Origin of the sequence: Marinobacter halophilus (assembly GCF_003007685.1) — a bacterium.
GTDB classification, from domain to species: domain Bacteria; phylum Pseudomonadota; class Gammaproteobacteria; order Pseudomonadales; family Oleiphilaceae; genus Marinobacter; species Marinobacter halophilus.
This window is the reverse complement of sequence record NZ_PXNN01000005.1, coordinates 1-114,282: the sequence shown is the minus strand read 5'-3', so window position 1 is coordinate 114,282 and position 114,282 is coordinate 1. Positions and strand designations below refer to the sequence as shown.

Annotated in this window: 117 protein-coding genes (1 of these 117 only partly in view); 57 read left to right on the top strand and 60 right to left on the bottom strand. The window is 57.3% G+C overall.

All coding sequences use genetic code 11. The features are described from left to right. The 8 genes from C7H08_RS03800 to C7H08_RS03765 all read left to right on the top strand — a co-directional run. On the top strand, nt 1–31 hold the 3' portion of the coding sequence (locus C7H08_RS03800; RefSeq protein ID WP_106670446.1) for a CheR family methyltransferase. 869 nt of this gene lie to the left of the window's left edge; the window shows 31 of its 900 coding nt (coding positions 870–900); the start codon falls outside the window, past its left edge; its stop codon occupies nt 29–31. An 11-nt stretch (nt 32–42) separates the two neighbouring features. Then, nucleotides 43–7,641, top strand: a complete 7,599-nt coding sequence (locus C7H08_RS03795) for an Hpt domain-containing protein (protein WP_106670445.1) — start codon at nt 43–45, stop codon at nt 7,639–7,641. Next, nucleotides 7,641–8,684: a chemotaxis protein CheB gene (locus C7H08_RS03790; protein ID WP_106670444.1), complete on the top strand. Its 1,044-nt coding sequence runs from the start codon at nt 7,641–7,643 to the stop codon at nt 8,682–8,684. Before C7H08_RS03795 ends, C7H08_RS03790 begins: the two co-directional genes overlap by 1 nt. A gap of 11 nt (nt 8,685–8,695) precedes the next feature. After that, nucleotides 8,696–9,166 (top strand): chemotaxis protein CheW, encoded by a 471-nt coding sequence (locus tag C7H08_RS03785; protein ID WP_106670443.1) that lies wholly within the window; start codon nt 8,696–8,698, stop codon nt 9,164–9,166. Nucleotides 9,167–9,231: 65 nt separating this feature from the next. Further along, the gene (locus tag C7H08_RS03780) at nt 9,232–9,723 is read left to right on the top strand and encodes a Fur family transcriptional regulator (RefSeq protein ID WP_106670442.1); all 492 of its coding nucleotides are present in this window, start codon (nt 9,232–9,234) and stop codon (nt 9,721–9,723) included. Further along, a complete protein-coding gene (gene znuC / locus C7H08_RS03775; RefSeq protein WP_106670441.1) occupies nt 9,716–10,489 on the top strand; it encodes a zinc ABC transporter ATP-binding protein ZnuC in 774 nt (257 codons plus the stop codon). Before C7H08_RS03780 ends, znuC begins: the two co-directional genes overlap by 8 nt. Then, the gene (znuB, locus tag C7H08_RS03770; RefSeq protein WP_106670440.1) at nt 10,476–11,288 is read left to right on the top strand and encodes a zinc ABC transporter permease subunit ZnuB; all 813 of its coding nucleotides are present in this window, start codon (nt 10,476–10,478) and stop codon (nt 11,286–11,288) included. Before znuC ends, znuB begins: the two co-directional genes overlap by 14 nt. An 82-nt stretch (nt 11,289–11,370) precedes the next feature. Beyond that, nucleotides 11,371–12,378, top strand: coding sequence for a PAS domain-containing protein (locus C7H08_RS03765; RefSeq protein WP_106670439.1), 1,008 nt, complete (start codon nt 11,371–11,373; stop codon nt 12,376–12,378). Here C7H08_RS03765 and C7H08_RS03760 read toward each other — a convergent pair whose 3' ends face one another. The 3 genes from C7H08_RS03760 to C7H08_RS03750 form a co-directional block, all read right to left on the bottom strand. Beyond that, nucleotides 12,379–12,627, bottom strand: coding sequence for a CDGSH iron-sulfur domain-containing protein (locus tag C7H08_RS03760; protein ID WP_106670438.1), 249 nt, complete (start codon nt 12,625–12,627; stop codon nt 12,379–12,381). Between the two features lie 63 nt (nt 12,628–12,690). After that, nucleotides 12,691–13,773, bottom strand: a complete 1,083-nt coding sequence (locus tag C7H08_RS03755) for a patatin-like phospholipase family protein (RefSeq protein WP_106670437.1) — start codon at nt 13,771–13,773, stop codon at nt 12,691–12,693. Between the two features lie 51 nt (nt 13,774–13,824). After that, on the bottom strand, nt 13,825–14,745 hold the full coding sequence (locus C7H08_RS03750; protein WP_106670436.1) for an alpha/beta fold hydrolase: 921 nt from the start codon (nt 14,743–14,745) through the stop codon (nt 13,825–13,827). A 178-nt stretch (nt 14,746–14,923) separates the two neighbouring features. On the opposite strand from C7H08_RS03750, the gene folE reads away from it, so the two are divergent. From folE to C7H08_RS03665, 17 genes are all read left to right on the top strand, one after another. Continuing rightward, nucleotides 14,924–15,493, top strand: coding sequence for a GTP cyclohydrolase I FolE (gene folE, locus C7H08_RS03745; RefSeq protein ID WP_106670435.1), 570 nt, complete (start codon nt 14,924–14,926; stop codon nt 15,491–15,493). Nucleotides 15,494–15,518: 25 nt separating this feature from the next. Next, a complete protein-coding gene (folX, locus tag C7H08_RS03740; RefSeq protein ID WP_106670434.1) occupies nt 15,519–15,893 on the top strand; it encodes a dihydroneopterin triphosphate 2'-epimerase in 375 nt (124 codons plus the stop codon). A 19-nt stretch (nt 15,894–15,912) separates the two neighbouring features. Next, entirely contained in the window at nt 15,913–16,350 is a 438-nt protein-coding gene (locus C7H08_RS03735; RefSeq protein WP_106670433.1) for a CoA-binding protein, read from the top strand. Between the two features lie 93 nt (nt 16,351–16,443). After that, entirely contained in the window at nt 16,444–17,772 is a 1,329-nt protein-coding gene (locus C7H08_RS03730) for an HD-GYP domain-containing protein (protein WP_227663176.1), read from the top strand. Between the two features lie 104 nt (nt 17,773–17,876). Beyond that, complete coding sequence (locus tag C7H08_RS03725; protein ID WP_106670502.1) at nt 17,877–20,099, top strand: bifunctional diguanylate cyclase/phosphodiesterase; 2,223 nt, start codon at nt 17,877–17,879, stop codon at nt 20,097–20,099. Between the two features lie 53 nt (nt 20,100–20,152). Beyond that, on the top strand, nt 20,153–20,473 hold the full coding sequence (locus tag C7H08_RS03720; protein WP_106670432.1) for a hypothetical protein: 321 nt from the start codon (nt 20,153–20,155) through the stop codon (nt 20,471–20,473). Nucleotides 20,474–20,681: 208 nt separating this feature from the next. Beyond that, nucleotides 20,682–21,122 carry a MerR family transcriptional regulator gene (locus C7H08_RS03715; RefSeq protein ID WP_106670431.1) on the top strand — a complete coding sequence of 147 codons (441 nt, stop codon included), beginning with the start codon at nt 20,682–20,684 and terminating at the stop codon, nt 21,120–21,122. Next, a complete protein-coding gene (locus C7H08_RS03710) occupies nt 21,119–23,713 on the top strand; it encodes a heavy metal translocating P-type ATPase (protein WP_106670430.1) in 2,595 nt (864 codons plus the stop codon). The genes C7H08_RS03715 and C7H08_RS03710 overlap by 4 nt, the downstream gene beginning before the upstream one ends. A 132-nt stretch (nt 23,714–23,845) precedes the next feature. Continuing rightward, nucleotides 23,846–24,295, top strand: a complete 450-nt coding sequence (locus C7H08_RS03705) for a DUF411 domain-containing protein (RefSeq protein WP_106670429.1) — start codon at nt 23,846–23,848, stop codon at nt 24,293–24,295. Between the two features lie 160 nt (nt 24,296–24,455). Beyond that, the gene (locus C7H08_RS03700) at nt 24,456–26,174 is read left to right on the top strand and encodes a sensor domain-containing diguanylate cyclase (RefSeq protein WP_106670428.1); all 1,719 of its coding nucleotides are present in this window, start codon (nt 24,456–24,458) and stop codon (nt 26,172–26,174) included. A gap of 71 nt (nt 26,175–26,245) precedes the next feature. Further along, entirely contained in the window at nt 26,246–28,234 is a 1,989-nt protein-coding gene (locus C7H08_RS03695; protein ID WP_106670427.1) for a ribonuclease R family protein, read from the top strand. A 344-nt stretch (nt 28,235–28,578) separates the two neighbouring features. After that, nucleotides 28,579–30,147 (top strand): carboxyl-terminal protease-like protein, encoded by a 1,569-nt coding sequence (locus C7H08_RS03690; RefSeq protein WP_133169814.1) that lies wholly within the window; start codon nt 28,579–28,581, stop codon nt 30,145–30,147. Nucleotides 30,148–30,160: 13 nt separating this feature from the next. Beyond that, a complete protein-coding gene (locus C7H08_RS03685) occupies nt 30,161–30,802 on the top strand; it encodes a CsgG/HfaB family protein (protein WP_106670425.1) in 642 nt (213 codons plus the stop codon). After that, nucleotides 30,783–32,012 carry a COG3014 family protein gene (locus C7H08_RS03680; protein ID WP_227663178.1) on the top strand — a complete coding sequence of 410 codons (1,230 nt, stop codon included), beginning with the start codon at nt 30,783–30,785 and terminating at the stop codon, nt 32,010–32,012. The genes C7H08_RS03685 and C7H08_RS03680 overlap by 20 nt, the downstream gene beginning before the upstream one ends. A 25-nt stretch (nt 32,013–32,037) precedes the next feature. Next, nucleotides 32,038–32,484 (top strand): YcfL family putative periplasmic lipoprotein, encoded by a 447-nt coding sequence (locus C7H08_RS03675; protein WP_106670424.1) that lies wholly within the window; start codon nt 32,038–32,040, stop codon nt 32,482–32,484. Next, nucleotides 32,484–33,293, top strand: coding sequence for a hypothetical protein (locus C7H08_RS03670; RefSeq protein ID WP_106670423.1), 810 nt, complete (start codon nt 32,484–32,486; stop codon nt 33,291–33,293). The genes C7H08_RS03675 and C7H08_RS03670 overlap by 1 nt, the downstream gene beginning before the upstream one ends. A 60-nt stretch (nt 33,294–33,353) precedes the next feature. Further along, nucleotides 33,354–33,557: a hypothetical protein gene (locus C7H08_RS03665; protein WP_106670422.1), complete on the top strand. Its 204-nt coding sequence runs from the start codon at nt 33,354–33,356 to the stop codon at nt 33,555–33,557. A gap of 1 nt (nt 33,558) precedes the next feature. Here C7H08_RS03665 and C7H08_RS03660 read toward each other — a convergent pair whose 3' ends face one another. Beyond that, nucleotides 33,559–34,467, bottom strand: a complete 909-nt coding sequence (locus C7H08_RS03660) for an acyltransferase (RefSeq protein ID WP_106670421.1) — start codon at nt 34,465–34,467, stop codon at nt 33,559–33,561. 182 nt (nt 34,468–34,649) lie between these two features. On the opposite strand from C7H08_RS03660, the gene C7H08_RS03655 reads away from it, so the two are divergent. Further along, nucleotides 34,650–35,801, top strand: a complete 1,152-nt coding sequence (locus C7H08_RS03655; protein WP_106670420.1) for an alpha/beta fold hydrolase — start codon at nt 34,650–34,652, stop codon at nt 35,799–35,801. A 217-nt stretch (nt 35,802–36,018) separates the two neighbouring features. Here the strand turns inward: C7H08_RS03655 and C7H08_RS03650 are convergent, their stop codons facing one another. Next, nucleotides 36,019–36,690 carry a haloacid dehalogenase type II gene (locus tag C7H08_RS03650; protein WP_106670419.1) on the bottom strand — a complete coding sequence of 224 codons (672 nt, stop codon included), beginning with the start codon at nt 36,688–36,690 and terminating at the stop codon, nt 36,019–36,021. 124 nt (nt 36,691–36,814) lie between these two features. On the opposite strand from C7H08_RS03650, the gene C7H08_RS03645 reads away from it, so the two are divergent. The 10 genes from C7H08_RS03645 to C7H08_RS03600 all read left to right on the top strand — a co-directional run bounded on the left by C7H08_RS03645 (nt 36,815) and on the right by C7H08_RS03600 (nt 47,220). Next, the gene (locus tag C7H08_RS03645; protein ID WP_106670418.1) at nt 36,815–37,726 is read left to right on the top strand and encodes a LysR family transcriptional regulator; all 912 of its coding nucleotides are present in this window, start codon (nt 36,815–36,817) and stop codon (nt 37,724–37,726) included. Between the two features lie 234 nt (nt 37,727–37,960). After that, nucleotides 37,961–39,175 (top strand): Bcr/CflA family multidrug efflux MFS transporter, encoded by a 1,215-nt coding sequence (locus tag C7H08_RS03640; protein ID WP_106670417.1) that lies wholly within the window; start codon nt 37,961–37,963, stop codon nt 39,173–39,175. A gap of 77 nt (nt 39,176–39,252) precedes the next feature. Further along, nucleotides 39,253–39,750 (top strand): thiol peroxidase, encoded by a 498-nt coding sequence (gene tpx, locus C7H08_RS03635; protein ID WP_106670416.1) that lies wholly within the window; start codon nt 39,253–39,255, stop codon nt 39,748–39,750. 246 nt (nt 39,751–39,996) lie between these two features. Then, entirely contained in the window at nt 39,997–41,322 is a 1,326-nt protein-coding gene (locus C7H08_RS03630) for an MATE family efflux transporter (RefSeq protein ID WP_227663179.1), read from the top strand. A gap of 132 nt (nt 41,323–41,454) precedes the next feature. Then, nucleotides 41,455–44,262, top strand: a complete 2,808-nt coding sequence (locus C7H08_RS03625; RefSeq protein WP_106670415.1) for a monovalent cation/H+ antiporter subunit A — start codon at nt 41,455–41,457, stop codon at nt 44,260–44,262. Continuing rightward, entirely contained in the window at nt 44,262–44,600 is a 339-nt protein-coding gene (locus tag C7H08_RS03620; protein ID WP_106670414.1) for a Na+/H+ antiporter subunit C, read from the top strand. Before C7H08_RS03625 ends, C7H08_RS03620 begins: the two co-directional genes overlap by 1 nt. After that, a complete protein-coding gene (locus C7H08_RS03615; RefSeq protein ID WP_106670413.1) occupies nt 44,597–46,126 on the top strand; it encodes a monovalent cation/H+ antiporter subunit D in 1,530 nt (509 codons plus the stop codon). Before C7H08_RS03620 ends, C7H08_RS03615 begins: the two co-directional genes overlap by 4 nt. Next, a complete protein-coding gene (locus C7H08_RS03610; RefSeq protein WP_106670412.1) occupies nt 46,123–46,617 on the top strand; it encodes a Na+/H+ antiporter subunit E in 495 nt (164 codons plus the stop codon). Before C7H08_RS03615 ends, C7H08_RS03610 begins: the two co-directional genes overlap by 4 nt. Beyond that, nucleotides 46,610–46,879 (top strand): K+/H+ antiporter subunit F, encoded by a 270-nt coding sequence (locus C7H08_RS03605; protein WP_106670411.1) that lies wholly within the window; start codon nt 46,610–46,612, stop codon nt 46,877–46,879. Before C7H08_RS03610 ends, C7H08_RS03605 begins: the two co-directional genes overlap by 8 nt. Nucleotides 46,880–46,890: 11 nt before the next feature. Then, nucleotides 46,891–47,220: a Na+/H+ antiporter subunit G gene (locus C7H08_RS03600; RefSeq protein WP_106670499.1), complete on the top strand. Its 330-nt coding sequence runs from the start codon at nt 46,891–46,893 to the stop codon at nt 47,218–47,220. Here the strand turns inward: C7H08_RS03600 and C7H08_RS03595 are convergent. After that, nucleotides 47,217–47,645, bottom strand: coding sequence for a thioesterase family protein (locus C7H08_RS03595; RefSeq protein WP_106670410.1), 429 nt, complete (start codon nt 47,643–47,645; stop codon nt 47,217–47,219). The two genes, C7H08_RS03600 and C7H08_RS03595, sit on opposite strands and share 4 nt — an antisense overlap. A gap of 285 nt (nt 47,646–47,930) precedes the next feature. On the opposite strand from C7H08_RS03595, the gene C7H08_RS03590 reads away from it, so the two are divergent. Next, nucleotides 47,931–49,568: an MBL fold metallo-hydrolase gene (locus C7H08_RS03590; RefSeq protein ID WP_106670409.1), complete on the top strand. Its 1,638-nt coding sequence runs from the start codon at nt 47,931–47,933 to the stop codon at nt 49,566–49,568. Between the two features lie 9 nt (nt 49,569–49,577). Here C7H08_RS03590 and C7H08_RS03585 read toward each other — a convergent pair whose 3' ends face one another. Beyond that, the gene (locus C7H08_RS03585) at nt 49,578–49,736 is read right to left on the bottom strand and encodes a YqaE/Pmp3 family membrane protein (RefSeq protein ID WP_022989318.1); all 159 of its coding nucleotides are present in this window, start codon (nt 49,734–49,736) and stop codon (nt 49,578–49,580) included. A gap of 302 nt (nt 49,737–50,038) precedes the next feature. Here C7H08_RS03585 and C7H08_RS03580 point away from each other — a divergent pair, with 302 nt between their 5' ends. From C7H08_RS03580 to C7H08_RS03570, 3 genes are read left to right on the top strand one after another with little or no spacing between them, the layout of a single operon-like run. Next, on the top strand, nt 50,039–51,343 hold the full coding sequence (locus C7H08_RS03580; RefSeq protein WP_227663180.1) for a M14 family metallopeptidase: 1,305 nt from the start codon (nt 50,039–50,041) through the stop codon (nt 51,341–51,343). A 46-nt stretch (nt 51,344–51,389) separates the two neighbouring features. Next, complete coding sequence (locus tag C7H08_RS03575) at nt 51,390–52,322, top strand: DMT family transporter (RefSeq protein WP_227663181.1); 933 nt, start codon at nt 51,390–51,392, stop codon at nt 52,320–52,322. 31 nt (nt 52,323–52,353) lie between these two features. After that, a complete protein-coding gene (locus tag C7H08_RS03570) occupies nt 52,354–52,884 on the top strand; it encodes a nucleotidyl transferase family protein (protein ID WP_106670407.1) in 531 nt (176 codons plus the stop codon). Here C7H08_RS03570 and C7H08_RS03565 read toward each other — a convergent pair. After that, a complete protein-coding gene (locus C7H08_RS03565) occupies nt 52,879–54,060 on the bottom strand; it encodes a MalY/PatB family protein (protein ID WP_227663182.1) in 1,182 nt (393 codons plus the stop codon). The genes C7H08_RS03570 and C7H08_RS03565 overlap by 6 nt on opposite strands. 96 nt (nt 54,061–54,156) lie before the next feature. Between C7H08_RS03565 and C7H08_RS03560 the strand changes: the two genes are divergently transcribed. Both C7H08_RS03560 and C7H08_RS03555 read left to right on the top strand, forming a co-directional pair. Beyond that, complete coding sequence (locus C7H08_RS03560; RefSeq protein ID WP_106670405.1) at nt 54,157–55,044, top strand: AEC family transporter; 888 nt, start codon at nt 54,157–54,159, stop codon at nt 55,042–55,044. Nucleotides 55,045–55,075: 31 nt separating this feature from the next. Next, nucleotides 55,076–55,966: a prenyltransferase gene (locus C7H08_RS03555; protein WP_106670404.1), complete on the top strand. Its 891-nt coding sequence runs from the start codon at nt 55,076–55,078 to the stop codon at nt 55,964–55,966. Here C7H08_RS03555 and C7H08_RS03550 read toward each other — a convergent pair. Further along, a complete protein-coding gene (locus tag C7H08_RS03550) occupies nt 55,956–57,599 on the bottom strand; it encodes a methyl-accepting chemotaxis protein (RefSeq protein WP_106670403.1) in 1,644 nt (547 codons plus the stop codon). The two genes, C7H08_RS03555 and C7H08_RS03550, sit on opposite strands and share 11 nt — an antisense overlap. A gap of 207 nt (nt 57,600–57,806) precedes the next feature. On the opposite strand from C7H08_RS03550, the gene C7H08_RS03545 reads away from it, so the two are divergent. Beyond that, on the top strand, nt 57,807–60,311 hold the full coding sequence (locus tag C7H08_RS03545; protein ID WP_106670402.1) for an acyl-CoA dehydrogenase: 2,505 nt from the start codon (nt 57,807–57,809) through the stop codon (nt 60,309–60,311). Nucleotides 60,312–60,457: 146 nt separating this feature from the next. On the opposite strand, the gene C7H08_RS03540 is transcribed toward C7H08_RS03545, so the two are convergent. Then, on the bottom strand, nt 60,458–61,405 hold the full coding sequence (locus tag C7H08_RS03540; RefSeq protein WP_106670401.1) for a LysR family transcriptional regulator: 948 nt from the start codon (nt 61,403–61,405) through the stop codon (nt 60,458–60,460). 235 nt (nt 61,406–61,640) lie between these two features. Between C7H08_RS03540 and C7H08_RS03535 the strand changes: the two genes are divergently transcribed. Then, entirely contained in the window at nt 61,641–62,564 is a 924-nt protein-coding gene (locus C7H08_RS03535) for a DMT family transporter (protein WP_106670400.1), read from the top strand. On the opposite strand, the gene C7H08_RS03530 is transcribed toward C7H08_RS03535, so the two are convergent. The 4 genes from C7H08_RS03530 to C7H08_RS03515 all read right to left on the bottom strand — a co-directional run bounded on the left by C7H08_RS03530 (nt 62,543) and on the right by C7H08_RS03515 (nt 66,583). After that, nucleotides 62,543–63,118 (bottom strand): gamma-glutamylcyclotransferase, encoded by a 576-nt coding sequence (locus C7H08_RS03530; protein ID WP_106670399.1) that lies wholly within the window; start codon nt 63,116–63,118, stop codon nt 62,543–62,545. The two genes, C7H08_RS03535 and C7H08_RS03530, sit on opposite strands and share 22 nt — an antisense overlap. 35 nt (nt 63,119–63,153) lie before the next feature. Next, the gene (locus C7H08_RS03525) at nt 63,154–63,786 is read right to left on the bottom strand and encodes a MarC family protein (RefSeq protein WP_106670398.1); all 633 of its coding nucleotides are present in this window, start codon (nt 63,784–63,786) and stop codon (nt 63,154–63,156) included. A 110-nt stretch (nt 63,787–63,896) separates the two neighbouring features. Further along, nucleotides 63,897–64,892 carry a 23S rRNA pseudouridine(2604) synthase RluF gene (gene rluF, locus C7H08_RS03520; RefSeq protein WP_106670497.1) on the bottom strand — a complete coding sequence of 332 codons (996 nt, stop codon included), beginning with the start codon at nt 64,890–64,892 and terminating at the stop codon, nt 63,897–63,899. A 107-nt stretch (nt 64,893–64,999) separates the two neighbouring features. Next, a complete protein-coding gene (locus C7H08_RS03515; protein ID WP_106670397.1) occupies nt 65,000–66,583 on the bottom strand; it encodes a flavin-containing monooxygenase in 1,584 nt (527 codons plus the stop codon). Between the two features lie 274 nt (nt 66,584–66,857). Here C7H08_RS03515 and C7H08_RS03510 point away from each other — a divergent pair, with 274 nt between their 5' ends. Both C7H08_RS03510 and C7H08_RS03505 read left to right on the top strand, forming a co-directional pair. Continuing rightward, entirely contained in the window at nt 66,858–67,508 is a 651-nt protein-coding gene (locus C7H08_RS03510) for a TetR family transcriptional regulator (RefSeq protein WP_106670396.1), read from the top strand. A gap of 104 nt (nt 67,509–67,612) precedes the next feature. Next, the gene (locus tag C7H08_RS03505; protein ID WP_106670395.1) at nt 67,613–70,453 is read left to right on the top strand and encodes a M66 family metalloprotease; all 2,841 of its coding nucleotides are present in this window, start codon (nt 67,613–67,615) and stop codon (nt 70,451–70,453) included. A gap of 41 nt (nt 70,454–70,494) precedes the next feature. Here C7H08_RS03505 and C7H08_RS03500 read toward each other — a convergent pair whose 3' ends face one another. The 3 genes from C7H08_RS03500 to C7H08_RS03490 form a co-directional block, all read right to left on the bottom strand. Then, nucleotides 70,495–71,088: an exopolysaccharide biosynthesis protein gene (locus tag C7H08_RS03500; RefSeq protein ID WP_106670394.1), complete on the bottom strand. Its 594-nt coding sequence runs from the start codon at nt 71,086–71,088 to the stop codon at nt 70,495–70,497. Nucleotides 71,089–71,115: 27 nt separating this feature from the next. Next, nucleotides 71,116–71,427, bottom strand: coding sequence for an outer membrane protein assembly factor BamE domain-containing protein (gene bamE, locus C7H08_RS03495; protein ID WP_106670393.1), 312 nt, complete (start codon nt 71,425–71,427; stop codon nt 71,116–71,118). Between the two features lie 143 nt (nt 71,428–71,570). After that, nucleotides 71,571–72,683 carry an NADH:flavin oxidoreductase gene (locus C7H08_RS03490; protein WP_106670392.1) on the bottom strand — a complete coding sequence of 371 codons (1,113 nt, stop codon included), beginning with the start codon at nt 72,681–72,683 and terminating at the stop codon, nt 71,571–71,573. Between the two features lie 90 nt (nt 72,684–72,773). On the opposite strand from C7H08_RS03490, the gene C7H08_RS03485 reads away from it, so the two are divergent. Beyond that, nucleotides 72,774–73,238 carry a winged helix-turn-helix transcriptional regulator gene (locus C7H08_RS03485; RefSeq protein WP_106670391.1) on the top strand — a complete coding sequence of 155 codons (465 nt, stop codon included), beginning with the start codon at nt 72,774–72,776 and terminating at the stop codon, nt 73,236–73,238. 169 nt (nt 73,239–73,407) lie between these two features. Further along, on the top strand, nt 73,408–74,073 hold the full coding sequence (locus C7H08_RS03480; RefSeq protein WP_106670390.1) for an OmpW/AlkL family protein: 666 nt from the start codon (nt 73,408–73,410) through the stop codon (nt 74,071–74,073). A 94-nt stretch (nt 74,074–74,167) separates the two neighbouring features. Here C7H08_RS03480 and C7H08_RS03475 read toward each other — a convergent pair whose 3' ends face one another. Continuing rightward, nucleotides 74,168–75,469 (bottom strand): DEAD/DEAH box helicase, encoded by a 1,302-nt coding sequence (locus C7H08_RS03475; RefSeq protein WP_106670389.1) that lies wholly within the window; start codon nt 75,467–75,469, stop codon nt 74,168–74,170. A 341-nt stretch (nt 75,470–75,810) separates the two neighbouring features. Between C7H08_RS03475 and C7H08_RS03470 the strand changes: the two genes are divergently transcribed. Together C7H08_RS03470 and dsbG are read left to right on the top strand one after the other, a co-directional pair. Beyond that, entirely contained in the window at nt 75,811–76,659 is an 849-nt protein-coding gene (locus C7H08_RS03470; RefSeq protein WP_106670388.1) for a TlpA disulfide reductase family protein, read from the top strand. After that, nucleotides 76,652–77,428, top strand: a complete 777-nt coding sequence (gene dsbG / locus C7H08_RS03465; protein WP_106670387.1) for a thiol:disulfide interchange protein DsbG — start codon at nt 76,652–76,654, stop codon at nt 77,426–77,428. Before C7H08_RS03470 ends, dsbG begins: the two co-directional genes overlap by 8 nt. 11 nt (nt 77,429–77,439) lie before the next feature. On the opposite strand, the gene C7H08_RS03460 is transcribed toward dsbG, so the two are convergent. Next, nucleotides 77,440–78,705: a hypothetical protein gene (locus C7H08_RS03460; RefSeq protein WP_243411406.1), complete on the bottom strand. Its 1,266-nt coding sequence runs from the start codon at nt 78,703–78,705 to the stop codon at nt 77,440–77,442. A 233-nt stretch (nt 78,706–78,938) separates the two neighbouring features. On the opposite strand from C7H08_RS03460, the gene mltF reads away from it, so the two are divergent. Continuing rightward, nucleotides 78,939–80,303, top strand: coding sequence for a membrane-bound lytic murein transglycosylase MltF (mltF, locus tag C7H08_RS03455; RefSeq protein ID WP_106670385.1), 1,365 nt, complete (start codon nt 78,939–78,941; stop codon nt 80,301–80,303). Between the two features lies 1 nt (nt 80,304). Here mltF and C7H08_RS03450 read toward each other — a convergent pair whose 3' ends face one another. Together C7H08_RS03450 and C7H08_RS03445 are read right to left on the bottom strand one after the other, a co-directional pair. Continuing rightward, nucleotides 80,305–81,831, bottom strand: a complete 1,527-nt coding sequence (locus C7H08_RS03450; RefSeq protein ID WP_106670384.1) for a flavin-containing monooxygenase — start codon at nt 81,829–81,831, stop codon at nt 80,305–80,307. Nucleotides 81,832–81,989: 158 nt separating this feature from the next. Continuing rightward, nucleotides 81,990–82,511: a YgjV family protein gene (locus C7H08_RS03445; RefSeq protein WP_106670383.1), complete on the bottom strand. Its 522-nt coding sequence runs from the start codon at nt 82,509–82,511 to the stop codon at nt 81,990–81,992. A 169-nt stretch (nt 82,512–82,680) separates the two neighbouring features. On the opposite strand from C7H08_RS03445, the gene C7H08_RS03440 reads away from it, so the two are divergent. Next, on the top strand, nt 82,681–83,349 hold the full coding sequence (locus tag C7H08_RS03440) for a transglutaminase-like domain-containing protein (RefSeq protein ID WP_106670382.1): 669 nt from the start codon (nt 82,681–82,683) through the stop codon (nt 83,347–83,349). An 84-nt stretch (nt 83,350–83,433) separates the two neighbouring features. Here the strand turns inward: C7H08_RS03440 and ahpF are convergent, their stop codons facing one another. The 8 genes from ahpF to C7H08_RS03400 form a co-directional block, all read right to left on the bottom strand. Further along, nucleotides 83,434–84,999 (bottom strand): alkyl hydroperoxide reductase subunit F, encoded by a 1,566-nt coding sequence (gene ahpF / locus C7H08_RS03435; RefSeq protein ID WP_106670381.1) that lies wholly within the window; start codon nt 84,997–84,999, stop codon nt 83,434–83,436. A gap of 224 nt (nt 85,000–85,223) precedes the next feature. Next, a complete protein-coding gene (ahpC, locus tag C7H08_RS03430) occupies nt 85,224–85,787 on the bottom strand; it encodes an alkyl hydroperoxide reductase subunit C (RefSeq protein ID WP_106670380.1) in 564 nt (187 codons plus the stop codon). A gap of 188 nt (nt 85,788–85,975) precedes the next feature. Then, nucleotides 85,976–87,193 carry a choline transporter gene (locus tag C7H08_RS03425; RefSeq protein WP_106670379.1) on the bottom strand — a complete coding sequence of 406 codons (1,218 nt, stop codon included), beginning with the start codon at nt 87,191–87,193 and terminating at the stop codon, nt 85,976–85,978. Beyond that, nucleotides 87,190–88,878, bottom strand: a complete 1,689-nt coding sequence (gene betA / locus C7H08_RS03420) for a choline dehydrogenase (protein ID WP_106670378.1) — start codon at nt 88,876–88,878, stop codon at nt 87,190–87,192. The genes C7H08_RS03425 and betA overlap by 4 nt, the downstream gene beginning before the upstream one ends. Nucleotides 88,879–88,905: 27 nt before the next feature. Further along, a complete protein-coding gene (betB, locus tag C7H08_RS03415) occupies nt 88,906–90,381 on the bottom strand; it encodes a betaine-aldehyde dehydrogenase (protein WP_106670377.1) in 1,476 nt (491 codons plus the stop codon). 63 nt (nt 90,382–90,444) lie between these two features. After that, on the bottom strand, nt 90,445–91,038 hold the full coding sequence (gene betI, locus C7H08_RS03410; RefSeq protein WP_106670376.1) for a transcriptional regulator BetI: 594 nt from the start codon (nt 91,036–91,038) through the stop codon (nt 90,445–90,447). 108 nt (nt 91,039–91,146) lie between these two features. Then, complete coding sequence (locus C7H08_RS03405; protein ID WP_106670375.1) at nt 91,147–91,863, bottom strand: anti-sigma factor family protein; 717 nt, start codon at nt 91,861–91,863, stop codon at nt 91,147–91,149. Next, nucleotides 91,860–92,351, bottom strand: coding sequence for an RNA polymerase sigma factor (locus tag C7H08_RS03400; RefSeq protein WP_106670374.1), 492 nt, complete (start codon nt 92,349–92,351; stop codon nt 91,860–91,862). Before C7H08_RS03400 ends, C7H08_RS03405 begins: the two co-directional genes overlap by 4 nt. Before the next feature lie 125 nt (nt 92,352–92,476). On the opposite strand from C7H08_RS03400, the gene C7H08_RS03395 reads away from it, so the two are divergent. Then, nucleotides 92,477–93,826, top strand: a complete 1,350-nt coding sequence (locus tag C7H08_RS03395; protein ID WP_106670373.1) for a S8 family serine peptidase — start codon at nt 92,477–92,479, stop codon at nt 93,824–93,826. A 6-nt stretch (nt 93,827–93,832) separates the two neighbouring features. Here the strand turns inward: C7H08_RS03395 and C7H08_RS03390 are convergent, their stop codons facing one another. The 5 genes from C7H08_RS03390 to C7H08_RS03375 all read right to left on the bottom strand — a co-directional run bounded on the left by C7H08_RS03390 (nt 93,833) and on the right by C7H08_RS03375 (nt 97,421). Continuing rightward, nucleotides 93,833–94,792 (bottom strand): hypothetical protein, encoded by a 960-nt coding sequence (locus C7H08_RS03390; protein WP_106670372.1) that lies wholly within the window; start codon nt 94,790–94,792, stop codon nt 93,833–93,835. Nucleotides 94,793–94,858: 66 nt separating this feature from the next. After that, nucleotides 94,859–95,245, bottom strand: coding sequence for a hypothetical protein (locus C7H08_RS03385; RefSeq protein WP_106670371.1), 387 nt, complete (start codon nt 95,243–95,245; stop codon nt 94,859–94,861). Between the two features lie 42 nt (nt 95,246–95,287). Beyond that, nucleotides 95,288–95,461: a hypothetical protein gene (locus C7H08_RS18145; protein WP_165793923.1), complete on the bottom strand. Its 174-nt coding sequence runs from the start codon at nt 95,459–95,461 to the stop codon at nt 95,288–95,290. A gap of 44 nt (nt 95,462–95,505) precedes the next feature. After that, nucleotides 95,506–96,177 (bottom strand): NADPH-dependent FMN reductase, encoded by a 672-nt coding sequence (locus C7H08_RS03380; RefSeq protein WP_106670370.1) that lies wholly within the window; start codon nt 96,175–96,177, stop codon nt 95,506–95,508. Between the two features lie 29 nt (nt 96,178–96,206). Then, entirely contained in the window at nt 96,207–97,421 is a 1,215-nt protein-coding gene (locus C7H08_RS03375; protein ID WP_165793922.1) for a GGDEF domain-containing protein, read from the bottom strand. Between the two features lie 213 nt (nt 97,422–97,634). On the opposite strand from C7H08_RS03375, the gene C7H08_RS18140 reads away from it, so the two are divergent. Continuing rightward, nucleotides 97,635–97,787, top strand: coding sequence for a hypothetical protein (locus tag C7H08_RS18140; RefSeq protein ID WP_165793921.1), 153 nt, complete (start codon nt 97,635–97,637; stop codon nt 97,785–97,787). A 128-nt stretch (nt 97,788–97,915) separates the two neighbouring features. Here C7H08_RS18140 and C7H08_RS03365 read toward each other — a convergent pair whose 3' ends face one another. Further along, complete coding sequence (locus tag C7H08_RS03365) at nt 97,916–98,377, bottom strand: methyltransferase family protein (protein WP_106670368.1); 462 nt, start codon at nt 98,375–98,377, stop codon at nt 97,916–97,918. A 116-nt stretch (nt 98,378–98,493) separates the two neighbouring features. Between C7H08_RS03365 and C7H08_RS03360 the strand changes: the two genes are divergently transcribed. After that, the gene (locus tag C7H08_RS03360; protein WP_106670367.1) at nt 98,494–99,570 is read left to right on the top strand and encodes a TauD/TfdA dioxygenase family protein; all 1,077 of its coding nucleotides are present in this window, start codon (nt 98,494–98,496) and stop codon (nt 99,568–99,570) included. A 70-nt stretch (nt 99,571–99,640) separates the two neighbouring features. Here the strand turns inward: C7H08_RS03360 and C7H08_RS03355 are convergent, their stop codons facing one another. The 4 genes from C7H08_RS03355 to C7H08_RS03340 form a co-directional block, all read right to left on the bottom strand. Next, a complete protein-coding gene (locus tag C7H08_RS03355) occupies nt 99,641–100,603 on the bottom strand; it encodes a calcium/sodium antiporter (RefSeq protein ID WP_106670366.1) in 963 nt (320 codons plus the stop codon). Nucleotides 100,604–100,687: 84 nt separating this feature from the next. Next, nucleotides 100,688–101,233 carry an endonuclease/exonuclease/phosphatase family protein gene (locus C7H08_RS03350; protein WP_106670365.1) on the bottom strand — a complete coding sequence of 182 codons (546 nt, stop codon included), beginning with the start codon at nt 101,231–101,233 and terminating at the stop codon, nt 100,688–100,690. Between the two features lie 66 nt (nt 101,234–101,299). Continuing rightward, complete coding sequence (locus C7H08_RS03345) at nt 101,300–101,566, bottom strand: Txe/YoeB family addiction module toxin (RefSeq protein ID WP_106670364.1); 267 nt, start codon at nt 101,564–101,566, stop codon at nt 101,300–101,302. Continuing rightward, nucleotides 101,559–101,813 (bottom strand): type II toxin-antitoxin system Phd/YefM family antitoxin, encoded by a 255-nt coding sequence (locus C7H08_RS03340; RefSeq protein ID WP_106670363.1) that lies wholly within the window; start codon nt 101,811–101,813, stop codon nt 101,559–101,561. Before C7H08_RS03340 ends, C7H08_RS03345 begins: the two co-directional genes overlap by 8 nt. A gap of 201 nt (nt 101,814–102,014) precedes the next feature. Between C7H08_RS03340 and C7H08_RS03335 the strand changes: the two genes are divergently transcribed. Continuing rightward, nucleotides 102,015–102,326: a BrnT family toxin gene (locus C7H08_RS03335; protein WP_106670362.1), complete on the top strand. Its 312-nt coding sequence runs from the start codon at nt 102,015–102,017 to the stop codon at nt 102,324–102,326. Beyond that, the gene (locus tag C7H08_RS03330) at nt 102,301–102,573 is read left to right on the top strand and encodes a BrnA antitoxin family protein (protein ID WP_106670361.1); all 273 of its coding nucleotides are present in this window, start codon (nt 102,301–102,303) and stop codon (nt 102,571–102,573) included. Before C7H08_RS03335 ends, C7H08_RS03330 begins: the two co-directional genes overlap by 26 nt. 67 nt (nt 102,574–102,640) lie before the next feature. Here C7H08_RS03330 and C7H08_RS03325 read toward each other — a convergent pair whose 3' ends face one another. From C7H08_RS03325 to C7H08_RS18325, 21 genes are all read right to left on the bottom strand, one after another. Then, a complete protein-coding gene (locus tag C7H08_RS03325) occupies nt 102,641–102,940 on the bottom strand; it encodes a helix-turn-helix domain-containing protein (RefSeq protein ID WP_106670360.1) in 300 nt (99 codons plus the stop codon). After that, nucleotides 102,933–103,247, bottom strand: a complete 315-nt coding sequence (locus C7H08_RS03320; RefSeq protein ID WP_106670496.1) for a transcriptional regulator — start codon at nt 103,245–103,247, stop codon at nt 102,933–102,935. The genes C7H08_RS03325 and C7H08_RS03320 overlap by 8 nt, the downstream gene beginning before the upstream one ends. Before the next feature lie 180 nt (nt 103,248–103,427). Then, on the bottom strand, nt 103,428–103,724 hold the full coding sequence (locus C7H08_RS03315; protein WP_106670359.1) for a type II toxin-antitoxin system RelE/ParE family toxin: 297 nt from the start codon (nt 103,722–103,724) through the stop codon (nt 103,428–103,430). Then, nucleotides 103,724–103,978 carry a type II toxin-antitoxin system ParD family antitoxin gene (locus tag C7H08_RS03310; RefSeq protein WP_106670358.1) on the bottom strand — a complete coding sequence of 85 codons (255 nt, stop codon included), beginning with the start codon at nt 103,976–103,978 and terminating at the stop codon, nt 103,724–103,726. Before C7H08_RS03310 ends, C7H08_RS03315 begins: the two co-directional genes overlap by 1 nt. A 180-nt stretch (nt 103,979–104,158) precedes the next feature. Further along, nucleotides 104,159–104,863: a PQ-loop domain-containing transporter gene (locus tag C7H08_RS03305; protein ID WP_106670357.1), complete on the bottom strand. Its 705-nt coding sequence runs from the start codon at nt 104,861–104,863 to the stop codon at nt 104,159–104,161. A 101-nt stretch (nt 104,864–104,964) separates the two neighbouring features. Then, a complete protein-coding gene (locus tag C7H08_RS03300; RefSeq protein ID WP_227663184.1) occupies nt 104,965–105,588 on the bottom strand; it encodes a class I SAM-dependent methyltransferase in 624 nt (207 codons plus the stop codon). 503 nt (nt 105,589–106,091) lie between these two features. Continuing rightward, nucleotides 106,092–106,715 (bottom strand): SagB/ThcOx family dehydrogenase, encoded by a 624-nt coding sequence (locus C7H08_RS03290; protein ID WP_106670354.1) that lies wholly within the window; start codon nt 106,713–106,715, stop codon nt 106,092–106,094. Nucleotides 106,716–106,814: 99 nt separating this feature from the next. Beyond that, nucleotides 106,815–107,453: an RES family NAD+ phosphorylase gene (locus C7H08_RS03285; RefSeq protein ID WP_207768283.1), complete on the bottom strand. Its 639-nt coding sequence runs from the start codon at nt 107,451–107,453 to the stop codon at nt 106,815–106,817. A gap of 237 nt (nt 107,454–107,690) precedes the next feature. After that, nucleotides 107,691–108,113 (bottom strand): MAPEG family protein, encoded by a 423-nt coding sequence (locus C7H08_RS03280; protein ID WP_106670353.1) that lies wholly within the window; start codon nt 108,111–108,113, stop codon nt 107,691–107,693. A gap of 92 nt (nt 108,114–108,205) precedes the next feature. Continuing rightward, nucleotides 108,206–108,640 (bottom strand): HIT family protein, encoded by a 435-nt coding sequence (locus C7H08_RS03275; protein ID WP_207768282.1) that lies wholly within the window; start codon nt 108,638–108,640, stop codon nt 108,206–108,208. A gap of 101 nt (nt 108,641–108,741) precedes the next feature. Further along, complete coding sequence (locus C7H08_RS03270; protein ID WP_106670351.1) at nt 108,742–108,951, bottom strand: hypothetical protein; 210 nt, start codon at nt 108,949–108,951, stop codon at nt 108,742–108,744. 106 nt (nt 108,952–109,057) lie between these two features. After that, nucleotides 109,058–109,339 (bottom strand): type II toxin-antitoxin system RelE/ParE family toxin, encoded by a 282-nt coding sequence (locus C7H08_RS03265; protein WP_106670350.1) that lies wholly within the window; start codon nt 109,337–109,339, stop codon nt 109,058–109,060. Beyond that, on the bottom strand, nt 109,336–109,608 hold the full coding sequence (locus C7H08_RS03260) for a CopG family ribbon-helix-helix protein (RefSeq protein WP_106670349.1): 273 nt from the start codon (nt 109,606–109,608) through the stop codon (nt 109,336–109,338). Before C7H08_RS03260 ends, C7H08_RS03265 begins: the two co-directional genes overlap by 4 nt. 151 nt (nt 109,609–109,759) lie before the next feature. Beyond that, nucleotides 109,760–110,431, bottom strand: coding sequence for a hypothetical protein (locus C7H08_RS03255; protein WP_106670348.1), 672 nt, complete (start codon nt 110,429–110,431; stop codon nt 109,760–109,762). Between the two features lie 138 nt (nt 110,432–110,569). After that, nucleotides 110,570–110,917 carry a hypothetical protein gene (locus C7H08_RS03250; protein ID WP_207768281.1) on the bottom strand — a complete coding sequence of 116 codons (348 nt, stop codon included), beginning with the start codon at nt 110,915–110,917 and terminating at the stop codon, nt 110,570–110,572. 111 nt (nt 110,918–111,028) lie between these two features. Next, nucleotides 111,029–111,448, bottom strand: coding sequence for a hypothetical protein (locus C7H08_RS03245; RefSeq protein ID WP_106670347.1), 420 nt, complete (start codon nt 111,446–111,448; stop codon nt 111,029–111,031). A gap of 109 nt (nt 111,449–111,557) precedes the next feature. Beyond that, a complete protein-coding gene (locus C7H08_RS03240) occupies nt 111,558–112,436 on the bottom strand; it encodes an Abi-alpha family protein (RefSeq protein WP_106670346.1) in 879 nt (292 codons plus the stop codon). A gap of 95 nt (nt 112,437–112,531) precedes the next feature. Beyond that, on the bottom strand, nt 112,532–113,071 hold the full coding sequence (locus tag C7H08_RS03235) for a hypothetical protein (protein WP_106670345.1): 540 nt from the start codon (nt 113,069–113,071) through the stop codon (nt 112,532–112,534). A 466-nt stretch (nt 113,072–113,537) separates the two neighbouring features. After that, entirely contained in the window at nt 113,538–113,873 is a 336-nt protein-coding gene (locus tag C7H08_RS03230; protein WP_106670344.1) for a hypothetical protein, read from the bottom strand. After that, nucleotides 113,874–114,068 (bottom strand): hypothetical protein, encoded by a 195-nt coding sequence (locus C7H08_RS18135; protein ID WP_165793920.1) that lies wholly within the window; start codon nt 114,066–114,068, stop codon nt 113,874–113,876. It abuts the gene before it with no gap. Then, nucleotides 113,992–114,213 (bottom strand): GDCCVxC domain-containing (seleno)protein, encoded by a 222-nt coding sequence (locus tag C7H08_RS18325; protein ID WP_106669738.1) that lies wholly within the window; start codon nt 114,211–114,213, stop codon nt 113,992–113,994. Before C7H08_RS18325 ends, C7H08_RS18135 begins: the two co-directional genes overlap by 77 nt. Nucleotides 114,214–114,282: the final 69 nt, after the last annotated feature.

Here is a 114,282-nt window from a genome sequence, read left to right as displayed (position 1 = left end):
GTGGATCAAACGTCAGTCCGACGAAGAATAACCGGAGTGGTTATGGGCAATCACCATGACAGTATCGCCCTCGACTGGGTTCGGGGCGAAATACAGGACACGCTGACCCAAGGCCAGCATGCACTTGAAGCGTATGTCGATAATCGCGACGATACCGCGCGCCTGCGCTTCTGCCTGAACTACCTTCACCAGGTACACGGTACCCTGCAGATGGTGGAACTCTACGGTGCAGCACTGCTCACCGAAGAGATGGAGAAACTGACCCAGGCCATCCTGAACGAGACTGTTGTCAGCGTTGATGATGCGGTCGAAGTGTTGATGCAGTCTATCCTGCAACTGCCACAGTATCTTGAACATCTCGGCAGCAGTCGGGATGATTTCCCGATGGTATTGCTGCCGCTGCTGAATGACCTGCGTGCGGCGCGGGGCGAAGCTCTGTTGTCGGACACCTCGCTGTTCAAACCTGATCTTACGCCATCGAGATTCTCGGTGGGTGGCAAGGTTTCCGAACGTCTGCACGACCCAAAAGTACTGGGACACCTGCGCAAGTTACGGCAGATGTATCAGTTTGCCCTTGCCGGCGTGGTCCGGGAGGCAGACCTTGCAGCCCACTTTGATTACATGCAGAAAGTCATCCAGCGCCTGATCCGTCTGTGCCAGAAAACCCCCCGGGGCGAACTCTGGAAGGTCGCCAGCGCCTTTGTTGAAACGCTTCAGGCCAAGGTTAACCCGGTCAATACCGCGGTTAAATCCCTGCTGCGTGAGCTGGACTCTGAAATCCGTCGGCTCACTGACGAACACGCCGATATTTTACAGCAACCCGTTCCCGAGGCACTATTCAAGCACCTGCTTTACTACGTAGCCCGCGCCAGGGAGCTCGACAGCCCCCAGGTGACGGCACTTCGTGATGCCTACCAACTGAATACTGCCCTGCCCTCGGAAGACGACGTTGATGCTGCCCGCAGCCGTGTCTCCGGACCAGGACGTGATGCCATTCACTCAGTGGTCAGCGCATTGAACGAAGAGCTGGCCAGGCTCAAGGATCAGCTCGACCTGTTTGTCCGCGCTGAACTCCGCCAGAACAACGAACTGGACGAGCTGCTGCCCGGCTTGCACCAGGTTGCCAACACCCTGGCCGTGCTTGGTTTGGGTATTCCCCGCAAGGTGGTCACCGAACAGGTCGAACTGGTTGAACAACTTTGTGGCCAGAGTGAGCCGGCGGATGACGGCACCCTGATGGACATTGCCGGCGCGCTGCTTTATGTCGAAGCCAGTCTTGCGGGCCTCGACAGCGATCGTCGCAACGATATAGACACCGGATCCCAGGACGGCGAGCGCCCGAATATTGGCTCGGTCGAACTGGGCGAAGCCAGCGAAGCCCTGTTGCGGGAGTCCCGTAATACCCTGGAACAGGTGAAGTCTGCCATCGTCAACTTCATTGCGTCCCAATGGGATGTCCGTGAAATTGATCACGTGCCTGGACTACTGCACAGCATCCGGGGCGGGCTGAGCCTTGTTCCCCTGGACCGGGTCGCCGACATGCTCGGCTCTGCCGAGCGCTATGTTTCCGATGTACTGCTGAGTAACAAGCAGGTTCCGGACTGGAAGCAGCTCGACACCCTGGCCGATGCCGTTACCAGCATCGAGTATTACCTCGAACGCCTGGCTGAGGGCATCAGTGACAACGATGCCATTTTGCGAGTCGCGGAAGACAGCCTGGCAAGCCTTGGTTTTCCGGTTGGTCAGGAGCCAACCTGGAATCTGGAACAACCAGCGTCGGACGTCACCGAAGTGCCGATACTGGATTCACCCGCACCGACTCAAACAGCAGATTCCGCCAAAGGCTCCGATGAAGACCTGGTGGACGACGAGATCCTCGGCATTTTTGTGGAGGAAGCTGAAGAAGTCTTGCAGACCATTCACGAGTACTACCCTCGCCTGCGCCAGAATCATGAAGACCGCGAGGCACTGACCGAAGTACGCCGGGCTTTCCACACCCTCAAAGGCAGTGGCCGCCTGGTCGGCGCTTCCAGTCTTGGTGAATTGGCCTGGTCGGTTGAAAACCTGTTGAATCGGGTGATTGATCAGACCATCAAGCCCACCGAAGATCTGTTTGCCTTGGTGGATGACGCTAACGACCGCATCCCGTCCCTGATCAACGAGTTCCGTGAAGGCAACAGCAGCGGCGACGTTGCGGAGCTGATTGCACGCGCTGAAGGCCTTGCCACTACCCGTCGGGCGGACGACGCTGATTTCACCGAGGCAAATGCAGCGGCTGAATCTGCGGCGCAGCCGAAAACCGCCGATGAACCAGAGCTCGACATCACAGCCGACGCAGAGCCTGAGCAAACCGCAGGGGCGCTCGCTTCCGATGATAACCTGATCGATGACGAAATCCTGGAAATCTTCATCGAAGAGGCCGGGGAAGTCCTCGACACCATCCGTGAATACCTGCCAATGCTGTTGCGTCAGCATGACGACCGCAGTGCGCTGGCGGAAGTCCGCCGTGCCTTCCATACCCTCAAGGGCAGTGGCCGGATGGTTGGCGCGGACGTAATCGGCGAGCTAGCCTGGTCGGTTGAGAACGTGCTGAACCGGGTAATCGACGGCAGCGTGTTCATGAACGACGACATCGCTCAGCTGTTGCAGGATGTTACCGATGCGGTGCCTGCACTGGTCAGCGATTTTGAACACCGGCGCCCGGCAAGCCTGGACATTTCGCTCATGGTATCGCGGGCCAATGCACTGGCCAACGGTGAAATCCCAGACGCCACCAGCATGCCGCCCGCCGAGGTTGACCTGTCCGGCGATAATGAAGTTGAATCCTACGTCGATACTGCCGATGCCGATCTCGGCGACCTGGATCAGGACATTGATCCGGTTCTGCTCGAGATCTTCGAGAACGAAACCGAAACCCATCTGCAGACCATTAAGGAATACCTGTCTGCCGCCAGTGACAAGACCACCGTTGCCTATACCGACGACCTTTCCCGTGCTTTGCATACCCTCAAGGGCAGTGCGCACACCGCCGGTATCGGACCGATCGCGGAAGTAATCACTCCGCTCGAACGGTTTGTTAAAGAATCGCGTGCTCAGAACAAACGAGCCGACCGCGAAGTCCTGGAACTGATTGAGCAGGCCAGCCGCTACCTGACCCAGGGTCTGGCGCAGCTCAAGGACAACCCACAGGGCTCACTGGAAGGCACCGACGACTACCTGTCACGACTGGAACAGATCAGCCAGCAAACGCTGCTTTCACACGGCCGACACGATGATGAGCAGCCCTCTGCTCAGGCACCGTCGCTATTGGTGCAGCTGTTCCTCGGCGAAGGTCTCGACATTGTCCTGGACGCGGAATCGATTCTCAACGAATGGGCCCAGCACCCGGAGCAAACCGAGTCCCTTGGCACACTTCGCGCTGAGCTTGAGCAGCTGACGCAGGGTGCGGCCGACGCCGGCTTGCTTGATCTGGCCGATCTCGCGGCAGCCCTGACCCGAACGTACACTACGGTTGACGAGCATAACCTGACGCCGGATGGCGATTTCTTTGCCACGGTTCACGCCGCGCAAGAGCAACTGATCAATCTGATGGATCAGGTTGCCGCCGGACTGGCTACCGAACCCAGTGACGCCCTGATTCAGGAACTGGACACACTGGCCGACGCGGCCGCCGAGACCGATCAGGCAATCCAGGGCCCCGACGAATTTGATCAGCAGTTCACCGGCGATCTGGAAGAAATTGATCTTAGCCTTGAACTGGATGAAGCCGATGAGCGCCCGGCCGACGCCGTTGAAACCAAGCAGCCACCCTTACCAGAACTCTCTTCGGAAGACAGCGATTTTGATGATGAGCTGGCGGAAATCTTCCTCGAGGAAGCCCGCGACCTGATCAACAGCTCGGCTGAGGCCCTGCAAAACTGGAGCGAAAACACCGGCAATCTGGACATTCTTCGCCTACTTCAGCGTGATCTGCATACCCTGAAAGGCGGCGCCCGATTGGCGGATATTCCGGCCGTCGGCGACCTGTCCCACGAACTGGAGAACCTGTTCGAAGGGCTGACCGAACTCAAATTCTCAATCAACGACACGCTGTCTGACTTGCTGTTCCGTTGCCATGACCGGCTGGCGAGCATGGTTGATGCGCTGGAAGCAAAGGAGCCGCCAAGACCTGCGCCAGACCTGATTACCGAAATTCACAGTTACATTGATGGCGCCAAAGGCTCCCGTCCGGTGACCGATGTCAGTGCGCCCGAAGCGGACCTGTACGAGGATGACTTCGAGCTGATCGAAGTCGACGACGCCGAAACTACCACCGACGAGTCCGGTTCTGAGGAGCTGGCGGCGACGGACCTGTCGCACATGGATCCAGAGTTGGTTGGCATCTTCCTGGAAGAAGCCTACGATCTGATCAACTCCACCGGCAGCGCTCTGCACAGCTGGAGCGAAGACCCCTCCGATCGTGAGGTCGCGGCGGTGCTTCAACGCGAGGTGCACACCCTCAAAGGCGGCGCCCGTATGGCCGGCGTCGACGCCATCGGCGATCTGACGCACGTACTGGAAGATCTGTTCGAAAAAGTGGCCGAAGGCGAGATTGACGCCAGCGGCGCGATGACCGATCTGCTGTTTGCCTGCCATGATCGTCTGGCCCAGATGGTCGAGCAGGTGGCAACACAGAAACCCTGCCCACCCGCAAACGAACTGGTTCAGCAGGTTCAGGCCATTCTTCGGGGCGACAGCCCGGCACCGGCTGAGCAACTGCCGGCTGTCGACGTTGAAGAAAAAGAAACACCGACCGAGCAGCCGGAACCAGCGTTCGAGGCCGTGTCTGACCATGAGGTTGAACTGATCGAGGCCCTGGAAGCCGCTGCGGACGACGATCTGATCGGCATCTTCCTGGACGAAGGTCTGGAAATTCATGAAGCCATTACCGAATGTCTCAACCAATGGCGTGAAGTCCCGGACGAGCTGGCAGGCGTCACCCGGTTGCAACAAGAACTGCACACCCTCAAGGGTGGTGCACGGTTGTCGGATGTCGATCCGATAGCCGACCTTGCCGAAGCCTGGGCTGACGCTCTGGATCGCCTGGTGGCAGGCGACAGTGACCAGCAGGTCTTGTTAATCCTGAGCGACCAGGCTCTGGTCAGCCTCAAAGCCATGCTCGACAGCCTGGAACACGGTCGCAAGCCCGAATCCGATATCAGCTTGCTTGGTGCCTTCCAGAATGCGGAGCAACAGGCCTCGGATGAGCCAAGGTCGGTGGTCGATCAGACCGATACGGATAGTACCGACGCGGTCGACCCGGAAGTTCTCGAGATCTTCCTGGAAGAAGCCGGCGAAATCATGGATCAACTGGAGCAGCTGCTGGACGACTGGCGCAAAGAGCCGGCCAACCACCACTTCAACCAGGAAGCGCAAAGGGCGCTGCACACCCTCAAAGGGGGTGCCCGACTTTCCCAGATCAGTGCACTGGGGGACTTGGCTCATATCTTCGAAACCCGGCTGATTGATTTGGGCGGTATAGCCCCGAACGATGTCCAGTGGCAAGCCATTACCCGTGATCACGACGCCATTCTTACCATGGTGGCGGATATCCGGAAGCGTTTCGAGTCCGGAGCCGCGATCACCGAGGCCCCTGAGCAACCGCCTGAGCCAACACCAGAGCCTGCGCAGCCGGAAACCAAAACTCCAGCGCCTGAGGAGAGCACGCCAGAGCCCAGGGTTCCGGCTCAGCCGGCTCCGGAGCAACCAAAGCCGGCCAGGTCGCCCGCAAAAGCGCGTAACAAGGCGGCCGAGGCCCAACGGGCCGCTCAGGAAACTATCCGGGTATCAGCACCACTGCTGGACGAACTGGTCAACCTGGCCGGTGAAACCAGTATTACCCGGGGTCGCCTGGAACAGCAAAGCAGTGATTTCAGCCATACCCTGGATGAAATGGCCGCCACCATCGAGCGTCTGCGTGAGCAGCTGCGCCGGATGGACATCGAAACCGAAACCCAGATTCTGTTCCGGGCAGAGCAGGAGCATGGCCCGGATTACGGCGATGACTTCGATCCGCTGGAAATGGACCGCTACTCGTCGATTCAGCAATTGTCCCGGGCCTTGTCCGAATCCTCCTCTGACCTTGCCGATTTGCGGGAAACCCTGGCCGACCGGGTACGGGATACCGAAACCCTGCTGGTACAACAGTCCCGAATCAATACGGAGCTTCAGGAAGGTCTGATGAAGACCCGGATGATTCCGTTCTCCTCGATGGTACCGAGACTGCGCCGTATCGTTCGCCAGATCAGTGGCGAATTGGGCAAGAAAGTCGAGTTTGATGTCCGCAATGCCGAAGGAGAAATGGACCGCAACATTTTGGAGCGCATGATTGCGCCACTGGAACACATGCTGCGGAACGCCCTTGACCATGGCATCGAAACCCCGGACCAGCGCAAGCAGGCCGGCAAGCCGGTCACCGGTGAAGTGGTGTTATCGTTGAACCGTGAAGGCGGCGACGTCGTTCTGCGGATGATGGATGATGGCAAGGGTATCCCAGCGAACGTGATCCGGGACAAGGCCATTCGCCAGGGCCTGATGCGTGCCGATGAAGATTTGTCCGAGCGCGAAATCCTGCAGTTTATCCTGCAACCCGGATTCTCCACTGCCCAACAGGTGACACAGATTTCCGGTCGCGGCGTCGGCATGGACGTGGTTGGCAGCGAAATCAAACAGCTGGGCGGCAGTCTGGATATTGATTCCGTCGTCGGTCGCGGCACCACCTTCACGGTACGCCTGCCGTTTACTGTATCGGTCAACCGGGCATTGATGGTTGCCACCGGTGAGGACTTTTACGCCATCCCGCTCAACACCATCGAAGGTATTGTCCGGGTCAGCACCTATGAGCTGGAAGAATATTACAAGCCAGACGCACCCCTGTACGAATACGCTGGCCAGCAATACCGCCTGCAGTATCTGGGCGGTCTGCTGAACAGTGACCATCACCCCAAACTCCAGGGCCAGGCGTTGCCACTGCCGGTCATTCTGGTGCGCGGAGCCGAGCAGCCGATGGCCCTGCAGGTAGACCACCTGATGGGCAGCCGGGAAATCGTGGTTAAATCCCTGGGGCCGCAGTTCAGCACGGTTCGGGGTGTGTCGGGTGCAACCATCCTGGGTGACGGCAACGTGGTCGTGATTCTCGATTTGCCGGCAATGATCCGCTCCGACATTCTGTCCGAGCGCCAGCGCCTGGCTAATCTCGAAAAGGCTAGAGAGACCAGTCGCTACGAAGAGAAGATCACAACCGTCATGGTGGTGGATGACTCGGTCACCGTGCGTAAAGTCACCTCGCGCCTGCTCGAACGCAATGGTATGGAGGTGATTACCGCGAAAGACGGCCTGGATGCGGTGGCACAGCTACAGGATCATCATCCGGATATCATCCTGCTGGATATCGAAATGCCCCGTATGGATGGCTTCGAAGTGGCCAGCTTTGTCCGTCACGATGACAACCTGAAGGACACTCCGATCTGTATGATCACCTCGAGAACCGGTGAGAAGCATCGTGAGCGGGCCTTGTCGATTGGTGTTAACGAGTACCTGGGCAAGCCCTTCCAGGAAACTGAGTTGCTTGAAACCATCAAGCGGCTGACCGGAAATCATTGATGACCGCCCGACCCGGGGTCGGAATTGTTTCCGATGTGGTGCTACAACGTCACCGGTTGCAGGCTGCCACCGGTAAGTTCGGCCTTGAGGTTTGCTTTTCCGGGGATCCATCGAGGCTGATGGCCTACCCGGAATTCCCGGAAGCGGCGCTGTGGCTGGTCACGCTCGAAGACGAGGCCGATCACCTGGCACTGTTTGATCATTTGCTTGAGAATACCGAAGCTCCGGTGTTATTCGGCCTCGATCAGGCGCCCAAACCGGGTAGCACCGACTACTTTCGCTGGGAACGGAGGCTGCTGGACAAGCTGGAGCAGCAGCTCGGCCAACTTGAAGAACTCGATAACGCCAACGATCTGGAACAACTGATCGAGGTCGTGTCACAGTCGCACTCAGCCCCAGAGCTGTCGCACTGGATCACGCCTGCCGCACCGGAGTCCCTGGCTGAAGACGTCTGGATACTCGGCGCCTCGCTAGGTGGGCCTGCCGCCGTCAAGACGTTTCTGGACCATCTGCCACCCGGCCTGCCGGTGGGGTTTGTCTACGCCCAACATATTGACGGTAACTTTACCGAGGTGTTGACCCGGGTGCTGGGTCGCCACGCCCACTACCAGCTCAAACAAGCTGAGGAAGGCTACCGGGTGCGCAACGGTGATGTGGTTTTGATGCCAGTTGAACGGGAGTGGTCCATTGACAGCCGTGGTCAGCTGACCGAGCAGAACAGGCCCTGGCCCGGGCCTTACGGACCTTCGATCGACCAGGTCCTGCTCAACGTGGCGGATTACTATGGCAAACGTTGCCATGCCATTCTGTTTTCCGGCATGGGCAACGACGGCGCCATCGCTGCGCCCCTGTTAAAGGCCTACGGCAGTCGGGTCTGGGTGCAGGAACATCGCAGCTGCGGCAACAGTTCGATGCCGGACTCAGTGGCCGCTACCGGCTGCACCAGTTTTACGGGCACCCCCGAGGAGCTGGCCAAAGAGCTGATAAAAACCATTGAGAACAACTGCCTGCTGAAAAGCCGGCAAAAACGGAACTCCGCCTGAGGAAACATGCCATGAAAGAAAACAGCCAGTCGCTCTCTTGCGTCATGATTCCAGTCTGCGATCGGCAACTTCTGCTGCCCAACGTCTCAATTGCTGAGGTGGTGGATTTCAGCAGCACAGACGCCGGCGCCAACACTCCGGAATGGCTGGTGGGGTTCCTGGACTGGCGGGGCCTCACCCTCCCGGTGATGTCTTACGATGCCGCTAACGGTGGCATCCTTACCGTGCCCGGAGACAACCGCGGCCGCATCATCGTGCTCAACACCATTGGCGCCAGCCATCAACAAGCACCGTTCATGGCACTGGTTATTCAGGGCATTCCAAGCCAGACTCGTCTGGAAGAAGACCAGATTCGACAGCTGGACGGTGAGCCCGGGCCGGCAGACTTGATGCAGGTAGAAGTGGAAGGCGAAACCGCCTGGATCCCGAATCTGGAATACCTGGAATCCCTGGCGTTGGACGCTAAATCCGGACACGGTTGAAATCCTGCCCATAGCCGTACGGCCTGCAAATGTTATAATGTTTCAAATTTTGCAGGATCCAGACCATGCCGGAACGCGCGCTCCCCTATCGCCCGCACAATCATGACGCCTGTGTCAGCCACGCACTGGCGGATGCCCGGGCCATCTGCCGCACCCAGAATGCCCGCCTGACGCCGATTCGCGAGCGAGTTCTGGAACTGATCTGGCAATCCCACAAACCGCTGGGTGCCTACGACATTCTTGCCATGCTCGGCACCGAAGGCCACAACGCCGCACCACCGACCGTGTATCGAGCACTGGATTTTCTGTTGCAGTATGGTCTGGTTCATCGCATTGCCTCACTCAACGCCTTTATTGGCTGCACTCATGCCGGTGAACAGCACCGAGGTACCTTTCTGATCTGCCGGCAGTGCAGCAATGTTCTCGAACTGGCTACGCCAGAAGTCAGCAAAGCCATAGAGCAAGCGGCGGCGGCTGAATCATTCCGCCTGGACGACATCACTCTGGAAGTCGCCGGAATTTGCCCTCGCTGTCAGGGGGATGCCAGCAATGCCTGACTCTCTGGTACAACTTAAGCAATTGACGGTGCAGTTTGACGATCGCCCGGTGGTGGATCGGGTCGACCTTAGCGTCCGGCGGGGCGATATTATTACTATCATCGGGCCCAATGGTGCCGGTAAAACTACCCTGATCAAGGCCATTCTGGGCTTGCAGCGTGCCAGTTCCGGCCAGGTTTCCCGCGCCTCCAGGCTGGTCATCGGTTATGTGCCCCAACACCTCACTCTGGAGGCCACCCTGCCCCTGAGTGTTCGGCGCTTCATGCTGCTGAGCGGACGGACCGCCCGTGAATGTGAGGCGGCACTGGAGCGAACCGGGGTCAGGCACCTTCAGGAAGCTTCGGTACACCACCTGTCCGGGGGTGAAAAGCAACGGTTACTGCTCGCCCGCGCTCTGGCCCGCCGGCCGGATTTACTGGTTCTGGACGAGCCCGCTCAGGGCGTGGATATCAACGGCCAGGCCGCTTTATACGAACTGATCCGCGAATTGCGTGATGAACTGGACTGCGGCGTGATCATGATTTCCCACGACCTACACCTGGTGATGGCGGCCACCGACAAGGTCATCTGCCTGAACCAGCATGTTTGCTGCAGCGGCTATCCGGCGGATATTTCCCACGACCCTGCGTTTATCGAAACCTTTGGTCATCAGGTTGCCGAGTCTCTGGCGGTTTATCACCACCGTCATAACCATCGCCACAACCTGCATGGCGATGTGGTGACCAGCACCGGACTTCACGGAGCCGGCGACCATGACCATCATTGATTCAGTGCTGGGCGACTTTTTCTGGCGTGCCCTGCTGGGCGGCTTGGGAGTGGCTCTAGTCGCCGGCCCTCTGGGCTGCTTTGTGGTCTGGCGCCGGATGGCCTATTTCGGCGACACCCTCGCGCACTCAGCTTTGCTGGGTATCGCCCTGAGTTTTCTGATCAGCGTACCGTTGAATCTCGGCGTCATCATTACCTGCGTCACCATCGCTATTGCCCTGGTGCTGCTGTCCCGTACCCGCGCGCTGGCGACCGACACCCTGCTCGGAATCCTGGCACACAGCGCCCTGGCCATCGGCCTGGTCACCCTGAGCTTCATGCCCGATGTCCGGGTCGACCTGACCGGACTGTTGTTCGGAGATCTGCTCGCCATGAGCCGACAGGACCTGATCTGGATTTACGGCGGCGCCGCCTTTGTGCTGGCGTTGCTGGCAGTCCTTTGGCGCGGGTTGTTGATGAGCACCATTCACGAAGAGCTGGCGCGGGTGGAAGGCGTCCCGGTGGAAAGGCTGAGACTGGCACTGATGCTGATGTTCTCACTGGTGATTGCCGTAGCCATGAAGATTGTCGGAGTATTGCTGATTACCGCGCTCCTGATCATCCCTGCGGCTACGGCACGCAGGCTGGCCAGAAATCCAGAACACATGATGGCACTGGCCGTGATCTTCGGAGTTATTGCCGTCACCGGCGGTCTGAGCTTGTCCTGGCACCTGGATACGCCCGCGGGCCCCTCGGTGGTGGTGACGGCTTTTCTGACCTTTCTTGTGGTCTACGGCACCGCCCGCAACGCCAGCCATTGAGGGCCGTCGCTTTCGCATCCCGCTGGTCTGGTCTAGAGTTGACTGGACACCCGTTCAGCAATAGCTGCAAAGGCACCCGCGCATGGATAGCGACCTCTATGACATTTCACCCTCCGGCCCCCGCCGATATTACTTGTGGCCAGGACTGTGGGCACCGGCCCTGATTCTGCTGGCGGGCGTCGTTGTCAGCCTGGTCACCGCCCGCGAAGCTTCAGACGCCACACAACACCTTGCCCAACAGCGTTACCAGGCCATGCACCAGGCTCTGGTCGGGCAAGTGGTCATTCACCTACAGAATTCATCCGCCCAGAATGGCAACGCCCGCTCTCTTGAAGTCGCCCTGGCTGAGGCGCTTCACGACGACATGGGCCTGAGAATCGACACCCTGGAGCGCCACACCAAAACGCCGGTGCTAACACTGGGTACTATCGAAAACACGGCACAGTCCCTGCGCACGGAGCTGCAAACCAACGGTCAACACTGGATGGTCACCACCATACCCGGGGCCCGTTTGCTGGAACAGCCTACCCGGCAGATCCGCTGGCAGGTTCTGGCCGGTGGCGCACTCATCACAACCTTGGCAACTCTGCTGGCGCTGGCCCTGTGCCGTCAGAGCCACCGGAAAACACTGGCTATCGGGCAGCTAATGAGCCATCAGGTAGCCATCGAGCAGCAGCTCACCAACCTGCAGGTACAAAAAAACGTGCTGCGTCACGCATTAAATGACAGTGAATCCCGAAGCCGGGACCTGGTGGCGTTATCTGGCGCGATCATAGGCGAACTCGATGAACACGGGCATATCGGTTTCCTCTCAGCCCAAGCCGCAGACTTCCTCGGCCGCGCACCGGCGGACCTTGTCGACCAACCTTTTACCGGGCTCATCACTGAGCCAGACCGCCTGCGGTTCAACCAATCTCTGGCGGCAGCACGCCAGGATAAGACCATGGCGCGGGTTGATCTGAACCTGCTACATCGTAACACCGAGTTAACCGTGCCGATGATCGTGCGGGTAATGGCGCTGACAAACCCGGTCCATGGCGTCACCGGTTACCGGATAAGCGCCGTGCCGGGCCCTGCCACGGACACCTGATCACTTGAGGTTTTTGTGGCTGCCATCACACAGTGGCGGGGTGCCGGTCTGTTTGCAGCCACAGAACCAAAGCCATTCGCTTTTCTCGGCGGTGTATTTCACCGGTGTAAACTCCGTACCCTTGTGGGAGCCATCGCAGAACGGCTGTGTCTCACTGCGGCCACAGGCACACCAGAAATAATTTTTGCCGCCCTCAACCTGCACGGTGTACGGGGCCTTTTTGGCGATGGTCGGTTGTTCTTCTGCCACGTTTGTCTCCTCATCTGTTTTTTTGAGTATAGGTCTGGCTCGGGGAGTGGTGAAAGCATGAAACTATAAAGGCTGAATCCGGTCCGGAAGCCGCCCGCTTTCGGCCAGTTCCAGAAACTCATCCCCGAGGCGGTCGCTCTCGGCAATTGACGCTCGCCAGGATCGTTCGCGCCCGGCGTCATCGCCAAGGTACTTCTCGAAATCCTTCCGGTCTGGCAGTTTACGATCCGGCAGACTATCCAGATACTCCCGAGACGGCGAAACCAACAGCACATCCTGCAATCGGGTTGCATCACCCCGTCGCCAGGGCAAGGTTTTGTCGAACCAGCCGGGCACCACCTTATCAGTGAAGTGTGGGTACAGAATGATGCCGGGCTGCTCATAAGGCAGATCCAGATGGTAGTCCAGCAACCCGCCGTCGCGATAGACACCCTCCGGCGCACCCGGAATGTTGCGGACGCCGGACATCACCAGCGGAATCGACGCCGACGCCAGCAACGCCGGCTGCAGGTTCACCCGGGACAGCGCTATCTCGTGACGGGGGAAATCCACCAGCTTCGCGACCGGTGAGTTGCTGCGTGTGTCATGCACGATACCCCGCTCCATAAACCGCCCCAGATGACGACGGCTGACCATGTTGGCACTGATCGCATTCACCAGCCCAAGGCTCAGGCGACCCCGGGCATCGTGCTCAAGCAAACCAAGGCTTCTGACCACCACCACGTTTAGCCGATACCAGGGGTGGTTCAGAATGAAGTCCTCTCGCCCGCCCAATAGCTCTTCCAGAAACAGCACGCTTTTTCGAGACACTTCGGCGGCACTCACACCTTTGGCGAAGCGTTGACTGGTGTAGAGTTCGGCCAGTTTGGTCAGCTGGGCTTTGGGATCGTCGGAGGAAGCAATGGCGGCAAAGCGCCAGCTGCCAATGGATGAGCCGATCAGTACCCGCGCTTGTGGGCCCCGGGGCAACCAGTCCCCGAAAATGGCTTTATCCAGACCACTGAGACCCAGGGCTTTGGGGCCACCGGCGGCACCCGGAATGACGTGAATATCCGCCGGGCTCAGTGGCTTTTCTTTGAGGCGTTGAAGCGCCCTGCGGCCGGCCCGGATGGTCAGCGCGGGTGTCTTGATATGAATTGCGGTCATCAAATGCTCCCTTTCGCAGCCCGGCGATAACGGCACCTAGACTGACACGTATCAGTCGCTGAAGCTCCCGCGGAAATCCCGATACGCACTGAACACATCCCAGGGAGCTTCAAAGTGCGGGTAGTGACCGACGTTTCTGAGGCTGACCACGTCCGGCGCTGGAATCAGTTCACGGTACCGACGCGCCATGGCGCTACCAGAGACCGGATCGGCCGTGCCAGTAATCAACCGCATAGGTTGTGACGCATTCTGGAGGGCACCAACCCAGCGGTTGCGATGACAGCGGCGTTCTTCCATAAACTGGATCAGTTGGTGCAGAATTCCGCGACCGTTATTGTAGGTCAGCAGTTGCCAGAAATCTTCCATGTCCGGGTGCTCTGGCGGGTTGCGCTCACCGAACAACCGGCGGAAATTTCGCTCGAAGGTGCCGCGAGTCAGCCCCCGGCTGATCAGGCCGCCCAGCGGACTTTTCAGAATTTTTTGGATCAGCAATGGGTTGTGCACTTCCGGAAACAAACCACCATTGAGCAGGCAAACGCTGGCGATACGAAACGACAGTGAGGCTTCCTGATCTCTTGCCAGCAATTCCTGAACCACCGTTGAACCGTAATCGTGAGCCAGTAAATGTACCGAAGTCAGGCCAAGGCCTTCAATCCAGCCCTGGACCAGGTCAGCCTGATCTTCAATGCTGTAGGCATAATCGCTGGGCTTGTCGGAAAAGCCGAACCCCAGCATATCGAGGCTTAACAGCTGATTCTGTGATGCCAACATCTGCCAGATCCGGCTCCAGTCCCAACTGGCCGTGGGAAAGCCATGCAGCAACACCAGGGGTGCACCGGCGCCGGCCATTCGGCTGAAAATGGCATGGCCGTCGTAGCTGAACCATTTCCCAGCCTGCTGCCAGGCCTCGAGAGTATAAATGTCCTGGCGTTGTTCCGCCCTGATTTCTGATCCCGGTATAACCTGTTCCATCTTTTGGTCCCGACGCGCCGCCAACGCTCATTACTCTAGTGCAAACCCGCAGCGCCTGCCAGATGACTGAATGGCGTTCGTGAACTGGTCCATAATAGACGATGCCACGTAAAGCGTGGAGATAGCTTATAAATTCCCTTAAGCTTGCGCCTGTATCAGACAGCAACCGGAAAAGACTATGACTTTACCTCTGGACGACCTTGCCGGTCATTACCGCGCCATCATCGAAGGCCTTGGCGAAAATGCTGACCGTGAAGGTCTTCAGGATACGCCGATGCGGGCTGCCAAAGCCATGCAGTTTTTAACCCGCGGCTACCAGCAGAATCTCGATGAGCTGGTTAATAATGCGGTGTTCGAATCGGCCATGGATGAGATGGTCGTCATTCAGGACATCGAGCTATACAGCATGTGTGAGCACCACATGTTGCCGTTTATCGGCAAATGTCACATCGCCTACCTGCCCCAGGGCAAGGTTCTGGGCCTGTCCAAGTTCGCTCGCATTGTGGATATGTATGCAAGACGGCTGCAGATTCAGGAAAACCTGACCCGTCAGATAGCTGAGGCCGTCGAAAACGTAACCGGCGCCAAAGGTGTGGCCGTGGTCATCGAGGCCCAGCACATGTGCATGATGATGCGGGGCGTGGAAAAGCAGAACTCTCGCATGAAAACCTCGATGATGCTCGGGCAGTTCCGCAAGTCCCAGGCCACACGCAGCGAGTTTCTAAATCTGATCGGCAACCATCGCTGATATCGACGTTCCTCAGGGAGGTTTCATGGCAGATATGACCGGAGATCACCTGGCCCGGGTCAGGATCAAGAATCTTTTGCTGCGCGCCTACATCGGTATCAAAGAGGAAGAGATCAACAATCAGCAGGACGTGGTGATCAACGTCACGCTCCGCTACGACGCCTCCGAGGCCATCATCCGGAACGAGATCTCTGCGGCCCTGAACTACCGGACCATCACCAAGCAGATCATCGCGCATGTGGACGGCAACCGCTTCGCTCTGCTGGAGCGGCTGACCCACGAGGTGTTGGCGATTGTAATGGAGCATCATGCGGTGCAGTGGGCACAGGTGGAAATCGACAAGCCGCACGCGTTACGCTATGCCGAGTCGGTATCCGTCTGCCTTGAAGCCCACCGTTAACCCTTGAGATCCATGCCCCATGCCGAGTAACAGCCCTGATCAGCTAAAAGCCATTCTTGAATCGGTACGCACCATTGCGCTGGTAGGTGCCAGTGAAAAGACCCATCGCCCCTCCCATGAAGTAATGGAGTACCTCCAGCGTCAGGGTTATCGGGTGATCCCGGTCAACCCCGGGCTCGCCGGCCAGCAGATTCTTGGTGAAACTGTCTATGCCGACCTCGCCTCATTGCCGGAGCCTGTGGACATGGCAGAACTTTTCCTGGCGCCGGAACGCACCGATACGGTGATCGACCAGGCCATTGCCCAAACCATACCGGTGCTCTGGCTGCAAATTGGTGTGATCAACGAGTCCGGAGCCAGTCGCGCCGAGGCTGCCGGCCTCAAGGTCGTCATGGATCATTGTCCGAAACAGGAAATCCCGAAACTGGGCGTTCTTCCACCCTCCGAACGCGCTTGAGCCTTATTTTTAAATCGGGAACCTGATCACAGTTCGGGCTAACGGCTGTTACCGCTGGCAAGGCTCTGACATAATCTGGATTCAACAATTCAGATGACTGGCAGAGCCATGTGGTTCCGAAGTAAACCAGGCAAGCACGGACGTCCTCAATCAACGCCCACCAAAAACATCGAACCTGCTCGCCTGCAGGCTGAGTCCCGACTGCAAAGAGCCCGTTTACCGGTGGATTTGCTGCAGCCAGGTATGCGGGTCGTTAAACTGGACCGGCCCTGGACTGAAGTTCCCGTTCTGTTTCAGGGATTTACCCTGGCAACCGACTCAGAAGCCCGTGTTCTTCGTCAATACTGCAACTGGGTGCTGGTCGAAGATGAAGAAATCCGCCTGATGCCGGTACTCGATCAGATTCCCTCGCTCAAACAACGCACTAATGAACCACTCGCGGAGACCCGAGCACTCCGGGAGGAAATGCCACGCGCCGCGCAAGCCTGGAGTCGCACCCACCAGTTTATCGAACAAACCATTCGCAACATCGAACAGCATAACGATCTGCAACTGGAAACTGCCCGACCCCTGATCCGCGACTGTGTTAACAGTGTGAAAGCCAATGCCAGCGCAATGCTTTGGCTGGCCCGAATTAAAGACCGGGATTCCTACACCGCCGAACACTGCCTGCGGGTCGCCATATTTACCGTAGCCTTTGCCCGCTTTGTTGGCCTGCCCGACGACGAGCTGGAAGTTGCCGGCCTGTGTGGCCTGCTGCATGACATCGGCAAACTGAAAGTGCCCGACCGGATTCTCAACAAACCCGGGCCACTGACCCCGGAGGAGTATGCGGTCATGCAGGAACACACCATTCTCGGCCACCAGCTTCTGTTGCAGGACCCCGGCCTGGACCGGATCATCAGCGACGTCACCCTGCACCATCACGAGCGCATGGACGGGCAGGGCTACCCTGGTCGACTAAACGAATATCAGATCAGCCGGTTTGCCAGACTGGTGGCCATTGTTGACGCCTACGACGCCATGACCAGTGACCGTTGTTATCGGGACGCCATATCGCCGGCTGAGGCGGCCCGCATGCTGTACCGGAATCGTGGCGATCAGTTTGATGCCGACCTGGTGGAGGCCTTCATTCGCCTGATCGGCATCTATCCGCCCGGCAGCCTGGTAGAACTTAACACCGGCGAAATTGCACTGGTCATCAGCACTCACCCGGCCCGCAAGCTGCGTCCGAAGGTGGAAATACTGCTGAATGCCGACAAGCGCCCGCTGACGCCGCAGGTGATCGATCTTGGCAAACAGACAACTGAAGGAAATACAGTGAGAGAAATTCACGCGCCGTTACCGGATGGCGCTTATGATGTGTCTCTGCAGGAAAGGATTCGACAGCTCATGGCCAAACCGGATGACAATGCCTCATAATCAGGCGCGATCGACCGTTAATCCTGATCAGCCTGTCGACTAATCAAGCGGAGCCGCCTGTGGAAAGACCTGCAACCTTCACCAAACCCGTTATCCGATGGCTGATGAGCCCGGTGTTTGTGTTGGTGATTTTTCTGGTTTTTCTGGCTATGGCCGCTGGGCTTCGCGAAGGCCTGATTCAACAGGACAACCATCAGATACAAGCCAACCTCAACAACGAGGCCCGGGCCCTGGCCAACAATCTGGAGCGGGAATTCATGGTGCATGTGCAGGCCATCGGCCGCATGGCCGACCGGCTGAACGCCGAACCAGAAATCCTGGAACAACTGTGGCGTCTTGACGCCAAAAACTACCTTGACGATTTCGGCGTTTACCAGGCCATCGAATGGATCGACAGCAATTTTATCATTCGCTGGCTGGAACCGCTGACCGGCAACCAAGCTGTAGTTGGCTACAACGTCGCGTTTAACAATCAGCGCCGGAAGGCCCTGGAACAGGCCGCCGCCACCGGCCAGTACGATCTGTCCGGAATCATTGATCTGCACCAGGGCGGCAAAGGCATGGTCATTTACTATCCGGTAGGCGCCGGTGAAGCCAATAACGGCTTTATCGCCGGTGTGTTCCGAATAGAAGTGCTGGCAGAGCAACTACTGACCAGTCGAGTGCTTGAACACTTCCAGATTGAGATCCAGGATGCCGGCGCACCCGCCTATCTTCTGGACACATTAGCCGATGTGGATAATAGCTTCAGTTATACCGTTCCGATACAGCTGCCAACCCTGAACTGGGCCCTGACCTTGCAGCCCAGTCAGGCCTGGGTCAACAGCCAGCGCAGCTTCTGGCCAACCGTGACTTTTGCCAGTTTGCTACTGATGGGTCTGCTGACCGCGCTCACGGCGCTGCTGGTGCAGCTCATTCTCAAACGCAATCAGGCTTTGTTAAAGACCCAGCGCGAGCTGGAACAGGAAATCGATCAGCGCGTCGCCATGCAGGTAGACCTTGAACGGCTGGAATCTACAGATACCCTGACCGGCCTGGCCAACCGCCGTTTTTTCATGGAAGACCTGGCCCACACCCTCAACATCGCTGACCGGCAAATGCGCCAGGTCGGACTGGTCATGCTGGACCTGGACCGGTTCCAGGTGCTTAACGATACCCTCGGCCACCAATTCGGCGATGAGCTGTTGATCAAAGTGTCTGAGCGACTGAACAGCCTGAGCAACGAACGCATTCTGGTGGCCTATTCCGGCGGTGATGAGTTTATGGTGTGCCAGCAGCAAGTGGATGATATCGACGACGTCATTCACTTGCTTGGCCAGATCAAACAGTGCTTTGCTGAGCCATTTGCCGTTCAGGGCGAACCCCACAGCATTACCGCCACCATGGGCGTCGCCGTCTACCCTCAGAGCGGCCTGGATGCCGACACGCTCATGAGAAATGCCGACATTGCGCTATACCGCGCCAAGAGCCAGGGGCGCAACACTTATCAGTTTTACACCGAGGGTATGCAGGACCGTGAGGTGATGCGCCTGGAGCTGGACAAGGATTTGAGCCAGGCTCTGGCCAATAATGAGTTTGTTCTGTTCTATCAGCCTCAGCTGGACCTGGCGACGGGTGAGATCAACAGCGTGGAAGCGCTCATTCGCTGGCAGCACCCGCGTCGGGGCATGCTGGCACCTATCGAGTTCATTCCGTTAGCCGAGGAAAGCGGCCGAATCACCGAGATTGGTCGCTGGGTGGTACTGGCCGCCTGCCGCCAGCTAGCGCAGTGGCGAGGCACACCTTGCGAGCAACTGCGGGTGGCAGTAAACCTGTCGGGCCGGGAACTGGATGATGAATCGCTGATTGATCATATCCGTGAGGCACTGGTATCCGAGAACATTGACCCCGGCAAGCTGGAGGTTGAGCTGACCGAGGAGATTTTCATTCAAAACATCGAGCACAACCTGAGCCAGCTGTCGCGATTACGCGAACTGGGCATTCAGTTGGCCATTGATGATTTTGGTGTGGGCTACTCGTCGCTGGGTTATCTGCGCGATTTCCCGGTGGATCTACTGAAGATCGACCGCTCCTTCATCACCAACGTGACTGAGCGCCACGATGATGCGGTGATCACCCGGGCGGTGATCAATCTGGCCCATAACCTGGGCATTCAGGTGGTGGCAGAAGGTGTGGAGACCGAGGACCAGCTGAATTTCCTGAAGGCGCACCGGTGCAATCTGGCTCAGGGTTATCTGATCAGTCGACCGATTCCGCCTGCTGACCTGGCAAAAGCGTTGACTGAGGGCACTCTGTTTACCGGGCAACATGCGGATTCGGGTTTGTAATTGGCGGTTAGTAGCCCCAAAATTTAATGCAAATACTTCATTGAGTGATGTTTATGTCTGCCAGGTATTTATCTGCGGAGCAGGATGTAAAGCTTCGCCGCTGGGAGCGGTGGAACCGCAATTATTTTGTGTTTGCCTTTATGGCGCTGATAGTCGTGCTGGTGTTCAGCAGTCAGTTGGGGATTTCCAGTGGCGATGACTGGGGCTCTCTGGGGCTTTTGCTGGTGGTATTGGTAGCGCCTATTGTTGTGCTTCAGTTACGGCTGCAGTGTCCGGCTTGTGGGGTGAAAATAGGCTGGCAGGCGAAGCTGATGGCGCCTGATCAATGTAAATCCTGCGGTACCTTTCTTCGAGCAAAAAGCGCCTCTTCCTGATTTTTTCTCCGAAACCTTTGACCTGTGAGTTGGTCATAGGTTTTAGTCTGTGCTTATCTTACGGAGATGGCCGTTCCTGGGGTCGGGAGAGGGGTCGAAAACGAGAAACGGGGTTTCTCTGATTGTTTTCGACCCCTCTCCCGACCCCAGGCACTCCGCTTGATCAATTCTCGACTTCCTTAACTCGTACCTTTTTTGGGGCTACGCCATGAAAGTCAAAGAGCTTGCAGACGCTGCCGGGGTGAATCCGGATACCGTGCGCTTTTACACCCGCGAGGGCCTGCTGCGTCCTGTCCGGAATCCGGACAACAACTATCAGCACTACGACGCCGAGGATCTACGCCGGTTGCGGTTTGCCCGCAAATCCCGGCGGCTGGGGTTTTCCTTGCCGGAGATCCGGCAGATTCTGGAGCGAGCGGATGATCAGCATTCGCCCTGCCCGATGGTGCGGGATGTGTTCGAGCATCGGCTGGCGGAGGTGGAGCGGGAGATTACCGAGTTGCAGGAGCTGCGTACGCGGATGATTTCGGCGCTGTCAGCCTGGCAGGATATGCCGGACGGGACGCCGGATGGCCATACCATTTGTCGGTTGATCGAGCATTGGGACGATCCTTCTGCTCCGCCTTGTTGTGGAGAACAGACATCATGAATGACGCACCTGTGTTGAAGACCGCGCTGAGTATTTCCGGAGCGTCCTGTCAGGGCTGTGCCAGCAAGATTCGCAACGCGCTGGAGCTACTGACCGGGAGTACCGAGCTGGTTGAGGTGAACCTGGAAGCACAAACGGTGGCGCTGCCGGAAGGTGTGGATCTGACCGCGGCGGCGCGGATAGTGACGGAAACCGGCTATCCAGCAGAGCCGGTTGCAGCGGCTGGGAACAAGGCAGGCTGCTGTGCCTCGAAAACGCCGTCATCTGACGCCAGCGAATCCGGTGACGACTCAGTTACCGGCAACAAGTCTGAACAGACTACCCGGTCCGCCCCGGCGGCGTCCGAGGAAGATCAGGTCGCGCTGTCGGTGACCGGCGCCACCTGCGCGTCCTGTGTCAGCAGTATTGAGAAGGCGCTGTTGTCGGTGCCCGGGGTGACTCATGCCCATATGAATCTGGCGGATAACACTGCCACCGCCAGCGGTCAGGCGGAGCCGGGTACGCTGATCAAGGCGATTGAGAGTGCCGGTTACGGTGCCAGTGTCATTGAAGATGCAGATGCCGCCGATGACCGTCGGCAAGCGCAGGATAAAAAGCAGTACAAGGTGCTGCTGGTGAAAATGGCCATCAGCCTGGGTCTCGGCATTATCCTGATGATCTGGGGCATGGGTTTCGACACCATGATGGTGACCGACGCCAATCAGACCACCTGGTTCAACTTCGGCATTCTGACCCTGGGCGTGATGATCGCCACCGGCGGTCATTTCTTTATTGGCGCCTGGAAGGCGTTCAGGCACCACAACGCCAATATGGATACCCTGATCGCGCTGGGTACCGGCACCGCCTGGCTGTATTCCATGGTGGTGGTCAGTATACCGGCGTTGCTGCCGGAGATGGCCCGGCACGTCTATTTTGAAGCCTCGGCGATGATCATCGGCCTGATCAATCTGGGCCAGGCCCTGGAGTTGCGAGCCAAGGGCAAGACCTCGGAGGCAGTGCGTCGGTTGCTCGATTTGCGGGCGAAAACCGCGCGGGTGATTCGCGATGGCCAGGAACAGGACATTCCGGTGGATCAGGTGCAGAAAGGCGATCGGGTGCGCGTGCGCCCGGGGGAGAGTCTGCCGGTCGACGGCATCATTGTTGAGGGCACAACCCGCATTGATGAAAGCATGCTCACCGGGGAACCCATGCCGGTAAGCAAGGGCGCGGACGATGAAGTGTCTGCCGGCACCCTGAACACCCACGGTTCGATCATTTATGAGGCCACTCGGGTGGGCAGCGAGACCGCGCTGGCCCAGATCATCAGGCTGGTGAAAAAGGCCCAGGGTTCGAAACCGGCCATCGGCCGGCTGGCGGACACGATTTCGTCGGTGTTCGTGCCCTCGGTGATGCTGATTGCGATCGTGGCCGCGCTGGTCTGGTACAACGTTGGGCCGGAGCCGGCGGTGGTACACATGATGGTGGCGGCCACCACCGTGCTGATCATTGCCTGCCCTTGTGCCCTGGGCCTGGCCACGCCCATGTCGGTGATGGTCGGCGTGGGCAAGGCGGCCGAGTACGGCGCGCTGATCCGTCAGGGCGATGCCTTGCAGACCGCTGGCAAGATTGATCTGGTGATTCTGGACAAGACCGGCACCATCACCGAAGGCCACCCCACGGTAACCCGAGTGCACGCCGTCGATGGCAACGAGGTTGCCCTGCTGGCGCTGGCGGCCGGGCTGGAGCAGCATTCTGAGCATCCACTGGCCGAAGCGGTTCTGAACAAAGCGGAACAGGATGGGGTTGAGCCAGAACAAATCACCGGCTTTGAAGCCTTCAATGGCAAGGGCGTACAGGGCAACTTTGACGGTCAGTCGGTACGGCTGGGCAATCGGCGCTGGCTGGAGGCCGAGGGTATCGCCGTGGGCGAACTAGAGGCAGCAGCAAATGCCATTACCGAAGACGCCGGCACGCCGCTGTTCCTGGCTCTGGGCAACCGCGCCCTGGGCGTCATCGGGGTCGCCGATGCCATCAAGGCGGACTCCCGGGCCGCCATTGAGCGCCTGCATCAGGCCGGCATCAAGGTGATGATGGTCACCGGCGATATCGACGCCACCGCCAAGGCCATCTCCGCCAAAGCCGGTATCGATGATTACCGGGCCGAAGTGCTGCCGGAAAACAAGGCCGAAGTGGTCAGTGAGATGCGCGGCAAAGGCTACACCGTGGCCATGGTCGGGGATGGCATCAACGACGCCCCCGCACTGGCCGCCGCCGATGTCGGCTTTGCCATCGGCACCGGCACCGACGTCGCCATTGAAAGCGCCGCCATTACCCTGATGCGGGGCTCCCTGCACGGGGTACCGGATGCCATCGAGATCTCCAGGGCGACGGTCACCAACATCAAGCAGAACCTGTTCGGCGCGTTCATCTACAACACAATGGGTATTCCCGTGGCTGCCGGGCTGCTCTACCCTGTCTGGGGCATCCTGATGAGTCCGATTCTGGCCGGCGCCGCCATGTCACTGTCCTCGGTGACGGTGGTGACCAATGCCAACCGGCTTCGCCTGTTCAGAACCAGCCACAACACGGCACAGCAAGGGGAGCGGAACTGATGGAAGCATTTCTGGTCAACGCAGCAGGGCTGACCCTGATGGCGGCCGTAGTCTGGTGGTTCTGGCTGTACGGTAAAGATGCCGGCTAGAAGCACTGATCCTGTTCACAATCGCACTACCGAGGTAATCGCCATGAAGAAACACACCTTAGCGCTTGGCCTGGTGGCCGCCCTGGGTTTCAGCACCACGGCCCTGGCCGGCGGTGCTGCTCACAGCATTCACGTCTACAAATCGCCGACCTGCGGTTGTTGCGGCGACTGGATAGATCATCTGGAAGAAAATGGCTTCGACGTCACCGCGACCAACTCGGACGACATGGGCAAAATCAAGGCGGACGCCGGGCTGATTGCGGGTCTGGGCAGCTGTCACACCGCCTTTGTCGGTGATTACGTGGTCGAAGGTCATGTCCCGGCGAACGACATCAAGCGCCTGCTCAGCGAAGCACCCAAAGCCACTGGCTTGAGTGTGCCGGGCATGCCCATGGGTTCACCGGGCATGGAAATGGGTGACCGCAAAGATCACTACAAAGTCATTCTGTTTAACGAAAAAGGCCAGACCCGGGTGTTTGCCGAGCACAACTGAGCCTGAGTCGGTATTAGCTTTCAACCCGTTGTGCGGCTATTCGGAGTAGCCAATTACCGCCAACGGGCCTCAGATTTCTGCCTACTTTTTCTACACTCCGGACCGGCTGTGCTCTATTATTAACACCAACATTGTATTGTCATACCGGCAAGGACACAGCTTGAGCCTCAAAACTCGCCTTCTTGGCCTCGCATCACTACTGATCATTATCTCTGCCTCAGCCTCGTGGATGGCCTATCGCGAGTTGTCGGCCGACATCATCGAGCGCTGGGGCAAACAGGTCACGGAAATACAGGTGCGCTATGACAGTGCCCGGCTGCTTCAATCTCTTGAGAGGGAGATTGGCCTGGCGGGACAGATGGCGCAGTCTTCCACACTCATCCAGTGGGCCGTAGATCCCGACAATCCTGCCCTCACCACCGGCGCCATCCGCCAGATGGAAAGCTTCCGCAACAACTTCCGGGACAACAGCTACTTCGTGGCGCTCCGGTCCAATGGCCATTACTACTACAACAACGCGGACAATCAATACGCCGGCGACCAGTTCCGCTATGTGCTGGATCCGGAAAAGCCGGACGATGCCTGGTTCTTTCAACTCATCGACGAAGGCCGCGACTTTCACCTGAACGTCAACCCAGATCAGGAGCTCGGAGTGACCAAGCTGTGGATTGATGTGCTGATGCGCGACAACAACAACGACATCATTGGCATGGTCGGTACTGGCCTGAATCTGGACACTTTTCTACAGGACATCGTCGACATCGGTCAGGACGGCATCACCACACTGTTCGTGGACTATAACGGCGCGATTCAACTGTATCGTGACCGCAACTACATCGATTTCGCCAGCATCATCAAACCGGAAGGCCAGAAAAATACAGTCGATCTGCTGTTCGAAAGTCGCCAGGACAAACAGCAGATACTGGGCATGCTGCAGATGCTCAAACAACGCAATGGAGAAGACGGCGCGGTCGAGAGCGGGTTTGTCACCATCGACGGCCGAAAACATCTTGCCGGAGTCGCCTTTCTGCCCGCTATTGGCTGGTTCGAGATTACCCTGCTGGATTTGAACGCACTGGTGCCAACCAGTTACCTGTGGCCGTTGGTAACAGTTTTTCTGGTGACCCTGCTGGTCTCCCTGGTTGTTTTCCACCTGATCATTCAGTCGCGCATTCTGAACCCGGTTCTCGGTCTGGAGGCGGCGGTTACGCGCTTGCGGGAGGGCCGGTTTGACCTGCCTTACCTGCCCAAACCGGATAACGAAATCGGCCGGTTGGTTGACCACTTCGAAAAGATGACCGCCACCATGCGTGACACCACCGCTGAACTGGAACGCAAGGTGGCCCAACGTACCGAAGAGCTGCACCGTCTGGCTCGGGTTGATGCCCTCACCGGCCTGAAAAACCGGCGCGGGCTGGATGAAGTTATCGCTCAGGAAATTCAACGGGCAGAACGGGAGAACAAGGGGTTCGGGCTGATCTGGCTCGACATTGATCACTTTAAGAGCATCAACGACAGCCGGGGCCATCAGGCCGGCGATGATATTCTGTGCCGGGTTGCGCTTTGGCTGAAGGCTGCGGTGCGCCCTTACGATCACCCCGGGCGCTGGGGTGGCGATGAGTTTGTGGTGTTGCTGTCACCGTGCGATCAGGACACACTTGAGCAGGTGGCAGGCCGCGTTTGTGCCAGCGTAGAACAGGAAAGCCAACGCACCGGTATACCGGTTACCGTCAGCGTGGGTGGCTGTTTTTGCCAGCCGGGAGACGATCTGGACACTTTGCTGCGAAACGCCGATCAGGCTCTGTACGAAGCCAAACACAAAGGCCGCAACCAGGTTTGCATTCTTGACGCCAGCGACAAAGAAAGCCATCCGGCCTGACAGATCTGACTCCCTCCGACATAACCGTTATACTCCGCAACATCACACATTTATAGTCAGGTTATCTCTTCATGCTCAATGCCGACGCCCTCAATCAATTGCGCCAGCTGAAAACCGATATCAAGGAACACAAGGTGGTCTTCGCCGGGACCGTCAAGCCGACCAACGGGCGCTTTGGCTTTGTGGCTCTGGATGAAGGGCGGGATGTGTTCTTGCCGCCGGAAGAAATGCAAAAGGTATTGCCCGGTGACCGCGTTAACGTCACCGAGCAGGAAGTGGAAAAAGGCAAAACCCAGGGGGTAGTGGATGAGCTGCTGGAATCCCACCTCACCACTTTCGTCGGCCGTTACCTGATCAAGGGCAAGGGCCACTTTGTGGCGCCGGAAACCCCGGGCATCAACCGCTGGATCTTTATACCGCCCAAGGAGCGCATGGGTGCCCAGCCGGATGACTTTATCTACTGCCAGATCCACCGTCATCCGATCAAAGACGGCAAGGGCCAGGCCAAGATATTGCGGGTGATCGGCAAAGCCGGCGAGCCCGGAATCGAGCGGGCCTTCACGCTGGCCAACTTCGACCTTGCTGACGCCTGGCCGGAGCAGGTTCAGACCCAGGCCGACAGTCTGAGCGAAGACAGCATCGCCAGTTACACGGATGACCGGGAAGATCGCACGGGCCAACCGTATGTAACCATCGACAGCCCGGGCACCCAGGATATGGACGATGCCCTGATGGCCACTCCGAACGCCACCGGCTGGGCCCTGTCGATCGCCATTGCCGACCCCACCGCGATGATCGAACCGGGCAGCCCGGCCGAAGAAGAAGCCTTTAATCGGGCCACCGCGATCTACTTTCCGGGCGAGCCGCTGCCAATGTTGCCCGACAGCATCAGTACCCGCCTGTGCTCGTTGATGCCGGACGTGCCCCGGCTGGTTCTGGTATGCGACCTGCAGGTGAACAACGATGGCAGTTTGGGCGACTACAGCTTTCACCAGGCCACCATTTGCTCCAAAGGCAAGCTCAGTTACGAGCTGGTGTCGCACCTGATCGAAGGTCGGCAAGACGACGAGATCAAGGCGCTGTCCGATGACGTGAGCAACAGTCTGGACCAGCTGCATCAAGCCGCCACCGCCCTGCGTAAATGGCGTGCCGAGCATGCCCTGTTGAGCACGGACAGGCCGGAGTTTCGCCTGCGTCTGGATGAAAACAGGCGCATCCGGCTGATCGAGCCATCGGTACAGAACGAAGCCCACCGCCTGGTGGAAGAATGCATGGTCGCGGCCAACCGCTGCGCCGCCGATTTCCTGAACCAGCGCGGCCAGGGTCTGTTCATTCAGCATCCGGGCCTGCGCGATGACCGTGCCGATAACATTCGCAAGCTGCTGGAAAGCCACGCGCCGCATTTGACCAAGCTGGACGCCAACACCGCCGACGGTTTCAAGGCGCTGATGAAGCACAGCGACCAGCTCCAAGCGCAGGTGCCGATCAAATCCATCCTGTCACGGCAACTGGCCAGGGCCGAACTTGGTTTTGACGCCGCGCCTCACCAGGGCATGGGCTTGGCCGCCTACACCACGTTTACCTCGCCGCTGCGCAAGTTCTCCGATTTCTATGTGCACCGGCTGATCAAGTCGGCGCTGTGGGATGCCCCGATCAAGGCACTGAATATCCAGCAGCTGGAAGCCCTGCAAGCCACCCAGTTCCGGGCCCGCCAAGCTGCCAACACGCTGGAAACCTGGCTCAAAGCCGACTACGCCAAGACCCTGCCGGAAGATCCGATGGCGGGCACCATCAACCGAACCATGCCCTCGGGTTTCTTTGTGCGCTTGGACTGCAATGGGCTGGAAGGTTTTGTCAGCTGCAAAGACCTGGATGGCAAATACAGTTTTGATCCGGTTACCCTGCGGCTCATTCATAACAAGAATGGCCGCATCTTCCAGTTGGAGCAGCGGGTCACCGTGAGCTTTATCGGAGTGGATGACGAGCGCCGGCAGATCAATTTCAAGCTGCATTCGGCGGAAGAAATTACCACCAGCCCGAACGGCGCTGACAACGGCTGAAATGCTGACTGTGCTGGCACACCACATCGTCGTTCTTCCTTTTGACGAGTGGTGTGTATCACCATGGCAATTGTAACAAGGTGGAATAACACCCCTTAGATTCAAAAATTTACGATATTTTACAAAGCCGGCGAATTTTGATTTTTATCATAAATTCAAAGAAATAATCGGCGACACCGCTTCATTATCACATCCTTCCCGCTGCTGGCCTCAAAAGCACTATTCCAATAGTTTACATCATGAAGTATTTGTAATTCTGACTGTGGATGTGTCGGCTTTTAATGCTGTCTCATCTGTTTTTGGCCGATGACCCCCAAGCTCATCTTCTGACGGAATTTCAATTCATGACCGACTCCAACACCTTGCAACAGCATTCTGGCTTGGGCCGCCTGAGCGGCATCAGCATCATCGCCGCGACACTCTGGCTCAGTGGTTGCTCGGTGCACCAGTTCAATCAGAGCTCCATTCCTGCAGCAACGCCCTATCAGGTAACCGCTCCCTTTCACATTGATGACTCGGAAGCCGCCCGGTGGCTGATGCCGGAGGACAATGCTCTCCGCGTCGAGTACGTCCACCTGCCGGCACCCATGTGGTACGGCTATGAAGAATCCATTCTCGCTAACCTGCCAGCCATACTGACTCTCAGCCTGATACCGATCCATGGCACAAGCACATCCACCAGCAGCGCCGCAGTGGTCTGGCAGGACCAGATGCTTTGGCGCCACCAGACCAGCTTCTCAGCAAAAACCTGGACCAGCCTGTTTTTTCCGACACCCTTCCTGATGCCCGGCGGTTCGGGCGGAGACGCCGCCCTGAAAAACGCCAATGCAGCCGCCCACAAGGCACATTTGATGGCACTGGCAGACGACACCCGTGCTCAGGACCAGCGCTATGCTGCCATTAACTCAAACAGTCCTGACGCCCTGGCCAAATTGCTGAACTCCGGCGATGCACCTTTGCTCCGTCCGAAAGCTACTGCCCAGCTGATCGCGTTGGCGCCCCAGAAGAATGCCCTTGAGTTTCACACTCGATACGCTGACCTTCCCGGTTACGCCGGGCTGCTGCCTGATGACCTACAGGCCTGGCTGATCGGTCCTGATGGGCTGAAAGGCTGGCAACTAAAAGCCGCTCTGGCGGATGGCGCATCGGAGGATGATCTGACCAGAAAACTCATTCTCGCGCACCCTGATGCCCGACAAGCCGCCATCCAGCAATACGTTGATGCTAGCCAGCAGGCCAACTGGTCCGACAACGCTGAGGTTGCGCGCATTATGGCGGAGGTCTATGTGAACGCCAATCACACCCCACCCTTCTCCAGCATGAAGGACATCCATCGCCAAAGCTTGATCAACAGTGGCTTGCCGGCGGATCTGGTGAAGTACATGACCGACCAGCCACCCTCAGAACTGATGATCACCGTTGCCCGCGGCGGATCCATGAAAAGTGCTAACGGTAAAGCCCTGACCGAAGAGGAATTGATCGAGCGCCTGGTGCGTAATGACAACAGCGGCCAGTTTATGAGTCCCTACACCAGCGATGGCGTACTCGCCGAATGGGTCAATCTGGCTAACAACGCCAACATGGGCGCCACCGCAGGATCCGCAGCCGGAGCCATGGCCGGAGCCTACGCCGCCAACAAGGCGCTAGACTTCGTCCCCTTTGGACTGGGCGGTCTGGTGGGTGGTGCCATAGGCTCTGAAATAGGCAAGAGTGGCGGTAGGGAGGCAGCGATTTCAGCGTCCGGCGGTTGGGCTGCCATCAAAGCCGCCTCAGACCAGAGCTTCGATTCCCTGCTCAATATGGCTCGTTACCTGAAACAGAAATACGGCACCACTGCAAACTTCATGGATGCGATGCGCGCCACCACACAGATATACCCGGAGTTCAGTTCTGTGCTGGCTTCCACCAATTAACCGGAGAATGTTTATGAAGAAGGGAACCACCAAGGTATTGATTACCGGCATGGCAACGGCTTCTCTGCTGCTGGTTGGCTGCGCCGGCCAGATCGACAACACTCGCGGTAAAGCGACGGTTTACGAAGATGCCTCAACCACTGGTCGAGTCGGCGGTGTCGGCATTGAAAGCCAGGACATTGTTGCCATCACGGATCAGATGATGCGAGACATGCTGGCCAACCGCATGCTTGCCGGTCGCGACATTCCGCCCAGGATCATTATCGACAACGAATACATGCGCAACGAAAGTTCCTCGGTGGTCAACACCAACATGCTCACCGATCGGCTGCGCATCGAACTGAACCGGGCGTCCAATGGCCGGATGATTTTCGTGGGCCGGGAATACGCCGGTATGGTGCAGCAAGAGCGTGACTTGAAACGTGACGGCGCGGTTGATGGCGGTACCATTCGCTCCACCGCCGCCCAGGCCGGTGCTGACTACCGACTTGCTGGCCGGATCACATCACTCGACGCCTCCGATCGCAGCGACGGCACCCAATCCCGCTACAGCCAGATCAGTTTTGAGATGGTGGATTTGGAGTTGGGAACCATCGTTTGGAGTGGTCTGTATGAAATGCGCAAGGCGGGCCGGGATGATGTGGTTTATCGTTAAGATGAAACCGGCAACACTGGCCGCAGCAGTGCTGTCGGTCAGCCTTGCCGGCTGCGCTACCGGGCCAAAGACCTTCGATCGCGCCGGCTTGAGCAGTGAGCAGACCGCCATCGTTGCCAGCAAACCGGTGGTGATTCGCGAGGACTACCGCAACCTCTATGAAGAGGGGCGCCGCAATGAAGTACTCAACCTGATGGAAATTGGCCTGAAAGCCTATCGCACGGGGGACCTGGATGAAGCCCGGCGCAGTCTCGATCGGGCCAGAATCATCATCGAAAGCGTATACGCCGACGACGAATCCGCCCGCAAAGCACGCAGTATCTGGTACGAGGAGGCTGAGAAAGACTTCAAGGGTGAACCCTACGAACGGGCCATGGTGTATCTGTACCTGGGCCTTATCTTCCTTGAGCAGGGCGACTATGGCAACGCACGGGCCAGTTTCATCGGCGGTCTGTTGCAGGATGCCTTCGCCGAGGAAGAACAGTTCAGCTCCGACTTTGCCGCGCTGATCTACCTCGCCGGTTGGGCCGCCCTGCAGATGGACAGCCAGCAACTGGCGCGACAACACTTCACCGAGTTACAAACATTCCGCCCGGATGCACCCTTGCCCAACGGCGACCACAACGCTCTGTTGATCGTTGAAACCGGCAGCTCGCCCCGCAAGCTCGGCGACGGCGTCGGACATTATCAACTGGTGTATCGTCGTGGCCGGAATTTTACCGATGTAGGTGCGCAGTGGCTGAATGGTGATCAATGGCAAACGGTTTACCCGATGGAAGACATCTACTTCCAGGCGTCGACCCGAGGCGGTCGCGCCATAGACCGCATTGTCGAGGGCCAAGTTCAGTATAAGGAATCCACCCGCAATATCGGCACCAACCTGAGCAGTATCAGCCAGAACAGTCTGCTGGCGGGAGCCGGTGCTTCCGCCGGCGGCGTGCTGGGCGCAGGCTTTGCCGCCATCAGTTTGGTCAGTGTGGCGGCGCAGGGGATGTCGGCAGCCGCCAATGTGCGGGCAGACATCCGTTATTGGCAGTCGCTGCCCGACACGCTGCACATCATTCCGGTGTCCGCCGAGCCCGGCCAGCAGGTAACTATACGATTTCTGGATGCCAATGGTCAGCCCATTCCAGGCATGACCGACACCGCTGAATTCCGATTCGATGGCCGTGGCCGCGGGCTTGCCCTGGCCACGTCCCAACGGCCGTAACCCGGCCGCTACAAGGAGATTACCCATGTTCCGAACCTTGATGACCGTGACTGTGGCCGGCCTGATTCTCACTGGCTGCAATAGCCTGCCTGCAGACTCCACTGAACTGGCTGAGCGAACTGCGCCGCTGGAGTACAACACCGTCGTGTTCACCGATTACAACCTGAGCCGAACCTGGAATGACGGCATTCGGGACGCCGGGCGAACCTATCGTTTGTCGGTCGAAAACCACGGCCAACGCCCCACCGAAACTGGCACCACCGAAGTGTTCGCGGTGCTGCGCAACCACACCGACTTTGATTACCGGATCGAAGTGCGCACACAGTTTTTCGATGACTACGGTGTGCCGGTAGATGCTCGCCCCACCTGGCAACGTTCGACCATCCCTGCCAACAGCGTCAGCGCCTACAAAACCTTGTCGACCAGCACCCAGCCGCTGAAGTACCGAATTGAAGTACGGGAGCTGAATTGATGAAGCGTTCACTGATGGCCGTGTTACTGGTCAGCCTGCTGCCAATAGCCAGCCAGGCGGGCAATGATCATGCGGCAGCTCCCATGAAAGCGCCACATCAAAAGCCACTCACCGAACAGGACCTGCGCATTGAAGCCAACGCATCGCAACGAACAGAGTCCGCCGAAGCCATTATAGAGCGCTTCCGGTCAGGACTGGGCGCCGCCTCTCCGCGCATCGCGGTTTTCTGGAACCGGACCTTTAACGATCAGGTCAGCGATTGGGCCAGCCAGCGCCGGGTGGTCATCTCAGGCCACAGCGGCCTGCACGGTAATATTCCTGACGGCAATATCAGTCTGGATGGCACCTCCCAAGCGGCGATCCAGGCAGAAACTCGGGAGTCACGGCGGCACGTACCTATGGCTCCCGCATTTGATCTGCAAGCCGGGGTGGTGTCGCAGCTTACCCGGGCCGGCGCCACCATCGTGGACCGTGACGCCATCATGCGAATCACCGACAACGCCTTTGAAAATGGCGAGTTCTCACGTCTGTCACCAGACCAGGCACGGCTGGAGATGCAGGCGCTGAGCCAGCATGCGGACTATTTGATGGTACTCAGCCAGGTCGCCGGCAACGAATTCAGCATTCGTGTGCTCAACGTTTCCAACGGCGCCATCCAGGCCATGGTCAGCTCCAACGGCGTACCGCCAGCCACCGATGCCGATCGCCGCTGGATTGCCACAGACCGGGGGTTTGAGAAGCGAGAACGGCAGGTCTCCCTGAGAGATGTAGGCCAGGAACTGGCGCTGCAAACGCTGGCGGAGCTGTAAAAACCACTAACGCTGACACACCGTATATTTGGGTGGTCAACCCTGAAATGGAGGTGTGTCATGCCTATCAGTCCTCAGGATTTCCTGAAGAAATACGGCTTTGACAAAGAAGACGAAGAGCGCGACCACAGCCTGCGGCACAACGCCCTGGAGCACGCCAGACGCTTGCGCCGGCCCCATGCCGGCACGCCCCATGACTGGGAAGAGTGGGAGCGGTACAAGCGTGAACACCCGGATGAGGTGGCCGACCAGGACGAATCCTGACTCAGCGTCCTTGCTGGTCAATGGTGAGCACACGGCTCAGGCGCTCATCTTTGCGTTGCCAAAGCGCTCCTAGCCAGTCTTTCACATTGCGGCGATGCTCGGCGTCACTGGAATAGTCCCGCCCTTTCAGGTGCTCCGGTATGGCTTGGGTGTCGATGTCCATGTGAACTTCGGTAACCCGACCGCACATAAACTCCCAGAAGGTCGGCGCACCGCTCGGGTAGGCAATGGTGACATCCACCAGGGTGTCGATGGAATCGCCCATAGCGTCCAGCACAAACGCCACGCCGCCGGCTTTGGGTGTCAGCAGGTTCTGGTATGGCGATTTCTGTTTGTCGTGTTTAGCCTGAGTAAAACGGGTGCCTTCGACAAAGTTCATTACACTGACCGGAGTGAATCGGAATTTCTCGCAGGCTTTACGGGTAGCGGTCAGGTCTTCACCGCGCTTTTCCGGGTGTTTGATCAAGTATTCCCGGGTATAACGCTTCATGAACGGAAAATCCAGGCCCCACCAAGCCAGGCCAATCACCGGCACCCAGATCAGTTGCTGTTTCAGGAAGAACTTGAGAAAGGGCGCCCGGCGGTTAAATACTCGTTGCATGGCAAAAATATCGGCCCAGCTTTGATGGTTACTGAGCACCAGATACCAGCTTTCGCGTTTGAGGGTTTCGGCACCCGTCACCTTCCAGCGGGTGCTGTGGGTCAGCTTCATCCAGCCGGTGTTGCAGGCGACCCAGGATTCCGAGATCCAGATGATGGCTTTGGTGCACAGCACTCGGAAGCCCTTGTGCGGGATAATCAGCTTCAAAATGGCCGGAATATAGAGCAACAGACACCAGAACACGGTGTTCAGGCCCAGCAATATTGAATTGATGACGCCAATGAGAGGAGCGGGCAGGAAGCTCAGCATGATGATCCTGTTTCAGGTTGTTGTTTCCAATGGCTGCCATCATAACAACCGCAGGCGAAATTGGGCAGTGGCCTGAAGTGACCATCGCGCCGGTCAGATGTGACGGTTTTGCCATGGTTTACCGGTAGTCCTGGCTCTATGCTTACGACACCTGTTGACCTGACCTACTGCCGGAAGCCTTCATGCCCAATCCCCTGAAAATCGCACTCAAGAACGCAACCGGCCTGGCCCGCCAGGGCTCTGTCTACGCCGGCAATGCGTTTGACCGGGTGTTCCGCGCCGCCAGCCTGGTGCAGGCCGGGCAGACGCCCTTTGAAACCTTGCACTCGGACGGGCTGGTCAGCCTGCGATATTACCCGCCGCTGCAGGAAGATTTCATCGAGCTGGATGATCTGCTGATTCCGGTGGAGCGCGCCACACACCGCACGCCGATTGTGATCATCCCGCCGCTGGCGGTGAACATGCTGATCTACGATCTGTTCCCGCAGCGCAGCCTGGTGCGGTTTCTGCGCGCGAAAGGGTTTAAAGTGTATCTGATCGATTGGGGCATGCCCGGGCGGGAACACACCCATTATAACCTGCATACTTATGTCGCAGAGCTGTTGCCGGCCTCTCTGAACCGGGTGCGGGAGCACAGTGGCGAGCAGGAGCTGTCGCTGCATGGCTGGAGCATGGGCGGCATGTTTACGCTGTTCTATTCCGCCCTGAGCAGGGATCAGCACATTCGCAATGCCATTGTGCTGGGCCTGCCGATCGACAGTCATGCCTCCGGGGCCATTGGCTGGATGTATCAACGGATGGCGGATGTGGCGGGTGTGGTGCGCAAGCGTACCGGGTTTCAGATTCACAACCTGAAGCCGCACTGGTTCCACACGCCGGGCTGGGCCAATACCATTGGTTTCAAGCTGACCAATCCGGTTGGCAGCGTGATGGGCTATTGGGAGTTGATCTTGCGCCTGGGGGATCGGGAGTTTGTGACGAACCATGCCACCACGTCGGCCTTTCTGGACCGGATGGTGGCTTATCCTGGTGGGATCATTCAGGACACGGTGGTGCGGGTGTGGATTGATAATCAGCTGGCAAAGGGGCAAATTCAGATCGGCGAGGATTTTGCGCGGCTGGAGAATGTGAATGCCAACTTACTGGCGATTGCCGGTCAGGAGGATACGCTGGCGACGCCGGGGGCGGCGAAGCGGGTGATGGATCATGTCAGCTCCGTCGACAAGACGTTCCGGGTGGCGCCCGGTGGGCACATGGGAATCCTGGCGGGGAGCAAGGCGCCTAAGGCCTCCTGGCTGGAACTGGCGGAGTGGTTGGCGGCCCGGTCTGACTGATTCTAGATTTTTACCGGCTTTGGAGTTTGTCGGCAGAGGTTGGGGTAGGCTTTCCAAAACACGCTCCTTCGGCCCATCCATGGGGCGCTTGGGCTCCGCCATCCCTGGCTCCGCACATTTTTGGAAAGCCTACCCCAACCCCTGCCTTCGCTGGCTTCTGAGCTGTGTTCTTGCCAATGTCGGCTAGTTCTGGAATGTCGCTCCAATTTTTTGTTTCTCAGAAATCTTCGATAATTTCTCTCAATTCCGACAGGCTTTCAATCACCGCTGACGGCTCAATTCCCCAGTCTTCAAATACCTTGTTGGCATCCCGCTTTACCCAGATCGCGGTCAGTCCGGCGGCTCGGGCACCGATAACGTCCCAGGCGTTGCTGGACACCAGGCACAGGGGCGTGTCCCAGGCGCCGGTGGCGCGGCGGGCGTAGGTGTAGACAGCCGGGTCGGGCTTGTAGGTTTTGAGGTCGTCGACGGAGACCAGGCCGTCGAACTGAGCCAGCAGCTGGTTGTGGCCGAGCACTTTTTCCAGCGCCGGGTAGCTGCCGTTGGAGAACGCGAACAACGGATACTGGCCCTTGAGGGCCTGCAAGGCCGGTAGGGCGTCGTCAAACGCCGGGAGCAACAGGTACGCGGCCATCAGTTCGTCTTCCCGCGCCTTGCTCAGCGCCAATTGATGGCTGGCCATGGCGTAGCGCAGGGCCTGGCGGGTGCAGACACCGAAATCTTCATAGACCCTCATCAGGCCTTTTCGGAACGAAAACTCCAGCTGCTTCTCCCGCCACAACGTCGCCACTGCGGCGGCGTCCGGGCCCGCGTCCTGTTCGAGCAGGCTGGACATGCCCACGGGGTCTACCAGGGTGCCATAGACATCAAACGCCAACGTGGTTTTCATGGTTGCTCCTGTGTGGGAGAGGGCTTCTGATCATATTGAGCGAATATTCAAGTTAGTCCAATCGGGCCCTGGTGGCAACGACCCTCTGATGACTTAACCACAGCACTCGCCTAGACTAGAACCCATGAAATCTTTTGATATGTTGAACCTGGACCTTCGATCCCTGGCGACTTTTGTGGCGGTGCTGGATGAAAGCAGCGTGTCACGGGCGGCGGTTCGGCTGGGGGTGTCCCAGTCGGCGGTGAGTCATACCCTGGAGCGGCTGCGGCAGGCCTTTGGCGATCCGCTGTTTGTGAAGTCTGGCCGTGGCATCGTGGCCACGGACTATGCCCTGCGCACCGGCCCGCACATCCGCCAACTGCTGGACGACCTACGCACGCTGCCTTCCGGACCACCGTTTGATCCGGCGACGGCGGAATTCACCTTTACCATTGCCGCCAACGATTACCAACGGGATTTGCTGCTGCCGGGGCTACTGAAGACGCTTCGAGAGCAGGCCCCGGGTATTCATCTGCAAATAATCCCCTCCGGCATTCCCAATGCTGATCTGCTGCGGAAAGAAGCCTGTGATCTGGTGATCAGCCCCCATGCCCCGGAAGCGACAGATATCATGCAACGGGGTTTAATGGCAGACCGGATAGTGGTGTTCTACGACCAGAACGAACGCGACGCACCGGCAGACCTGAAGGATTACATGGGCGCCGACCACATCACCGTGCTGTTCGCCACCGGCGAAAAACCCGGCCTGGACAGCGCCATGGAAGCGCGGGGCCTGAAACGGCGCAGCGTGGTGACGGTCTCCAACTTCTCCGGCCTGCCGGAGTTCCTGCGCGGCACCCGCCTGCTTGCGTCTGCCCCTGAACGCATGAGCACCCAGCTGATGCGCGACTTCGCCTACGTGCCCCTGCCGTTCCAGTACAACCCCTTCACCCTGCTGATGCTCTGGCATCGCCGCCACCAGACCGATCCCGCCCACCGCTGGGTGCGCAACCAGGTGAACTCGGTAGCAGCCACCATGAACGGCTTGCACGATTAATCAATCGATATCATTCATGTATGGCATGAAAGGTTGAGCCGTTATTTTTATCGCCTTGCCGGCCTAGACTTCACGTTCGCAGCAGGTCGGCTGGTGTGAGGGGCATCCTTCCGAAACACGCTCCTTCGGCACATCCATGTGACGCTTGGGCTCCGCCATCCCTGGCTCCGCACAGTTTCGGAAGGATGCCCCTCACACCAGCCTCGCAAACGTCATCATGGCCCTCAACAAACAATGCTCGCACTCACAAGTATCTGGACCACCATTTTACTCGCCGCCGCGGTCGCCCTCGGGCCGATGGCGATTGATATGTATCTGCCGGCCCTACCCCAGATCGGCGCGGATTTCCAGGCCGATACAGGCCAGGTCCAGTTCACCCTGAGCATTTACCTGATCGGCTTTGCCCTCGCCCAACTGGTCTGCGGGCCACTGGCTGACCGCTTTGGTCGCAAGCCGGTGATGATCGGCGGCATGCTGCTGTTCGCCCTCGCCAGCATCGGCTGCGCGCTGGCCAGCAACATCGAAACCCTGCACCTGTTTCGCTTCCTGCAGGCCCTTGGCGGCTCCGCCGGACCGGTACTGGGCCGGGCCATTGTGCGAGACGTTTACACCCCGAGAGACGCGGCCAGAATCCTCGCCATACTGGCCGGCATGATGGCACTGGCGCCGGCCGTGGCACCCACGCTCGGCGGATTCATCGTGGCCACCATGGACTGGCACTGGATCTTCATCGTCATGGCCGCCTACGCCCTGGTCATGGTGGCCGTCATCGCCGTCGGCATCCCCGAGCCCCTGCGCCCGGACAACCGCCAGCCGTTCCGGTTGTGCCAACTCATGCGCAACTACCGCCGCATCGGCACCGACATGACCTTCATCGGCTACACCCTCACCAGCGCCGCCATATACGGCGGCCTGTTCGCCTTCCTGTCCGGCTCCGCCTTCGTACTTATCGACGTGCTCGGCGTTGCCCCCGAACACTTCGGCCTGTACACCGCCATCACCGCCGTCGGCTACTTGCTCGGCAACATTGCCTCCATCCGACTGGCCCGTCACTTGCAGCCAGACCAGATCCTGCTCTACGGCCTGGCCACCACCCTGATCGCCGGGGCCATCATGGCGCTGCTGGCCTACCAAAACATCCACAACCCCTGGGCCGTCGTCTTGCCCCAGGCCCTGTTCATGGCCGGCACCGGCATGGTCCTGCCCCAAACCATGGCCGGCGCCCTGGCCAACTTCCCCACCATGGCCGGCTCCGCCTCCGCCCTGCTCGGCTTCCTCCAGATGACCGCCGCTGCCATTGCCGGCGCCCTCGTCGGCATCCTCCACGACGGCACCCCCCTGGTCATGGCCGTCATCATTACTGTTTGTGCAACACTTGGATTAATCGGCTACCTGTTTCTGGTCCAGCGTTACCCGGCACCAGGGTTTCAGGCACAGGAGACCAGGTAGAATGTGCAAAGTCATCCAAAGTAGGCTACACAGAGTAGATTGGAGACACTTTATAAGCACAAACCAAGGAGCAGACCATGTCCAACGTCACCCTCGACGGCAACCCCATCGATGTCAGCGGGAAATTTCCCCAAGCCGATGAAAACGCAGCCCCCTTCACCCTCACCAACAGCGGCCTTGAAGAAGTAAAACTCGACAGCTGGGCCGGCAAACGCAAAATCCTCAACATCATCCCCAGCATCGACACCGGCGTCTGCGCCGCCAGCACCCGTAAATTCAACGAAAAAGCCGCCGGCCTCGACAACACCGTCGTCCTCGTCATCTCCGCCGACCTGCCCTTCGCGGCGGCCCGCTTCTGCGGAGCCGAAGGCCTGGATAACGTCGAAACCCTCTCCACCTTCCGCAACTACAGCTTCCAGCAAGACTACGGCGTCGCCATCCAGGACGGCCCCCTGGCTGGCCTTTGCGCCCGTGCCGTGGTGGTACTGGACGAAAACGACAAGGTGCTGCACAGCGAGTTGGTGAACGAGATCAAAAACGAGCCGGACTACGAGGCAGCGCTGAAGGTGCTCTGATTCCTTCGATCTCGTTTTTCGCTACACAGTGATGTATTTCTGCCCGACTACCCGTCCAGGGTTCGGGCTGAGTGTGCGGGCCGGTCTTTCTCAAACCTTGCGAAGCCATGGATGGCGGAGCAGAGCGTACAGGGACGTATTCACAGCGTGTTTGAGAAAGACCGGCCCGCACACTTAGCACCCACCAAAAGCCAGACCTGTTAGAATTCCCGCCCAGTCTCCAAAACCCAAGGCACCGAAATTCAAGTGCAAAGCCAACTGACCAACGCCACCCTGGCCCGCCAGCTCTACCACATGACCTGGCCCATGCTGTTCGGCGCGCTCTCCCTGATGACCTTCCAGCTCACCGACAGCGCCTTCGTCGGCCAACTGGGCCGAGATCCGCTGGCGGCGCTCGGCTTCACCGTGCCTATGCAGCAACTGGTCAGCGGCATGTACGTCGGCCTTGGCATCGCCACCACCGCCATCATCTCCCGAACCCTCGGCCAGGGCGACAGCCTCCGTGCCCAACGCCTCGGCGGCCTCGTGGTCACTATTGGCGCCTGCCTGGCATTGATCCTGTGTATTTCCGTCTGGCTACTACAAACCAGCATCCTGAACTTCCTGGGCGCAGAACAGGCCCTCCGCCCGGTCATCCGCGGCTACTGGGTGCCCTGGCTGATCTCCGCCTGGATTGGCGCGCTGCTGTACTTCGGCTACGCCGTCTGCCGATCCAACGGCGACACCAAACTGCCCGGCTACCTGATGATCGCCACCAGCCTGCTCAACATCGCCCTCGACTATCTCTACATCTTTGTCTTTGACTGGGGCCTGCCCGGCGCCGCCTGGGCTACCATCACCGCCTTTGGCCTCGGCGCGCTGATCGTTTATCCCGCCCTGCTAAGGCGCCAGTGGCTGCGCTTTGACCTGATCCAGCTACACCTGGCCCGAACCATCCGGCAACTCGGCAGCATCATGGCCCCGGCCATGGTCAGCCAGCTGATGCCGCCACTCGCCGCCATACTGGCAACGTCGCTGGTGGCCGGTTTTGGTTCCGCCGCCGTCGCCGCCTGGGGCCTGGGCACCCGCCTGGAATTTTTCTCCATTGTCGTCGTGCTCGCCCTGACCATGTCCATGCCGCCGATGATTGGCCGCATGTTGGGCGCCGGCGAGCTGGAAAACATCCGCCGGCTGGTGCGCATCGCGGTGCGCTTTATCGTGGTGTGGCAACTGGTGCTGGGGCTGATCTGGCTGGCAGCCTCCGGACTGGTGGCTACCCTGTTCACCAAGGACGGTGATGTTCAGGACATCCTGATCAGTTACCTGCTCCGGGTGCCACTGAGTTACAGCGGTCTGGGTGTGTGCATGCTGATGGTGTCGGTCAACAATGCTCTGGGGCTGCCAATGCGGGCACTGCTCATTTCTACACTGCGGCTGTTTGCCTGTTATCTTCCACTGCTCTGGCTTGGCGCCCGGTATAGCGGGCTTACCGGCCTTATGTCCGGCGCTTTGGTTGGCAACCTTGCGGCCGGCGTCATGGCCTACGGTCTGTACCGCCAGGGCATGACCTATCTCAGGCAAAAACAGGCGTAAATTGATCGTTAACAATGCATTATGGGGCTGGCCTTTGCTAACCTGTGGCAGCCAGCGCGCCCCTGACACCTGACCGACGTTTTCAAGGGCAAAACAAACACTAACCAAACTCTCCGGGTTACCGGCCCAATTATGGCACCAGGATTTATCATTTTATTGCCTGTACTAGGCGCTTTTGCTTCCTGGCTGTTGAGCCGTCATTCGGCTAACCCAGGCATACGCATCCATGCAATGGTTGCTACTCTCGCACCGCTGGCTGGCCTGCTGTTGCTGGCACGACACTGGCCGCAACTGGCCGCCGATGATCCCCTGATCGCTACCGTGCAGTGGATTCCGCAACTGGGGCTGGATCTGTCGTTCCGACTGGACGGCCTGAGCTGGCTGTTCGCCACCCTGATCACCGGCATTGGCTGTCTGATCATTCTGTACGCCCGCTATTACTTCGAAGGCAAAGCCAGCGCTCCCCGCTTTTTTATTCTGATCCAGCTGTTCATGACCGCCATGCTGGGCATTGTGTTGTCCGAGAACCTGTTGTTCATGCTGGTGTTCTGGGAAATGACCAGCCTGGTGTCATTCCTGCTGATCGGTTTTAACTGGTCAAACCGGGGTGCTCGCCGGGGTGCCCGGCTGTCGCTGGTGATTACCGGCGGTGGCGGCCTGGCCCTGCTGGCCGGTATTCTGCTGCTGGGCAACATGGCCGGCAGCTTCCAGCTGACCGAGATTCTGGCCCAAAGCGACACCCTGACCAATCATCGCCTGTACCCGCTGATGCTGAGTCTGGTACTTCTGGGTGCCTTCACCAAATCGGCCCAGGCGCCGTTCCATCTGTGGCTACCCCATGCCATGGCTGCGCCGACGCCAGTCTCGGCGTATCTGCACTCAGCCACCATGGTCAAGGCTGGCCTGTTCCTGATGGCGCGCCTGCACCCGGCTCTGGGAGACACCGAGCTGTGGTTTGCCCTGATCACCGTGACCGGCATGATCACCCTGATGGTGGGTGCGTTTGTAGCCATGTTCATGCACGACATCAAAGGGCTGCTGGCCTACTCCACCATATCTCATCTGGGCCTGATCACCCTGCTGATCGGCATGGGCAGCGAAATGGCGATGGCGGCTGCACTGTTTCATCTGGTCTGTCATGCCCTCTTCAAAGCCCCGCTGTTCATGATGGCGGGCTACGTTGACCAGGCCACTGGCAGCCGCGATATGCAGCTGATTAACGGCCTTTGGCGCTGGATGCCAGCCTTGATGCTGGTCACCATTGTGCCTGCCGCAGCCATGGCCGGGCTGCCACTGATGAGCGGCTATCTGAGCAAGAAAATGCTGTTCTCCGAAAGCTTGCTGGTGACCGCACCACATTGGGCGAATGTGGTGATTCCAGTCTGGGTCACGGTAGCCGGCCTGTTCTCGGTGGCCTATTCGGTGCGCATTTTCCACAACGTCTTTTTCAACGGCAAACCCCGGGATTTGCCGATCTGGCCACCGAAAAAGAAGCCAGCAATGGCACTTATGCCATTGCTGGTGTTGGCAGGGCTTTCCCTGTTGGTGGGGCTGATGCCACAGGCGATCTATGATCATCTGGTGCATTACGCGGTCATGGCGACCACCGCTTCACACTTGCCGCTGTATGATTTCAGCGCGCTGGCCGACGCCCACACCCCAGCCATGATGAGCCTGCTGGCGATGCTCGCGGGCCTCGCGGTTTATGCTGCCCGAAAACCGTTGTTTGCCATTCACGCCCGGTTGCCGGACGTGGACGCCAAAGACATTTTCGAAACCGTCATGCAGCGCACCATACGCTTCTCTCAAACCCTGGTTTACCAGCTGGAAAATGGCTCACTGCAACGTTATCTTGCGCTGATACTGCTGACCACCGTCGCGCTCGTGGCCTGGAGCCTGACCGGGCTGGAGCAGTGGCGCGGGCCAGTGCCACTGTCAGACCTGGACCCACTGGTGGTCTTCGGCATCAGCATTCTGTGCCTGTCTGCCGTGGGTGTGGTGCTGTTCCACCGCTACCGGCTGCCCGCCCTATTGCTGCTGTCAGTGACTGGCCTGTTTGTTACGCTGATCTTTGCCTGGTTCTCGGCACCCGACCTGGCGCTCACCCAGCTTTCGGTTGAAGTGATGGCGGTGGTGATCATGATGCTGGCGCTGTCGTTTCTGCCCCAGACGTCACCCAGAGAATCGCGGCTGCCCAGGGTGTTGCGGGATCTGTTTGTAGCCGTGGCGGCCGGCAGCGGTGTAGCCGCGTTTACTTACGCCGTGCTGACCCGCCCGAGCAACTCCATTTCCGATTTCTTCCTGACCAACAGCGTGCCCGGCGGGGGCGGCAGCAACGTGGTGAATGTGATTCTGGTGGACTTCCGGGGCTTCGACACGTTGGGTGAAATTACCGTGCTGGGTATTGCCGCGGTGGCGGTATTCGCTTTTACCCGCAACCTGAACCTGAAACACCGGGTGGCAGAATCCGGCCACTCGCACTGGGTGGCAGAACCCCATCCGGTGTTCCTGCAGGTGGTCGCGCACATGGCCTTGCCCATCGCTCTGCTGGTCTCAGCCTACATCTTCCTGCGCGGGCACAATATGCCCGGCGGCGGCTTTATTGCCGGGCTGGTAACCGCGGTCGCGCTGACCCTGCAATACATGGCGGGCGGCCTGGCCTGGGCCCATGAGCGGATGCGTACGCAATTCCGTTCACTGATCGGGGCCGGGCTTTTGATGGCACTGCTGACCGGCATGGCCAGCTGGGTGTTCGGCTATCCGTTCCTGACATCCACCTTTGCACACCTGGATTGGCCATTAATAGGCGAGTTCGAACTCGCCAGCGCCCTGATGTTTGATTTGGGCGTGTACACCACGGTGGTTGGCGCCACCCTGCTAATCCTAGCCAATCTCGGCAAACTAATGACCATTGCCGGCCCGGGCAAGGAGATAGGCTGATGGAACTGATGATCTCGGTCGCTCTCGGCATTCTGACCACCTGCGGTGTGTTCCTGATTCTGCGGGCGCGAACCTTTTCCGTGGTGTTAGGCCTGACCCTGCTGTCCCATGCGGTTAACCTGTTTCTGTTCAGTATGGGCCGACTGACCACCGGCGCGCCGGCCATCGTCGGCCTGACGCCAGACAGCGCAGACCCTCTGCCCCAGGCCCTGGTGCTCACCGCCATTGTCATCAGCTTCGCCATGACCGCCTTTGTGGTGGTGTTGTCGCTGAAGGCGGCAGTTGAACTGCGCAGCGATCACGTCGACGGGGAAAACCCTAACGAGGATCGACCATGACGCACCTGATGATTCTACCGGTGGTAATTCCTATGCTGGCCGCCGCTTGGCTGCTACTGAACCACCGGGCCAGCATTGGTCGCCAGCGGGTCTGGAGCATTCTGTCCACCAGTCTGCTGGTGGCCCTCGGCGTATGGGCGGTTACCGCCGCGCAAGCGGACTACCACACCTACTGGCTGGGAAACTGGCAACCGCCGTTTGGCATCGTGTTAGTACTCGACCGCCTCAGCGCCATGATGTTGCTGTTGGCTGCGTTACTGGCGCTGTTCTGCGTACTTTACGCCAGCCGTGGCAGTGACCGGGAAGGCTCGCACTTTCATGCGCTGTTCCAGTTTCAGCTAATGGGCATTAACGGCGCTTTTTTGACCGGTGATCTGTTTAACCTGTTTGTATTCTTCGAGATCCTGCTGCTGGCTTCCTACGCCTTGCTGCTGCATGGGGGCGGCCGCGCACGCAGTCGGGCCGGTCTGCATTATGTCATCATTAATCTTCTGGGTTCTGCGCTGTTCCTGCTGGCGCTGGGCATTCTTTATGGCCTGACCGGCACCCTGAACATGGCCGATCTGGCGGTGCGAATTGCGGCGGCCAACCCAGACGATCAAACACTGCTCAAAGGCGCTGCCCTTTTGTTGATGGTGGTATTCGGCATCAAGGCAGCAATTCTGCCGCTGCTGTTCTGGTTGCCACGAGCGTATTCCGCAGCCAGCGCCCCGGTAGCCGCACTGTTCGCGATCATGACCAAGGTGGGCTTTTACGCCATGGTGCGGGTGCTGCTGATCGTGTTCGGGCTGGATTCGGCCCAGCCGCTCAACGCCGACGTTTTTCTCTGGCTCTGGCCACTGGCACTGGTCACGCTTGGCCTTGGCGCCATTGGCATCCTGGGTGCGGCCAGTTTGCGCACCATGGCCGCCTATATGGTGATTCTGTCGAGTGGGCTGCTGATGGCCAGCTTTGCCATGGCCGAGGCCACGGTGCTGGCCGCCAGCCTGTTCTATCTGTTGCACAGCACCTGCCTGGCGGCGGTGTTCTTCCTGCTGGCCGATCTGATCGGCCGGCAGCGAGCTGAGGGTTACGACCTGCTGTCCGTTACCGCGCCGCTGACCAATCGCTGGCTGCTGGGCACATTGTTTCTGGTCGCTGCCGCCAGCATGGCAGGGTTGCCGCCGTTTTCGGGATTTATCAGCAAGGCCTGGTTGCTGCAGAACGCCGTCAGCCACCCAAAGTATCTCTGGCTCTGGGGCATCACCCTGGTGGCCGGGCTGTTCATGATTGCCGCGCTCAGCCGGGCCGGCTCCGGCTGGTTCTGGAAACCGGAGCCGTATACTGGCCGCCAGCGGCGCCGGCTTGATCCGGCCCGGGTCGCCACCGTGTCGGTGCTGATCGGCATCAGCGCGGCTCTGGCCCTGTTTGCCGCCCCGGTAATGGACTATATGAGCGCGACTGCGGGTCAGCTGTACCAGCCGTCAGCCTATGTTGAGGCGGTGCTGGGTGAATCCGCGATGGCGAATGGAGGACACAACCCATGACCTGGTTACAGCGCTGGCTGCCTCACCCTCTGTTTACCGGGTTTTTGGTGTTGTTGTGGCTGCTGATGAATCAGTTCAGCTTCGCCCATCTGCTGCTGGGCTCAGTGCTGGCGGTGGTGATTTCGCTGGTCACCCAGCCGTTCTGGCCGGAGCGCTCCCGGGTCAAATACCCGGGCAAGTTGCTGGTCTATCTAGGGCGCTTGTTACTGGATATTCTGAAGTCGAACCTGGTAGTGGCTCGGCGTATTCTGTTTCAGTCGGACGACCTCAAACCGGGCTTTTTTACCTATCCGCTGTCGCTGACAGATGATTTCGCGGTCACCATGCTGGCCAGCACCATTTCACTGACGCCTGGCACCGTCAGTGCTCACTATGACCGCGAGGGCAGAACGCTGCTGATTCACTGTCTGCACCTGGACGATGAAGAGGCGTTGATTCAGGACATCCACCGCCGTTACGAGCTACCGTTACAGGAGATTTTTGATGATTGAATGGGCGGTTAACCTGGCAATCACTCTGTTTGCGGTATCGATCCTGCTGAATCTGTACCGATTGGCGATCGGGCCGGATATTGTTGACCGGATTCTGGCCCTGGATACCCTGATGATAAACAGCATCGCTCTGATTGTGCTGTTTGATATCCGGTTGTCGCTGGGCATTCTGTTCGAGGCCGCCATGCTGATTGCGCTGATGGGCTTTGTCGGTACGGTCGCAATGACCAAGTACCTGTTACGGGGGGATGTGATCGAATGACTGTATCAACCATGCCGTTTTTGCTTGAACTGGTGGTTTCGCTGTTCCTGATTGCCGGCGCCCTGTTTGCACTGATTGGCTCCATCGGGCTGGCACGGTTGCGGGATTTTTTCATGCGCCTGCACGGGCCGACCAAGGCCAGTACCCTGGGGCTGGGTTGTTTGCTGGTGGGCTCACTGCTGTACTTCAGTTTCCAGCGGGGCACGGTGTCTGTGCATGAGGCGATCGTGACGGTGTTTCTGTTCGCCACCGCGCCGGTCAGTGCCCATATGATGGCCAAGGCCGCCCTGTTCCGTGGTGTCGGCAAGGGCGGCCCCAGCCGAAACTATCCGGACCGTTAGTCCGCGAAGCGTGCGCGGAAGCTGTCCGGCATGGCGGTGACTTCACGGGTCTGGTAGTTGAAGAAAACGAAGCCGTATTTTGCGAGGGCAACCGGCTGACCGGTTTCGACTTTGCTGACCCGGAACACAAAATCGCCGCCGTATTTGTTGAAGTCCATCAGGCCGACTTCAAACCGCAGCAGATCGGGGTGGAATGATTCGCCCTGGTACATGGTGGCGAGGTCGGTGACGATAATGCCCATGCCGTTCTGATCGGCTTCTTCGATGCCATACTCGACCAGGAACTGGGCTCTGGCTTCGGAGAGCATCGAAATGAGGGCGTCGTTGCCGAGGTGGTTGGCGCCGTTGATGTCGGTGATTCTGACGGGCATTCGGGTTTCGAAGCAGAAGGCGTTGTCCGGAAGTTCCAGTTTGATTCTTGCCACGGGCTTGTCCTGATCAGGTTCGGATTTGGTTAGTCTGAATCATACGCTTCCCGTTGTGACTTCTCATCCTGTGCTGCTATCGGGTATCTTGCTTGTTGTCCCTGCGCTTTTTGTTGCGGAGTATGCGGCGATTGGCGGTGGGCCTTCCAAAACACGCTCCTTCGGCACATCCTTGTGACGCTTGGGCTCCGCCATCCCTGGCTCCGCACAGTTTTGGAAGGCCCACCGCCAATCCCCGCTCATCCATCCTGCGCGCGCAAATACATTAAACAACAAGAGTACCTTATGGATATTCGCCCTGCCGCAACCCTGGTTCTGACCCGTGATACTGCCGACGGACTCGAAGTACTCCTGCTGCAACGCACCTGGGAGGCGATTTTCCTGCCCGGGTATTATGTGTTTCCCGGCGGTGCGGTGAACGCGCAGGAACCGGAGGGGCGGGTGCATATGGTCGGAGTTGAAGACGCCCACATCAGTCAGACCATGAGTCTGGACGAGGGCGGCGCGGATTATATGCTGGCGGCGGTTCGGGAGTGTTTTGAGGAGGCCGGGGTTCTGCTGGCTCAGGACAGCGCTGGGGCGCTGGTCGGGGCGGAGCATCCGGTTCATGGTGAGCGGGAGGCGCTGTTCCGGGATGAGGTGTCGCTGGCGCAGTTGTGTGCGAAGCACGGGCTGATGGTGCCGCTGGACCGGTTGGCGTATCTGAGCCATTGGGTGACGCCGCCGGGGCCGCCCCGGCGCTTTGATACGCGGTTTTTTGTGGCGGTGGCGCCGGCGGGGCAGGTCGCCAGTCACGATGGTGAGGAGACCATTGATCAGGTGTGGATTTCACCCGCGCAGGCGCTGGCGGAGCATCGGGCCGGGCAGCGGCTGCTGGGGTTGCCGACGATCCGGACCTTGCGGGTATTGTGCGATTTCAGCACCAGCGCGGAGTTGATGCGCTATGCCCATGCCAATCCGCCGGAGGCGTTTCCGACCGATCCCTGGCCGGCGCTGCGTAAGGGTCAGCCAGTACTGCTGGAGCCGAACGCGCCGGCGTATGATGAAGCGGTAAAGCTGGACCCGGAGGGCGAGGGGTCGGTCAAAGCGGAGATTACTCCGGGTGAACCGGTTGAGGTTGCCGCCGGGGTGGTCCGGCTAACGGCGCCGAATCCGGGGATGATGACGGGGCCGGGCACCAACACCTACCTTCTGGGCTTTGAGCGGTTTACCGTCATTGATCCGGGGCCTGCGGATGAGACGCACATCGAGCGGATTCTGGAGGTAACCGGCGGCGCGGTGGATCAGGTGCTGGTGACCCACACTCATCTGGATCATTCACCGGCGGTCAGGCTGTTGCAGGAACGGACCGGATGCCGGGTGATCGGTTGGACCGCTCCGGAAGGTGCCAGCCAGGACAAAACCTTCGCCCCGGATAACGAACCCACGCATGAAGACCTGATTGAGACAGAAGCCGGTGCGCTGAAGGTTCTGCACACGCCCGGTCACGCCTCAAATCATCTTTGCTATCTGCTGCCGGAGCAGGAGCTGCTGTTTTCCGGCGATCACATCATGCAAGGCTCGACCGTGGTGATCAATCCGCCGGACGGCGATATGAAAGCCTATGTCGAAGCGCTCTACGATTTGCTGGAAGAATCTGTTCGTTTTATTGCCCCGGCCCATGGTTTTCTGATGGGACAGCCGGAGGCGGTGATTGATTATCTGATTACTCATCGGCTATCACGGGAACACAAGATTGCCCGGGTGCTGGACGCGCTGACACCGGTCAGCCTGAAAGATCTGACCGCCAGAGCCTACGATGACGTGCCGGCAGCCATTCATGGGCTGGCAGCGCGGTCAGCACTGGCGCATTTGCTGAAACTGGAAGCCGAGCACCGGGCTTTTCAGAAGGATGATTTCTGGCACATCCGGCGCCCGGAATAAGTTGCCGGGCTATTTTTTGGCAATTACCCAGACCGCGTGAACAATGCCAGGAATGTAGCCAAGCAGGGTAAGCACGATGTTAATCCAGAAGTGCTTACCGATGCCCACCTGTAAAAAAACACCCAAAGGCGGTAACAGAATCGCAATAAGAATTCGCAAAAGGTCCATTCAGTTCACTCCTCGTAGTACGTATGACGGTCATATCACTGAAAGATAGCAGTGTTAATACATTCCACCATACCGGGCAACAATAAGTGAGCCCGCGATCATGAAAGTGGCATTAAACCTCTGTCACAGCAGTATGCATGAACCACATCGGGCCCTATTCTTGGGGCCATCGGTAAGGTACTCGAGGACTTATGCTGTTTCAAAGGCTCAAATACTTCACAACCCGACAATTTCCCATTCTGTTTTTAGCGGCCACTCTACCGGCCGCCGCTTGGGCAAATCAGAATGAACCGTCCGGAACAATGTTGATTGCCCAGCTCGCCGAAGATGAAAACGTTGAAGATGTGGTGCGATCCGAGCCACGGCGCGGCGCGTCCCAGAGCAAAGACACGGTGAAAAAGACGCAGGAAGTGCCGGCATCCGGGACCAATCAGGCAGATTCGGATGGTAAACCGGTGGAGGCTGAAACACTGGCGGTGCCCGCCACCCGAAAAATTGCTCCGAACATTGATCTGAAAGAGGTCGCGCCGCTGCCTGAACCAGAAGCCCTTACGGAAAGTGACCTGGCCGACCCCCTGCCCGTGGTCGCTGACGAACCAGGCCAACCCTCAGAGCCTGATGCCGCCGGTACCACAGAGCCGGCATTGGCCGAAAGTTTCTCTTTGTTGGGCACGGACATCCGGCCAGGCACATCCACCCGTTTGTCATGGTCGCCCCAAATACAGATTGCGGGATTATCGCAGGTTACACCGGTACTGGTGGTTAACGGCATCAATGCCGGGCCTACGCTGTGCCTGACCGGCGCTATCCATGGCGATGAGCTCAACGGCATCGAAATTGTTCGACGAGCCATATATGACCTGAACCCCGAGAAACTGAGTGGCCGGGTTATCGGCGTACCCATCGTCAACCTCACCGGATTTCAGCAGGGTAGCCGCTACCTGCCTGACCGCCGGGATCTGAACCGTTACTTCCCCGGGCGCAAAGCGGGCAATCTGGCGGATCGGGTGGCTTACTCACTGTTCGAAAACATCATCCGCCATTGTGACATGCTGGTCGATATTCATACCGGGTCACTCAAACGTACCAACCTGCCGCAGCTTCGGGCGGATATGAACAACCCGGACGTGGCGCAGTTTACCCGGGGCTTTGATCGGATGGCGGTGGTCCACAGCAGCGGGTCACCCGGCATGCTGCGTTCTGCCGCGGTTGCTGTGGGCATCCGCGCGGTCACCATGGAAGCCGGCGAATCGCTGCGGATTCAGGAGCATCAGATTGAGGCCGGCGTCAACAGCCTCAACAGCCTGATGGACAAGCACGGCATGATTTCACGGATGTTTGTCTGGGGCGACCCGGAACCGGTGTACTACGACTCCACCTGGGTGCGGGCTCAGCATGGCGGCATTCTGTTCAGTGAGATTGGCCTGGGCGATTACGTATCTCAGGGCGAAATCCTGGGCTATGTGGCTGATCCAATCACCAACGCACAATATCCGATTCACTCCAGCTCCAGCGGCCGGATCATTGGCATGGCGGTCGATCAGGTGGTGATGGCCGGTTTTGCGGCCTACCACATAGGTACGGAGGCAGAAGTACCGGAGGAGTAGTATGCTAGGTGTTTTACCTGACAGCATCTGACGCACAGGAGCGCCCGTGCCTGCGGAAAACGCCGGAATCTTTTCCCGAATCCCGGGCATGGCCTATATCGGGCTGGTGCTTACACCGCTGTTCTGGGCCGGCAACGCTGTGCTCGCCCGGGCCACCGTCGAGTTCATCCCGCCCTTGTCCATGTCGTTCTGGCGCTGGGTAATTGCCCTGGTCATTTTGTTACCAGTCGGGCTTCCGGGCATGTGGCGTCATCGCCGGGTAATACGGGATCGCTTTGGCTCGATGCTGGCACTGGCCACCTTCAGCGTAGCCGCGTTCAATTCCCTGCTGTATTACGCTGCCATTACCACCACCGCCACCAATATTGCCCTTATCAATGCCACCATTCCCATTTTTGTCGCTTTGCTGGCCTGGGTTCTGCTTGGCGACCGCACCCGGCCCATTCAGGCCCTGGGTATCGCTCTGGCCATTGCCGGCATACTGACCGTGGTTGCCCGGGGAGATATCTCGGTACTGACCGGGCTTGAAGCGCAGCCAGGCGACCTGATCATGGTCGCGGCGGTGTTCAGCTGGGGCTTGTTTTCGGTCCTGTTGAGGCGCCAGGCCGTGCCTCTGCCGGCACTGACCTTCCTGACCACCCAGATCCTGCTGGGCACCCTGGTAATTTCGCCGTTCTACCTTGCAGATGTGTTGCTTTTCTCCGGAGGCTTTGAATTGACCCAGGATACGGCCATGCCACTACTGTATTTCGCGATTTTCCCCGGTATCCTTGCCTACGCATTCTGGAATCACGGCGTACACGAAATTGGCCCGGCCAGGGCTGCCATCTTTATGTACCTGACACCGGTGTTTGCTTCCATACTGGCAGGCATATTCCTTCGCGAGTCGCTGGGCGTGTTTCATGTGATCGGCGGTGGGCTTATTCTGGCCGGCCTGATACTGGCCACACGAACCGGGCGCCGACAAGCCACGTATTAACTTCCGAGCCAGGCACACAGAGGAGATAAACATGATGAAAGCCACTCAAGGGCCAGTCCACAGAATCTTTGGCCTGCTGCTGATCATTCTCGCATTCGGGATGCCTGCGTTAGCGTCTGCAGAAGACTGTGATCCTGAAGACCACACATGGACAGAAACGTTCTACTATCCGGCAGGGTCTGTGGTTTATCACAGCGACAGCTGGTTTGAGTCCCGGGAGGTTCACCAGGGCAAGGAACCCGGCATCAGTTTTGACTGGAAACGCCTGCACACAACACCGGACTGCAGCAGTAACAACGAACAACGCGTGCAGCCTTTTGATGCCGCCGATGCGGATCAGGGCGTAACACGCTCCGGTGATGCCGCCGAGGTTTGTGAACGTCCGGAACAATGGAGATTCGCCGGAACCTACGCCGAAGGCGAGATGGCCAGCCATGGCGGACAAGTCTGGGAAGCGATTGAGGAAACCACAGGCGATATGCCTGGCGTCAAACAGCCGCCTCAGTGGCAACTGGTGGAGGATCACTGCTCCATTCAGCAATCCCAGCAACCAGGGCTATAACGACGCCAGCGCTGCCTCGATCCGGGCAATCACTTCCTCAAGCACGGATCGGGGGCAGCCGATGTTGAGCCGCATAAAGCCGGTTCCCTGCTCGCCGAAAGACCCACCCGGGTTCATACCGACGCCTGCGTCCTTAACGAAAAACGATTTCAATGCTGCGGCGTCCAGCCCGAGTTCACGGCAATCCAGCCACATCAGGTAAGTACCCTCCGGCGCCGACACCCGGATACCCGGCAACCTCGATGCCACCTGTTGCATCACGTAATCCCGGTTACCCTGCAGGTATTGCATCAGTTGATCCAGCCATTCCGCACCATGACGATAACCAGCCTCAAAGCCGGCCACGCTGAACGGATTGCACTGGGGCAGGTGCATGGAATCAAACACCGCCTTCAAGGCCTGGCGCCGTTCCGGATCGGCAATCACCAGCGCAGACAGGCCCAGGCCGGGCATATTAAAGCTCTTGCTCGGTGCCACCGCCATCACCAGGGCATCGTTCGGACCCGCCAGAGTGGCCAGCATCCGGTGCGGTTGTTTGTCGGGGTAGATCAGATCGCAGTGGATTTCGTCAGACACCACCACCAGACCATGGCGGCGGGCAATATCAAGCACGGCGCTCAATTCAGCCTCGGACCAGACCCGGCCCACCGGGTTATGGGGCGAACACAACATCAGGATTCGGGCATTGGCCCGGGATGCACACTGCTCAAGGTGGTCAAGATCCATTCGGTATTGGCCGGTATCGCTATCCTGAAGCAAAGGATTCTCGATCACCTCTCGCCCGGTGTGGCGGACCGAACTGAAAAAAGGCGGGTACACCGGTGGCTGAACAATTACGCCTTCGCCGGGTTGAGCGTAAGCCAGACAAGCGGCATGCAGCGACGGCACCACACCGGGTGCCATCAGTATCGAGTCCCGCTCAATATGCCAGTCATGGCGGACGGCAAACCAGTCGATTATCGACTGATACAGGCTCTCCGGAAACAGGGTGTAGCCATACACCGGGTGCTCGGCCCGGGCTTTGAGCGCGGCGGTCACCGCTTCCGGGGCGGCAAAGTCCATGTCGGCCACCCACACCGGGATGACATCATCACGGCCGAACACCGCCTGGCGGGCATCGAATTTCACGGAACTGGTCTGTTCCCGCATGATCGACTGGTCAAACTCTGTGGCCACAGGCATTCTCCTTCAACGATACCAACTGCTACTTGCTGAATTCTTAAGGTATTGCGAACCTGTGCGCTCTCAGAACGGCCCGCTGCGGAAGCTTTTATGATCGCCCAAATACTGTCCACGATGCTACCGGTGTTCCTGATCGCCGGTTGCGGCGCCCTCTACGGCCGTTACCGAACGCCGGATATCCAGGGCCTGAACATTCTGAACATGGAACTGTTTGTACCCATGTTGGTGTTTGCGGTACTGGCCGACCAGCAAGCGCCCCTGCAAGAGTATGGCGGCTTGGCACTGGCCGCATCGGTGGTGGTGCTGGGCTCCGGCATCGTTCTGTACCCGCTGGCGCGCATTCTGAACCTGAACCTGAAAACCTTCCTGCCGCCCATGATGTTCAACAACTCCGGCAACATGGGCATTCCAGTGCTGGTGTTGGCGTTTGGCGAAGCAGCCCTGCCGGCGGCCATTGTCTTGTTCATCGTGGAAATGCTGCTGCACTTTTCTGTCGGCCTCTACATGCTCGACCCGCACACGTCCATCCTTCGACGCCTGCGCCTGCCCATTGTGTTTGCCAGTATTGCTGGCCTGGCTGTGAATTTCAGCGGCGTGGCCCTGCCCGGCTGGTTGCTGGAAACCCTGAATATGCTGGGGGGCGTATGTATTCCGCTAATGCTGTTTGCCCTGGGTGTGCGCATGCTGGATGTCGATTTCAGCGACTGGAAACTGGGCATGATCGGCGCTATCGCCTGCCCGGTCAGCGGTCTGTTGCTGGCCTGGCCGATGATTGCCCTGCTCGAGCTGCCCGGCCTGCAGGTCGCCAGCCTGTGGGTGTTCGCGGCGCTGCCACCGGCCGTGCTCAATTATATGGTGGCTGAACAATATCAGCAGGAACCCCAAAAGGTAGCGTCACTGGTATTATTGAGCAACCTTGGCAGTCTGGTGGTTATGCCGATTGTCCTCGGACTGGTGTTCGCCGCCGGCTATGTGTGAGCCGCTTTCAAACCACAAGGAAGAATGATTGATGTCTGAAACGATTGCGGTTGTTCGCGCTTCCCGCCCCAATTTTCTGGTTCTCGCCCCTCTGTGCGTAGGGCTGGGTTTAGCCATTGCCTGGCAACAGGGACAATCGCCGGCGCTGCTGGACACCCTGCTGGTATTTGTAGGCGCGGTGCTGGCTCATGCGGCGGTCAATCTGCTGAACGAATACGAAGACTTCACCTCTGGCCTCGATATGATCACCCGGCGCACGCCGTTTTCCGGCGGCAGTGGCGCCCTGCCGGAAGTGCCTTCGGCGGCGCGCGGCGTACTCTGGGCGGGCCTTGGCACACTGGGCCTGGTTATTGCCATCGGCGTGTATTTTCTCTGGCTCCGGGGCCTGCCTATGTTTGTCCTGGGCGCCGCCGGCATCGTTCTGGTGCTCACCTACACCCGCTGGATTACCCGTTCGCCCTGGCTTTGCTTGCTGGCGCCCGGCATCGGCTTTGGTCCGGTCATGGTACTGGGTGCCCTGATCGCTCTGGGTGCGCAACTGGATGCCACCGCCCTTGTTTGCGCCACCGTAGCACTGTTACTGGTCAGTGAACTGTTGCTGATCAACCAAATTCCGGATGCCGACGCCGATCGTAAAATTGGTCGGCGGCATCTGGTGATTACACTCGGGCCGATCACTGCGGCCAGGCTGGTGTCAGCGCTTTTGCTGGCCAGTTATGCATTGGTCATCGCGGCTGTGCTTACCCACATTCTGCCACCGCTGACCCTGCTTGCCCTGCTAACTCTGCCGGGCTCACTCTGGATCAGCCTGAGACTGCCAGGCGCCCTCACCAAACCCGACCAACTCAACCAGATACTCGGCATCAACGTTGCCGTATTGCTGTCTACCCTGGCTTTACTGACTATCGGGCTCAGTTTTTGAGCTGAAACACACTGACCCGGGAGCGCAGCTGACCGGCCAGGACCGCCAGATCGCGGCTTGACGCCGCTACCTGATCAGACCCGGCCGAGGTTTCCAGGGTACCATCGTGAATCCGGGCGATGTTCCGGTTCACTTCCTCAGCCACGGCACTCTGCTCTTCCGCAGCGCTGGCAATCTGAGCGTTCATGTCATTGATAGACGCGACTTCTTCGCGAATCTTCACCAACGCGGTCTGGGCTTCCGCGGTCTTCTCGACCGTCACCCGGGCCCGCTCACGGCTGCGCTGCATTTCACTGGCGGCCTCACCGGCCCCCGCCTGCAACCGGCCGATCATGTCCTGAATCTCACGAGTGGAATCCTGAGTACGAGACGCCAGCGAACGCACCTCATCGGCCACCACCGCAAAGCCACGGCCGTGAGTACCGGCACGAGCGGCCTCAATGGCGGCGTTCAGAGCCAGCAGATTGGTCTGTTCGGCAATGCTGCTAATCACTTCAATGATCTTCTCGATGTTACTGCTGTCTTGGGAAACCCGATTGACCGAGGCGGCTGCCTCTTCGAGTTTGTCCGCCAGCTCCGTGATCGACGTGGCGGTTTGCTGCACCACCTGATTACCGGTTTCTACCTCGGCATCCGCTTTACGGGTCGCCGTTGCCGCACTGGCCGCGTAACCGGCCACTTCGTTGACCGTCGCCGCCATCTGATTGACCGCAGCGGCCATCTGTTCCGCCTCAGCCGCCTGCATCCGGATCTGTTTGCTGTTGTTGTCTGAGGTGCTCTCTAATTGAGTGGAAGCCGACGACAGCTCTTCCGAGGCCGACCGAACCTCACTGATAATGCCGGTCAACTGCTCAATGGTATCCACCAGTGCACCCATCACGCTCTCCGGGTAACGGGTGGTCAGGGTTTGATCCAGCTGGCCATCTGCAAGGTTCCGGATTACGCCTGCCACTTCTTCCGGCTCCGCGCCGAGAATGCGCTTGAGTTTGCGAATAATCACCAGGGCGATTATAACGCTGAACAGCACTGCAAAACCGGTAATCGAGAGAATCGTGATATTGAAGCCACTGGCAGCGGCGCGCACTTCGTCCAGGTCGGAAGCCACCGAGTTTTCCTGATAATTGATAAAGGCGTTCACACGACCGAGCCACTCGCTGTAGGCAGGGGATACCTGCTCGAGTAAAAACTGCCGGCTCTGCTCCGGGTTATTCGCCCGTCGTAACTCCAGCAGCTCGGCGGTCAGCGCCAGCGTTCTCTGCTCGATTGCCTCGATCGCGCCCAGCAACCGCCGCTCCTGATCGGTTGCACCCTGGTCACGAAACATCTGCGCCATGTCGGCCGCGTTATCCCGATACATAACCACCAGGTCATCGATAATCCGTAGTTGTTCACGGAGCGCGGAATCACTGTTGACCAAAACCACGTCCCGCACGGCAATCGCCCGGTCATGAACGCTGCCACGGAAATTGATGGCGTAACGTTGTTTGAGCGATGCGCCTTCGTTAACCGAAGTCAGGGTTCTGTCGATGAAACCGACCTGATTATTACCAACCACACTGATCAATACCATTAACGATACGATCAGCCCGAACCCCAACGCCAGGCGCTTTGCTACAGTGAACGGACCCATCATGACAACACTCCAGATATTTGTTTCGTGGCAAGGATTACGATTAATAGAAAGAATGGATTTATTTGTTTTGAAAGATTTTGTGAATGATTCATCAAACAATGTCTCATGGCTTGGTTCAAACCCGTGTTTTGCTTGCAACTGCATAAACTTTGGCCGATGGTTAGAAGCAAATCTGCCTGATGTAATGAGTGATATGGAGGTCTGCCTATGAGCGTTCTGCTTCTTGTGATCAGTGCCCTGGTATTGATTTATTTCAGCATTGGCGGCAAAACCGCTGCCATCGTGATGTCCGTCGCTACCCTGATAGGCGTGGTACAGGACGACTGGCATATCCTGAGTTTTCTGATTGGTGGCGTGCTGCTGGCACTGGCGCTGCTGATCACCCTGCCGGGCGACCTGCGCCTGGACAAGTTAAGCCGCCCACTGCTCGGCTGGGTTAGGGGCCGCCTGCCCAAACTGTCAGACACCGAAGCCGAAGCCCTGAAATCCGGCTCCGTGGACTGGGATGGCGAGCTGTTCTCCGGCAAACCGGAATGGGACAAGCTGCTGGATGCGGCGCCGGCTCATTTAACCAGCGAAGAGCAGGCGTTCCTGGACGGCCCGGTGGAACAGCTCTGCAAGATGCTGGACGACTGGAAGATCACCCACGAAGACTACGACCTGCCGGACAAGGTGTGGAAATTCATCCGCAGCAAGGGTTTCTTCGGCCTGGTCATTCCCAAAGAAGACGGCGGCCTGGGCTTCTCCAACACCGCCCATTCCGAAATCGTGATGAAGATATCCACCCGCAGTGTCTCCGCGGCGGTCACCGTGATGGTGCCCAACTCTCTGGGCCCGGGCGAACTGCTGATGCACTACGGCACCGACCAGCAAAAGCAGCATTACCTGCCCCGGCTGGCTGGTGGTGACGAGGTGCCCTGCTTTGCCCTGACCTCCCCGGTAGCCGGCTCCGATGCCGGCGCCATTCCGGATAAAGGCATCGTCTGCAAAGGCCAGTGGAACGGTCAGGAAGTGATGGGTCTGAAAGTGACCTGGAACAAGCGTTACATCACTCTGGCGCCGGTCGCCACGCTGATTGGCCTCGCCATCAAGGTCTATGATCCGGACCACCTGCTCGGTGAACAGGATGACATCGGCGTGACCTGTGTGCTGGTGCCTCGCGACACCGACGGCGTGAACGCCGGCGCCCGCCACTTGCCGATGAACACGGTATTCATGAACGGCCCGACCTGGGGCACCGAGGTGTTCATTCCCATGGACCAGGTCATCGGCGGCCAGGACATGCTCGGCCGGGGCTGGACCATGCTGCTGGAATGCCTCTCCATCGGCCGCTCCATCTCTCTGCCCGCGCTGGGCACCGGCGCCGGCAAACTGGCCAGCCTGGCCACCGGTTCCTATGCCTATACCCGGGAACAATTCGGCCGCTCCATCAGCCAGTTTGAAGGCGTACAGGAAGCCCTGGAGCCCATCGCCGGCTATACCTACATGATGGACGCCGCGCGCCTGCTCACCGTCGGCATGCTGGACCGGGGCGTGCGCCCGGCGGTGCCCTCCGCCGTGCTGAAATACCGCAACACCGACCTGATGCGCGAAGTGATCAACCACGCCATGGATGTGGTGGCCGGCCGCGGCGTCATCACCGGCCCCCGCAACTTCCTGGCCCGGGCCTATCAGGCGGTGCCTATCGGCATCACCGTGGAAGGCGCCAACATTCTGACCCGCAGCCTGATGATCTTCGGCCAGGGCTCAATCCGTTGCCATCCGTTTATTGTCGAGGAAATCGAAGCGGCAGGCATGGAAGACCAGGACAAGGCTGCGAAGAAGTTTGACGGCATCTTCTACCGCCATCTGGCCCACACCACCCGCAACGCCCTGAGGGCGTTTGTGTTGGGCCTGAGCAAAGGCTGGCTGGAGACGGCACCACGGCATGGCGAGATCCAGACCTACTACCGTCAGCTGGGCCGGTTCTCGGCAGCTTTTGCCTTGATGACAGACGTAACCCTGCTCACCGTTGGCGGCGGCCTGAAAGCCCGTCAACGCCTGTCTGGCCGGATGGCGGACTGTCTGGTGCATCTATATTACGCCACCGCAGTGATCAAACAGTGGCACGAAGAGGGCTACCCGGAAGACCAGCGGGATCTGGTGGAATGGAGTTTGCAAACCTGCCTGCACGACCTGCAGGATTCCATGCGTGAGGCGATCATCAACTTCCCGGTGCCGGCTCTGCGCTGGCCACTGCGGTTGCTGGTGTTCCCGCTCGGCGCCACCGGCCTGAACGGCCCGGATGATCGACTGGGTGCGCGGGTAGCGGCGACGATCGTGGAGGACAAGCCGGTGCGCGAGCGGGTCAGTCGCGGCACGTTCGTGAATCCGGACCCTGAAGATTCGCTGGGCCGGGTACTGAATGCCTATAAGCTGGCCCATGAGACTGCAGAGGTGCGCCATCGCTTGCACGATGCAATTCGTAACCGTGACGAGGATGAGTTGGGCGGCATTGACTTGCTAATGGGCCATCAGCGCAAGGAGCTGGTGGACTGGGCCTGTGCCCAGGGCATCGTCAAGGCCGACGAGTGTCCGAAACTGGAGGAGGCGCTGACCGCGCTGTACGATGTCATCCGGGTCGATGCCTTCGATGCCGATGGCCTGAAAGCGCTGGCCAAGGGTGCCAAAGGCAAGCGCAAGGTTGTCGAGAGGCCTGGTTCGGACTCCTAGCCGTCTGGTTTTGTGCTCGTGAGGGTGTGTGGGGCTCCTGTCCGGAAATTTGCGGAGCCATGGATGGCGGAGCAGAAGCGCCCAGGGATGGCTCGAGCGTTTTCCGGACAGGAGCCCCGCACTACTCACTCCACCAAACTATCAGGCTACTCACCACGAAGCCCCCCACGAATCGCCTCGTCCACCAACCACCGCCGCAAAGTCTGAATGCCACGTTCCTGCCGACGGCTGGTCTTCCAGGCGAAGTAGAACTTGTCACCAGTCACCACCGAGTGGGTGGGCAACCGGACAAAATCCTCCGAATCCTTCCGGGTACTCAACATGTAATCGTTGGTCAGGGCAATGCCCTGATGAAACCGCGCCGCCTCCAGCGCCAACAGCATGTGACTGAAGTGCTGAACCCGGGCACCCGGCGGCAAGGGCGCGTTCACATCCCGATACCACGCCTGCCAGTCGCCGGCGGCTTTATCGAAGATGCTGTGGGTCGATAACAGCGGAAAGCGCGCAACGTCCTCCGGCGACAGCGGCTTTTCGCCCCACCCTTCCGGCTCCACATCCCGGCCCAACTCCCGGCGGATGCGTTGCCAGTAATCCTGACTGCACACCGGAAACAGCCGCTCGGTATACAACAGCTCATAGCTGTAAGCCGGGGGCGCGGTGTGGATGGTGATAAAGCAATCCGCCACCCGATCCGACAACACCGGGTTCTCACTGCTCATCTCCAGCGCCAGATCAATCTGGGGATGCAACCGCTGCAACTCCGGCAACCGTGGCACCAGCCAGCGCACCGCGAACGAGCTGAACACCGACAACCGAATCCGCGACTCCTCATGCCCCAGCAACTGCTCACTGGCCCGTTCAATCTGCATCAGCGCGGTGCCGATGGCATCAAAATACTGCCGGCCTTCATCGGTTAGCGTCACCGTCCGGCCGGAACGCCAGAACAGCCGCTCGCCCAGATAGGTTTCCAGCTGTTTGATCTGGTGGCTCACCGCACTCTGGGTGATGGCCAGTTCTTCAGCGGCCTGGGAAAAACTGTTCAGCCGGGCGACGGCTTCAAACACAGGCAGGGCTTTGAGGGGGGGCAGTCTCATTATCTATTTTTCTAATAGTGGGTGAATAATGATCATTTTATCGGATAGTTAAGCACAGATAGACTCCCACTCACAGCTTAAGGAGATGCTTGGCCAGGTTGCTTCCGAAAATGCTTGGAGCCATGGATGGCGGAAAGCAAGCGTACATGGATGTACTCGCAGCGGTTTTCGGAAGCAACCTGGCCAGGCATCTCTTGCACCGAAGCCAGAGACAAGCAACAACAGGAGCAAAGAAGTGTCAGGCAAAACCATCAACAGCGCGATCCTTTTGCTGGTCATCGGCAACGCCATGGCCCTGATCTCGGACGTCTTCATCAAACTCCTTGAACCCGATGCCCCGGTGTTCCAGTTTGCCTTGCTGCGCTGCGTCATCACCCTGGCCCTGCTGCTGCCCCTGGCCAAACAACTCGATCGCCAGAACCTGTTCAGCGGCTTCAAAGTCCACGCCCTGCGCGCCCACATTCACTTGGCGGGCATGGTGTGCATGGTCATCGCCCTCACCAACCTGCACCTGGCCACTGCCAACGCCATTTTCTACGCCGCCCCCATCCTGGTCATGGTGCTGTCTGTGTTCCTGTTCCGCGAAAAACTCACGCCTTTGAGCGTGATCGCGGTGTTCAGCGGCTTCACCGGCATCATCGTCATCCTGCGGCCCGTCGAATTCAACTGGGCAGCCATAGCTGCACTGGGTTCGGCCTTTGCCCTCGCCATCAACGCCGTCATGGTGCGCCAGCTGCCCAAACACCAGAGCACCGTGCACAAACTGTTTCTGAACTACGTGTTGATTGTGCCGGCCGCCGCGGCGCTAGCCTGGTGGGAGGGCGCCAGCTGGAGCCCGCAACTGCTGTTCAGCGCCGCCGGCTCAGCCCTGTTCATCCTGGGTTACAACATCACCGTATTGCTGGCGTACCGGCAAGTGGCGGCTAACCAGGTTACCAGCGCCGAATACACCGGGCTGATCTGGGCCGTCGCCATTGGCTGGATCTGGTTTGGCGAGGTGCCGGATTTATGGTTCCTGGCCGGCAGCCTGATGATCGTGGTGCCGCTGGTGCTGATTGGCCTGCACCACCGCCGCCGTTCACCGGCGAGGGGCTTTAACCCCGCCACCCGGGAATATCCGGAACACCGGAAAGTCCGTCAACTACCCGTTGATGCCTGAGTTTTCAGGTAGGTCTCAATGGAAAAGGTATGGGTGCAGTCATCGCCCAGCGCTCTGAGCGATTCCGCCAAGCGCAGAAGATAGTCGGAATTGGGGCCGCTGGGGCCAGAGGCCAGGGCAATCTGGCGGGCAATGTCCGCTTCCGGCGCCTCGCCCAGAAACGCCTCGTTGTCCTCGGTGGCGATATACACCAGGCCGTCGGCATGACTGCCGTCGTCAAAGGTCATCCGGGTGCTGAAACGCAGGTAGCCGTTCTTTTCCCGCACATCCAGATACTCGAACACCTTGGGCGACACCCGGAACGCCATGCCCCTGCACACTGCGCCGGGCTGCTCGATCAGCGTCACCACCCGGCCCGGCGCCTCCGGTGTGCCCCGGTGATCGTGGGAGCCCTGCCAGAACCGCCGGGCCCAGCCGCGAATCGCCGCCGGCCGCTGCTCCAGAAACGGGAAATCCACCTTGTAGATCAGCGAGCCGTAACCAAACAACCAGATGGCGTCGATGCCCTCGAAGTTGAACCGGCTGCGGTTGTGCTCAATGGTGTTGGCGGGCATAGGTATCCTGGTGGCAAACCGAAAACCGGATTCTGTCAGGCGCCCTGGGTGCTTGCAACAAAGCCGGCGATGCCGGTCAGCACTATTTCTGCGGCCATGGCGGAGAGGATCAGGCCACTGATCTTGGACATGATGTTCAGGCCAGTGGTACCCAGCACTTTTTCCAGGTAGCTCGACAACCGCAGCAACACCGCCAGGATCAGCAGGCCCGACATCAGCCCCAACAAACCGCCAGCCACTTCGTGCACGGCTTTCAATTCCGCGCCGTACACCATGATGGCACCGATGGTAGCCGGGCCGATCATCACCGGAATGGCCAGGGGCACCACGGCAATGTCATCGCGATCTTCTTCCGGCAAGCCGGTGGCGTGGTTGCGGGTGCCGCTGGTGACCAGGCTGATCGCGGTCAGGAACAGCAGGCTGCCGGCACCAATCCGGAAGGAATTCAGGGTAATGCCGATGGCGCCGAACAGCAGCGGACCGGCGAAGAACAGCACCACACCCAGAATGAACGCCGAAACACAGGCCCGGCGGATGATCGACGCTTTCTCGGCGGCCGGCTGGCCGCGGGTAAGCGCCAGGAACATGGTGACCACAAAAAACGGTGCCAGCAGGAACAGAAAACGGATGGTACTGCTGAGGTAAGTGGCGAAAAACGTGTCGAGCATTCGGGCAAATCCGGCAATGAATTATGGCCGGTGAGCATAGCGCCTTCGGGCCGGTCATGCCGTAAGGAAGAGGACCTATTTACCGCAAAAACAAACGCCTGCAGTTTCGACTAACGCTTGATGGAAGGCTTACGCGATTTCGACGGTTTGCCCTTTGGGCCGCCCGGCCGACCACCCGGTTTCGGACCACCACCGGCTTTACCTGCTGGCCGGCCTGGCCGCTTTCCGACCCCCACCGCTCCGGACCCTTTACCTTTACCCTGTCCCTTACCCGGACCTTTGCCGCCGCGCCCGGCCGCCGGTTTGCCGCCAGCGCCCTGACGGGGGCCTTGCTTATTCCCTGGCTTTTTACGGGGCTTGCCTGCGGGCGCCTCCGCAGCCTCGGAGGACGAATCACGGATCGCATCGAACAGCGTGGCCAGTTCCTGTTCGTTCAGATCGCGCCAGGCTCCCACTGGCAGTCCGCGCAGGCTGACATTCATGATCCGCACCCGCTCCAGTTTGGTCACTTCATAGCCAAAATACTCAGCCATACGCCGGATCTGCCGGTTCAGGCCCTGTACCAGGATAATGCGGAAGACAAAACGAGACACCTGCTCCACCTGGCAGGGCTTGGTCACCGTGCCAAGAATCGGCACGCCGTTGCTCATGCCCGCAACAAATTCCTTCGTCACTGGTTTGTCGACGGTGACCAGATATTCCTTTTCATGATTATTGCCGGCCCGCAGGATCTTGTTCACCAGATCGCCGTTGCTGGTAAGAAAAATCAGCCCCTGGGAATCTTTATCCAGACGGCCAATGGGGAAAATCCGCTCGCTGTGGCCGACAAACCGCTGGATGTTGTCCTTCTCTGCGCTGTCGGTGGTGCTGACCACCCCCACCGGTTTGTTCAGGGCGATGAAGATCAGATCCTCCTCATCCCGCGGCTCTACCAACTGGCCGTTCACCTTGACGGTGTCGCCGGGCAGCACCTGATCACCGACCTGAGCCCGCTGGCCGTTAATGTGGACATTACCCTGCTCGATGTAGCGGTCTGCATCCCGCCGGGAACACATCCCGCTCTCGCTGATGTATTTGTTCAAACGGGTGGATGTCCTGGTGACCATGAAGCCCTGCCGGATGCGGATGATGAATGGATAGCGCACTAGCTGCACAAAACGATCCGGGCATCATCCCATCGGTATGCGGTTACGGCAACCGCCGGGCCGGCGGTTTAACCCGCCAGCGCCGCTTCACCCCCCTGCTCCATCACCTCCGTTTGCTCACAAAGGTACTGCGGGGCATCAAAATGTTTGGTCTGCTGACGGAACTGCCAGGTGAAGCCCGGCCACAGGGTGGTGTTCTTGCCGTTTTCGTTGACGTACCAGCTCTTACAGCCGGTTTGCCACACCGAATCCCCCAGTTTGGCGTGGATCGATGCGTTGTACTGACTGTAAGCGTCTTCTTTTACTTCCACGCTCTTCCAGCCGCGATGCTGCATCTTCTTCAGGGCGTCAAGCACGTACTGCACCTGAGATTCGATCATGTACACCATGGAACTGTGGCCCAGGCCGGTGTTTGGTCCCATCAGCATGAAGAAGTTGGGGAAACCGGCAACCGTGGTGCCTTTATAGGCTTCCGCGCCTTCACGCCAGGCATCCAGCAGATCCTGGCCACCACGGCCAAAGATCATGCCACGGGGAATCGGCTCCTGGGCCTTGAAGCCAGTGCCGTAGACAATGCAGTCCACGGCTCTTTCGGTGCCCTTACTATCCACAATGGTGTTGCCTTTCACTTCCCGGATGCCGTCAGTGAGCACATCCACATGATTCTGATCCAGCGCCGGGTAGTAATTGTTGGAGATCAATACCCGTTTGCAGCCAAAGTGGAAATCCGGCGTTACCTTTGCTCGCAGTTCCTTGTCCTTGATCTGGCTGCGAATATGGCGGCGGGCCTGCAGTTCACCGATTTTCAGAATGCGCGGATTGCCGACAAAGCCCAGCACCCGGGCTTCCAGCGTCCAGTAGATACTCTGGCGAAAGGCGTTCAACGCTTGCGGCACTTTTTTGAACAGCATCCGCTCCAGCGGGCGGATCTCCCGGTCCGGCTTGGGCATAATCCAGGGCGGTGTACGCTGGTACAGATCCAGCTGCGCTGCGTCTTTGGCGATCTCCGGCACAAACTGGATGGCCGAAGCTCCGGTGCCGATCACAGCAACGCGTTTACCGCGGAAATCGTAATCGTGGTCCCAGTTCTGGGAATGGAAACGGGTGCCGGTAAAGCTGTCGATGCCTTTGATGTCCGGGTAGGCCGGGGTACTCAAGCCGCCCATGCCGGACACCAGAATGTCCGCACGCAGTTTTTGGAACTTTGGCAGGGTTTTGTCACTGCGGTCCAGGCTATCTCCCGGTTTGACGCCATTCTGTTCCATCCAGGCCCAGAGTTGTGGGCTGTCGCAGGTGTCGATGGTCCAGGCGGATTTTTTCTCATCCCAGCGGGCACCGGCAACGTGGGTATTGAGCTGGATGTGCTTCATCAGTCCGTATTTTTCAGCGCAGTGGCGCAGGTAGGCCTTGATTTCCGGCTGAGGGGCGAACATTCGGGTCCAGTTGGGATTCTGCTCGAAGGAGAAGGAGTAAAGCGCAGACTGAACGTCGCAAGCGCAGCCGGGGTAGTGGTTTTCGTGCCAGGTGCCGCCGATGTCGTCGCTTTGTTCCAGGATAACAAAATCGTGAAAACCAGCTTCTTTGAGTTTGATGGCCATGCCGAGGCCGGAGAAGCCGGTGCCGATGATGGCGATCTGTGCGGTTTGTGTCATTGCTGCACTCCTGTGTGGCCCATTCGGGCTTGTCTGTTGTTGTGCGAGTGGTCATCATGACCGGTAGACACATGTATACCCTTGGGCGTAGACACTTGTATACTAAGGTTCGGGCGATTGGCCTTGGGTGACAGGTTGTTGTCCCCTTTGGCCTCTGGCTTCGGTGGCGGCTTGTTTTGGGCTGGGCTTTCCAAACCAACGTGCAAACTCAAGGTGACGGCCGTCTCCCAAATCACGAAACAGAGTGGCCCTGCACCGAAATTAGAGGATCAATGTGAAAGCACTAGCCGGCGGAAAGCTGAAACTGGTACAGGCTGCATTGCGGCTGATCACGGAAACGCGGAGCCTGACGTCATTAGGGCTGCGGGAGCTTGCCCGTGAGGCGGGGCTGAATCCGAATACCTTTTACCGGCACTTCAAGAACCTGGATGAATTCGGGCTGCAGGTGCTCGGGTATATTGCCGAAGACATGAAGGCCGGTGTGCGACAGCTTCGGCAAATGGCGGACAGTTCGGAACAGGCCTCCCACGACACCGTGACCTTTGTGTACCACTACTTCCTTGCTAACCCGGCGGCGACCACTGTTGCGGTCCGGGAGCTGCACGGGCCATCACCGCTGCTACGCCGGGCTCTTGAGGCGCAGCTCAATGCCAGTGCCCGGGAGATGGCGGAGGACATTATCGAGCGCGGGCTGGTACCGGGGGTGGAGGATCTGGTCGTGCATGAGATTTCTCACATGACCATTCGCTACATCCTGTTTCGGGCCATGGACTACATCGAAAGGCCGGAACAACGAGAGCGGGTTCAGCAGGAGACGGAGCGGTTTATCAACCGGCAGTTTCGGGGGGCACTGGTCGAAAACTTCTCCGAGGAGGAGGTGCTCAACGTGTTGTCAAAGACGACACCTTCCGGACCACCGTTGTGAACACCGACACAACGTACAATAAGTAACAGATTATTGCTTATTACCGTATGGAGTCTGCGACTAGTCTTCCCACTTGACCAAAAAGGAACAAGGAAGACATTGAAATGTCTAGAAAATTGTCGTTTGTGCTGGTTTCAGGGCTGATTCTTTCTGGCTGTGGTGGCTCCAGTTCAGACTCTGAAACCACCAACACCGTGACAATTACCAATGCCCCGTTACCGGCCGTAGCCAGCCTGCCCTATGAATACCAACCGTTGATTTCTGACAACGCCCCGGGCAAACGCTTCCAGGCGTCGGGCTTGCCCGGGTGGGCAACGTTGGACGAACAACGGGGGATCATTAGCGGAATGCCGGATGCCGACGATGTGACCGCACATCACCCGTTCCAACTTTCGGTAACAGTGAACAACCAGACCCATCGCTATGATCAGGCTCTCTCGGTACTTCCTACGAGTCAGGTTCTAACCCGTAAGGCGCTGGATTTTCGCGCTACCAATTATGACGGCACCCCTCGCCCTGTCCGCAACGATCTGAGCACCGGCGACCTCTCAGGCGAGGTGGTGTTCGCCCAGTCCCACACGGTAATGCCCAACGGCAACTTCCAGCAGGATTCAGGCGATGAAACGCGAAGTGTCTACAAACCACGATTAGTGGCACTGCGCGAAGCGCTCCTGATGTTCACACCTGATATAACAGACACCCCGGTGACCGTCGATGTTGAATTATCTATCCATGGCGAGCCCAGCGGCCGTTACCGGATGTCTCACCCAAACGATCTGCCCGCATCTGATCACGAAGGCCGCCACCGGGTGGAATATTCCACCCGAGCCTGGAGTCTCAGGCTGCCTTGGGACAAAGTTCGGAACGGATTGTCCATAAGCTTCATCGTCAACCAGGGTGCTCCAGAGGAAAAACAAGGCATCTTACCTGCCTCACAGATCGATATCGGTGAAGCCAGCCAGATCGTGTTCCAGTCACTCAGGCTGGGCATGCTCACGCATGTCGAGGACAGAACCGGTCACTTCACCTTGCGTGATCCGGTGCTGGCGGCGACGGATTACTTCCAGACACTGCCGGTCTCGCGCATGGTCATGGCCAGTTACGCGGATATGGAGCTTGACCGGGTCATTATCGGCAACGGTAAGATCTACACCGATGTCAGTGACACCGAAGGCGGTATCTACGAAGGAGATATGCGCGAGAACGTCGCCAAGTCCCAGGTTAGCGTGGGCATCAACCAGGCGAACTATGGCCTCACCAGCAGCAATATGCGCCAGCAGTACGCGCATGTGTTCAAGCAGATTACCAATCACCATGCCTGGGGCAACTATCAAAACGGACGGGTGGACCATGGGCTCAGTGGCGGTAATGGCATTGGCACCCTGTTGAGCAGTCGTGGCAACGAAGCCAGCCATGAATGGGGCCATGCCTATGGGCTAGGTCACTATCCGGGCGCCAATCTGACTGAAGACGGCCGTTGGCAACGGCACCATGCAGACAGTGGCTGGGGCTTTATCGCCCATCGAGGTCGCATGCGGGACAACCTTGCCCATAACAACTGGGCAACAGAAGACATGCCGAACGGATCCCACTACCTGGGTCGGATTCCCTATCGCTACGACTCCATGTCTGGTGGCAGCGGTGGCAATCGCTTCTCTGAATACACCCATTACACCGGCTTTTCCGCAAGGGTCATCCAGAACGATCTGGCCCGGTTCCCGATTCCGGATACCGGGTTTGCAACCGGCTACAAGAAATGGAACACCGAAACCGGTCAGTACGACACCCATGAGTTTGCCGCCAATGCCCGGTTCCCCGCCCCCCGAAACGTAGGCGTGCCGGTCGCAACCCTGCTCGGTGGTTACGACCCAGACGGCACCAATGCCGTTATCTACCCGGTTTTCCACGGCAATTACGGCAACATTTTCGACCTTCCAGAACCAGCCGCGACCGGAAATGCCTGCTGGATAACCGCAAGCAATGCCCAGAGCGAACAGAAACGAATGGCCGTGGCGGAAGCACGTCATCAAAGCGGAACCATCAACCAGTTCCACATCAACCTGGAGGCCAGTTTCCGACCCACCCTCGCTAGCCTGCACTGTCGGCGTGACGGCGTCGAAATCGAACTCACACGGACCACATTCAACGGCGAGACTCCCGAGCTTCCGCCTGTTGCCATTGTTGGACAGCAGCACGGTTTCGTTCAACTCAAAGCACGGGACACGGCGAGCCTGAATCAACGACTGGGTGAACTCGCAACAGACGCGTTTCCTGTACCAGACAGTGACACCCGGATTCTTCTCGATAGCTATTCAAATGAGCAACTCGAAAACGGACTGGACGTGGTCGCCGGGGCGGTTCTGGATAAGCTTGTGCAGCAAAAGTTGCAGGTGAGACAGGCTCGCGCACTGGTTCAAAAACTTGAGAGTGAGAACGTCAACCCGCCGAGCATTCGGGAGGCATTGACCGACCTGCTGATGGCCTCGGGCTTTATCAGAGAAACCAGCGACATTGAACTGAACGGGAGCCTACTGAGCACATCCGGTGGGCACCGATTATCATCCACACTGGACCCCAACGGTCATCTTGTCGTGGTGACAAGCGCCAACGGTCAGCCCGAGGCTGCCGATTGGTTGATGTCTGCACGCGGTAGTTTGCACCCGGCCGACCAGCCCTGGAATTGCCTGGCGCCCTCGGCTGGACGACTGACCCTGGCGAGCTGTGACCCGAATCAGGCCAATCAGCAATGGAGCCATCAGAACAACGAAAGCCTTCGCAATGCTGGAACGGGTCAATGCATTGACTACGCGTTCAATAGCGGTGCCGCTGTCATGTATGGCTGCCACAACAACTGGAATCAGAAATGGCAGACGGTTACCACCACCGACAGCCCGGTGCTGGCCTCTCTGCCTGGCAAAGTCCTGACAGCCCTGTATCAGAACTGACGAAACCAGGCGGGAACTCGGGAACCTGGCGCTGAGGGGACTCAACCAGCCAAGTTGCTGCCAAGCATGATTGGGGCCGTTAACGAGATCACCCAGGCAAACAGGGCAAGAAGGCCATCCTTGGAAATCATGGCCAGGCCAAAAGCCATAAAGGCAACGCCGGCAATGCTCGAGCTGAACGGGACGATTTCGGTTGCCGGCATCACCCCGGCAATTACCATGCAACCCAGGGCTATCATGTAGAGCCCTGGCCCTCTCACAAACAGGATGAGCCTCGGGCGAATCAGGCTGTCGATCATTCGGGCGGGCCGGCGCAGCCACTTCAGCCCCTGTTGAAGCCTTATGACCGGTATCTCACGCCTTACCACCCAACCCGGCAGCCAGATGTGCTTCCTGCCTAGCAGAATCTGCCCAAGGGTTATCAGCATGAGCAGTCCCATAATGGTTGGCATTCCGGGAAATCCGCTCAAAGGCGTAACCAGGATAATGCCGACAAAAAGCACCACGGGGCCGAAAGTCCGCCTACCCACGGAGTCCATCATTTCGCCGATCGAAACGTAAGCACGGCCTTCAGCCCCGGCCTCGATAAGGTCTAGCAACTGCTCCATGTTGGCGGGATCGCTCTGATCATCCATTAATGCCTGCCTGCAGATACCGGGCACCTATTCGGTGGTGTTGAACACGTAGGATGACACCGTGCCATCGCTGTTAAAACGCACCACCAGGTCGGTGGTCTCCGCATCGCCAATGGCCGACCAGCGGTACTTGCCGTAGGTCCAGGTACGCTTGCCGTCTTCTACCCCGGTGCGCCAGGGCTCACCGAACATGGTCTGAATTTCAGCCCGGGTGGTTTCACCGATGTGGATCTGGTCGACATTATGGGTGGCAAAATCACGGCCCACGGTGGCGCAGCCCACCAGAGTGGCCAGCAACACAGCGAAGCCTGCCAGTTTGAGATTTCGGATCAAAGCCATATCCAACTCCTTTTTAGTGCATCCAAACGGAAGGGCTTCATCATAGCGTCTCCGCAAGGCAATGCGATTACCAAGAGGATAACTTTAAGCCAAAAAAAACCGCGGGCCCGGAGGCGCGCGGTGAATCATGATCGAAGGGACGATCAGTAAAGCTTGGTCAGAGACTTCTTGGCGAAGGCTGCCACCTCATTCAGGCGACCTTCTTTCACTTTCACAAGCCATTCAGGGTCTTGCAGCAAGGCACGTCCGACGGCAATCAGTTCGAATTCACCCTTGGTCATGCGCTCAACCAGCTCATCAATGCCGGACTGCTCGACCGCTTCCTGCTTGCTGGCAAAGGTGCCACTGATAAAGTCTTCGGTCAGGCCAACACTGCCCACCGACATGGTGGGCTTGCCAGAGAGTTTCTGAGTCCAGCCGGCGAGGTTCAGATTTGAGCCTTCAAATTCCGGCTCCCAGAATCGACGGGTAGACGCGTGGAAGATATCCACACCCGCTTCCACCAGCGGCTTCAGGAACTGCCCCAGCTCTTCCGGAGTGTTCACCAGTTTGGCTTCATAGGCCTGCTGCTTCCACTGTGAAAAACGCAGCATGATCGGGTAATCCGGGCCGACGCGATGGCGTACTTCTTCTACGATTTCAACCACAAAGCGCAGGCGGTTTTCCATGCTGCCGCCGTATTCGTCGTCACGCTGGTTGGTGCCTTCCCACAGGAACTGGTCAAGCAGGTAACCGTGCGCGCCGTGGATTTCCACGCCGTCAAAGCCCAGCGCCTTGGCGTCTTGCGCGGCATCGCCGAAGGCTTTGATGACGTCTTGAATGTCTTCTTTACTCATGGCCTTGCCATTGGGCTTGCCCGGCGCAAACAGACCAGACGGGCTGTAACCGGGGACGGACGGATCCGGCTCGGTGCCTTCCTGACGCACCGCGCCCACGTGCCATAACTGCGGGAAGATGGCGCCGCCGGCTTCGTGGACGGCGTCGACCACGTTTTTCCAGCCTTGCAGGGCGTCGTTGCCGTAAAACGCAGGCACGTTGGGGTAACCGTTGGCGGCCGGGTGGTTCACGATGGTGCCTTCGGTAATGATCAGGCCCACCCCCGCTTCGGCACGACGGCGGTAGTATTCCACTACGTTGTCACCCGGTACCCCTTTGGGGGAGAAATTTCGGGTCATGGGTGCCATGGCGACGCGGTTGCGCAGAGTAAGGTTGTGAAGTTCAAACGGTTCAAACAACGGACCCAGATTCATACTCATATTCGGTTGTAACCTCATTAATTTGGTTTCTTAAAGCAACCTTATTCAATTTGGTTTTAAAATGCAACCCTATTGGGTACACTCCCAACCATGGCCAGAAAACGTTTTGATGACTCCAGTTGCTCCGTCGCCCGCGCCCTCAATGAAGTGGGTGACTGGTGGTCCCTGCTTATTGTGCTGCACGCCATGTATGGCACCCGCCGGTTTGTGGATTTTCAGCAGCAGCTGGGCATCGCCAAAAACATCCTGTGTGATCGCCTGGCGCGCCTGGTCGACAACGAAGTACTGCGCAAGGAAGAAGTAGGTGAACACGGCTCCCGCTTTGAATACCGCCTGACCGAGAAAGGCCGGGATCTGTTCCCGGTGGTGGTGGCGCTGCGCCAATGGGGTGACAAATGGAATCCGGCACCGGACGGCCAGCCCCTGGATTTGCGTGATCGTGACACCGGCGAACCGGTGCAGACAGTCACCGTGCGCAATGCACAGGGTGAGCCCATGAGCATTCGCGATGTGTTTGTGGCCGAAGATCTCGACGGCACCAGCAAGTCTGCCTGACCATAAGGGCAAACCACATTTCCCTGAATCCCAACCGGTTTTTTTGAGTTGAATCAAGACCGCTTCGAAACCAAATCTGCGACCCGCCATTTCTTGCGCTAAATCAAGTTTCCAGTTTTCCCCTGCATTAAAGTTGCTCCATCGAACTTTAATGAGTGAGGAAAATACTATGTCTCGTACCTTCAAATTAGGTGTTCTGGCAGCGGCTGTCATGGCAACTGCACCGGCCGTTCAGGCTTTCGAAGCAGGTGATTTCATCATGCGCGCGGGTGTTGTGCATGTGGCGCCGGATGATTCTAGTGATGTGATTACTATTAATGGAGCTGCGGCTCTTGGCGCCGATGCTCGCGTTGCTGTGGATTCCAATTCCCAGCTGGGTATTCGTGGCACCTACATGATCTCAAACAGCTTGGGGCTCGGCGTTCTAGCTGCCACTCCGTTTAAGCATAACATCAACGGCGCAGGCGATATCGAAGCTCTGGGTAAAATTGGCGAAACCAAACACCTGCCACCGACGATTACCCTGCAATACTACCCGATGAGCAGTGCCTCTGCTTTTCAGCCGTATGCGGGTGTTGGCGTCAACTACACCACCTTCTTTGAAGAGAAGACCGTATTGGGCGAGCTCGACCTGGATGACAGCGTTGGTGTAGCGTTTGAGCTTGGTATGGATTACATGCTCAGCGAGCAATTCGGTCTGAACGCCGCCATCTGGTGGGCGGATATCAATACCGATGCACAAGTAACACTTGCCGACGGCGTCACTAAAACCGACAAATTCGACGTAGAAATTGACCCCATGGTCTACATGGTAGGTTTCACCTACAAGTTCTGATCCCGCATCCCGGCTGTCGGGAAGGCGACATTCAGACACAAAAAAGCGGGGCTTCACAGCCCCGCTTTTTTAATGTCCGGATAACCGGATCAGGTCACGCGCTCTGGCGCTGAGCCGGGCGACCAGTTCGGCCTTGTCCCTGGCCACTGCGGGCACCACTGCGTCCTGCAGGCTTGGGACCAAAGCTTTTACCTGCGCCGCCTTGGGGCCTGCGATTGCGGGCTTTGCTCGGGTCAGCACTGGCTTTTGGCTTCAACGGCAGGTTGTTTCTGGGCTCGAAGCCCTCCACTTCCTTGCGCGGCAGCTGCTTCTTGATCAGCCTTTCAATACCAGCCAGCATCTTGCCTTCATCGGCACTCACCAATGACAAGGCATGGCCACTTTCGCCGGCACGGCCGGTACGACCGATACGGTGCACGTAGTCTTCCGGTACGTTCGGCAGTTCAAAGTTCACCACCTGGGGCAACTGTTTGATGTCCAGACCGCGGGCGGCGATGTCGGTCGCGACCAGCACACGCACTTCGCCGGCCTTGAAGTCGGCCAGAGCGCGGGTACGAGCACCCTGGGACTTGTTGCCGTGGATAGCGGCGGCGGTGATGCCGTCTTTTTCCAGCTTCTGGGTCAGGCGGTTAGCGCCGTGCTTGGTGCGGGTAAACACCAGCACCTGTTCCCAGGCGTTGTCACGCACCAGCTTGCTCAGCAGCGCGGTTTTCTGGCTCTGATCTACCGGGTACACCGACTGAATGATGTTGTCGGCGGAGGTATTGCGGGCAGCGACTTCTACCTGCACCGGATTGTTCAGCAGGCCTTCGGCCAGGCCGCGGATCTCGCTTGAGAAAGTCGCCGAGAACAGCAGGCTCTGGCGCTTGGCCGGCAACAGCGCAAGAATCTTGCGAATGTCGCGGATGAAGCCCATGTCCAGCATGCGGTCGGCTTCGTCCAGCACCAGAAATTCCACTTCGTTGAAGCGCACAGCGTTCTGCTGATACAGGTCCATCAAACGGCCCGGTGTCGCCACCAGAACGTCGACGCCCTTGCGCAGCTTCATCATCTGCGGATTGATTTTGACACCACCAAAAACCACGGCGGCTTTGATGGGAACGTATTTGCTGTACAGATTCACACTGTCGTGAACCTGCGCTGCCAGCTCCCGTGTTGGCGTCAGAATCAACACGCGAGGGCCTTTACCATTGGTCGGATTATCCAACAAGCGCTGCAGGATAGGCAGAGTAAATCCGGCGGTTTTGCCGGTACCGGTCTGGGCCGCGGCCATCACATCTCGACCAGACAACACGGCAGGGATCGCCTGAAGCTGAATGGGAGACGGGATATCATAACCCTGATCGGAAGTGGCACGAACGAGCGGCTCGGACAAACCGAGGGAAGAAAAATTCATATAGGGTACTCTTGATTGATACTGCCTCCACGAACACCGTCGTCGGCGAATGCGGGCAGATGCCATGAACATTCATGGAATAAAAAACGACTACGGTCACGCGCCGGTATCGGGGTGACGTCCTCTGACAGGTCGTATGGATAATTCGCAAAGCGGCAAATAGCCTGAAACTGCGGAATCCCTAGAGGCAGGATGCAGGCACGGTAACAGAGGGTTTGGCAAATAGCCATAGGTGGTTTTCATTAGCAGGCTTACATTTTGGAAAAAGATGGAACTCCCATCAATGTCTGTGGTCACTAGCGGCCGTACCGTCTTAAAACTCACCGAATACTGGAGATGCCATGCTCAGCGTCGGCGTTGGCCCCGTTAGTCTGTCTATCGGGCACGTACTGCTGGTTTTTGCCTTTGTTGTTGCCCTGATCGTCGGCGCCATCGCCGGCCGCAAGCACAAAACACCGATCGCGGGCACCCTGTCTGACATTTTCGTCGTCGCCATGATCAGTGCCCGTATTGGCTTTGTTATCCGTTACTACGAGCACTATCAGGGTGACTGGCTGGGCATGATCGATATCCGCGATGGTGGTTTCGACATGGTGTCGGGCCTGATCGTGGCTCTCGTGTTTGGCGGGTTCCTGATGTGGCGCCGGGCCGACAGCCGCCGGGCACTGGGCACGGCCATGGTCGCAGGCCTGCTTACCTGGGGCTTCACCACCGGCACTCTCAACCTGATCAATCAGCAAATGAAAGGCCTGCCCGAAGTGGCCCTGACCGACCTTAACGAGCAGCCGGTAGATCTGAACGTCATCGCCAACGGCCAGCCAACGGTGGTCAACTTATGGGCCACCTGGTGCCCACCCTGCATTCGTGAAATGCCGGTACTGGAAGAGGCTCAAAAGCGCTACCCAGGCATCAACTTTGTGTTTGCCAATCAGGGCGAGCACCCGGAAACCATTCAGAAATTTCTCTCGGAACAGAACCTGGACCTGAACCACGTGCTCAGCGATCGTCAGGGCCAGTTTGGCCGGGTGACCGGCAGCCATGGCCTGCCCACCACCCTGTTCTATAACGCCGAGGGCAATCTGGTCGACAGCCACATGGGCGAACTGTCCCGCGCCAGCCTGTTTCGGGGCCTTGAACGATTTGACACCAACCACCTGACACCCTCAGCGGAGATAACAGCCAATGACTAGCCCAACACTTCAAAGATTACTGCAGGGCGGCCTTCTGTCGGCTGCCCTGGTGACCGCCACCGCACAGGCTGATAACCATCCGCCCGCCATCCAGACCCTGGAACAACAAGGCGTGACCGTTATCGACAGCTTTGACGCACCGGGCGGCATGACCGGTTATGTCGGTGAGATGCAAGGCCGCTCACTGGCGTTCTATCTGACCCCGGATGGCGATCATGTCATTGTCGGCACCCTGCTCGACCAAGATGGCAACAACCTGAGCGCCGCCAGTATTCAGGAGCTGGTTGAAGGGCCAAAGTTCGAAAGCGCCTGGCCGCAACTGGAAAGCAGCCACTGGGTCCGGGACGGCGCCAGTGACGCCGACATCGTGGTGTATACCTTCACCGATCCCAATTGCCCTTATTGCTTCCGGTTTCGTCAGCAGGCGGCCCCCTGGATCGACGCCGGCAAGGTTCAACTGCGCCACATCATGGTGGGCATACTCCGGGAAGACAGCCTGACCAAAGCCGCCACCATTCTGGGCAGTGACGACCCGGAAGCCGCCATGCATCAACACCAGGAAAGTTACGAACAGGGCGGTATCGAGGTGGATCGCGCGCGGGTGAGCGCTGCCCACATGGATGTGAAAGCCAATAATCAGTTAATGCAGGACCTGGGACTGCAAGCCACCCCGAGCACGTTATACCGGGATCAGCAAGGCAAGGTGCAGATGGTTCAGGGCCTGCCCAACCCGCAAGCGCTGCTGCGGATGATGGGGCCCAAGCCCTGAGCACGGGTTGATCAGGCCAGCCAGAAGGTCAGGCCAAAGGCCATCAGGCTGGCCGCCATCAATCCGGACAATGACAGCGCCAGACTCCACCGAAATGAAGCATCCCGGGCGCGGTAGCCGGTCAACCGCTCCATGATCAGGGCGTTGGCCGCAAACGGTGTCCCGAAGGCGGTAATGCCCCAACCGGTCACCATGGCGATGCCCAGCCCGATCTGAGCACTCTCAGGCCAGAGGGAGCCGAGAATGCCGCCCACCAGGGTGCCAATGACAATCGGATTCACGCCGCCCAAACCAGCCGCAAAGAACAGCCAGGGCACACCCGCCGCCAACATCGCCCAGAGCCAGACCGGCAGCTGTGGATTACCATCAATCTGGCCCAGCACCACACCACTGATAACTGCGCCGATAAACGCCGAGCCGCCGACAATGGCCAGTTCGTTGCTGACGTTGGCCATGCTGGACCAAGGCTGACGCTCCCGGCGCAGCCAGCCAAGTACCCGATACAGCAGAACGGCCGCAAGACAACTCAGCGCCACCGAATGAGCATAGCTGAGCTGATACTGATGGCTGAACAGAAACACGCCGGCACACACCGCCAGAATCAACCCGCTGAACCGCAGCCAACTGCCGCTTCCCGCCCGGTCTTCCTGAGCCACCAGGTCCTGCGCAGGTTCCGGCTCGCGCCAAAGCAGTCCCACCAACACCAGCACAATGGAGAACGGCACTGCCAGCAACAGCAACTGGACAATGCCCAGCCCCGGCAGCAAGGTCAGCGTAAGCACCACGGAGATGGACAGTGGCGAAAAGACAGGCGCCACACCAAACCCCCGCAATACCGCCCGCGTGGCGTTGCGAGTGGCCGGAGAGTCTCCATTTCGGCGAATACGCTCCCCGACCAGGCTACCAACCACCGCCACCGACCCGAAGTTCAGCGGCACAGACACCAGTGAGGTGCCGTAGGCCAGACTCAGATACCGCATCAGCGGCTTGCCGCCAAACAGGCTGGCCGAAATGCGCTGCAGATCTCTCGTCCGCGCCAGCACATTCGATAACAACATTACCGCCAGCACCAGGCCGGCCAGCCGGGTCATGCTGACGGCGGCAGTGACGATCAGAGCCGGGTTGTGGCCGAGGGCGAAAGCCAGTGTCAAAACCGCGAACGCAAACACCGCCCGGGGCACATAGCGCATATCCTGCCAGCCCAGAATCACCGCCAGACTGACCGCCAGCGCACCCACCAGCGCCATGCCCGGCAGCAGTGACAGCACGGCCGCCATCAACGCGACGTAGGCAAACGAAGAGCGCAGGGTGTGCTGCAAGAAAGGTTTCCTCATGCAAGGGCTTGATTCAGGAACACCTATAATAAGGATGCTAAGTTGCGGTGCCTATCCGCCATTCTGCGGATACATCGTCAGCTGTGACCAACCAATCCAAACGCTTGAAGCTGGAGTATATTTTCTACAGAGTAGACCTACATACAAATACGACACAAAAATAAGGGGATACGTTCATGTCCCGCGGTAAGCTAGCGCTTGGTGTGCCGGCCCTGATTCTTGCTCTTGCCGGATGCAGCGAACCATCCCAGCCAACGGCACAGCCTGGCCTGGAATCGCCCTTCGAAACCGGCCTTCTGAAAGTGGCCACTCGCAACGGCTCCACCACCTATTATCTCGACCGCCACGAAAACCCCGTCGGTCCGGAATACGCCTTGATCGTGGATTACGCCAAGGCCCGAGGCTGGCAAGTGGAATGGACCATGCTGGATTCAACCAGCGCGGTGCTCGATTCACTTGAGGCTGGCAACACACACCTGGCGGCAGCCGGCCTGACCCACCTGTTTACCCGCAATGAACGCTTTACCCAAGGCCCGGCCCATACTGAGATTACCGAGCAGCTCGTCTGCCACCGGGACAACCGCCCGTTGCCCAAGAAGCCTGATGAGCTCCCCGGAACGGACATTGCGGTCACTGCTGGCTCCAGCTACGTAGCTACCCTCAATGAGCTGGCCGAACAGCATCCTGGCATTGAGTTCCGGGAAGATGCTCAGCGCACAACCGAAGTGCTTCTCTCTGAAGTTGCCGATAAAAGAATCGGCTGCGCCGTCGCCGATTCCAACATTGTTCAAGTGATGCGCCGGCACTTTCCGCACCTTGAAGTGGCCATGAACCTTACTGAGGGTCGTAACCTGGGCTGGTACCTGCCTGCAGATGCCAAAGAACTGGCGTCAGATGCACGGGAGTGGATGAACAGTACCCAGGGTGATGAAGCAATTGCCAGCATGGAAAGCCGCTACTTCGCCTACATTGGTGAGTTTGATTTTGTTGATCTGCGGGCACTGAATCGCAGCATCAAGGCGAAGCTGCCGCGGTATATTGAAGAATTCAGGGCGGCAGAGCTGAAGACCGGAATACCCGCCGATTTGCTGGCCGCCCTGTCTTACCAGGAGTCTCATTGGGAGCCGACCGCCAAATCTCCCACCGGGGTGCGCGGCATCATGATGCTAACCCGTCGCACCGCCACATCTCTCGGCGTTGCCAACCGGCTGGATGCCAAAGCCGCCATCGACGGCGGTGCACGCTATCTGGCAGACCGCCACCGGCGCCTGCCGGACACCATTCCCGAGCCGGACCGGACCTTCCTCGCCCTGGCCAGCTACAACATAGGCCGCGGCCATCTGCTGGATGCCCGGCAACTGGCCCGTGATCTGGGCAAGAACCCGGATTCGTGGGATGACATGGCACAAGTGCTGCCACTGAAGGCAGACAAACGCTACTACCCCAGCACTCGCTATGGCTACGCCCGGGGCTATGAACCCGTGCACTACGTGCAGCGGATTCGAAACTACCGTGACGTGATCCGCGAGGCCTTCCAGTAACTCAGGCTCCGAACAATGCAGAACGCAATGGCCGGAAAAACCCGGCGTTCTGCTGTTCATCCACCCGGCTGCGCTTGCCGTCAAACTCCAGATAACCATCTTCAATCGGCTCAAAGCGCAGGATTTTCACATCCTTCAGGTAGTTCTGACTCGCCTTCCAGGGGCCATGGGTGCCCTGGCGGGGCAGCCGGTCTTCCGCGCGTTTGATGTAACCAGCGTCCAGAGAACCCAAAACCGTATCGTCGCCGAGGCTGTTTTCGGTGTCCCGGGGCACTGCCACCCGATAATCCTTGCGATCCATGTGATTGATCAACCGGCACAGGTACTCGCTGGCGATGTCCGCTTTGAGAGTCCACGAGATGTTGGTGTAGCCGAAGATCATGCCCGCATTAGGCATGCCCTCGATCATCACGTTCTTGTAGATCACTTTGTCTTTCAGCACCACGCTCTGGCCGTCAACCGTTGGCGTAATGCCACCCAGCATCTGAATGTCCAGCCCGGTAGCCGGGATAATAATGTCGGCCACCAGCTCTTCGCCCGATTTCAGGCGAATGCCGGTTTCGGTGAAGCAATCAATATGATCGGTCTTGATGGACGCGGTGCCGGCCTTGATAGCATCAAACAGGTCGCCGTCTTTGACCACACACAGGCGCTGATCCCACGGATTGTAGTCCGGGGTGAAGTGGCGCATGTCGGCCTTGCCTTTCAATTGCCGCCGGATGATCGACAGAAACAGCCGGCGCATGGCCTTCGGGCTTTTCCGTGACCGTTCGTACAGCAGCCGTGAAATCGAAATATTGCGAGCCCGGGTCAGCCGATAGGCGGTTTTCTCCGGCAAGACTTTCTGCAGCGCCAGGGTGACCTTATCAGTCGAGGGTAACGGCATCAGGTAGGTGGGTGAGCGCTGCAGCATGGTCACATGGCTGGCCTTATCGGCCATGGTGGGCACCAGCGTAATAGCAGTAGCGCCACTGCCGATCACCACCACGCTCTTGCCCGCGTAGTCCAGATCCTCCGGCCAATGCTGCGGATGTACCACCTGGCCTTTGAAATCCTGCTCGCCAGGAAAATCAGGCTTGTAGCCCTGATCGTAATTGTAATAGCCGGTGCAACCCACCAGAAAGCTGGCCGTGTAGGTTTCGGCTTCGCCGGTTTTTTCATTCTCTGCGCTCAGTTTCCAGCACTTCTCCGCGCTGGACCAGTCGGCAGTCTTCACCGCCACGCCGTAACGGATGTGCTTTTCGACATCGTTTTCCCGAGCGGTGTCGGCCACGTACTGTTTGATCGAGGCACCGTCGGCCAGTACCTTGCCGCCAGTCCAGGGCCGGAAGTTGTAACCAAAGGTGAACATGTCAGAGTCGGAACGGATGCCGGGGTAACGGAACAGATCCCAGGTGCCCCCCAGCGATTGCCGCCGCTCCAGCACGGCAAAGCGCTTGCCCGGGCATTCCCGCTTCAGATGGCAGGCCATGCCAATGCCGGAAACGCCGGCGCCGATGATCAGAACGTCGTAGTGTTGGTGGCTCATGGGTGTCGTCTCACTGTTTTTATGTTCTTCCCGGCTCCTGACCCATCAGAAGCCTGCGTTGAGACAAAGGTACGCCGATGCGGATCAGACGAAATTGGCCACTTTCACACTGACAGACAGTTACTCAGGCCACCCACGCAGCCATTGGAATTAACGCATCAGGGCTCGATGCCCGGATATTTCCTGCGAATTCGGTACAACCGGGCAATGGTAATAACGTTGGTGACCAGCACCATGGCTTCCGCCAGAATGCCGCCAACCGAGCCAATCACAATGTTGTTGAGCATCCAGGCGAACGCGGCAAATCCGAGCACCACCCGCAAGGCAATGCCCTTCAGCAGGAACATGCCGACAGTGCCCAACACGGCGGCCGCCAACGGGAACAGGTCTGTCACTGAGGCCCAGGTCGCCCAGGCGACCAGCAAGTTGACCGCCAGCAGCACGGTCATCATGGTCCAGTTACCCTGGAACCTCCGGGCCAGCGCGATGCGCACGATTACCAGCACTGTCAGGGCTGCGGCCGTCCAGCTCTGAAAAAACGCAAACATCAGGGCAAAGGCGACGTTGGCGGAAATCAGCAATACCATCAGCCGGTCGTCGCTCTTGCTGGCAAACCCCGCAATGCAAAAGCCGAGGGCGACCAGACCGAAAATCTGGCCCAGAACTTCTGTCAGAGGCATGATCAATCATTCAGTTAATGGGAAGCCCCCAGACTGACACAGATCCCGGGCGGTAACCACGGCTCGTGGTGATCAAATCGGGCAACAGTAGTGGTGGAATAAATCATTGCTCATAGCTTGCTAATTGCGAGATCATCGCGGGATAATCCGATAATGCCGGAAACCCCCAATGGAAAACTATCTCAAGCCCACCGCTTTCTTCGACTACGACCAGCCCGAAGTAAAGGCCTGGATAGACCAGCAACTTGAAGGCGTGCCGAACGATCCGGTCGAGCAGGCCAAGGCGCTTTACCTGGCCGTACGCGACAGCGTTCACTACAACCCGTACGTGTTCCAGACCGATCCACACACCCTCACCGCCAGCTACGCCCTGACCAGCGGTGAAAGCTACTGCATCCCCAAAGCCGTGTTATTGGGTGCCGCCGCCCGCGCCGTCGGCATTCCCAGCCGCCTGGGCCTGGCAGACGTGCGCAATCACCTGTCCAGCCCCAAGCTGATCGAATGGCTAAGATCCGATATCTTTCGTATGCACGGTTTCATCGAGTTGTATCTGAACGGGCAATGGGTGAAAGCGACCCCCGCCTTCAACCGGCAACTGTGTGACATGATGAAGGTGGAACCCTTGGAATTCGACGGCGTGCACGATTCGGTGTTCCAGGAATTCACCGAATCCGGTGAGGCCCACATGGAATACATCAACGATCACGGCGTGTTCGAGGATGTGCCCCACCAGTTTATCGTCGAGGGCGTGCGCGCCGCTTACGGTCACCTGTTTACTGACCAGGGCCAATCGGCTCAGGCTAACGGCAGCCTCGAGCAGGATATGTCAGCAAACTAAAGGCACTTACATAAAAAAAACCGGCACCTACATCCTGCAGGTACCGGTTTTCGGGGTCAGCCTTGACTAGCAGGCTCTATCCACTTACTCGGCCGAGTTGCGGATCAGGAAGTCAAAGGCGCTCAGAGCGGCTTTTGAACCCTCACCCATCGAAATCACGATCTGCTTGTACGGCACCGTGGTAGCGTCGCCGGCAGCAAAAACACCCGGGATCGACGTCTCGTTACGATCATTTACGATGATTTCACCGTGCTGGCTCAGTTCGATGTCGCCTTTGAGCCATTCCGTGTTCGGCACCAGGCCAATCTGCACAAACACACCTTCCAACGTTACCTGATGAGATTCACCGGTGTTGCGGTCAGTGTAAACCAGGCCATTTACCTTGCCGTCAGCGCCGGTGATTTCAGTGGTCTGGCCAGAAGTGATGATCTCGACGTTTTTCAGGCTGCGCAGTTTCTTCTGCAGAACGTCGTCTGCCCGCATGTCGGCACCGAACTCAATCAGGGTAACGTGGCCAACGATACCGGCCAAGTCGATAGCCGCTTCGACACCGGAGTTACCCCCACCGATCACCGCTACGCGCTTGCCTTTGAACAGCGGGCCGTCGCAATGTGGGCAGTAAGCCACACCCTTGTTACGGTACTCTTCCTCACCGGGTACACCCATCTGGCGCCAGCGAGCACCGGTCGACAGAATCACCGTACGGGCCTTCAGAGATCCGCCGTTGGCCAGGCGTACTTCGTGCAGGCCACCCGTCTGCGCGGCCGGAATCAGCTTCTCGGCACGCTGCATATTCATGATGTCGACTTCGTATTCGTTAACGTGTTGCTCCATGGCAGCAACCAGTTTCGGGCCCTCGGTGTAGGGCACGGAAATCAGGTTTTCGATACCCATGGTGTCGCTGACCTGGCCACCAAAACGCTCAGCGGCAATCGCGGTCGGAATGCCTTTACGGGCGGCGTAAATGGCCGCCGAAGCACCCGCTGGGCCACCACCGATGATCAACACTTCAAAGTTGCCCTTCTGGTTGATCTTCTCAGCTTCTTTGGCGCCGGCGTTGGTATCCAGCCTGGCCACGATCTCTTCCAGCGTCATCCGGCCCTGACCCCAGGGCTCGCCATTCATGTACACGCTGGGCACCGCCATTACCTGGCGCTTCTCCACCTCGTCCTGGAACAACGCACCGTCAATGGAGGTGTGCTTGACCTTCGGGTTGAGCACGCTCATCAGGTTCAGTGCCTGCACCACATCCGGGCAGTTCTGGCAGGACAGGGAATAATAGGTTTCAAATTCGAACTCGCCGTCCAGTTCTTGGATCTGCTCGATCACGTCCTGCGACGCCTTGGATGGATGGCCACCCACCTGCAGCAGCGCCAATACCAGTGACGTGAACTCGTGGCCCATCGGAATACCGGCAAAACGGACGCCAATATCAGTGCCCACACGATTGATCGCAAAAGACGGACGACGCACGTCGGCGGAATCCTCAGTACGCAGACTGATCTTGTCGGACATCGGCTCAAGCTCGTCCAGCAACTCCTTGAGTTCCTGAGACTTGGCGCTGTCGTCATAGGCCGCCACCAGCTCAATCGAGTGCTGCAGCTTTTCCATGTACGCCTTCAACTGTCCTTTGATATTGGCATCCAACATGTGCGGTCTTCCCCTTGATGTCGTGAAACTAACTGTTTGGATTCAATAATGAATCGTTGTCTGAAGTTGAGCCTACGATAAGCGTTGCCCGCGCGTTGCTCAAATTGATTGACCCAAACTGTTTGATAGGCCTTTGCTATACGATTCGGAAAAACCGATTGATAAATACGAAAAAGGCCCGCGATGCGGGCCTTTTCTGATCAGCTTCAGTGCAAAAAAGAAGCTTAGATCTTGCCAACCAGGTCCAGAGACGGAGCCAGTGTTGCCTCGCCTTCTTTCCACTTGGCTGGGCACACTTCGCCAGGATGGTTGCGCACGTACTGAGCCGCTTTCACTTTGCGCATCAGGTCGTCTGCGTCACGGCCAATGCCTTCAGCGGTGATTTCCATGGCCTGAATAACGCCATCCGGATCGATCAGGAAGGTAGCGCGATCTGCCAGGCCCTGACCTTCACGCATCACACCGAAGTTGTTGGTGATGCTGCCGTTCTGGTCGCCTACCATGAAGTAGTTGATCTTGCCGATGGTTTCAGAGCTGTCGTGCCATGCTTTGTGAGTGAAGTGAGTGTCGGTAGACACAGAAAACACTTCTACGCCCAGCTTCTGCAGTTCTTCGTACTTGTCAGCAACGTCGCCCAGCTCAGTCGGGCAAACGAAAGTGAAGTCGGCCGGGTAAAAGAAAAATACAGACCACTTGCCTTTAACGTCGGCATCGCTGATTTCTACGAACTCGCCCTGCTTGAAGGCAGTTGCGTTGAACGGTTTGATTTCGCTGTTGATAATACCCATCTGAGAATAACTCCTGTTGATTCATTGGATAATGAATAAATTCGATGTGAACAATACGGCTTTCACGGCTTCAGTGAAAATTGATTATTTCCAAGCCAGGGATAGGCTTAACCTATCCCTGGTCAGATTCTCGACCGCCAGTTGCCGCTTCATCCTGTAAAACGCGCGCGTGCCCTGTTAGTGGGGGCTTATCCCGCAAGTTCAATCTTTCTGAAATCCAGAATATTTTCTTCCGGTGACGATTTGATGGCAGCCACTTCCGCTCGCTTGTTCATGAGAATGTAGGCAAAACAGGCGAAGTACAGGGCAATCACCAACGCACCGACCCACTGGATACGGAGGAAGTCGAGCTGGAACAGCATGGTCAGGCCCACCATGGTGGCAAAATTGAACAGTACGTATCTGACTCGGCCCAAGCGTTTCGCGGTCAGGTTCAAGTTATCAGTGTACAGCCGGATCAAGGAATCCAGCGAATTAACCACCATCAATACCCCCACAGAAATCATCGCGAGGTTGGTGAATGCGGCAATTTTGAGACCCTCAGCATGGTAGTGGAACAACACCGCAAACCAGACGCCGATCGCAATAGACGGCACTACCAGCATGGCAATCAGTAGTTTCCAGGTTTTGATACCGCTGACAAAACGAGCGGTAAACTGGCCAATCATGATGCTCCAGGAGAACCACCAGAACAGGTAGAACTCATGGTAATCATTGATCGGCAACGCAAAGTGATGAAGGTTGGTGAAATACTCCCCAAGCATCCCGATGGTGCCAAAAAAGTCTGCCGGAGAGCCCCTGCCCATCGCGAACGCCCGCAACCACATGCCGGCAATCAGAGCGATAAACAACACACTGGAGCCGATACTGAGAATACGCACGTACTTGATCTTGGAACTGGAATACACCGCAAGCGCAATGGCGATAAAGACAATTACATAGAACGCCGGTTTTAAAATTTCGCCATCACCCAGCTGCGGCAGATACCAGGGCAGGTTCACCAGCAACAGGTACGCAGTGAACGCGCAGGTGCCGATGATCACCACGTTGTTGATTAGCTTCACCACCGGAATTTCAAAAAACTTCACCCGCGGCTCGATGATCGCGAAGTAAAAACAGGTCAGGAAATAGAAGCCCCAGATCAGAAAGGCCCAGAAGCCAAATTCGATCGCCAACGGATTGGCAAAGCCGTATTCGGGATTGTCGCTGACATTGCCGTAGCCAGCGAACTCGGTCAGCGGGAACATGATCAGCCCCACATCCAGACCGGAGGTGAACAGGATCGCAATGAAGGTAAACGTGCGAACGGGCGTTACGCCGATGCACTCGATATCCCACCATTTGTACAAAATCAGGGCAATGGCCGCAAAGGTGAAAATCAGGCCTATGGATAACCAGAGTGTCATGAGTATAAGTTCCTCTTTGCTGCCCCCGGGCGCTGGCGATTCTGCCACTGGTCGTCCATCACCACAGGCGCGTCAGAGGGTTGCAGGGGCTCCTTGCCCCGGATCAGATCGGCAGCCCGCTCCGCCACCATGATGGTGGGTGCGTTCAGGTTGCCGTTGGGAATGATCGGGAAAACAGACGAATCCACCACTCGCAGGTTGCGAATGCCATGAACCCGGGTGGCCGGGTCTACCACGGCCAGTTCATCGGTGCCCATCCTGCAGGAGCAAGACGGATGATAGGCGCTTTCAACGGCCTGACGGACAAACGCATCGATCTCCTCGTCAGACTCGACATCAATACCCGGCTGAATCTCTGGCCCCCGGTATTCATCCATCGCCGGCTGGTTAATAATCTCACGAGTCAGGCGCACGCAATCGCGAAAGCCTTCGCGGTCGGCTTCGTGTTGCAGATAGTTGAAACGGATAGTTGGTGCCTGTTTCGGGTCGGCTGACTGCACATGCACAAAACCCCGGCTTTTGGGCTTGTTATGGCCAATGTGCAGTTGAAAACCGTCGCCATCGAAAGCTTCCTTACCGTCGTAACGCATGGCGGCTGGTAAAAAGTGGTATTGCAGGTCTGGCCATTCGACGCCGGCTTTGGAACGGATAAAACCACAGGATTCAAAATGGTTGGTAGCACCCAGGCCATCCTTGCGCAGAATCCAGCGCACACCAATCTTTAGTTTGTTCCACCAGTCCAGCTTGCCATTTAGCGATACTGGCTGCTTGCAGCGATACTGAAAATAAAACTCCAGATGGTCCTGCAGGTTTTCACCCACACCCGGCAACTCGTGCTGCACTTCGATACCGGCTTGCTCAAGGACCTCACGTTTACCGATGCCAGACAGCTGCAATAGATGCGGTGAGCCAATAGAGCCTGCACACAGAATCACTTCTTCAGCCGCTTTGGCCTCGTGAATCTTGCCGCCCTGTTCATAGCGCACTCCGGTAGCAGATTTACCGTCCAGCAATACCTTGTGTACCAGGGCGTGAGTGACCACGGTCAGATTCGGACGATCCATAGCGGGGCGCAAATAGGCGTTGGCGGTAGACCAGCGACGGCCGTTCTTTACCGTCATGTGCATGGCACCGAAGCCTTCCTGCCGGGCGCCGTTGTAATCGTCGGTTCCCAGGTAGCCGGCATCGATACCCGCCCGGATAAACGCGGTATACAACGGGTTACGCATGTTGTTGCCGTTGTTCACGCCCAATGGCCCCTGATCGCCCCGGTAGTCATCGCCACCAAACGCCCAGGTTTCGGCCTTTTTGAAGTACGGCAGCACGTTCTGATAATGCCAGCCGGTAGCGCCCTCGGCGTGCCATTCGTCAAAGTCCCGGGCGTGGCCACGCACATAGACCATGCCGTTAATAGACGATGAGCCACCCAGTACTTTGCCCCGGGGGCAATGCATGCGGCGGTTGTCGAGGTACGGCTCCGGCTCAGTCTCGAACTGCCAGGCATATTTTTTAGTATTCATGGGAATGGACAGCGCGGTCGGCATCTGGATAAAGATGCTCTTGTCGCTGCCGCCGGTTTCGAGCAACAGTACCCGGTGGCGGGCGTCTTCGGTGAGCCGGTTCGCCAGTACACAACCGGCAGACCCCGCGCCCACAATGATGTAATCGTATCGATTTTCTGTCATACGCGTTCTCCTGTGTGGCCGACGAGGTTAAAACGGGGCGTCGAGATCGGTCATCCCGACATAGACGGACTTGATCTGGGTGAAGTAATCAAGCGTGACCCGCCCGTTTTCCCGACCAACGCCGGAGAGTTTGTAGCCGCCTACTGGCATCTCCGCCGGCGAAGCGCCATAACTGTTGATCCAGCAGATACCCGCCTGAATCTGATGAATCACCCGGTGCGCCCGGCGGATGTCGTTGGTGAACACGCCGGCGGCTAAGCCGGTATCGATGTTATTGGCCCGGCGGATCACCTCATCCTCATCCGAAAAAGTCAGCACCGACATCACCGGCCCGAAAATCTCTTCCTTCACGATCGTCATGTCGTCAGTGCAGTCGGTGAAGATGGTGGGCTCCACAAAATAGCCACCCTGGGTGCCCTCGGGCTCAATAGCCCGGCCGCCGTGGCTTAAGGTGGCGCCTTCAGACAGGCCTTTGGCGATGTAGCTCAGCACCAGCTCCCGGTGGCTGGCAGAAATCAGCGCTCCGAAATTGGTGTCCGGATTCATTGGATCACCCGGTTTGATGTTCTTGCGAGTGCGCTCCAGCAGACGATGAATAAACGCCGGGTAGATGTCCTGATGCACGAACACCCGGGTGCCGTTGGTGCAGATTTCGCCCTGGGTGTAGAAATTGCCCAACATAGCAGCAGAAACGGCATTCTCGAGATCGGCATCATCAAAGATGATCAACGGCGACTTGCCGCCCAGCTCCATGGTGACGTCTTTGAGCGTGGAAGCGGCAGCCTGCATCACCTTCTTGCCGGTGCCCACTTCACCAGTGAACGAGACTTTGGCAATGTCCGGATGATGGGTCAGCCACTGGCCCACTTCAGCTGCACCCTGCACCACGTTGAATACACCTGCAGGCACGCCGGCTTCGATAAAGATCTCGGCCAGCTTCACCGCACCCAGTGGCGTTTCTTCCGACGGTTTAAAGATCATCGAGTTGCCGCAGGCCAGCGCCGGCGCGGACTTCCAGCAGGCAATCTGCAGCGGGTAATTCCAGGCTCCGATACCGGCGCAAATACCCAGCGGCTCTCGGCGGGTGTAATAGAAATCACCGCCCAGGTCCTGCTGATTACCCTCGATCGACGGCGCCAGCCCGGCAAAAAACTCGATAGCATCCGCGCCGGTAACCACATCCACCACTTCGGCTTCCTGCCAGGGCTTGCCGGTGTCCCGCACTTCCACGGCCGCCAGCTCATCGTTGCGCTCCCTTAACAGGCTTACTGCCTTGAGCAGAATGCGGCTGCGTTCAATCGCGGTCATCGCCGACCACTCAACAAAACCGGCGTGGGCACTCTCGATGGCGGCCTGCTGCACAGCGGCGTCTGCCACTTCCACTTTATAAATGACCTGCCCTGTGGCCGGGTTGATCACCGGAAAGGTGTCACCGGAGCTGTTGGCCAAGAAACGGCCATGCACGAAATTTTGAACAACAGGAAAAGATGCAGATGCAGTCATAGTCAGTGGTTAACCTCGGTTCGGTGTTTTCAGGCCTTGTGGGCCGTTTGAATCTGATGGTGCTCAGGCGCCTGCCTGGGCCAGGGTCTCGTGGACGAATTTCTTGCACAGCCGCTCGCCAGCCTCAAAGCTTTCAACGGGGTCGAGGCTCAGGGCACTGCGCAGCCAGAAGCCATCGATCATCGCCGCAGTCTGCCGCGCCGCTTCGGTGGCCTGTTGCGCGGGTAATACCTGGGCAAAGGAGTAACGCAGGTTGCTGTACAGGCGTGAGTTGTTGATCTGCTGTAACCGCTTGAGGCCAGGCTCATGCATGGAGCGGGCCCAGAAGCTGAGCCAGGTTTTGGCGGCCAGCGCCGAACGCTGGAACTCGGAGAAGTTGGATTCGATGATGCACGCCAGCCGCTGCTCCGGAGAACCATCGGTTTTTGCCATCCGCTCCCGCAGCTCCTTACCCAACTGATCCAGCAAATAACGCAGCGCTGCTTCAATCAAACCCTGCTTGCCACCGAAATAGTGACTGATAATGCCCGAAGACATCCCCGCCCGTTTGCTGATACTCACAATCGTGGTGTTCTGCATCCCCAGCTCGGCAATAGATGCCATGGTGGCGTCGATAAGCTGCTGGCGGCGGGTATCTTTCATTCCAACTTTTGGCATGGCAGGGGACCGACTCTCCGTCTTTTCTTTTTTAATTGAACGTTCAATTAATATAAAGCGTACAGAAGATCCGGGAACAATTCAAAGCAGATACCACAAGAGCAGCCATTACGGGCTGCTCCATTGAGTCTCCAACAACGTCATCTCTGCCTCCGGAGCAATGGGCGAACCCGACATTCTACGGTCCAGTTCGTCGTCAAGCACACTGCCACCACTGGCGGTCTGATAACGTTGCGTGCCGGGTGTCGCAGGCACGTCTACCTGTGCAACCACCTCCCAATGGCCGCTGCCGTCCCGGCACGCGATTTGTTCAGACGCCGCCGCTGGTCGATCAACCCGGAATTGACGACACCAGTCGCCGGCCTGATTCTGAAACGTCAGGCGCGGCGTCAGCGTGACGTCTGAACTCAGGGCATAAGCTCGGCCGCTGGCTTCGTGCTCCAGCACCTCGGCCAGTGCCAGCCCTGCCGGCTCGTTCAGCGCCGGTGTATTGAGCCACTGGGTCATGGCCAAACCGGCAATCACCGCTGCCGCCACGGCTTTTCCGGAATGCGCCCGCAGCTGGCGCCACCAGGGAAAAGCCACCACATTGTCCGAACTGGCGGCAGGCTTGGGCTGATCGAGCAATCGAGTGACCGAATCGGGCATTGGCTGATCATCAATGGCGCCGTAATGGCGTTGTAACTCGGCATCCACCGCGGCGAGTTCCGCCAGCCGGTCCGCCAACCCGGGATCAAGGGCGAGCTGCTCACGAACGGCGTCCATCTCCGGCTCGCTCAGTTCGTGATCCAGAAACGCTGATAATACTTCGTCGGTGATTCTCATGATTCGGTCCTCATATTTGCCGGCGCCAAGGCATCACGCAGGGCGACCCTGGCCCGGGCAAGGCGGCTCATCACCGTGCCCCTGGGCACCTCCAGAATTTCGGCAACCACCTTATAGGGCAGGCCCTGGATCGCCACCAGGGAGATAATCTGGCGCTGCTCCTGTGGCAGTTCCGCCATGGCGGCATCTACCCGGTTCCATTCAATCTGCTGAGTGGTGTGGTGCTCACCGTCCACAACCTGGCCCTCGCTCAGCTCCGGCTTGTCGGCAGCCACCCGGCGAACCTTTCTGGCCCGGCATTCGTCTATCCAGACATTGCGACAGACTCTGAAGGCCCACTTGGTCAGATCGACGTCGTCCGGCCTGCTACGAACCAGCAACCGCTCTACCGTGTTCTGGAGCAGATCATCGGCGTCTGGCATCGAGCCGGTCAACGAGTACGCAAACCGCCGCAGGCTGGGTAATAGTTCGGTAATTTCCTGGTGCATGGCGTTATCTTTCGATGAATGTTATCTGTAGAACGAGCCAGGGATCGGTTTATTCCCTGCCCGATGGAATTTTTTCCGAATCGGGCCGTTAACGGTGATAAACCCTGATAATTCGGACTGATCCAATGAACGCCCATTTCAATAGCCAACTGCTCTGCGCCCTTACCCTGTGCACCCTTGCCGGTCCGGTACTCGCCATTGGCAGCCAGGCACTGGACCGACAGCTAGACACAGTAACCCGGCAAGTGGAGCAGAGAACCGACCGCGCCATCGAGCGGGCCCTGGATCGCCGGCTGGATACTATTGAGCAACGCATTGAGGCCCGCGCCGACCAGGCCATCGAGCGATTGCCGGAACTTCCTCCATCCGTCTCTATTAACACGCAGAAAGGCCGCAAAGCGTTCAATGATGTATTACTGGATACCGGTTATCGAGCGGTCGAACGGCAATGGCTGGCCACAGGCACCGCCTCGGAGATGGCCGAACTGGAACGCGCAGACATCACGATTCTGGAGCAGCGCGAATTGTCCGGCCTGGGCATACTCCTGGTGCGCTTTCGGGTAGCGCCAGCGCTGGATTCGCTGAGCGCGTTACAGACTGCACTGCCAGGACTGGCAGAGCAATTAGACCGCAATCACATTTACGCCCCGCAGAATGAGCAGAGTACCGCTGCATCCCAGCAACGCGAAGTCACCCGGCCGCAATGGCAAAGCCTTTGTCATACCACGCTTCGCATCGGCATGGTGGATACCGCCATTGCGCTGGAGCATCCGGTGTTTGAGGGTGCCCGCGTGGTGCAGGAAAGCTTTCTGCAACTGGCAGACATCGGTGATTCACTCTCCGCCCCAACCGACCATGGCACCGCCGTCGCCAGCCTGATGGTCGGCCGTCAGGCAGATCAGTGGCCTGCCCGCTTACCGGGTGCCACTCTGTTCAACGCATCGGTGTTCTACGGGAGAGACCGTGACTTATCCGGCGCCACACTTGGGCACCTGCTTGAAGGGTTCAACTGGCTGGCTGAGCAGAAGGTATCGGTGATTAACATCAGCCTGACGGGTCCGGACAACCGATTGCTCAGAGCAGCCGTCGATCGTCTTAACCAGCAAGGCATTGCCATGGTCGCGGCGGTCGGAAACGGCGGGCCGGCCGCGCCGCCCTTATTCCCGGCAGCCTATCCCGAGGTGGTCGGGGTAACCGCCGTAAACGCCTTCGGTGAACTTTATCGCTGGGCCAACCGAGGCGAACAGGTGCTGTTTTCAGCCGCCGGCGTTGACGTACCGGTGGCTCAGCCAGGCGGCGGCCTGACCACCGACAGTGGCACCTCGTTGGCCGCACCGGTGGTGAGCTCAGCTCTGGCCTGCCGGCTGGACTCACAAACGGTAAACGAGGCCATCGATTCGCTGGCCACCGACGCCAAGGGTCTTGGTGAACCGGGGCGCAACGCCCGGTTCGGCCATGGTTTGCTGGACTACTGAGGCTACCTAGAAGCTGGCGCGCAGAGTCAGGCCACCCACCAGCCGGTCATAATCGGCCGAATCCACACTGGAGGTGTAGTGGCCATAGGAGATTCTGGGCTCCAGGCTGAATACCTCATTCAGGCCCAGCCGCCAGCTGGCCTCAAGCACCCGGGCTTTATCCACCCGCTGGCTGGTTCGCTCGGCCAGATCACGGGTCAGGAAATCGTTCAGGCCACGGTCGGCTTCGGTGATCACCACCTCATCGTATTCCTGGTCTTCATAGCGCCAGCTCAGCCGGAAACGGCTGTCCTGCCCCGCCACAACAAACCGGTGCACCAACGCCACCCGCAACCGGAGCAAGCGGTTGTCGTAGGCATCCGAGCGGGCATCTTCATCGTCCAGATCAACACCCAACACCAGATTGCTTCTGGCCTGATTAAAAAAGAAAAACGCATCCGCACTGGCACCCCGGATATCCGAATCACGGGCGGTCCCTTCATCAAAGTCCTTGGACTTGTCCTGCAGACTGGCCAGCAGGTAAACGTTTTCGCCGATCAGGCTACCGACGTAGACACTGGCACGCCGGAAATCCAGAAACGACTCCGAATCCAGAGTGGCGTAAGAATAGTGATAGCTGGTGCCGAGGGTGACCAGGTCAAAGTCATAGCTGAGGTCGGCCGACAGCAGATGAATATCCTGATCGAACTGGCCCAGATTGTGGTATCGGCGCCCGGACAAATCGTACCCCAGGGTCAGGTTCAGCGCGTTGGTGGGTTTCAGAACACCCTCCAGCCCGGCATTGAACACCCAGGCTTCGTCGCTTCGATCTGACGACGAATTCAACTCGTCAACGGTCACATTGCTGTCGTGTTCCAGGCCACCGGCAAGGTAACCGTTCAGTTCTGCACTGGACTGCGCCTGCACCACCGGTGCAACCAGCCCCAGGGCCAAAGACCAGATCGAGATTCGTTGAAACGTATGCATGTCTGCTCCTTGTTCACTCATAAACAAAGGCCGGGCCCTCAGGCCCGGCCGGTAGCGGATACGTGGTTACTGGCCGCCGTTGCGGACAGAGCCTTGAACGGCTCCGCGAACGGTGCTCTGTACCTCACCGCGAACACTGTCAGAGACAGACGTTCCAATCTGCCGATTGGTTTGTGCACGAATCTCGGTATTTCGGGCCTCATTCACACGCTTCCGCGCCTCAGCACTCACGGCACGGCCGTGCTCTGACGCTTCGTCACGAGCCGCCTCACCATCGGCATTGGCCTGCGCATTCGCGGACACGCTGCCCTCAGCCGATGCGCCATCACGGGTACTGGCTTGCGCATTCATGTTGCTCTCGGCCTGAACGTTGGCATTGGCTGCGCCTTGCTGAGCGAACGCGCCGGTGGACAACAGTGAACAGATTGCGAGTGTCAGTACATGTTTTTTCATGGAAACATCCTCCTGTGTTTTGTCCCTTTCGGGTTGCTTTCATCAGGAAGACGGGTGGCCAGCCGTTTTATTCCAAAAAAACATCGCCAGTGTTGGCGGCAACATGTTGTTGTCGCCGTGCAGATCCCGCCCGACCATGCCGATCGGATAGCCGCCGGCGACCGTTGCGCCCAGCCAGAGTGCCCCCAGTAGCAGGAAGCCGAGCCCGCAGGGCATCAAGGTAAAGGTTACGTTCCGGCGGAACCTGGTTTTGACTCGAATTACTCATCGATCTGTGGGGCGTTCCGCTGGGAAGGGTCCCGCTTGAAGTTGCGCACCAGCTCATGCGGATCAACCTGCGCCCGGTGGTCACCGGCCGCCTGGGCCCACCACGCCAACTGACTGAACGTCCGACCGAAATAATCAAACCAGGAGTCCTGGTCAACGCCCTCCTGGGGTGACCCGTCTGCTTGAAAAATCTCCTGGGCCTTGGGCACATGAATCATCGCAGAAACCGGAAGGCAGCCCAGTTCCGACAGGAAAGTGCGCATACCAATGGCCGCCCGCATACCACCCCATTGCCCGGCTGAATAAGTCACAATGGCACTGGGCTTGTAAGCAAACAAAGAGCTGCCGAAATGATTCAGCAGGTTTGCCAGCGCCGGGCTCATGGAATGGTTGTACTCGGGGCTGACCAAGATATAGCCGTCGGCGGCGTCGATCTTTTCCGCCAGTTCATTCAGCCCGGCCGGCGCCTTACTCTTTGCGTAGGCAAAATGCGGCTTGAAAACCGCATCCTGCGGGTAGTCCAGGGCATCAATCAACTCGAATTCGTGGCCCTCATATCGGCTTTTGAGGCATGCCAGACAGGCGTCCGCAACCCGAGCACCCAAGCGAGCGGGCTTCGGCGGTGTGCTGTCTCTGACCGTACCCAATAAAACAAGGAATTTCATTTAGATAGTCCTCCTTACGCTTTGTTGAATCAGGGCATGCCGCCGTTAACCAACCCCACTCTGGCACAACTGCGGCCGTCGGCTTTGGCGGCGTAAACCGCCTCATCCGCCACCTTCAATAACACGCTGACGTTCTCTCCGTGATCCGGGAAAACGGCAATGCCCACGCTGCAACCAATCACGATTTCGCTATCCTCATGCCAGAGCGGTTCAGCGACGGCCTGAATCACTTCGGCCGCTTTGTTCACTGCATCGGCTTCGCCCCGGATACCCGGCAAAACCATCACAAACTCATCTCCGCCCACCCGGGCGACGGTGTCTGAAGCACGCACAATGGCGCTCATTCGGCTCGCCACCGACTGCAAGACCCGGTCGCCAGCCGCGTGGCCGAAACTATCGTTGACCGGCTTGAACCGATCCAGATCGACAAACAGCACCCCCACTTTCCGTTCTTCCCGGCGCGCCGCCGCCAACGCCTGCGTAAGCCGGTCTATCAATAAGGGTCGATTCGGCAATCCGGTCAGCGGGTCAGAGTGGGCCTGAGACCACAACAGATTGTTGGCCTCCTGCAGCTCAGCATTTTTCATCTCATCAATAACGCCATACAAAAAGAGACGCCGCTGGTTAAAACTGTTGTTCCAGCTGATCATCAAACCCAGCACCAGCACAGAGGCATGCAGACTTGCGTAGATAAACAGCCGTATCCACTCGCCCTGGTTCAACCACCATACGCCCCCCAGTAGCAATGCGGTGAGCGTGCAGGAACTGATCACTGCCGTGCTGAACCGGGCACTCGAACCAATATTCAACCACACGACAAAAATCACGCTGGCGAAAGCGTACACACCCACTTCCGAGCCCGAACTCTGGAACAGCACCAGGTACCAGATAGCCGCAGACACATGAATGTACAAGGCGCCGACAGCTTCCAGCAGGTAAATGTTCTGCATGTGCGCCACCATCCATCGGGTCAGCAGCAACACCGTGATCAAAAACACCGTCCTCAGCAACAGCGAGGTCCAGAAAACGTCACGGATCACCACATAATCACCCAACGCAAACAGAAAATAGCCGATGGCGCCGATCACAATCACGGCAAAAATATAAGGGCGGGTTTTGGTGTCAACATAGTTCGCAAAGCGAGCGGATAACGCCGGCGGTACCGGCGCACCGGGGCGGGCCAGGGCTCGGGTTGCCAGAGCGCGTAGTTTGCGGTGCGATCTATCCTGACGGTCGGTAGTCAATGATTCAGAAGCAGGGGTCATAATTTGAAGAGTATATAGACAGGAACGCGGGTTCTCACCACGAAATGCAGCGACGCCCGGAGGAGGATCACACAATGTGGTTATCGGTAGCCCGGCCATCGCCATTCTGAGAGACTTTGAGTACGTGAAAGAAAGATGGCGCAGGATGACGAGTGTGCGCCCCTGGAAGGTACCAGGAATTCAGGAGTTTACATGCTGTTACGTCTGGGCGCCGTGCTGGGGCTGTCTTACCTGACAATTATGCTGCTGATGTGGCTGTTCCAGGAGCGGCTGTCTGTGCTGATTCTCGATTATCGGGGCTACGGAAAAAGCGAAGGGCGCCCGTCCGAGGCAGGCCGTGTATGAAGCCGCGCCACAGCCGAAAACGCTGCTAACCATTCAGGGTGGCCACAACAACGGCTTTTTGCGCAGCGAGCAAACCTACTTACGCGGCATTGCCGATTTTCTGAGCGATGCGGGCCTGAACGCCAGGCTCAAAGCCAACGGCGCACCCGCGACTGGTAGTCCTGGAACTCCTGCCCAAACACTGCGGCTAACGCGTTTTCCTCGGGCCGGATTTGAAACTGATCAAGATACACAACAAAGCCGACGACAATTAACAAAGACCAGTGAGACGACAGGTACAGCGCCAACGCCAGAAGAGACAACGCAAACCCGACATACATCGGGTTTCGGGTCACGGCGTAGACCCCGGAGGTAACCAGTGATGAGGTAGCTTCCGGTATTCGAGGGTCAACCGTGGTCTGAGCGCGCCTGAATTCAACTACCCCGGCAATACACACCCCTGCTCCCAGTACCAGCAGTAATAAGGGCGCATAAAGCCTGACCCAATGGGGCCAAGCCGCGCCTGGCAGAATCACCGACACTATCCAGATGCCCACCGCGGCCAATCCGGCCAGAATTAGTGGCGGTACTTTTTTATCAAGCAGAGACATAGAGTTCCCTATAGGTTTAACGCGGGCCTTTGCCGCGTGCGAGACATTGTATTTGAATTCCAAAAACGCGCTGGGTTAGGGTGATTATATAACGAGCAACATGGTAGTTGACGACTATGACACAGACTCTGGAAACAACCCGCGAACCGACCTCCACCATAGCGCCCCTGAACCCGGAGCATGTCGCCCTGCTGGAACAGGAAGGCTTGTCGCTCAAGTCCCTGACGCCTATCGGCGTTGAGATCTATGGCGCAGACGTGCGCAAAAAGCTGCCAGAACCCGCCATCAAGGCCCTGGAAGCAGAAATGGCAAATCGCGGGTTCATTGTGTTCAAGCACCAGCCCGGCCTCTCGCCCGAAGAACTGATTAATGCCTGCAAATGGTGGGGCGGCCGTGAGATCCATTCCACTCACGGTGTTCACCCCGCAACGCCTGGCCGCAACCGGCACATTTTCCGCTGCTCCAACGATGGCCGCCAGGGCATTCTTGGCGTCGGCCCCCAGTGGCACAACGACGGCAGTTTCGAAGCCGCCACCTTCTCCCACAGCGCCTACTACATGGCCCGCGCGCCGGAAAACGGCGGCGGTACCCACTTCGCCCACCAAGGCGCCGCGTTTGATGCGCTCCCACCGGAAAAGCAGGCGTTCTGGCAACGCCTGGTGTCGGTAAACTCCGCGTCCAGCGTGACCCACCCGGTGGTTCATAGCCACCCGATTTCCGGCCGCAAAAGTGTGTGGCTACACCTCGGCATGACCGGTGCCGTTATCGAACGCCTGCCGGAAGAAGGGCTGACACTTGAGGAGCTGAAAACCCTGCCCGCACCCGCCGGCAGGTTCCGGTTGCTGGACGAAGCCGCCATGAAAGCGCTGTTCAACGATTACAACGACCTGCTGAACGACTCCTTCAAACTTGGCTACGGCATTCGCTACGAATACGATACCGGCGACCTGCTGTTTATCGACAACTGGGCTGTCGCCCATCGCGCCTCGCCAGAGGCACACCTGCCGGCAGAGCAACAGGGCCTGCGCATCATGGACAGGGTAACCATCAAAGCCCCGCGGAACCTGGCACCCCACTTTGGCCTGCCGCAATACATCAACATGGCCGGCCCCCATCCGTTCAATAAAGACGGGGTCTGGCAAGCCGGCGGCGTGGGCTTTCGCTGGAAAGACGATATCCGCATGCAGAACTGATCACGGGTAGGCACCCCGCCCAGAGAGCCACCCCGGGTATCGAAACGACGCCAAAGGCTTGCCCCGCATCTTATGCGCCGAATACCGTGAAACTCAGACCTACATATACACCGTAACCCAACAGGAGCAACCCTCCTTCGAGCCTGCTAAGCCGATTGCCCGTATATAAAAAGAACAACAGAATTAGCGATGTTCCCAACATCACCCATTGATCAAACTGCAGGATCCGCTCATGGACTGGAAGCGGTTGTAGCAACGCAGAAATGCCGAGTATCCCCAGAAGATTGAAGATATTACTGCCGAGAATATTGCCAATAGCAACATCCGCATGTCGGCGGAACGCTGCGATTACTGATATCGAAAGCTCGGGCAGAGACGTGCCAACCGCTACGAGAGTCAAACCTATCACAGCTTCTGAGACACCAAACGACTCGGCTATTCCCACGGCTCCCTTCAACAGTATTTGTGATCCGGCGACCAAAAGCGCCAAACCCAGCACCACCGCCATCACTATCCATAGAGTTGTTTTTGGCAGAGAGGTGACCTCTTCCCCTTCAGCTATATGTAGCCCTGCAGAAGGCGCTTCTCCCGAGCGCTCGGTCCAATAGGCCCAGATCAGATAAGCGGCCAGTGCCAATAGAAATATGGCAGCGTCAGACCTTACCAGAGCATCCCCACCGACAAGCACAAGAAACAGAATGCTGGCCGCGACGACCGTGACACCATCCCGCCGCAAGACGAGCGGCTTGACAGCAAGAGGTGTTATCAATGCACATAAGCCTAGAATCAGGAGGATGTTACCGATATTACTGCCCACAACATTACCGATTGCGATGTCTGGCTGTTCACTAAGAGCTGCCTCAATTGAGACCACCAGCTCTGGCGCAGATGTACCGAAACCGACAATTAACAAGCCGCTGAGAAGAGGTGAAATACCTAACCGATTTGCTGCTGCCAGAGACCCTCTGATAAGCGCCTCGCCACCACCCGTTAAAAGCAAAACTCCGATAGCGACGAACAGCAGGTCCAACATAATTTTGAGCTTCCGGTTGAGAACTGGGTAGAAAATGGCTGCATCCGAGAAGCGGCGGAAAATCGATCGCTGTGCAGCCGATTGTTAACTGTTAATGCTCAGCGTCAACGGTACGTGGTCACTTATTGAAATCCACTCGTCGTGCTGACCGACCTGCAAATTACATTTCTCGGCAAAGTCTGACGAAGTAAAAACATAATCAATGTGATAGGCCTTATCGCGGTTCCGCTGCAAGAAAAATGTTGGACTGCTTTCACTGCCCTGTTCTTCCTCGAAGACTCGATGATACTGGCTCTTGAAACCCATCTCACTGAGCTCAGCAACTACGTCTGAGTGATTCCACCAGCGATCCGGCTTATGCCAGCGCACGTTGCTATTAAAATCGCCGAGAATGACTGTCTTTGGCCCTCTGAGATCGTCACGATGGATCTGAAGATACTTCCAGAATTGCCCCATGTAGCCAAATGCTTCTTCATTGCGTCCCTTCGTCCAGACGGCCAGCACAGTGAAATCTCTGTTGATAGTGAAAGGGAGAAAAAGCCTGAGATCTTCCGTGCTCCAATTCAGCGTTTCACTTTTGCTGAACAGCCCAGGGACGGAAAAGCTGCCACTCCAAGTTACAACTTTCATAGATAGAGACAGTTAACGCTGAAGCGCAGCGGAGTAAAGGGCATCCGAGTGACGCGTCTTGTTAAATTACTTTTCATAATGGTATCGGCATGAAATGATCGTTAGCTGTTCATCATCAACGGCATAGACCAACCGATTACTCTCATCAATACGCCTGGACCAAAAACCTGCCAGATTTTCTTTTAACGGCTCTGGTTTACCCAGACCCTCGAATGGTGATCGCTGAGAATCCTGAATAAGCTTGCTGATACGCTTAAGCGTTTTTTTGTCTTGTGTTTGCCAGTACAGATAATCTGACCAAGCTTCTTTAGTCCACGAAAGAATCTCAATCATCAGTCAACCCGTGCTGCTCTGTTTTACCTGCTCGGTACTGTTTAATGGATTTTGACAAATGAGCAGCATTAGCTGGGCTTTTGAGCAGATGGACAGTTTCCATAAGGCCATTGAACTGATCCAGGGACATCACCACTGCATCCTCTGAGTCCCTACGGGTAATAATAGTGTAGTCAGCATCGCCAACCACCTGATCTAGAACGCTTTTCAGTTTATTTCTAGCGTCAGAGAAACTTATGACTCTCATGATTTTCACCGCCTTTATTGTACAGGATATGGGGCAAGTATAACATGTACAACATGTTGTTCAAGTGGGAGAGGCAGTAATTTAACGCTCGCAGCATGCGCGCTCTTGGAATGGAGCCGAAGGCGCAATGGAAAGGGCTTCGCCGTGCCTGCACTGGTTAGCACTAGTTGACGCCGGCGTATATGATGATAATATACTTTCATGATCAATTGGGCACAAGTTACTGGCTTTGACTGGGACGAAGGCAACTCTCGCAAAAGCGCGGAGAAGCATGGCGTCAGCCAGTCCGAAGCGGAAGAAATTTTCTTTAATGAACCGCTTCTGGTGCTGGAGGACTCCAAGCACAGCCAGGTTGAAGCCCGGTTCCATGCACTTGGTGAAACTGATGATGAGAGGTTACTCCACATCACGTTCACACTAAGGCTGCACGGCACGCTGATCCGAGTGATTTCCGCTCGCGACATGCACCGAAAAGAGAGGGCTGTTTATGAGCACGCCAAAAAAGATGCCTGAATTTAAAACAGAGGCAGACGAAAGGGAGTTCTGGGAAGCTCATGACTCCTCCGATTACCTGGATTGGAGCCAGGCAGAAACGGTTTCTTTGCCGAAGTTGAAGCCCTCAACAAAGACTATTTCACTTCGCTTGCCCGAGGCTCTGCTCGATCGGATCAAAATCGAGGCTAACAAGCGGGATATGCCCTATCAGTCTCTAATCAAGGCTTGGCTTGCGGATGATGTGAACGACAGTCGTCGGGCCTGAGGAGCTAACGCCCGGCTTTGCGGCGTGCCGGAGCGCCAGCGCAGGCGCGTCCGACAACAGCCGCTTGTTAACCCCTTAGTTCAAGATCTTCCCGGATGACCTCCGGATGGCGGAAAGCAATCTCGATGAGCGCCTTCGCCGGCCCGGAGGGTTTACGTCGACCTTGCTCCCATTCCTGCAACGTACGCGGAGAAATATGCAGTACCTCAGCAAACTCCCTCTGAGTCAGGCCAGTCTTACCACGTGCCTCTGCCACCTCATTGGGCTCCACACGATTGACTCGTGCGGCTTTGCCCGCTTTCATTTCTTTGACGGACTGGAGCAGCTTGTTGCCAAGCTCTTCAGCACTGAGAGTCTCGTTACTCATTTTCCAATACCTCACGAATCGATTTCAGGATATGCGCGGGTATGTTGTCCTTGACGGCCTTTTTGTAGATCACCAACAACCAGATCTCACCATTTGCCAACCTGGTGAAGTAAATAACACGCACCCCACCACGTTTTCCTGAACCCGCTACTGACCAACGAACCTTTCTACACCCGCCACTACCTGGAATGGGGTCGCCAATTTCCGGATTGGCTGCCAACCAGGCGAAGAAAGCGCTTCGCTCCTCCTCGGTCCAGATTTTTCTGGCATCCGCTTCAAATGTAGGGGTTTCGATAATGGTAAACATGACAATCAATATACGTCATTGACGGAGTTTTGCAAGGTGGATGGCTAGAAGGGTTAACGCTTTGCTCACCGGAAAATCAGGAGCGCAGTGAGTGATTTTTCCGAGTGCAGCTATTTGTTGGGTGACAACGGTACGGAACTAGATGGAGACCGTGCGTTGCGCCAGAAAAGATGTCCGCCGCTAATCCAGAAGCCTTCGCGGTGCATCCATGTCCTCATGCAGGACACGAACAATGAGCACCTCCGGCTTGTGCACTTGATAAAACACAGCGTGATGCTCTACCTGCAACCTACGATACCCGGGAAGAACATGGGCGTAATCAGCGCCGAGTGATGGATGATTAATCAGCTGATTCATTCCTGCCTCAAGCTGATCCAGGTATACATCCGCCTGATCACCCCCCCTTTCTTCGCAGGTATACAGCCAGATTCCGGTAAGGTCCGATTCAGCCTTCGGCGTGACGGTTAACCTAAGCACTAGTTAGCCGCCTTCATCCGCTTACGGCCAGCCGCCTTAATAGCCGATATATCGAGCGGCTTAGGCTTCCCACTTGACTCACCCTCAGCGAGCGCTTGCCTCAGCGTAGCAAGACGCTCCTTGGCCTGCTGGTCTCTTCGGATGAGGTCACGGATATACTCGCTATCATTGCCAAATTGACCGCTCTCAATCTGGCCTTTGACCCAGTCGTCTTGCTGTTCAGTCAGCGTGATGGTCTTCCGGTGCATGCTCATAACCTTGTGCTCCTAAAGCAGGGAGAGTATGACAATATCATACTACCTGTTCACGCCGAATCAACTCCCCCATTTTGTCGCCCAACGCCAGCCAGCATGCGCGGCTTTGGAATGGAGGCGAAGCCGCAATGGAAAAGCCGTCGCCGTGACTGGCCTTGTTATAACATGTCTCGGTCCAGCTTATACTTGGCGATAGCCGACTCTGGCCTCTGCCTCCAGCTTCTCAGGATATAGAAGGAAGGTAATGGCTACTCCGAGTTTTAACATACCGCTGACAGCCCCCATTAGTATCAAAGGCCAACCAAGCTCAAGTCCGAGCACAATGCCAAAGAACACGTTCGACACGTCCTTGGCAAAGAAAATCAATGTCATGGGGAGCGATAGCGCGCCGGTGCATTTCGCTTGCCATATCTTCCTTATTTGCTCAATCCCGCCTTGAAGAATGATCAGTGTAGCAAACACTGCGAGGGACTCTGCTGCCACTTCTCCCAGATGGCTGACTTCATCCCGAAAAAATAAAGCACCCAAAGCCACTAGTAAAGCGATTGAAGCTGCCCAAAATGGCGCCCTTTGGGATAGAGACAACCGATCCCGAAAGATCTCAAACAGTACGACCCATGTGGCCAGTGAAGCAATCAATCTCGTGAAGAAGATATAATAATCAATGTCTTCTAGCATTATCGAATAGAGCAAAAATGCATAGAATGCGATGAAGCTTGAGAAGAAACCATTTACCGAAAGTGACTGGGTCGCGTAGCCAAGCTCAGTTCCTCTTGCCTCGGTAACTTTCCGTTTCCGTACCTTTCTAATCTGAGAAACCAAACCAACCAGGCACCCAAGAAAGAAAAGCGAACTAACAGTCCCTGCCAAATTGTATAGAAACATAAAATTTCAATGTTTTGCCACGTTATAACGCTAGCCAGCATGCGCGGCTACGGAATGGAGGCGAAGCCGCAATGTAGTAGGCGTCGCCGTGCCTGGCCTGGTTATACAGGCTTTGCCACCAACATCTCAGTGGCACCTTTTTGAAAGCGGTAGCTCACAGCCTGCAGCGAAACATCAATACCATCTGCGGATAGTGCTGTCATGACCGAATCCAAATGCTTCGAGGCCCGTCCATCGAGAGAGATAACCGGGAAGACGCGAACCTCGGAGGCAACTCTGCACAGCTCTCGCATTGATGCCAGATGAGCCACTTCGTCTACGTGGTCACTGTAGAGAAAAAGGTAGTGGGAGCAGAGGGCCAGATCGAAACCAGAATCCGGAAATGGCAGCGAAGGTAATGATGCTGGTACGTACCGCCCTTGGCGGCGACCGGCATCAAAGTCAGAAAGAAAATTCGACATTGCTTTCATCCGAACCTTGCCAAGCTCTTCAACGCTGCCCAATGAGTCCCATATATAGCTTTCTGCCCCCTGTTTCATCTTGGCCATGATGTCCGGATACACTTCATCAATCCGGCGACGTATCTCCTTCGTCTCGAACTGATAAACCGGATCACAAGATGTAATTTGGCTCCCCCGCTTTGTCGCTTCCACGTTGAAGCTCGCTGGTCCATCACCACAACCAAGAATTCGCTTTTTCAAATCATCTTCCGATAATCCGAACATTGCTTGGTACTCTGCGAAAGACCGGCCCCACGGGACTACGTTTGCTAACTCCAATTCTGACTCTCCCTAGTCTGTATAACGCTAGCGGTAACGGGCGCCGGAGCGAAGCGGAGGGAACCAGAACCCGCAAGGGTTATGGCGTCCGGTTGACCGCCTGGTTAAGGGCCGTTTACCCGTTGTTTTGTATTGGCACCCAATGCAGAATGCCGACTCCCGATACCTTGCAGTAACTTGACCCATGGCGCTAGGAGCCAGAGCACCGAATTGGCGGAAGTTGCCCGATGAACTCGGCGGATTGCCCCGCGACCTGAACTCCAGATTGGCCGCCAAAACCGCTGCCAAACTGGAGGCTGTTTTCTGCCTGCCGGCCACCACCAGAACCGCGCCCAAAAACCATACCCAAGAACACGACAGCCAGGCCTTTAACGCTGAGCGCACCGGTGGCCTTTACAGAGCGAAGCGGCGTAAAGGACATCCGCGTGACGCGTATTGTTATGCACTGTTTAAATATCCCGCCGTTGCCCGATACAAAGCAGTGCAGTTGGTTCCATGTTTGAGGGTAATCTCAATGTTTCCTTGACCCCTGCATCATCAAACCCGGCCACCAGAACACAACCAACTCCGAGAGCCGTACTCTGGAGATGAACATTTTGTGCTAAAGCTCCAGTTTCCATATATACATAGCGAGCACCGCGCTCCCCATGGGGTGGCTGAGATTCAAAGTGGCTAACCGCCTCTCCGAGTTTCGCTGAAACCCCAATGACGATAGCCGCCTCTTTCAACCACGGCTGATCGCCAATTCCTAGCTCGTGCATTGCCCCTTTCCGAACACGGTCACCAACTAGCTTCAACGAATGGCTATCAGCCTTATACTCATAGGTACCGGGCTCAAGTTCCGATACACGCTGCACCACAACTTGTAGATGCAGCGGGTATAAGCCACCCGCCGATGGAGTTGCTCTTTTTTGGCCTGGCCCTGTTAGTCCTTGGGCCGCCCAAAGCAATTGGGACAAAACACCTATAGGTAGCGGCGCATTCGTGTACTGCCTCACGCTGCGACGACCCTCAATACAGCCAACCAATGACCCAGAGCCTTGCAATTCCGGTTCGGGTAGCTCGAAGACCATGCATTTACTCCCTATGCATAACGCTGAGGTAACCGGCGCCGGAGCGCCAGCGGAGGGAACCAAAAGCGGCAAGCTTTTGGCGTCCGGTTGACCGCCTGGTTATGTGTTTTTCCCATGCCGATCAACATAATAGAGATTATCGGTTTGGGAAAAGCTCAAGGATAGTGATTTCACTTCAAAAGTTGTGCAGTTAACAAGATCTGCTGAATCTAGATCAAACAAAGCGAGGTTGTAACCTTCAGCCAAAGCACTTTTGTAGACGATGCCATCGTAGCCTTTTGACTTGATGAACTCAGCTATGATCTGCGTAGGCGCGTAGTCGGCGGTGGAATCCGATTCGAGAACCGGTCGCGAAAAGGCGTTATCGATGTGCGACCATACCGCTCGAACCTTCTCTTCCTCGGTTGGTTCACTAAAAAAGAAGTATTGCTCCTCTCCGTGCTCCACAGAAAAATCTATTAGCTTTAGCTCTTTGGTGGTTACAAAACACCCCGTCGAGATTATCGAGCCAATCCAGGGTCTAACCTCTGACATTGCGGTTTCTTTGTCAGTAGCGATATACAAATATGGGATGCCTTTAGGGTTGGCCCTCCCCTCTCGCGCACTATCTCTCAAAGGCTTCATACGCTCAGGCTTGTAAGCGGTAGGGAAGTAGTCAATTAGTTCCTCTCCGGCATACTCCGGACGCCAATCATGGCCTAGTTGGGCCCGCCATAGCGGGGTGTCTTTCGCAAGCACCCTTATTCGCTCCTGACCTGACACAATTATAGCGTGTAGAAAATCAGTAGCCTCCTCGCTTTGGATATGTCGAGACTCCCTTACTACCGAATTCCGAAATTTCCTAAAGCTATCCCATGACTTAAACGGCATATTGTTCTCGATTAGAAAGTCCCAACACATAACGCCGCTCAGCACGCGCGGTTACGGAATGGAGGCGCAGCCGCAATGCAGTAACCGTCGCCGTGACTGGCATTGTTAGGGAAGTGCCACGAGGATCTGGATGCTCATGATGAACATGCACACCACTCCGACTGCATACGCCACCGTTCGCCAAGGTTGGATGCCACCCAGATAGAATAATGTATGCAGATAGCGGGATCCCGTAAATACCAGGAAGAGCCAAACGGCCCAACCGGGAGAAGCGCCGACCCAAATGTAAGCCACCCCTAAGCCCAGAAAAATGGGAATGTTCTCGAGGTCATTTAACCAGGCACGGGCTGCTCTCTGAACTTGAGGCAACTCCTCTTTGGCGGCCTCACGACCAACGAAGGCTGCATCTTCGGGGGTCTTGAAGGTCAGCTTCCCGATACGATGGAACCCCTGATATGCGGAGATGGCAAACATCTTAAAAAACAGCAGCACTGAGGCTACCGCGTACCAATATTCTGCCTGATCCATGGTGTTTCCTTACTCCCTAACGCCTGCAGCATGCGCGCCCACGGAATGGAGCCGAAGGCGCAATGTAATGGGCGTCGCCGTGCCTGCACTTGTTATGCATGTGGACTTTCTAATTGTGCAATGATTAACGCAGCTATCTCTTTAAGTTTCCCAACCTCTTCAAACTGCACACCATGGTCTTTTATCACCAATAATGGACCTGGAAAAACATGAAAATGAAAATGCCCCACTGTTTGACCGGCAGAAGAGCCATTGTGCTGAAATATGGTTGACCCAGTCACCCCCATAGCGCGCTCGAGAGCTTTACCTATTTTCTGAACGGTTAGCATGCATGCTTGAGCAGCTTCTGCAGACAGATCGTAAATTGTGACCGCTTGTTCCTTGGGTACTACTAATACGTGACCATCCTTCTGCGGCATTATATCCATGAATGCGAGTGTTAAATCATCCTCATAGACCTTTACACAGGGGGCCTCTCCAGCAATGATCTTCGCGAAAATATTATTAGTGTCGTATATTGGGTTCACTGATTTCTCCAGCTTACGGAAATGCATAATGCTGAGAAAAGCGGCGGCTGAAAGCCGTTCGGTGGACGGCCGCTAGGCCGGGAACGAACTTAATTGACTGGTTATGCAGTGTTGGCACGGGTTAGTAATTCCATTGCCTCGTCAAAAATATTCTCCACATGCTCTCTGTTCTCAATATTTTCTGGAAGTGCTGCCCGATCGCCCTCAACACCCGCGATCATTTCCTGAAGCATGCCAGGACGCTCAGCATCAAGACGCTGAAGAAGCCCCGTTAACAGATAAAGAGCCGCATCGGCCTTAGCGCTTTTCATATATAAACCTCAGTTCCATAATACTGCATAACGCTGAAGCGCACCGGTGACTTTGACGCAGCGCAGCGGAGACAAAGGCATCCGAGTGACGCGCCTGGTTAAATTACTACCGCTCACCTTCAAGACCATGCCATACCCGGAGAATAATGATGGCACTGGTATGGAGCGAATATCGAACGACGTACTTCCCGAAAACCATATCTCGAACAGAGCCAGGCACCGGTGCCATTTCAACTGGCGTCCCCATTTTAGGAAAATCAGGGAGTAAGGCGATTTTGCCAACCAGTTCGGTGGCGATCCGGGCTGCCGCCGATGGATTGTGGACTGCAATGAATTCCCTCAGGCGCTTTAAATCTTCAATGGCTTCATCCGTGTAAACCAGTTTCACTTACCTGACCTCGGTGCACTCTGCTCGTTGTCGGTTCCCCAACTATTAAGCCAACTGTGAACCTCGCTGGCATCAACAACCTTGCCTTGGGCAGCGGACTCCATTGCTTCCAAGGTCTGTTTCCAGCGCTCTTGCTCCAGCTGCTGCTTTTCTATGTACTCCGATAATGCTTGGTTAATTACCCAACCTTTGCTCCGGTGCAACCTGCCAGCAATTGCTTCCAGGTGCTGTTCCACTTCTGCTTGAAGGCGAACCGTGGTGACGCTCATAACTATACCCTCGAGTTTGACGACTACAACGTATTACAGCATAGTCGATGAGGGTGCGGCAAAAAATTTAACGCTTGCAGCATGCGCGCCCATGAAATGGAGCCGAAGGCGCAATGGAATGGGCGTCGCCGTGCCTGCACTGGTTATGTGATCACTGTTGGTAGAGCTTGATAATCAAACTAATAATTGCAGCGATTCCTAGCAGATACGGAAACATAAGATCCAGGTACTCGCGATGCTTTAGAATGGCTTCCACTCTATACTTGATCTCAAACTTGAGAAGTTTTCGGAAATCTTTTCTAGTCCAAGTCTCTGAATATTTGTTGAGTTCAATATTCTCATTGTAGCTGTACGCTCCATGCTGATCGTCCTCGCCCTCGGACGTGTATACGATATTCCTTTTGAGCATTCCCACTTTTCTGTACCGTGGCTCTTGGATACCGGGCTCATCACCGCCCCATATATCTATTCGCTTGCCCAACAGTCCCTGAACCTCGTCTTCAGCAGAGTTATAAGAGAACACTCTATAATCATTCAGCAGTCTTGCTGACCAAAAATCAAACAGTTGGCTGTGGTAGCTTTGAGCATAAGCGTAATATCTCAGAAGCAGAAATATCACTGCGGCACCAAGAAGATAGGTTAAGCCGACATGGTTTGAAAACTCAATCCGAAAAATGAACGTGTTCGCTTCCTTGATTGACGCTCCGCTCACGCTCAACGCCAAAAGCAACAGAGAAACGATAACCAACGCACGACGCTTGGCCGCCAACCCTTCATCGTTGTCTATATCATCTCTGTACTGATCTATGTCTGGGCCAAGCACAACACTTCCTTTTATACATTTGATTCGACGATACGGAACACATAACGCCAATATTAAGCGGCCGATTTGGAGGCGCAACCGCGCCGGAAAACCGGTCCGGTGGAGGCCCGCAGGGCCGGAACGTACTTGAATGACTGGTTATGTGCCTGGACTACTGGGTGCACGGTTGTAGTGAAAAAATGAAAAACCAAACCATACATTTCCTAGCAATATCAGTAACTTGTTCGCTTCCCGAGCAAATTTTGGAATATTTTGATAGCGATATAAATAGCCAATGACCACCCATTGCACAGCTAGCCAAACAGCTGAGAAATACAAAATGCCTTTGTGGCACTCGATGTCAGAGGCGGTGTAATAGGCATACCACCAACCCGAAACCATACCAGTCGTGAAAAGCACGAAAATCGCGCAAGACAGCAAATTGCGCCAACGCGGGTACTCTGTGCTTAATAGCTTTTCCTTCGCTTCAGTCAAATTTTTCATCATTCAAATCTCTTCACGAACTGCCACATAACGCCTGCAGCAGGCGCGGTTTAGTTGTTGTGACGAAGGAGCAACGACTAAACCGTCGCCCTGCCTGCACTTGTTAGGCTAAAGCTACACACCTTTATTCCGCTTGAATGCAGATAAAAGAAGGAAAAGTCCAAAGCCTATAAACATTGGGCTTAGACCCAAGGTCATGAAACCGCCCGAGTATTCTTCTTGTTGCTCGATAAAGCTGTTGTATATCACCCAAAGGACTATACCGATTCCTATGCCCAAAGATCCCAAGCCGAACAGCGCCTGAGGAATCCCAAAAATGAAAATCAATATCTGAAGAGGCATTGAGGTGGTTCTCAGGCTTCTCAAGTGATCACCAAAATCAATCCAACTAAGGATCAGAAAAGGGAGGCCAAGGAAGACGAAGGAGCCAATCGATATTCCTACCCACAAATCACTTTCGCTTGCTCTTATCGCCAGGCAAAGCGCCACAATAAACAGAATGCTAACGATAAACTGGGTCACAGGTTTGTTCATAGTGTTTTGAGCCTAACGCCGACGTTCAGCGGCAGCCTTGGCAGAGCGAAGCGGCGACAAGGCTGTCCGGTGGAGGGCCGCGAGGTCCGAAACGAACTGAAACGAATTGTTATGTTCTTTCGTAGGTGAACGGGTCAATGCCTTGCTCTCGGTTCCAATGCTGCAACGTCAACAAAAAGGCCTCTAGCGGGTAGATACTGTACCCCAGACCGCGCATGAACAGATCGAGCCCCTTCAGGTTTGGGAATACATACACACCATCCTTCTGAGCGTTCAGGAATTTCACATCCTGGATCAGTCCAAGCACTTTTAATCCCTCAATCTGAGGTCGAAACCGTGATATTGCTATGCCATGGTCTTCTTCGGAGCTCAAGATTTCTTCGTGTGTGCGATAAGCGATTGGAACAATAGTGCTGAGATCACCCGGGAACATTTTCAGCACTTCGACATTCGAGTATATGAGCTTGTTTTCAGGATAAAAAGCATCATCTTCCTTGAAGCCGATGGGCGGCTTTACACTACAACACCTTGGATCCCAATAGACTTTATTTAAGAATGCAGCCTGAAACGGAGTAAGCCGCTTCAGAATATCTGTATAGATCAGCGAGTCATCGGCAGCCGAAGTTGTACCTGAAGCAACTGAAAGCAGCCCAGCCCACATCGATTGGATGGCGTCATCTTCACACCACGATGCCTCCTCAAGAATTTCCTTTATCAGTCGAGGGTTTGCCTCGCCAGATGCAGAGATACCCTGATCTTTGATTTTCTTCTGAGTTTTCGCCGCGATTTTTTCCAAGTTTTTATGGCGATACGCCGAGATATGATCCCTAAGTAGCAAACCGAACTCTGTTGCGGCTGGCATGCAGATCGCGCCGAAGAACTTGCCCAAACCATCGACGGTCTTGAGCGTCGCCGCCTCGATGGCTTTGGCCGCTGGCTTGATACCAGCGATGTCTGAGCTATTGTCCTCAGGGTTGTCGTTAGACATGTGACTGCCTCAATGTTGCTCTAATAACACAACGCTGACGTAACGGGCCGGGTTGTGGAGCGCTGCGAAACAAACCGGTCCCGTAGACGTATTGGTTATGTGTTCTTCTCTTCAATCTCATCAATAAAAACATCTTTACGGAAATCCTTGAAACAGAGGCAAAACCAGTCATGGGAGGCAGAGAAAAGCTCAAATATCTCTTCGTACAAAGCGCTTACTCGGCTTAACTTGTTTTTTAACTCCGGCAGCGAGGTTTTTTTAGTTAGGCTATGAAACACCTTATTCCTCAATGCATTGAGATCGCGGCATTTTTCTATGAATTCCTCTTTACCTTCGAACTCCACCGCGTACTCCAATTGAGCCAAAGTTTGCCCTGCCATTTGTTGCTTTGACTTTGGAAACTCGATTCCCAAGGGATAGCAAGATAGCTGGATAAAAAATCGCGAATCCTTAAGGAGCAACTTTGCCATCTCATCACATAACTGATGGTAAATAGCCAAGGCAGCCAAATAACCCTCTAAGGTGCCAAGGCCGTTCGCATCATCAGCCAAACTATCGAGATCCGAGAGGTGATCCGAATCCTCAAAAGTCGGCCATTGAGAGCGGTCCATTATTTTATCAACGATGTCATTCATTACTTCTCACATAACGCCAACAGCAGGGGCGCGACGAAAGGAGCGTCCCTTGCCTGTACTTGTTATGCATTTTGAACTTGCCGCCGCGATTCGCGAAGGAATCGGTGAAAACGCACTCGCCTTTGTAGTCTTAGGTGATCGTAGTACATATTAGTTAACGGCACCCCGTAACCAATTACCACAGACGCTATTTTGACGTAGGGCCAGGTGGTATTGGCAAAAAATAGGTCTATACCCCAAACGAGCAACCAAACTACGCTGACTGCTATTCCCAAGACAGTGAACAGGTTTTTCAACAATGTGGCTTTCCAGATTGCACCTGATCGGATCGAGTCCTGAAATATTCTACGCAGAAACTTGGTCATGGCTTCCTATGCATAACGCTTGCAGCATGCGCGCCCACGAAATGGAGCCGAAGGCGCAATGTAGTGGGCGTCGCCGTGCCTGCACTGGTTATGTGCTTGGACTACTGGGCACATGATTGTAGCGAAAAAATGAAAAGCCCAAACCATACATTACCAAGCAATATCAGCAACTTGATCGCACCGCGAGCAAACGCGGGAATATTTTGATAGCGGTATAAATATCCAATGACGACCCATTGCACCGCCAGCCACACAGCTGAGAAAAACAAAATACCTTTGTGGCACTCTATGTCAGAGGTGGTGTAATAGGCATACCACCAACCCGAAACCATACCCGTGGTGAGAAGCACGAGAATCGCGCAAGACAGCAGGTTGCGCCAACGCGGATACTCCGTGCTTAAAAGCTTTTCCTTCGCTTCGGTCAACTTTTCCGTCACTCAAATCCCTTCACGATCTGCCACATAACGCCGAAGCACAGCGGCGACCTTGGAGTGGCGACGAAGGAGCCACGCAAAGGGCGTCCGGCGGCCATCGGCCGCATACTGCTGCGACTTGTTATGGGCCAGGAGCACAACACCCTGACCCTTGCTGAATCGGCGGGCACGGTACTGTGCCGTATGAACAAAAAACACAGCAGTCTCCATGCTTGGGTTTTAGTAAAACATGGCAAGACTCACACTCGTAGAAATACTGGCATGAGTCGGTAGGCATGGTTTCGGTTTTCTGGTGGCCACAGTTTGGACACTCTATTGTTGATTCCAAGATTACATCGACCATAGCCATGCCCTCCCGAAAGGTGTGAATTTCAGCCCTACCCGCACTGACCTTGGCTCAGCACAAAAAACT

Bases quoted from the DNA above. Each gene is read 5' to 3' on its own strand.
- C7H08_RS18140 (WP_165793921.1), top strand. From the start codon at position 97,635: ATGCTGTTACGTCTGGGCGCCGTGCTGGGGCTGTCTTACCTGACAATT.
- C7H08_RS03545 (WP_106670402.1), top strand. From the start codon at position 57,807: ATGAGCGTTCTGCTTCTTGTGATCAGTGCCCTGGTATTGATTTATTTC.
- C7H08_RS03555 (WP_106670404.1), top strand. From the start codon at position 55,076: ATGTCTGAAACGATTGCGGTTGTTCGCGCTTCCCGCCCCAATTTTCTG.
- C7H08_RS03300 (WP_227663184.1), bottom strand. From the start codon at position 105,588: ATGTTCGGATTATCGGAAGATGATTTGAAAAAGCGAATTCTTGGTTGT.
- C7H08_RS03525 (WP_106670398.1), bottom strand. From the start codon at position 63,786: ATGCTCGACACGTTTTTCGCCACTTACCTCAGCAGTACCATCCGTTTT.
- C7H08_RS03440 (WP_106670382.1), top strand. From the start codon at position 82,681: ATGGAAAACTATCTCAAGCCCACCGCTTTCTTCGACTACGACCAGCCC.
- znuC (WP_106670441.1), top strand. From the start codon at position 9,716: ATGCCTGACTCTCTGGTACAACTTAAGCAATTGACGGTGCAGTTTGAC.
- C7H08_RS03270 (WP_106670351.1), bottom strand. From the start codon at position 108,951: ATGAAAAGCGCTAAGGCCGATGCGGCTCTTTATCTGTTAACGGGGCTT.
- C7H08_RS03580 (WP_227663180.1), top strand. From the start codon at position 50,039: ATGTTGATTGCCCAGCTCGCCGAAGATGAAAACGTTGAAGATGTGGTG.
- C7H08_RS03400 (WP_106670374.1), bottom strand. From the start codon at position 92,351: ATGCACCAGGAAATTACCGAACTATTACCCAGCCTGCGGCGGTTTGCG.
- betB (WP_106670377.1), bottom strand. From the start codon at position 90,381: ATGACTGCATCTGCATCTTTTCCTGTTGTTCAAAATTTCGTGCATGGC.
- C7H08_RS18145 (WP_165793923.1), bottom strand. From the start codon at position 95,461: ATGCCCTGCGGGCTCGGCTTCCTGCTACTGGGGGCACTCTGGCTGGGC.
- C7H08_RS03540 (WP_106670401.1), bottom strand. From the start codon at position 61,405: ATGAGACTGCCCCCCCTCAAAGCCCTGCCTGTGTTTGAAGCCGTCGCC.
- C7H08_RS03480 (WP_106670390.1), top strand. From the start codon at position 73,408: ATGTCTCGTACCTTCAAATTAGGTGTTCTGGCAGCGGCTGTCATGGCA.
- C7H08_RS03325 (WP_106670360.1), bottom strand. From the start codon at position 102,940: ATGAGTAACGAGACTCTCAGTGCTGAAGAGCTTGGCAACAAGCTGCTC.
- C7H08_RS03470 (WP_106670388.1), top strand. From the start codon at position 75,811: ATGCTCAGCGTCGGCGTTGGCCCCGTTAGTCTGTCTATCGGGCACGTA.
- C7H08_RS03490 (WP_106670392.1), bottom strand. From the start codon at position 72,683: ATGAGTATGAATCTGGGTCCGTTGTTTGAACCGTTTGAACTTCACAAC.
- C7H08_RS03645 (WP_106670418.1), top strand. From the start codon at position 36,815: ATGAAATCTTTTGATATGTTGAACCTGGACCTTCGATCCCTGGCGACT.
- C7H08_RS03310 (WP_106670358.1), bottom strand. From the start codon at position 103,978: ATGAGCATGCACCGGAAGACCATCACGCTGACTGAACAGCAAGACGAC.
- C7H08_RS03260 (WP_106670349.1), bottom strand. From the start codon at position 109,608: ATGAGCGTCACCACGGTTCGCCTTCAAGCAGAAGTGGAACAGCACCTG.
- ahpC (WP_106670380.1), bottom strand. From the start codon at position 85,787: ATGGGTATTATCAACAGCGAAATCAAACCGTTCAACGCAACTGCCTTC.
- C7H08_RS03395 (WP_106670373.1), top strand. From the start codon at position 92,477: ATGAACGCCCATTTCAATAGCCAACTGCTCTGCGCCCTTACCCTGTGC.
- betI (WP_106670376.1), bottom strand. From the start codon at position 91,038: ATGCCAAAAGTTGGAATGAAAGATACCCGCCGCCAGCAGCTTATCGAC.
- C7H08_RS03585 (WP_022989318.1), bottom strand. From the start codon at position 49,736: ATGGACCTTTTGCGAATTCTTATTGCGATTCTGTTACCGCCTTTGGGT.
- C7H08_RS03670 (WP_106670423.1), top strand. From the start codon at position 32,484: ATGAAGCGTTCACTGATGGCCGTGTTACTGGTCAGCCTGCTGCCAATA.
- C7H08_RS03640 (WP_106670417.1), top strand. From the start codon at position 37,961: ATGCTCGCACTCACAAGTATCTGGACCACCATTTTACTCGCCGCCGCG.
- C7H08_RS03590 (WP_106670409.1), top strand. From the start codon at position 47,931: ATGGATATTCGCCCTGCCGCAACCCTGGTTCTGACCCGTGATACTGCC.
- C7H08_RS03725 (WP_106670502.1), top strand. From the start codon at position 17,877: ATGAGCCCGGTGTTTGTGTTGGTGATTTTTCTGGTTTTTCTGGCTATG.
- C7H08_RS03795 (WP_106670445.1), top strand. From the start codon at position 43: ATGGGCAATCACCATGACAGTATCGCCCTCGACTGGGTTCGGGGCGAA.
- C7H08_RS03600 (WP_106670499.1), top strand. From the start codon at position 46,891: ATGCCGTTTTTGCTTGAACTGGTGGTTTCGCTGTTCCTGATTGCCGGC.
- C7H08_RS03405 (WP_106670375.1), bottom strand. From the start codon at position 91,863: ATGAGAATCACCGACGAAGTATTATCAGCGTTTCTGGATCACGAACTG.
- rluF (WP_106670497.1), bottom strand. From the start codon at position 64,892: ATGGTCACCAGGACATCCACCCGTTTGAACAAATACATCAGCGAGAGC.
- C7H08_RS03690 (WP_133169814.1), top strand. From the start codon at position 28,579: ATGACCGACTCCAACACCTTGCAACAGCATTCTGGCTTGGGCCGCCTG.
- C7H08_RS03390 (WP_106670372.1), bottom strand. From the start codon at position 94,792: ATGCATACGTTTCAACGAATCTCGATCTGGTCTTTGGCCCTGGGGCTG.
- C7H08_RS03650 (WP_106670419.1), bottom strand. From the start codon at position 36,690: ATGAAAACCACGTTGGCGTTTGATGTCTATGGCACCCTGGTAGACCCC.
- C7H08_RS03765 (WP_106670439.1), top strand. From the start codon at position 11,371: ATGGATAGCGACCTCTATGACATTTCACCCTCCGGCCCCCGCCGATAT.
- folX (WP_106670434.1), top strand. From the start codon at position 15,519: ATGGCAGATATGACCGGAGATCACCTGGCCCGGGTCAGGATCAAGAAT.
- C7H08_RS03360 (WP_106670367.1), top strand. From the start codon at position 98,494: ATGACACAGACTCTGGAAACAACCCGCGAACCGACCTCCACCATAGCG.
- C7H08_RS03385 (WP_106670371.1), bottom strand. From the start codon at position 95,245: ATGAAAAAACATGTACTGACACTCGCAATCTGTTCACTGTTGTCCACC.
- C7H08_RS03705 (WP_106670429.1), top strand. From the start codon at position 23,846: ATGAAGAAACACACCTTAGCGCTTGGCCTGGTGGCCGCCCTGGGTTTC.
- C7H08_RS03425 (WP_106670379.1), bottom strand. From the start codon at position 87,193: ATGACACTCTGGTTATCCATAGGCCTGATTTTCACCTTTGCGGCCATT.
- C7H08_RS03320 (WP_106670496.1), bottom strand. From the start codon at position 103,247: ATGTTTACCATTATCGAAACCCCTACATTTGAAGCGGATGCCAGAAAA.
- C7H08_RS03610 (WP_106670412.1), top strand. From the start codon at position 46,123: ATGACCTGGTTACAGCGCTGGCTGCCTCACCCTCTGTTTACCGGGTTT.
- mltF (WP_106670385.1), top strand. From the start codon at position 78,939: ATGTCCCGCGGTAAGCTAGCGCTTGGTGTGCCGGCCCTGATTCTTGCT.
- C7H08_RS03605 (WP_106670411.1), top strand. From the start codon at position 46,610: ATGATTGAATGGGCGGTTAACCTGGCAATCACTCTGTTTGCGGTATCG.
- C7H08_RS03665 (WP_106670422.1), top strand. From the start codon at position 33,354: ATGCCTATCAGTCCTCAGGATTTCCTGAAGAAATACGGCTTTGACAAA.
- C7H08_RS03530 (WP_106670399.1), bottom strand. From the start codon at position 63,118: ATGCCCGCCAACACCATTGAGCACAACCGCAGCCGGTTCAACTTCGAG.
- C7H08_RS03680 (WP_227663178.1), top strand. From the start codon at position 30,783: ATGATGTGGTTTATCGTTAAGATGAAACCGGCAACACTGGCCGCAGCA.
- C7H08_RS03560 (WP_106670405.1), top strand. From the start codon at position 54,157: ATGATCGCCCAAATACTGTCCACGATGCTACCGGTGTTCCTGATCGCC.
- folE (WP_106670435.1), top strand. From the start codon at position 14,924: ATGACTTTACCTCTGGACGACCTTGCCGGTCATTACCGCGCCATCATC.
- C7H08_RS03240 (WP_106670346.1), bottom strand. From the start codon at position 112,436: ATGTCTAACGACAACCCTGAGGACAATAGCTCAGACATCGCTGGTATC.
- C7H08_RS03755 (WP_106670437.1), bottom strand. From the start codon at position 13,773: ATGACCGCAATTCATATCAAGACACCCGCGCTGACCATCCGGGCCGGC.
- C7H08_RS03550 (WP_106670403.1), bottom strand. From the start codon at position 57,599: ATGATGGGTCCGTTCACTGTAGCAAAGCGCCTGGCGTTGGGGTTCGGG.
- C7H08_RS03365 (WP_106670368.1), bottom strand. From the start codon at position 98,377: ATGTCTCTGCTTGATAAAAAAGTACCGCCACTAATTCTGGCCGGATTG.
- C7H08_RS03785 (WP_106670443.1), top strand. From the start codon at position 8,696: ATGAAAGAAAACAGCCAGTCGCTCTCTTGCGTCATGATTCCAGTCTGC.
- C7H08_RS03290 (WP_106670354.1), bottom strand. From the start codon at position 106,715: ATGGTCTTCGAGCTACCCGAACCGGAATTGCAAGGCTCTGGGTCATTG.
- C7H08_RS03735 (WP_106670433.1), top strand. From the start codon at position 15,913: ATGCCGAGTAACAGCCCTGATCAGCTAAAAGCCATTCTTGAATCGGTA.
- C7H08_RS03380 (WP_106670370.1), bottom strand. From the start codon at position 96,177: ATGAAATTCCTTGTTTTATTGGGTACGGTCAGAGACAGCACACCGCCG.
- C7H08_RS03460 (WP_243411406.1), bottom strand. From the start codon at position 78,705: ATGGCGGCCGTGCTGTCACTGCTGCCGGGCATGGCGCTGGTGGGTGCG.
- C7H08_RS03500 (WP_106670394.1), bottom strand. From the start codon at position 71,088: ATGGATGATCAGAGCGATCCCGCCAACATGGAGCAGTTGCTAGACCTT.
- C7H08_RS03450 (WP_106670384.1), bottom strand. From the start codon at position 81,831: ATGAGCCACCAACACTACGACGTTCTGATCATCGGCGCCGGCGTTTCC.
- C7H08_RS03235 (WP_106670345.1), bottom strand. From the start codon at position 113,071: ATGAATGACATCGTTGATAAAATAATGGACCGCTCTCAATGGCCGACT.
- C7H08_RS03340 (WP_106670363.1), bottom strand. From the start codon at position 101,813: ATGAGAGTCATAAGTTTCTCTGACGCTAGAAATAAACTGAAAAGCGTT.
- C7H08_RS03685 (WP_106670425.1), top strand. From the start codon at position 30,161: ATGAAGAAGGGAACCACCAAGGTATTGATTACCGGCATGGCAACGGCT.
- C7H08_RS03250 (WP_207768281.1), bottom strand. From the start codon at position 110,917: ATGATGAAAAATTTGACTGAAGCGAAGGAAAAGCTATTAAGCACAGAG.
- bamE (WP_106670393.1), bottom strand. From the start codon at position 71,427: ATGGCTTTGATCCGAAATCTCAAACTGGCAGGCTTCGCTGTGTTGCTG.
- znuB (WP_106670440.1), top strand. From the start codon at position 10,476: ATGACCATCATTGATTCAGTGCTGGGCGACTTTTTCTGGCGTGCCCTG.
- C7H08_RS03780 (WP_106670442.1), top strand. From the start codon at position 9,232: ATGCCGGAACGCGCGCTCCCCTATCGCCCGCACAATCATGACGCCTGT.
- dsbG (WP_106670387.1), top strand. From the start codon at position 76,652: ATGACTAGCCCAACACTTCAAAGATTACTGCAGGGCGGCCTTCTGTCG.
- C7H08_RS03695 (WP_106670427.1), top strand. From the start codon at position 26,246: ATGCTCAATGCCGACGCCCTCAATCAATTGCGCCAGCTGAAAACCGAT.
- ahpF (WP_106670381.1), bottom strand. From the start codon at position 84,999: ATGTTGGATGCCAATATCAAAGGACAGTTGAAGGCGTACATGGAAAAG.
- C7H08_RS03675 (WP_106670424.1), top strand. From the start codon at position 32,038: ATGTTCCGAACCTTGATGACCGTGACTGTGGCCGGCCTGATTCTCACT.
- C7H08_RS03245 (WP_106670347.1), bottom strand. From the start codon at position 111,448: ATGAACAAACCTGTGACCCAGTTTATCGTTAGCATTCTGTTTATTGTG.
- C7H08_RS03620 (WP_106670414.1), top strand. From the start codon at position 44,262: ATGGAACTGATGATCTCGGTCGCTCTCGGCATTCTGACCACCTGCGGT.
- C7H08_RS03715 (WP_106670431.1), top strand. From the start codon at position 20,682: ATGAAAGTCAAAGAGCTTGCAGACGCTGCCGGGGTGAATCCGGATACC.
- C7H08_RS03485 (WP_106670391.1), top strand. From the start codon at position 72,774: ATGGCCAGAAAACGTTTTGATGACTCCAGTTGCTCCGTCGCCCGCGCC.
- C7H08_RS03750 (WP_106670436.1), bottom strand. From the start codon at position 14,745: ATGGAACAGGTTATACCGGGATCAGAAATCAGGGCGGAACAACGCCAG.
- C7H08_RS03305 (WP_106670357.1), bottom strand. From the start codon at position 104,863: ATGTTTCTATACAATTTGGCAGGGACTGTTAGTTCGCTTTTCTTTCTT.
- C7H08_RS03335 (WP_106670362.1), top strand. From the start codon at position 102,015: ATGATCAATTGGGCACAAGTTACTGGCTTTGACTGGGACGAAGGCAAC.
- C7H08_RS03655 (WP_106670420.1), top strand. From the start codon at position 34,650: ATGCCCAATCCCCTGAAAATCGCACTCAAGAACGCAACCGGCCTGGCC.
- C7H08_RS18325 (WP_106669738.1), bottom strand. From the start codon at position 114,213: ATGGTCGATGTAATCTTGGAATCAACAATAGAGTGTCCAAACTGTGGC.
- C7H08_RS03505 (WP_106670395.1), top strand. From the start codon at position 67,613: ATGTCTAGAAAATTGTCGTTTGTGCTGGTTTCAGGGCTGATTCTTTCT.
- C7H08_RS03330 (WP_106670361.1), top strand. From the start codon at position 102,301: ATGAGCACGCCAAAAAAGATGCCTGAATTTAAAACAGAGGCAGACGAA.
- C7H08_RS03570 (WP_106670407.1), top strand. From the start codon at position 52,354: ATGATGAAAGCCACTCAAGGGCCAGTCCACAGAATCTTTGGCCTGCTG.
- C7H08_RS03625 (WP_106670415.1), top strand. From the start codon at position 41,455: ATGGCACCAGGATTTATCATTTTATTGCCTGTACTAGGCGCTTTTGCT.
- C7H08_RS03790 (WP_106670444.1), top strand. From the start codon at position 7,641: ATGACCGCCCGACCCGGGGTCGGAATTGTTTCCGATGTGGTGCTACAA.
- C7H08_RS03350 (WP_106670365.1), bottom strand. From the start codon at position 101,233: ATGAAAGTTGTAACTTGGAGTGGCAGCTTTTCCGTCCCTGGGCTGTTC.
- C7H08_RS03720 (WP_106670432.1), top strand. From the start codon at position 20,153: ATGTCTGCCAGGTATTTATCTGCGGAGCAGGATGTAAAGCTTCGCCGC.
- C7H08_RS03710 (WP_106670430.1), top strand. From the start codon at position 21,119: ATGAATGACGCACCTGTGTTGAAGACCGCGCTGAGTATTTCCGGAGCG.
- tpx (WP_106670416.1), top strand. From the start codon at position 39,253: ATGTCCAACGTCACCCTCGACGGCAACCCCATCGATGTCAGCGGGAAA.
- C7H08_RS03615 (WP_106670413.1), top strand. From the start codon at position 44,597: ATGACGCACCTGATGATTCTACCGGTGGTAATTCCTATGCTGGCCGCC.
- C7H08_RS03345 (WP_106670364.1), bottom strand. From the start codon at position 101,566: ATGATTGAGATTCTTTCGTGGACTAAAGAAGCTTGGTCAGATTATCTG.
- C7H08_RS03730 (WP_227663176.1), top strand. From the start codon at position 16,444: ATGACTGGCAGAGCCATGTGGTTCCGAAGTAAACCAGGCAAGCACGGA.
- C7H08_RS03280 (WP_106670353.1), bottom strand. From the start codon at position 108,113: ATGGATCAGGCAGAATATTGGTACGCGGTAGCCTCAGTGCTGCTGTTT.
- C7H08_RS03475 (WP_106670389.1), bottom strand. From the start codon at position 75,469: ATGAATTTTTCTTCCCTCGGTTTGTCCGAGCCGCTCGTTCGTGCCACT.
- betA (WP_106670378.1), bottom strand. From the start codon at position 88,878: ATGACAGAAAATCGATACGATTACATCATTGTGGGCGCGGGGTCTGCC.
- C7H08_RS03660 (WP_106670421.1), bottom strand. From the start codon at position 34,467: ATGCTGAGCTTCCTGCCCGCTCCTCTCATTGGCGTCATCAATTCAATA.
- C7H08_RS03445 (WP_106670383.1), bottom strand. From the start codon at position 82,511: ATGCCTCTGACAGAAGTTCTGGGCCAGATTTTCGGTCTGGTCGCCCTC.
- C7H08_RS03515 (WP_106670397.1), bottom strand. From the start codon at position 66,583: ATGACACAAACCGCACAGATCGCCATCATCGGCACCGGCTTCTCCGGC.
- C7H08_RS03355 (WP_106670366.1), bottom strand. From the start codon at position 100,603: ATGTTGGACCTGCTGTTCGTCGCTATCGGAGTTTTGCTTTTAACGGGT.